General features: G+C 42.8%; 121 protein-coding genes, 4 tRNA genes and 3 pseudogenes (1 of these 128 running past the window's edge). 47 read left to right on the forward strand and 81 right to left on the reverse strand.

Annotation, left to right across the window (positions count from 1 at the left end):
• Nucleotides 1–144: 144 nt before the first annotated feature.
• Genes KVY11_RS06785 through KVY11_RS06795 form a run of 3 tightly spaced genes read right to left on the reverse strand, consistent with a single transcriptional unit; the run spans nt 145 to nt 2,978 of the window.
• Nucleotides 145–1,218, reverse strand: coding sequence for a DUF6670 family protein (locus KVY11_RS06785; protein ID WP_218288514.1), 1,074 nt, complete (start codon nt 1,216–1,218; stop codon nt 145–147).
• 27 nt (nt 1,219–1,245) lie between these two features.
• Nucleotides 1,246–2,076 carry a CDP-diacylglycerol--serine O-phosphatidyltransferase gene (gene pssA, locus KVY11_RS06790; protein ID WP_005401245.1) on the reverse strand — a complete coding sequence of 277 codons (831 nt, stop codon included), beginning with the start codon at nt 2,074–2,076 and terminating at the stop codon, nt 1,246–1,248.
• 44 nt (nt 2,077–2,120) lie between these two features.
• Nucleotides 2,121–2,978: a 23S rRNA (adenine(2030)-N(6))-methyltransferase RlmJ gene (locus KVY11_RS06795; RefSeq protein ID WP_004691214.1), complete on the reverse strand. Its 858-nt coding sequence runs from the start codon at nt 2,976–2,978 to the stop codon at nt 2,121–2,123.
• Between the two features lie 115 nt (nt 2,979–3,093).
• On the opposite strand from KVY11_RS06795, the gene KVY11_RS06800 reads away from it, so the two are divergent.
• Both KVY11_RS06800 and KVY11_RS06805 read left to right on the forward strand, forming a co-directional pair.
• Nucleotides 3,094–3,696, forward strand: a complete 603-nt coding sequence (locus KVY11_RS06800) for a 2OG-Fe(II) oxygenase (protein WP_218288515.1) — start codon at nt 3,094–3,096, stop codon at nt 3,694–3,696.
• A gap of 72 nt (nt 3,697–3,768) precedes the next feature.
• Entirely contained in the window at nt 3,769–4,296 is a 528-nt protein-coding gene (locus tag KVY11_RS06805; RefSeq protein ID WP_004691217.1) for a hypothetical protein, read from the forward strand.
• Nucleotides 4,297–4,381: 85 nt separating this feature from the next.
• Here KVY11_RS06805 and KVY11_RS06810 read toward each other — a convergent pair whose 3' ends face one another.
• From KVY11_RS06810 to KVY11_RS06830, 5 genes and pseudogenes are all read right to left on the reverse strand, one after another.
• Nucleotides 4,382–4,639, reverse strand: a complete 258-nt coding sequence (locus tag KVY11_RS06810; protein ID WP_004691219.1) for a DUF2789 family protein — start codon at nt 4,637–4,639, stop codon at nt 4,382–4,384.
• A gap of 105 nt (nt 4,640–4,744) precedes the next feature.
• A pseudogene (locus KVY11_RS06815) lies at nt 4,745–5,005 on the reverse strand (DUF2789 family protein).
• Nucleotides 5,006–5,178: 173 nt separating this feature from the next.
• Nucleotides 5,179–6,165, reverse strand: coding sequence for a malate dehydrogenase (locus KVY11_RS06820; protein ID WP_004691225.1), 987 nt, complete (start codon nt 6,163–6,165; stop codon nt 5,179–5,181).
• A 169-nt stretch (nt 6,166–6,334) separates the two neighbouring features.
• A complete protein-coding gene (locus KVY11_RS06825) occupies nt 6,335–6,997 on the reverse strand; it encodes a ribonuclease I (RefSeq protein WP_218288516.1) in 663 nt (220 codons plus the stop codon).
• 18 nt (nt 6,998–7,015) lie between these two features.
• Nucleotides 7,016–8,983: a lytic transglycosylase domain-containing protein gene (locus tag KVY11_RS06830; protein WP_256350709.1), complete on the reverse strand. Its 1,968-nt coding sequence runs from the start codon at nt 8,981–8,983 to the stop codon at nt 7,016–7,018.
• 308 nt (nt 8,984–9,291) lie between these two features.
• On the opposite strand from KVY11_RS06830, the gene miaB reads away from it, so the two are divergent.
• The 4 genes from miaB (at nt 9,292) to KVY11_RS06850 (ending at nt 12,913) form a co-directional block, all read left to right on the forward strand.
• A complete protein-coding gene (miaB, locus tag KVY11_RS06835; RefSeq protein WP_218288517.1) occupies nt 9,292–10,749 on the forward strand; it encodes a tRNA (N6-isopentenyl adenosine(37)-C2)-methylthiotransferase MiaB in 1,458 nt (485 codons plus the stop codon).
• A 38-nt stretch (nt 10,750–10,787) separates the two neighbouring features.
• A complete protein-coding gene (locus KVY11_RS06840) occupies nt 10,788–11,864 on the forward strand; it encodes a PhoH family protein (protein ID WP_184118867.1) in 1,077 nt (358 codons plus the stop codon).
• 57 nt (nt 11,865–11,921) lie between these two features.
• A complete protein-coding gene (ybeY, locus tag KVY11_RS06845; RefSeq protein ID WP_218288518.1) occupies nt 11,922–12,401 on the forward strand; it encodes an rRNA maturation RNase YbeY in 480 nt (159 codons plus the stop codon).
• Between the two features lie 101 nt (nt 12,402–12,502).
• Nucleotides 12,503–12,913 (forward strand): hypothetical protein, encoded by a 411-nt coding sequence (locus KVY11_RS06850; protein ID WP_218288519.1) that lies wholly within the window; start codon nt 12,503–12,505, stop codon nt 12,911–12,913.
• A 170-nt stretch (nt 12,914–13,083) separates the two neighbouring features.
• Here the strand turns inward: KVY11_RS06850 and KVY11_RS06855 are convergent, their stop codons facing one another.
• Together KVY11_RS06855 and KVY11_RS06860 are read right to left on the reverse strand one after the other, a co-directional pair.
• Nucleotides 13,084–15,276 (reverse strand): TonB-dependent siderophore receptor, encoded by a 2,193-nt coding sequence (locus KVY11_RS06855; protein ID WP_218288520.1) that lies wholly within the window; start codon nt 15,274–15,276, stop codon nt 13,084–13,086.
• A 289-nt stretch (nt 15,277–15,565) separates the two neighbouring features.
• Nucleotides 15,566–16,423: an energy transducer TonB gene (locus tag KVY11_RS06860; protein ID WP_062032467.1), complete on the reverse strand. Its 858-nt coding sequence runs from the start codon at nt 16,421–16,423 to the stop codon at nt 15,566–15,568.
• Nucleotides 16,424–16,684: 261 nt separating this feature from the next.
• Here KVY11_RS06860 and KVY11_RS06865 point away from each other — a divergent pair, with 261 nt between their 5' ends.
• The 5 genes from KVY11_RS06865 to KVY11_RS06885 all read left to right on the forward strand — a co-directional run bounded on the left by KVY11_RS06865 (nt 16,685) and on the right by KVY11_RS06885 (nt 20,810).
• Nucleotides 16,685–17,362, forward strand: a complete 678-nt coding sequence (locus KVY11_RS06865) for a hypothetical protein (RefSeq protein WP_004691240.1) — start codon at nt 16,685–16,687, stop codon at nt 17,360–17,362.
• A gap of 155 nt (nt 17,363–17,517) precedes the next feature.
• Nucleotides 17,518–18,228 (forward strand): DUF3108 domain-containing protein, encoded by a 711-nt coding sequence (locus KVY11_RS06870; RefSeq protein WP_078426185.1) that lies wholly within the window; start codon nt 17,518–17,520, stop codon nt 18,226–18,228.
• Nucleotides 18,229–18,318: 90 nt separating this feature from the next.
• The gene (locus tag KVY11_RS06875) at nt 18,319–18,894 is read left to right on the forward strand and encodes a xanthine phosphoribosyltransferase (protein WP_004691243.1); all 576 of its coding nucleotides are present in this window, start codon (nt 18,319–18,321) and stop codon (nt 18,892–18,894) included.
• A 276-nt stretch (nt 18,895–19,170) separates the two neighbouring features.
• A complete protein-coding gene (locus tag KVY11_RS06880) occupies nt 19,171–20,223 on the forward strand; it encodes a sensor domain-containing diguanylate cyclase (protein WP_218288521.1) in 1,053 nt (350 codons plus the stop codon).
• A 212-nt stretch (nt 20,224–20,435) separates the two neighbouring features.
• On the forward strand, nt 20,436–20,810 hold the full coding sequence (locus KVY11_RS06885; RefSeq protein WP_087527405.1) for a hypothetical protein: 375 nt from the start codon (nt 20,436–20,438) through the stop codon (nt 20,808–20,810).
• A gap of 41 nt (nt 20,811–20,851) precedes the next feature.
• On the opposite strand, the gene wrbA is transcribed toward KVY11_RS06885, so the two are convergent.
• A complete protein-coding gene (wrbA, locus tag KVY11_RS06890) occupies nt 20,852–21,445 on the reverse strand; it encodes an NAD(P)H:quinone oxidoreductase (protein ID WP_004977858.1) in 594 nt (197 codons plus the stop codon).
• A 115-nt stretch (nt 21,446–21,560) separates the two neighbouring features.
• Here wrbA and KVY11_RS06895 point away from each other — a divergent pair, with 115 nt between their 5' ends.
• On the forward strand, nt 21,561–22,811 hold the full coding sequence (locus tag KVY11_RS06895) for a YihY family inner membrane protein (RefSeq protein WP_218288522.1): 1,251 nt from the start codon (nt 21,561–21,563) through the stop codon (nt 22,809–22,811).
• 82 nt (nt 22,812–22,893) lie between these two features.
• Here KVY11_RS06895 and KVY11_RS06900 read toward each other — a convergent pair whose 3' ends face one another.
• Nucleotides 22,894–23,829, reverse strand: a complete 936-nt coding sequence (locus KVY11_RS06900; protein WP_218288523.1) for a DMT family transporter — start codon at nt 23,827–23,829, stop codon at nt 22,894–22,896.
• A 104-nt stretch (nt 23,830–23,933) separates the two neighbouring features.
• Between KVY11_RS06900 and KVY11_RS06905 the strand changes: the two genes are divergently transcribed.
• On the forward strand, nt 23,934–24,746 hold the full coding sequence (locus tag KVY11_RS06905; RefSeq protein ID WP_218288524.1) for a helix-turn-helix domain-containing protein: 813 nt from the start codon (nt 23,934–23,936) through the stop codon (nt 24,744–24,746).
• A 53-nt stretch (nt 24,747–24,799) separates the two neighbouring features.
• Here KVY11_RS06905 and KVY11_RS06910 read toward each other — a convergent pair whose 3' ends face one another.
• The 6 genes from KVY11_RS06910 to KVY11_RS06935 form a co-directional block, all read right to left on the reverse strand.
• Nucleotides 24,800–25,444, reverse strand: a complete 645-nt coding sequence (locus KVY11_RS06910) for a fumarylacetoacetate hydrolase family protein (RefSeq protein ID WP_218288525.1) — start codon at nt 25,442–25,444, stop codon at nt 24,800–24,802.
• Between the two features lie 42 nt (nt 25,445–25,486).
• Complete coding sequence (locus KVY11_RS06915; RefSeq protein WP_078426179.1) at nt 25,487–25,984, reverse strand: YcxB family protein; 498 nt, start codon at nt 25,982–25,984, stop codon at nt 25,487–25,489.
• Nucleotides 25,985–26,253: 269 nt separating this feature from the next.
• A tRNA-Arg gene (locus tag KVY11_RS06920) sits at nt 26,254–26,330 on the reverse strand.
• Between the two features lie 275 nt (nt 26,331–26,605).
• A tRNA-Arg gene (locus tag KVY11_RS06925) sits at nt 26,606–26,682 on the reverse strand.
• 48 nt (nt 26,683–26,730) lie between these two features.
• Nucleotides 26,731–26,807, reverse strand: a tRNA-Arg gene (locus KVY11_RS06930).
• A 14-nt stretch (nt 26,808–26,821) separates the two neighbouring features.
• Nucleotides 26,822–26,911 (reverse strand) — tRNA-Ser (locus KVY11_RS06935).
• A 264-nt stretch (nt 26,912–27,175) separates the two neighbouring features.
• Between KVY11_RS06935 and rnr the strand changes: the two genes are divergently transcribed.
• From rnr to KVY11_RS06960, 5 genes are read left to right on the forward strand one after another with little or no spacing between them, the layout of a single operon-like run.
• A complete protein-coding gene (rnr, locus tag KVY11_RS06940; RefSeq protein ID WP_218288680.1) occupies nt 27,176–29,614 on the forward strand; it encodes a ribonuclease R in 2,439 nt (812 codons plus the stop codon).
• A 58-nt stretch (nt 29,615–29,672) separates the two neighbouring features.
• Nucleotides 29,673–30,554, forward strand: coding sequence for a VanW family protein (locus KVY11_RS06945; RefSeq protein WP_218288526.1), 882 nt, complete (start codon nt 29,673–29,675; stop codon nt 30,552–30,554).
• Nucleotides 30,555–30,606: 52 nt separating this feature from the next.
• On the forward strand, nt 30,607–32,649 hold the full coding sequence (locus KVY11_RS06950; RefSeq protein WP_218288681.1) for a M3 family metallopeptidase: 2,043 nt from the start codon (nt 30,607–30,609) through the stop codon (nt 32,647–32,649).
• A gap of 52 nt (nt 32,650–32,701) precedes the next feature.
• Nucleotides 32,702–32,914 carry a YheV family putative zinc ribbon protein gene (locus KVY11_RS06955; RefSeq protein ID WP_171054267.1) on the forward strand — a complete coding sequence of 71 codons (213 nt, stop codon included), beginning with the start codon at nt 32,702–32,704 and terminating at the stop codon, nt 32,912–32,914.
• Between the two features lie 12 nt (nt 32,915–32,926).
• Nucleotides 32,927–33,346 carry a hypothetical protein gene (locus tag KVY11_RS06960; protein WP_218288527.1) on the forward strand — a complete coding sequence of 140 codons (420 nt, stop codon included), beginning with the start codon at nt 32,927–32,929 and terminating at the stop codon, nt 33,344–33,346.
• Nucleotides 33,347–33,755: 409 nt separating this feature from the next.
• On the opposite strand, the pseudogene KVY11_RS16700 reads toward KVY11_RS06960, so the two are convergent.
• The 6 genes and pseudogenes from KVY11_RS16700 to KVY11_RS06985 all read right to left on the reverse strand — a co-directional run.
• Nucleotides 33,756–34,295 (reverse strand): annotated as a pseudogene (locus KVY11_RS16700) (TRAP transporter large permease subunit); the annotation flags it as partial.
• 140 nt (nt 34,296–34,435) lie between these two features.
• Nucleotides 34,436–36,038: pseudogene (locus KVY11_RS06965) on the reverse strand (hypothetical protein); the annotation flags it as partial.
• A gap of 182 nt (nt 36,039–36,220) precedes the next feature.
• Nucleotides 36,221–36,793 (reverse strand): rhombosortase, encoded by a 573-nt coding sequence (gene rrtA / locus KVY11_RS06970; RefSeq protein WP_218288528.1) that lies wholly within the window; start codon nt 36,791–36,793, stop codon nt 36,221–36,223.
• A gap of 71 nt (nt 36,794–36,864) precedes the next feature.
• Entirely contained in the window at nt 36,865–37,902 is a 1,038-nt protein-coding gene (locus tag KVY11_RS06975; protein ID WP_218288529.1) for a hypothetical protein, read from the reverse strand.
• Nucleotides 37,903–38,422: 520 nt separating this feature from the next.
• On the reverse strand, nt 38,423–38,809 hold the full coding sequence (locus KVY11_RS06980) for a protein YgfX (RefSeq protein ID WP_078426173.1): 387 nt from the start codon (nt 38,807–38,809) through the stop codon (nt 38,423–38,425).
• Between the two features lie 5 nt (nt 38,810–38,814).
• Nucleotides 38,815–39,072, reverse strand: coding sequence for a succinate dehydrogenase assembly factor 2 (locus tag KVY11_RS06985; RefSeq protein WP_004977895.1), 258 nt, complete (start codon nt 39,070–39,072; stop codon nt 38,815–38,817).
• A 192-nt stretch (nt 39,073–39,264) separates the two neighbouring features.
• Here KVY11_RS06985 and KVY11_RS06990 point away from each other — a divergent pair, with 192 nt between their 5' ends.
• Nucleotides 39,265–40,437: an acyl-CoA dehydrogenase family protein gene (locus KVY11_RS06990; protein ID WP_178895977.1), complete on the forward strand. Its 1,173-nt coding sequence runs from the start codon at nt 39,265–39,267 to the stop codon at nt 40,435–40,437.
• Nucleotides 40,438–40,472: 35 nt separating this feature from the next.
• Here KVY11_RS06990 and KVY11_RS06995 read toward each other — a convergent pair whose 3' ends face one another.
• From KVY11_RS06995 to KVY11_RS07145, 31 genes are all read right to left on the reverse strand, one after another.
• On the reverse strand, nt 40,473–41,264 hold the full coding sequence (locus KVY11_RS06995) for an alpha/beta fold hydrolase (RefSeq protein ID WP_218288530.1): 792 nt from the start codon (nt 41,262–41,264) through the stop codon (nt 40,473–40,475).
• 138 nt (nt 41,265–41,402) lie between these two features.
• The gene (locus KVY11_RS07000; RefSeq protein ID WP_218288531.1) at nt 41,403–42,896 is read right to left on the reverse strand and encodes an NAD(P)/FAD-dependent oxidoreductase; all 1,494 of its coding nucleotides are present in this window, start codon (nt 42,894–42,896) and stop codon (nt 41,403–41,405) included.
• A gap of 195 nt (nt 42,897–43,091) precedes the next feature.
• Nucleotides 43,092–43,457, reverse strand: a complete 366-nt coding sequence (gene rplQ / locus KVY11_RS07005; RefSeq protein ID WP_004691290.1) for a 50S ribosomal protein L17 — start codon at nt 43,455–43,457, stop codon at nt 43,092–43,094.
• Between the two features lie 18 nt (nt 43,458–43,475).
• A complete protein-coding gene (rpoA, locus tag KVY11_RS07010; protein ID WP_004691292.1) occupies nt 43,476–44,483 on the reverse strand; it encodes a DNA-directed RNA polymerase subunit alpha in 1,008 nt (335 codons plus the stop codon).
• A 16-nt stretch (nt 44,484–44,499) separates the two neighbouring features.
• Nucleotides 44,500–45,126 carry a 30S ribosomal protein S4 gene (rpsD, locus tag KVY11_RS07015; protein WP_004691294.1) on the reverse strand — a complete coding sequence of 209 codons (627 nt, stop codon included), beginning with the start codon at nt 45,124–45,126 and terminating at the stop codon, nt 44,500–44,502.
• A 12-nt stretch (nt 45,127–45,138) separates the two neighbouring features.
• Nucleotides 45,139–45,525: a 30S ribosomal protein S11 gene (gene rpsK / locus KVY11_RS07020; RefSeq protein ID WP_001040166.1), complete on the reverse strand. Its 387-nt coding sequence runs from the start codon at nt 45,523–45,525 to the stop codon at nt 45,139–45,141.
• 19 nt (nt 45,526–45,544) lie between these two features.
• Nucleotides 45,545–45,901, reverse strand: coding sequence for a 30S ribosomal protein S13 (gene rpsM / locus KVY11_RS07025; protein WP_004691296.1), 357 nt, complete (start codon nt 45,899–45,901; stop codon nt 45,545–45,547).
• A gap of 107 nt (nt 45,902–46,008) precedes the next feature.
• Nucleotides 46,009–46,125: a 50S ribosomal protein L36 gene (rpmJ, locus tag KVY11_RS07030; RefSeq protein ID WP_000867907.1), complete on the reverse strand. Its 117-nt coding sequence runs from the start codon at nt 46,123–46,125 to the stop codon at nt 46,009–46,011.
• Between the two features lie 19 nt (nt 46,126–46,144).
• Nucleotides 46,145–47,464: a preprotein translocase subunit SecY gene (secY, locus tag KVY11_RS07035; protein ID WP_171054269.1), complete on the reverse strand. Its 1,320-nt coding sequence runs from the start codon at nt 47,462–47,464 to the stop codon at nt 46,145–46,147.
• A gap of 45 nt (nt 47,465–47,509) precedes the next feature.
• On the reverse strand, nt 47,510–47,950 hold the full coding sequence (gene rplO, locus KVY11_RS07040) for a 50S ribosomal protein L15 (protein WP_004691300.1): 441 nt from the start codon (nt 47,948–47,950) through the stop codon (nt 47,510–47,512).
• Between the two features lie 3 nt (nt 47,951–47,953).
• On the reverse strand, nt 47,954–48,130 hold the full coding sequence (gene rpmD / locus KVY11_RS07045) for a 50S ribosomal protein L30 (protein WP_004691302.1): 177 nt from the start codon (nt 48,128–48,130) through the stop codon (nt 47,954–47,956).
• Between the two features lie 6 nt (nt 48,131–48,136).
• On the reverse strand, nt 48,137–48,634 hold the full coding sequence (gene rpsE, locus KVY11_RS07050) for a 30S ribosomal protein S5 (protein WP_004691304.1): 498 nt from the start codon (nt 48,632–48,634) through the stop codon (nt 48,137–48,139).
• A gap of 2 nt (nt 48,635–48,636) precedes the next feature.
• Nucleotides 48,637–48,987 carry a 50S ribosomal protein L18 gene (rplR, locus tag KVY11_RS07055; RefSeq protein ID WP_004650473.1) on the reverse strand — a complete coding sequence of 117 codons (351 nt, stop codon included), beginning with the start codon at nt 48,985–48,987 and terminating at the stop codon, nt 48,637–48,639.
• A 14-nt stretch (nt 48,988–49,001) separates the two neighbouring features.
• Complete coding sequence (gene rplF, locus KVY11_RS07060; RefSeq protein WP_218288532.1) at nt 49,002–49,535, reverse strand: 50S ribosomal protein L6; 534 nt, start codon at nt 49,533–49,535, stop codon at nt 49,002–49,004.
• 13 nt (nt 49,536–49,548) lie between these two features.
• Nucleotides 49,549–49,944 carry a 30S ribosomal protein S8 gene (gene rpsH, locus KVY11_RS07065; protein ID WP_004691308.1) on the reverse strand — a complete coding sequence of 132 codons (396 nt, stop codon included), beginning with the start codon at nt 49,942–49,944 and terminating at the stop codon, nt 49,549–49,551.
• A 12-nt stretch (nt 49,945–49,956) separates the two neighbouring features.
• Nucleotides 49,957–50,262: a 30S ribosomal protein S14 gene (gene rpsN / locus KVY11_RS07070; RefSeq protein WP_004691309.1), complete on the reverse strand. Its 306-nt coding sequence runs from the start codon at nt 50,260–50,262 to the stop codon at nt 49,957–49,959.
• Nucleotides 50,263–50,271: 9 nt separating this feature from the next.
• Complete coding sequence (gene rplE / locus KVY11_RS07075; RefSeq protein WP_004691311.1) at nt 50,272–50,808, reverse strand: 50S ribosomal protein L5; 537 nt, start codon at nt 50,806–50,808, stop codon at nt 50,272–50,274.
• 15 nt (nt 50,809–50,823) lie between these two features.
• Nucleotides 50,824–51,141 carry a 50S ribosomal protein L24 gene (gene rplX / locus KVY11_RS07080; RefSeq protein ID WP_004691313.1) on the reverse strand — a complete coding sequence of 106 codons (318 nt, stop codon included), beginning with the start codon at nt 51,139–51,141 and terminating at the stop codon, nt 50,824–50,826.
• A gap of 9 nt (nt 51,142–51,150) precedes the next feature.
• Nucleotides 51,151–51,519 (reverse strand): 50S ribosomal protein L14, encoded by a 369-nt coding sequence (gene rplN, locus KVY11_RS07085; RefSeq protein WP_004657680.1) that lies wholly within the window; start codon nt 51,517–51,519, stop codon nt 51,151–51,153.
• Nucleotides 51,520–51,611: 92 nt separating this feature from the next.
• Complete coding sequence (rpsQ, locus tag KVY11_RS07090) at nt 51,612–51,869, reverse strand: 30S ribosomal protein S17 (protein ID WP_004691314.1); 258 nt, start codon at nt 51,867–51,869, stop codon at nt 51,612–51,614.
• Nucleotides 51,866–52,063 (reverse strand): 50S ribosomal protein L29, encoded by a 198-nt coding sequence (gene rpmC, locus KVY11_RS07095; protein ID WP_004650482.1) that lies wholly within the window; start codon nt 52,061–52,063, stop codon nt 51,866–51,868. The genes rpsQ and rpmC overlap by 4 nt, the downstream gene beginning before the upstream one ends.
• Complete coding sequence (rplP, locus tag KVY11_RS07100; protein ID WP_004691317.1) at nt 52,063–52,476, reverse strand: 50S ribosomal protein L16; 414 nt, start codon at nt 52,474–52,476, stop codon at nt 52,063–52,065. Before rplP ends, rpmC begins: the two co-directional genes overlap by 1 nt.
• Before the next feature lie 3 nt (nt 52,477–52,479).
• Entirely contained in the window at nt 52,480–53,232 is a 753-nt protein-coding gene (rpsC, locus tag KVY11_RS07105) for a 30S ribosomal protein S3 (RefSeq protein WP_004691318.1), read from the reverse strand.
• Between the two features lies 1 nt (nt 53,233).
• Entirely contained in the window at nt 53,234–53,563 is a 330-nt protein-coding gene (gene rplV / locus KVY11_RS07110) for a 50S ribosomal protein L22 (RefSeq protein WP_004691320.1), read from the reverse strand.
• Between the two features lie 9 nt (nt 53,564–53,572).
• Complete coding sequence (gene rpsS, locus KVY11_RS07115) at nt 53,573–53,848, reverse strand: 30S ribosomal protein S19 (protein ID WP_004281508.1); 276 nt, start codon at nt 53,846–53,848, stop codon at nt 53,573–53,575.
• A 19-nt stretch (nt 53,849–53,867) separates the two neighbouring features.
• Nucleotides 53,868–54,692: a 50S ribosomal protein L2 gene (rplB, locus tag KVY11_RS07120; protein WP_004691322.1), complete on the reverse strand. Its 825-nt coding sequence runs from the start codon at nt 54,690–54,692 to the stop codon at nt 53,868–53,870.
• An 11-nt stretch (nt 54,693–54,703) separates the two neighbouring features.
• Nucleotides 54,704–55,024, reverse strand: a complete 321-nt coding sequence (gene rplW, locus KVY11_RS07125) for a 50S ribosomal protein L23 (RefSeq protein WP_004691323.1) — start codon at nt 55,022–55,024, stop codon at nt 54,704–54,706.
• Nucleotides 55,021–55,623, reverse strand: coding sequence for a 50S ribosomal protein L4 (gene rplD / locus KVY11_RS07130; protein WP_004691326.1), 603 nt, complete (start codon nt 55,621–55,623; stop codon nt 55,021–55,023). The genes rplW and rplD overlap by 4 nt, the downstream gene beginning before the upstream one ends.
• A gap of 11 nt (nt 55,624–55,634) precedes the next feature.
• On the reverse strand, nt 55,635–56,273 hold the full coding sequence (gene rplC, locus KVY11_RS07135; RefSeq protein WP_004691328.1) for a 50S ribosomal protein L3: 639 nt from the start codon (nt 56,271–56,273) through the stop codon (nt 55,635–55,637).
• A 60-nt stretch (nt 56,274–56,333) separates the two neighbouring features.
• Nucleotides 56,334–56,645, reverse strand: a complete 312-nt coding sequence (gene rpsJ / locus KVY11_RS07140) for a 30S ribosomal protein S10 (RefSeq protein WP_000070912.1) — start codon at nt 56,643–56,645, stop codon at nt 56,334–56,336.
• 264 nt (nt 56,646–56,909) lie between these two features.
• A complete protein-coding gene (locus KVY11_RS07145) occupies nt 56,910–57,647 on the reverse strand; it encodes a type 1 glutamine amidotransferase (RefSeq protein WP_218288533.1) in 738 nt (245 codons plus the stop codon).
• A gap of 146 nt (nt 57,648–57,793) precedes the next feature.
• Between KVY11_RS07145 and KVY11_RS07150 the strand changes: the two genes are divergently transcribed.
• The 6 genes from KVY11_RS07150 to KVY11_RS07175 all read left to right on the forward strand — a co-directional run bounded on the left by KVY11_RS07150 (nt 57,794) and on the right by KVY11_RS07175 (nt 64,555).
• Nucleotides 57,794–59,017 carry a PLP-dependent transferase gene (locus KVY11_RS07150; protein ID WP_218288534.1) on the forward strand — a complete coding sequence of 408 codons (1,224 nt, stop codon included), beginning with the start codon at nt 57,794–57,796 and terminating at the stop codon, nt 59,015–59,017.
• A gap of 8 nt (nt 59,018–59,025) precedes the next feature.
• The gene (locus KVY11_RS07155) at nt 59,026–60,609 is read left to right on the forward strand and encodes a helicase HerA-like domain-containing protein (protein WP_218288535.1); all 1,584 of its coding nucleotides are present in this window, start codon (nt 59,026–59,028) and stop codon (nt 60,607–60,609) included.
• Between the two features lie 149 nt (nt 60,610–60,758).
• Nucleotides 60,759–61,967, forward strand: coding sequence for an NO-inducible flavohemoprotein (gene hmpA, locus KVY11_RS07160; protein WP_058870354.1), 1,209 nt, complete (start codon nt 60,759–60,761; stop codon nt 61,965–61,967).
• An 89-nt stretch (nt 61,968–62,056) separates the two neighbouring features.
• Nucleotides 62,057–62,506, forward strand: a complete 450-nt coding sequence (locus KVY11_RS07165) for an Rrf2 family transcriptional regulator (RefSeq protein WP_004977913.1) — start codon at nt 62,057–62,059, stop codon at nt 62,504–62,506.
• A 103-nt stretch (nt 62,507–62,609) separates the two neighbouring features.
• Nucleotides 62,610–63,470 carry a ribosome biogenesis GTP-binding protein YihA/YsxC gene (gene yihA / locus KVY11_RS07170; RefSeq protein ID WP_218288536.1) on the forward strand — a complete coding sequence of 287 codons (861 nt, stop codon included), beginning with the start codon at nt 62,610–62,612 and terminating at the stop codon, nt 63,468–63,470.
• Nucleotides 63,471–63,610: 140 nt separating this feature from the next.
• Nucleotides 63,611–64,555 (forward strand): metal-dependent hydrolase, encoded by a 945-nt coding sequence (locus tag KVY11_RS07175; protein WP_218288537.1) that lies wholly within the window; start codon nt 63,611–63,613, stop codon nt 64,553–64,555.
• Nucleotides 64,556–64,610: 55 nt separating this feature from the next.
• Here the strand turns inward: KVY11_RS07175 and KVY11_RS07180 are convergent, their stop codons facing one another.
• Both KVY11_RS07180 and KVY11_RS07185 read right to left on the reverse strand, forming a co-directional pair.
• Nucleotides 64,611–65,870, reverse strand: coding sequence for a dicarboxylate/amino acid:cation symporter (locus KVY11_RS07180; protein WP_205667566.1), 1,260 nt, complete (start codon nt 65,868–65,870; stop codon nt 64,611–64,613).
• Between the two features lie 218 nt (nt 65,871–66,088).
• Nucleotides 66,089–66,961, reverse strand: coding sequence for an acyl-CoA thioesterase II (locus KVY11_RS07185; protein ID WP_010327600.1), 873 nt, complete (start codon nt 66,959–66,961; stop codon nt 66,089–66,091).
• A 291-nt stretch (nt 66,962–67,252) separates the two neighbouring features.
• On the opposite strand from KVY11_RS07185, the gene plsB reads away from it, so the two are divergent.
• Nucleotides 67,253–69,826, forward strand: a complete 2,574-nt coding sequence (gene plsB, locus KVY11_RS07190) for a glycerol-3-phosphate 1-O-acyltransferase PlsB (RefSeq protein ID WP_218288538.1) — start codon at nt 67,253–67,255, stop codon at nt 69,824–69,826.
• A 112-nt stretch (nt 69,827–69,938) separates the two neighbouring features.
• On the opposite strand, the gene KVY11_RS07195 is transcribed toward plsB, so the two are convergent.
• The 3 genes from KVY11_RS07195 to KVY11_RS07205 all read right to left on the reverse strand — a co-directional run bounded on the left by KVY11_RS07195 (nt 69,939) and on the right by KVY11_RS07205 (nt 71,741).
• The gene (locus KVY11_RS07195; protein WP_029575123.1) at nt 69,939–70,316 is read right to left on the reverse strand and encodes a hypothetical protein; all 378 of its coding nucleotides are present in this window, start codon (nt 70,314–70,316) and stop codon (nt 69,939–69,941) included.
• Nucleotides 70,317–70,500: 184 nt separating this feature from the next.
• Nucleotides 70,501–70,734, reverse strand: a complete 234-nt coding sequence (locus KVY11_RS07200; protein ID WP_029575124.1) for a DUF6500 family protein — start codon at nt 70,732–70,734, stop codon at nt 70,501–70,503.
• Nucleotides 70,735–70,925: 191 nt separating this feature from the next.
• Nucleotides 70,926–71,741: an NAD-dependent epimerase/dehydratase family protein gene (locus tag KVY11_RS07205; RefSeq protein WP_218288539.1), complete on the reverse strand. Its 816-nt coding sequence runs from the start codon at nt 71,739–71,741 to the stop codon at nt 70,926–70,928.
• Between the two features lie 33 nt (nt 71,742–71,774).
• Here KVY11_RS07205 and recG point away from each other — a divergent pair, with 33 nt between their 5' ends.
• Both recG and KVY11_RS07215 read left to right on the forward strand, forming a co-directional pair.
• Nucleotides 71,775–73,820 (forward strand): ATP-dependent DNA helicase RecG, encoded by a 2,046-nt coding sequence (gene recG / locus KVY11_RS07210; protein ID WP_218288540.1) that lies wholly within the window; start codon nt 71,775–71,777, stop codon nt 73,818–73,820.
• A complete protein-coding gene (locus KVY11_RS07215; protein ID WP_218288541.1) occupies nt 73,807–74,454 on the forward strand; it encodes a ComF family protein in 648 nt (215 codons plus the stop codon). The genes recG and KVY11_RS07215 overlap by 14 nt, the downstream gene beginning before the upstream one ends.
• On the opposite strand, the gene KVY11_RS07220 is transcribed toward KVY11_RS07215, so the two are convergent.
• Together KVY11_RS07220 and KVY11_RS07225 are read right to left on the reverse strand one after the other, a co-directional pair.
• On the reverse strand, nt 74,455–74,859 hold the full coding sequence (locus KVY11_RS07220; RefSeq protein ID WP_218288542.1) for an NUDIX domain-containing protein: 405 nt from the start codon (nt 74,857–74,859) through the stop codon (nt 74,455–74,457).
• Nucleotides 74,856–75,455: a TIGR00730 family Rossman fold protein gene (locus KVY11_RS07225; RefSeq protein ID WP_094148658.1), complete on the reverse strand. Its 600-nt coding sequence runs from the start codon at nt 75,453–75,455 to the stop codon at nt 74,856–74,858. The genes KVY11_RS07220 and KVY11_RS07225 overlap by 4 nt, the downstream gene beginning before the upstream one ends.
• 152 nt (nt 75,456–75,607) lie before the next feature.
• On the opposite strand from KVY11_RS07225, the gene KVY11_RS07230 reads away from it, so the two are divergent.
• Nucleotides 75,608–76,621, forward strand: a complete 1,014-nt coding sequence (locus KVY11_RS07230; protein WP_004691361.1) for a CorA family divalent cation transporter — start codon at nt 75,608–75,610, stop codon at nt 76,619–76,621.
• 81 nt (nt 76,622–76,702) lie between these two features.
• Here the strand turns inward: KVY11_RS07230 and KVY11_RS07235 are convergent, their stop codons facing one another.
• From KVY11_RS07235 to dxs, 8 genes are all read right to left on the reverse strand, one after another.
• Nucleotides 76,703–76,990, reverse strand: a complete 288-nt coding sequence (locus tag KVY11_RS07235) for a lipid asymmetry maintenance protein MlaB (RefSeq protein WP_004691363.1) — start codon at nt 76,988–76,990, stop codon at nt 76,703–76,705.
• Between the two features lie 11 nt (nt 76,991–77,001).
• Complete coding sequence (locus KVY11_RS07240) at nt 77,002–77,637, reverse strand: phospholipid-binding protein MlaC (protein ID WP_004691364.1); 636 nt, start codon at nt 77,635–77,637, stop codon at nt 77,002–77,004.
• Nucleotides 77,638–77,657: 20 nt separating this feature from the next.
• Nucleotides 77,658–78,332 (reverse strand): outer membrane lipid asymmetry maintenance protein MlaD, encoded by a 675-nt coding sequence (locus KVY11_RS07245; protein ID WP_004691366.1) that lies wholly within the window; start codon nt 78,330–78,332, stop codon nt 77,658–77,660.
• The gene (mlaE, locus tag KVY11_RS07250) at nt 78,332–79,111 is read right to left on the reverse strand and encodes a lipid asymmetry maintenance ABC transporter permease subunit MlaE (RefSeq protein WP_004691368.1); all 780 of its coding nucleotides are present in this window, start codon (nt 79,109–79,111) and stop codon (nt 78,332–78,334) included. The genes KVY11_RS07245 and mlaE overlap by 1 nt, the downstream gene beginning before the upstream one ends.
• Entirely contained in the window at nt 79,108–79,926 is an 819-nt protein-coding gene (locus KVY11_RS07255; RefSeq protein WP_004691369.1) for an ABC transporter ATP-binding protein, read from the reverse strand. The genes mlaE and KVY11_RS07255 overlap by 4 nt, the downstream gene beginning before the upstream one ends.
• A 402-nt stretch (nt 79,927–80,328) precedes the next feature.
• Complete coding sequence (locus tag KVY11_RS07260) at nt 80,329–82,215, reverse strand: DEAD/DEAH box helicase (protein ID WP_218288543.1); 1,887 nt, start codon at nt 82,213–82,215, stop codon at nt 80,329–80,331.
• 741 nt (nt 82,216–82,956) lie between these two features.
• Nucleotides 82,957–83,787, reverse strand: a complete 831-nt coding sequence (locus KVY11_RS07265; protein ID WP_004691373.1) for an inositol monophosphatase family protein — start codon at nt 83,785–83,787, stop codon at nt 82,957–82,959.
• A gap of 116 nt (nt 83,788–83,903) precedes the next feature.
• Entirely contained in the window at nt 83,904–85,805 is a 1,902-nt protein-coding gene (gene dxs / locus KVY11_RS07270; RefSeq protein WP_218288544.1) for a 1-deoxy-D-xylulose-5-phosphate synthase, read from the reverse strand.
• Nucleotides 85,806–86,110: 305 nt separating this feature from the next.
• Here dxs and ribA point away from each other — a divergent pair, with 305 nt between their 5' ends.
• The gene (gene ribA, locus KVY11_RS07275) at nt 86,111–86,713 is read left to right on the forward strand and encodes a GTP cyclohydrolase II (RefSeq protein ID WP_058870370.1); all 603 of its coding nucleotides are present in this window, start codon (nt 86,111–86,113) and stop codon (nt 86,711–86,713) included.
• A 59-nt stretch (nt 86,714–86,772) separates the two neighbouring features.
• Here ribA and hemN read toward each other — a convergent pair whose 3' ends face one another.
• Entirely contained in the window at nt 86,773–88,137 is a 1,365-nt protein-coding gene (gene hemN, locus KVY11_RS07280) for an oxygen-independent coproporphyrinogen III oxidase (protein ID WP_371315982.1), read from the reverse strand.
• A gap of 267 nt (nt 88,138–88,404) precedes the next feature.
• On the opposite strand from hemN, the gene hemF reads away from it, so the two are divergent.
• The 3 genes from hemF to aroE all read left to right on the forward strand — a co-directional run bounded on the left by hemF (nt 88,405) and on the right by aroE (nt 90,723).
• Nucleotides 88,405–89,346 (forward strand): oxygen-dependent coproporphyrinogen oxidase, encoded by a 942-nt coding sequence (gene hemF / locus KVY11_RS07285; protein ID WP_218288546.1) that lies wholly within the window; start codon nt 88,405–88,407, stop codon nt 89,344–89,346.
• A gap of 285 nt (nt 89,347–89,631) precedes the next feature.
• Nucleotides 89,632–89,838 (forward strand): hypothetical protein, encoded by a 207-nt coding sequence (locus KVY11_RS07290; protein ID WP_010327619.1) that lies wholly within the window; start codon nt 89,632–89,634, stop codon nt 89,836–89,838.
• Nucleotides 89,839–89,934: 96 nt separating this feature from the next.
• Complete coding sequence (aroE, locus tag KVY11_RS07295) at nt 89,935–90,723, forward strand: shikimate dehydrogenase (protein ID WP_218288547.1); 789 nt, start codon at nt 89,935–89,937, stop codon at nt 90,721–90,723.
• Nucleotides 90,724–90,766: 43 nt separating this feature from the next.
• Here the strand turns inward: aroE and KVY11_RS07300 are convergent, their stop codons facing one another.
• Nucleotides 90,767–93,160, reverse strand: coding sequence for a hypothetical protein (locus tag KVY11_RS07300; protein WP_218288548.1), 2,394 nt, complete (start codon nt 93,158–93,160; stop codon nt 90,767–90,769).
• Between the two features lie 231 nt (nt 93,161–93,391).
• Here KVY11_RS07300 and KVY11_RS07305 point away from each other — a divergent pair, with 231 nt between their 5' ends.
• Nucleotides 93,392–95,215 (forward strand): acyl-CoA dehydrogenase C-terminal domain-containing protein, encoded by a 1,824-nt coding sequence (locus KVY11_RS07305; protein WP_218288549.1) that lies wholly within the window; start codon nt 93,392–93,394, stop codon nt 95,213–95,215.
• Nucleotides 95,216–95,570: 355 nt separating this feature from the next.
• Nucleotides 95,571–96,332 (forward strand): substrate-binding domain-containing protein, encoded by a 762-nt coding sequence (locus KVY11_RS07310; protein ID WP_148825420.1) that lies wholly within the window; start codon nt 95,571–95,573, stop codon nt 96,330–96,332.
• 124 nt (nt 96,333–96,456) lie between these two features.
• On the opposite strand, the gene hchA is transcribed toward KVY11_RS07310, so the two are convergent.
• Nucleotides 96,457–97,326 carry a glyoxalase III HchA gene (hchA, locus tag KVY11_RS07315; protein ID WP_218288550.1) on the reverse strand — a complete coding sequence of 290 codons (870 nt, stop codon included), beginning with the start codon at nt 97,324–97,326 and terminating at the stop codon, nt 96,457–96,459.
• 501 nt (nt 97,327–97,827) lie between these two features.
• Between hchA and KVY11_RS07320 the strand changes: the two genes are divergently transcribed.
• Nucleotides 97,828–98,205: a hypothetical protein gene (locus KVY11_RS07320; RefSeq protein WP_148825419.1), complete on the forward strand. Its 378-nt coding sequence runs from the start codon at nt 97,828–97,830 to the stop codon at nt 98,203–98,205.
• A 158-nt stretch (nt 98,206–98,363) separates the two neighbouring features.
• On the opposite strand, the gene KVY11_RS07325 is transcribed toward KVY11_RS07320, so the two are convergent.
• Both KVY11_RS07325 and hemW read right to left on the reverse strand, forming a co-directional pair.
• A complete protein-coding gene (locus tag KVY11_RS07325) occupies nt 98,364–98,870 on the reverse strand; it encodes a hypothetical protein (RefSeq protein ID WP_218288551.1) in 507 nt (168 codons plus the stop codon).
• A 313-nt stretch (nt 98,871–99,183) separates the two neighbouring features.
• The gene (hemW, locus tag KVY11_RS07330; RefSeq protein ID WP_218288552.1) at nt 99,184–100,338 is read right to left on the reverse strand and encodes a radical SAM family heme chaperone HemW; all 1,155 of its coding nucleotides are present in this window, start codon (nt 100,336–100,338) and stop codon (nt 99,184–99,186) included.
• Between the two features lie 124 nt (nt 100,339–100,462).
• On the opposite strand from hemW, the gene KVY11_RS07335 reads away from it, so the two are divergent.
• Nucleotides 100,463–100,924: a DMT family transporter gene (locus KVY11_RS07335; RefSeq protein WP_218288553.1), complete on the forward strand. Its 462-nt coding sequence runs from the start codon at nt 100,463–100,465 to the stop codon at nt 100,922–100,924.
• Nucleotides 100,925–101,025: 101 nt separating this feature from the next.
• Complete coding sequence (locus tag KVY11_RS07340) at nt 101,026–102,327, forward strand: MATE family efflux transporter (protein ID WP_218288682.1); 1,302 nt, start codon at nt 101,026–101,028, stop codon at nt 102,325–102,327.
• 55 nt (nt 102,328–102,382) lie between these two features.
• On the opposite strand, the gene KVY11_RS07345 is transcribed toward KVY11_RS07340, so the two are convergent.
• Nucleotides 102,383–102,592, reverse strand: a complete 210-nt coding sequence (locus tag KVY11_RS07345; RefSeq protein WP_004691402.1) for a DUF1737 domain-containing protein — start codon at nt 102,590–102,592, stop codon at nt 102,383–102,385.
• 193 nt (nt 102,593–102,785) lie between these two features.
• Between KVY11_RS07345 and KVY11_RS07350 the strand changes: the two genes are divergently transcribed.
• Both KVY11_RS07350 and KVY11_RS07355 read left to right on the forward strand, forming a co-directional pair.
• The gene (locus tag KVY11_RS07350) at nt 102,786–104,084 is read left to right on the forward strand and encodes an AarF/ABC1/UbiB kinase family protein (RefSeq protein ID WP_218288554.1); all 1,299 of its coding nucleotides are present in this window, start codon (nt 102,786–102,788) and stop codon (nt 104,082–104,084) included.
• Nucleotides 104,085–104,213: 129 nt separating this feature from the next.
• Nucleotides 104,214–104,468, forward strand: a complete 255-nt coding sequence (locus KVY11_RS07355) for a type B 50S ribosomal protein L31 (protein WP_218288555.1) — start codon at nt 104,214–104,216, stop codon at nt 104,466–104,468.
• 115 nt (nt 104,469–104,583) lie between these two features.
• Here KVY11_RS07355 and crcB read toward each other — a convergent pair whose 3' ends face one another.
• A complete protein-coding gene (gene crcB, locus KVY11_RS07360) occupies nt 104,584–104,961 on the reverse strand; it encodes a fluoride efflux transporter CrcB (RefSeq protein ID WP_218288556.1) in 378 nt (125 codons plus the stop codon).
• A gap of 387 nt (nt 104,962–105,348) precedes the next feature.
• Here crcB and KVY11_RS07365 point away from each other — a divergent pair, with 387 nt between their 5' ends.
• The gene (locus KVY11_RS07365; RefSeq protein WP_218288557.1) at nt 105,349–105,681 is read left to right on the forward strand and encodes a HopJ type III effector protein; all 333 of its coding nucleotides are present in this window, start codon (nt 105,349–105,351) and stop codon (nt 105,679–105,681) included.
• Nucleotides 105,682–105,899: 218 nt separating this feature from the next.
• Here KVY11_RS07365 and KVY11_RS07370 read toward each other — a convergent pair whose 3' ends face one another.
• The gene (locus KVY11_RS07370) at nt 105,900–106,460 is read right to left on the reverse strand and encodes a hypothetical protein (protein WP_183173684.1); all 561 of its coding nucleotides are present in this window, start codon (nt 106,458–106,460) and stop codon (nt 105,900–105,902) included.
• 173 nt (nt 106,461–106,633) lie between these two features.
• On the opposite strand from KVY11_RS07370, the gene KVY11_RS07375 reads away from it, so the two are divergent.
• The gene (locus tag KVY11_RS07375; RefSeq protein WP_218288558.1) at nt 106,634–107,278 is read left to right on the forward strand and encodes a class I SAM-dependent methyltransferase; all 645 of its coding nucleotides are present in this window, start codon (nt 106,634–106,636) and stop codon (nt 107,276–107,278) included.
• Nucleotides 107,279–107,338: 60 nt separating this feature from the next.
• Here the strand turns inward: KVY11_RS07375 and KVY11_RS07380 are convergent, their stop codons facing one another.
• Nucleotides 107,339–107,812: a Holliday junction resolvase-like protein gene (locus KVY11_RS07380; protein ID WP_005401318.1), complete on the reverse strand. Its 474-nt coding sequence runs from the start codon at nt 107,810–107,812 to the stop codon at nt 107,339–107,341.
• Between the two features lie 123 nt (nt 107,813–107,935).
• On the opposite strand from KVY11_RS07380, the gene KVY11_RS07385 reads away from it, so the two are divergent.
• The 5 genes from KVY11_RS07385 to KVY11_RS07405 all read left to right on the forward strand — a co-directional run bounded on the left by KVY11_RS07385 (nt 107,936) and on the right by KVY11_RS07405 (nt 113,317).
• Nucleotides 107,936–108,580 (forward strand): ParA family protein, encoded by a 645-nt coding sequence (locus KVY11_RS07385; protein ID WP_004977991.1) that lies wholly within the window; start codon nt 107,936–107,938, stop codon nt 108,578–108,580.
• 137 nt (nt 108,581–108,717) lie between these two features.
• Entirely contained in the window at nt 108,718–109,839 is a 1,122-nt protein-coding gene (locus KVY11_RS07390) for an AI-2E family transporter (RefSeq protein WP_171503107.1), read from the forward strand.
• Between the two features lie 144 nt (nt 109,840–109,983).
• Nucleotides 109,984–110,535 carry a superoxide dismutase family protein gene (gene sodC, locus KVY11_RS07395; RefSeq protein WP_148825412.1) on the forward strand — a complete coding sequence of 184 codons (552 nt, stop codon included), beginning with the start codon at nt 109,984–109,986 and terminating at the stop codon, nt 110,533–110,535.
• Nucleotides 110,536–110,752: 217 nt separating this feature from the next.
• A complete protein-coding gene (yccS, locus tag KVY11_RS07400) occupies nt 110,753–112,903 on the forward strand; it encodes a YccS family putative transporter (protein WP_218288559.1) in 2,151 nt (716 codons plus the stop codon).
• 114 nt (nt 112,904–113,017) lie between these two features.
• Nucleotides 113,018–113,317 carry a DUF3817 domain-containing protein gene (locus KVY11_RS07405; RefSeq protein ID WP_218288560.1) on the forward strand — a complete coding sequence of 100 codons (300 nt, stop codon included), beginning with the start codon at nt 113,018–113,020 and terminating at the stop codon, nt 113,315–113,317.
• Between the two features lie 115 nt (nt 113,318–113,432).
• Here the strand turns inward: KVY11_RS07405 and KVY11_RS07410 are convergent, their stop codons facing one another.
• Nucleotides 113,433–114,662, reverse strand: a complete 1,230-nt coding sequence (locus KVY11_RS07410) for an MFS transporter (protein WP_218288561.1) — start codon at nt 114,660–114,662, stop codon at nt 113,433–113,435.
• Nucleotides 114,663–114,940: 278 nt separating this feature from the next.
• On the reverse strand, nt 114,941–115,343 hold the 3' portion of the coding sequence (locus tag KVY11_RS07415; RefSeq protein ID WP_218288562.1) for an MFS transporter. 935 nt of this gene lie beyond the right edge of the window; the window shows 403 of its 1,338 coding nt (coding positions 936–1,338); its start codon lies beyond the right edge, outside the window; the stop codon is at nt 114,941–114,943.

The raw sequence follows: 115,343 nt of genomic DNA on the forward strand, positions 1-115,343 counted from the left end.
TTGTTTCTCAACAAGTTTTAATCAACATCACCGCCGATGGATGTGCATTCTACAGCATTTCCAAACCAACACAACCCCCTTTACTCAATTATTTATAAAAAAACTCCCACTTGTTTATTTATTCAGCAAAATGATGCTTTTTTCTTATTTTTTGAGTGAAAAGGGAACAATTTCTCCAATTTCATTTCGATTTTTTTCTTGCGATTTTTTTTCTTGCCACTTTAATGCACGACAATCCACATATTCACAATAACCACTTTCGCCCTGTTCCTCATAATTATCCAGTTTGAGTTGATATTTAAAGCTACCTACATAACCCGCAGCTAAACCAAATTTAAAATCACCACGACTTTGAGCATAAATATGAATGTTATGTCCATGCTCATCTTGATAATGCCATTCAAACTCTCGCGGCAAATACATTTTTTGCCCATTGGGGGTTTTCACAGCAGGATAAACACGATGAACTTGAAAGCACACCATCCGATCAAACATAAGGGTTTGTTGTTTTTGCAAATCACGTATGTAGATACGTGACTGCACAATTCGATTAAACGAATCTCGAATTTGTTCTAATAATAGCTGACGCTGATCCAGCAGATTAATGACTTGATAGGTGAAAAAGGCTAAGGGTAAATAACTAAAGTCGATACTGCGCGCGTATTCAAAAGCTCCCAACTGATCAATAGCATAGCGCTGTTCTTTATATTTAACTTCTCCCTGACATCGACACAATACAGACCAATGCTCGGCAAGACCAAAACGCAATTTGGTGAAATGTGAGATCAGCGGTGTTGTTGTTATTTCAATCTCAAAACTCAATTCTGTGTCTTTTCTTTGAATTTGAAATTTTGGGAACGCTCCCATGAGCTGTTCTTTATTGGCAAATTTAAATGTTTTTTCTTGAAATGAACATTCCGCAGAAATTGAATAGCGGTTCAGTTGCCCTGCCATATGTGGACTACTGCTGGCCAATACGGTCGCGGTATCTAAGGGTGTAGTTCTGATTGCACTGTTATTCCGAAACATGGGCGTATTGGGCTGACCAATCATGCTCAAAAAATTTAAATAATGTAATGGTGCTGGAAGATTGGGAATGGTTAAAGCTTGATGAATAATTTTATATTTTTTATTGGGTGGGTGATAAGCAGGAAGTGACCGTGAAGGAGTCTGATTAAGTTGTTTAGACTGATCGAGAAAATCTTGAAACAACCACATATCATACTCCTTCTACATATCATTAACTCATGATGGGCTGTGCTGACGTCGTGCTAAAAACGTAGTAACAAATCCAGATAATGCATAAATCAAGGAAATGACTAAAATACCGACAGGAATATTGTAAGTCATTGCAGCAAAAATAAAGACCGCGATAGGAAGGACAAAAAATGGAACGCGCTTACGATCTACCGTTTTAAATGAATAATATTTAATATTCGAAATCATGAGAAGCCCCACAGACACAATCACTGCTGCACTAATGGCTTGAATACCCCGCTCACGAATATCAAAAATTTCTGGGAAGTCGAGTCCAACCCAAACCAATGAAATAATAATAATGGCAGCAAGAGGACTAGCTACACCAATAAAGTAACGCTTATCGACCACACCGATTTGCACATTAAAACGTGCTAAACGGAACGCAGCACAGGCGGTGTAGACAAAACAACACGCCAAACCAATACGACCGAGCGAATCCAAACTCCAGCTATACATCAAAATAGCGGGTGCAACGCCGAACGCCAATAGATCAGATAAAGAATCATACTGCTCACCAAAAGCACTCTGCGCACCAATGGCTCGTGCAACGCGGCCGTCCAAGCCATCCAACAACGCTGCCAAGAAAATGGCATAAATCGCTTGCTGGAAATTACCATTCATACTGGCAATGATGGAATAAAAACCTGACAACAACGCTGCCGTTGTAATCAGGTTCGGCCACAAATAAATACCTCGACGTTTTACTTTTTGACCTTCCTGTGTGTGCTCTTCCTCTTCTACCTCGAAAGTAATCCCATCAAAAGTAGGCGTACTGCGGGGTGAAGATTCGCTTTCAGGTTTATTTATATTTGTCATTCTCTGTCGATCCTAATGTAGCCTTTTCTCTTACTAGTCTATCTTTATTCGCCAACTAACCAACGAACAGCAGCATGACCACCATTTTCACTCATACGCAAATGTGGGAATAACCATTGTAGCGCCTCATCTGCGTCTTCAGAAAACTTCCAAGGTGGGTTAATCACCAACAGACCACAACCGTTTAAGCCCACTGGAGTGTCATCTGGCCAAACACATACTTCACAGATCAACTGACGGCGAATACCGGTTTTGATCATTTTCTTTTCAAAACGGTCAATCATGGCGCGATCTTTGATTGGATACCAAATTGCAAACACACCCGTTGGCCATTTTTTATATGCAGTCGCTATGAGATCAACCAGTTGAGGGAAATCTTTACGCTCCACTTCGTAAGGTGGATCAATCATCACTAATCCGCGTTTTTCTTTGGGTGGAATAACGCCAAATAGCCCTTCATACGCATCGCGCTCATGTAAGCCCGCGCGTTTATCACGAACGTTGTAATACAACTGTTGAAATACATCACGTTGCATTTCAAAAATGGTGGCTTTATCGATTTCGCGCATGCCTTCCAATGCAAACCACGGCGAACCTGGATAAGCGCCTTTACCTGAACCTTCACGCATTTTTTCAACAATTTTTAAATACTGCTGAACACCTTCAGGTGCATTACGCTTAATCGAGTCATCAAGTTTTACTAAACGGTGAATACCATTTAAGAACTCACCCGACTTTTGCGCTTCTGAAGTCGATAAATCATATTTACCAGCACCGCCATGCGTATCAATATAACGATACGGTTTATCTTTTTGATTGAGGCGAGTCAAAATCTGAAGCAAAAGGACATGCTTCATGACATCTGCAAAGTTACCTGCATGGAAGTGGTGACGGTAATTCATGTTTCTATCATTCCTAAAATCAATGAGTATTTTAGCATGAAAAATAGTTTCGTTCAGATTGCTTTCATACACTAGAATAACCGTGGCTTTTCTTTGTCTTTTTTAGGTTAATGTAATGGAAGCAGTTCTTCTCCCAAAGTCTTGGAATGTTGATCAAATCCTAGATGATTTAGATCAACATGGTTTTGCCATCATTGATGACGCATACCCTAATGACTATGTACATCAACTCATTGAAGAATGTACTTCGAACTTAAACCGCTTTCGTGAAGCCGCTATTCAAAACGGTGTTATCAGCAAAATCCGTAGTGATCACATTTTATGGCTCAATCCCGAGCTCGTTATTTCTCATCACCATGTTCAAGCCCTTTATAGTTTGGGACAGGAACTAAATCGTGCCTTTTATCTTGGTATTCGAGACGTCGAAGCACATTTTGCTTGCTATAACGCTGGCGAGTTTTATGCCCTACACCGTGATAATCCTCAAGGCAAAAATGGCCGCATGATTTCTACGGTTTATTATTTACACGAAGACTGGCAAGACGATTGGGGCGGTGAACTTCATCTGCAAGATAAAAATGACATTTGGCATGTGCTACAACCCCAACCGAATCGTATTGCGCTGTTTCAAAGTGACTTACTGCATGAGGTCTTAGAAGCTAAACATCAGCGTTTATCGATTACTGGATGGTTACGGAGTGACAGTACAATCCTATGATTCAAGCAAAAAGACTTTAAATTGTAAAAAGTATCCTCATATACTGAACATCAATTGATGAGGATGTAACCGATGCGTGCCAGCAGTCAACAAATTATTCAGCGTATTGGTGAAACAGATCAACTCTACCTACAAGGCAATAGCCCTGAATTAGCCCTTGAGCGCGCTGATTTGCGCTTACAGTTGGTCACACTGAGCCAACTGCGCCAAGAGCAAGTCCACTTTTTACAAGAAGCAGTAGTATTACTTGAGCAAGGTCGAATTGAGTTTGAGGAAATGCCTCTATCTTTGTACCTCAATTTGTCTTTGCACCTTGCTAAGGCTTATATGCTGTACTTTGAAATCACTAAAGAAGATCGCTTTGCACTGATTACACAGCAAATTCTAAAACCGCTGACCAGCTATGGTCAGGGCGATATTTACCTGTTTTTGGCCTATGCCTCGGTCAGTCGAAAAGAGTCAGCATTGGCACGACACTGGCTTGGCAAATATGCGAAAAGTACCGAGTTTGATTTCGTTTTACTGCGTGAACATGCCGCTTTTGTTGACCTTCATCAAGAAGATTGGTTTATCAAGCTGATGCAAAGTAAATTGCACTAAAATCTACAAATAAAAAAACGCCTGAAATCAGGCGTTTTTTTATGGATCAATTCCACTATGTAAATCACGATGGCATAGGATCAATTTAGGCAGTTTGAAGTTTATAAGCATCTAGATGCAGCTGTTGATTGAGCTCATCAACCATAATCGCCCAATCATCATCTTGAACCAAATGACTGATTAATAGCGCACGTTGTGCGGAATTCCAAAACGGTGCGTCGTGTAAAGATTGATGAGCAGGAAGTTGATGCGTACGAATATATAACTCGATGGCAGCCGCACTATTGGCGAGTCCCAGTTGCGAAAATAAAAGCTCTAAGGATGGTTTATGTTGACTGAGCATCTCGGCCTCCTTATCAATACTATTGTCAATTATTATTGAATTAACTTATATGTATTTTCTAAAAAAACCTAGCCATAAAACTAGGTTTGTTGTTTCAATTTGTGATTATAAATGACACGAACCTGAAAGCGTATGTTCTGTATGCAATTGTTCATTTAACAGGTCGACCACCATTGCCCATTCATCATCTTTTTTCCAATTACTGATAATGAAGTCATGCTGTGCTTTTGACTAAAAGGGTGCTTTATGCAATGGAACATCTGAAGTAAGTTGGTGTGTTTCAATAAACTGATCGATTGCTTCCGCACTCGCATCAAGCCCCAATTGTTCAAATAAAAGTTCTAAAGTCGGTTGTTGGTCAAACATCATTGTTCTCCTCAAGCCCTGATCATGCCCTTTTAGAATAAACCTTTGGGCACCTATGCTCAGTTGTATCTACATCACAGCATGTTATTTTTTGTTCAATAAACACCCCATATAAAAAAGCACCCCAAACGGAGTGCTTTTTCAAAACAGATCTTGAACAGATCAGTTTTTAATTATTTAAGCATGTCAGCAATTGCTGCGCGCTCTTCTTCAAGTTCTTGAAGAGTTTTGTCCATACGCTCACGGCTGAACGCATCGATTTCTAGGCCTTCAACACGTGTGTATTCGCCATTTTCGCAAGTTACAGGAACACCGTACATTACGCCTTCAGGAATACCATAAGAACCGTCAGAAGGAATACCCATCGTTACCCATTCGCCATTTGTGCCAAGAGCCCAATCGCGCATATGGTCGATAGCAGCGTTCGCAGCTGAAGCAGCTGAAGACAAACCACGCGCTTCGATAATCGCAGCACCACGTTTACCAACAGTTGGAAGGAATACATTCGCGTTCCAGTCAGCATCGTTGATTTTGTCTTTTAAGCTTTCGCCGTTTACAGTTGCAAAACGGTAGTCAGCATACATCGTTGGAGAGTGGTTACCCCAAACAGTCATGTTTTTGATGTCAGCTACAGCAACACCTGCTTTTTGAGCAATTTGAGTCAACGCACGGTTGTGGTCAAGACGTAACATTGCTGTGAAGTTTTTCGCTGGAAGATCTGGAGCAGATTTCATTGCGATGTAAGCATTTGTATTTGCAGGGTTACCTACAACAAGTACTTTAACGTCACGGCTAGCAACTTCGTTTAGTGCTTGACCTTGACCGATGAAGATTTCACCGTTCACTTTCAATAAGTCAGCACGTTCCATACCAGGACCACGTGGACGTGAACCAACCAATAACGCGTAGTCAGCATCTTTAAATGCAACTTTTGGATCATCAGTACCGATCATGCCAGCCAATAATGGGAAAGCACAGTCGTCTAATTCCATCATTACGCCTTTAAGCGCAGCTTGAGCTTTCTCAAAAGGAACTTCTAACAATTGCAGAATAACTGGTTGGTCTTTACCTAACATTTCGCCACTAGCGATACGGAATAATAGGCTATAACCGATTTGACCAGCAGCGCCAGTAACGGCAACGCGAACAGGTTGCTTCATGTACTTATCTCCATTTGAGGAACGTTATATGATTAAATAGCTGTTCTATCTAATCTTAATAATCATAAACGGCAAAGATTGTACTCCAATACTTTGGCAGATGCATGTAAAAGAGAATGAATTCCAACAAAAGTATGATAGGAAATATAAATTAATTTAGAGAAAGAGATTAGTAAGAACCCTTGATCGCAAAAGAATTTGGGCAGTTTTCTTGTATATTCTCTGCACAGCCTTTGTACTGACCATTGGGTTTATAACAGACCTTGACTTCGGTCAAAATATTGGTTTGGCGGTGAGTACGGCAGCTAAAACGTAACCCGCTTGCAGGCAGCCCGGGGTTCAAACGCTGAAACTGCCCTCGTAAGGTATTAAGTTGCGCGGTTTTATTTTCAGATGAAGTCAAATCTGCGGGAATTTTTAAACGTTCCGCATAATTAATCACGTTACGAAAATATTGACTGGCACTCATCGGCACACACCCCCCAATCTCTGCCCACAACTGGCGACGCGCATGTTCATCGGGCATGACTCTCGCCACCACTTTGGCCTGAAGTGGTGACAGCACTGCTGAGGAGTTGGTTTGGCACTCTCGTGTCGTAGTTTCAGGATACAAACCTGTGATATTGAGCGAATAGCCTTCCAAACATTTCCTTTTCTTTGAGCCTTGGTTATCGAACAAACACACGGCGGGTGTCATTTGAACTTCCATCACATAACCAAACACGGTCGGTGTTGCATGGGCTGATGTCGCAAAAAATCCCAGAGCAATGCCACTGCTGATCAACAGCAGAAGCTTTTGCGTTAAGACTGATTGGAATGACATCAAAACCATAAAATGCCTAGGCCTTTATTATTGACTTCTAAAAGGAATATTTTGCATGCGCTGGGTGATTGACTGTGGGCCCTGTCCAAGCAGAACACCATAATGTGTCGCATTACTCATGACATGCTTGACGTAATCACGAGTTTCAGTCAGAGGAATACTTTCTGTGTATTGGTCCGCCGCAATCGGCTGATTATCAGGCTGCCAACGGCGCGCACGATTTGGCCCTGCGTTATAACCTGCTGTGGCAAGTACAGGACTGTTGCTTAATTGGCTTTGAATCATGGACAAGTAGAATGTGCCATAACGAACATTGGTATTCATATCACTCAGTGCAGCAGGATTATAGGTTTCACCCATTTGTCTAGCGACCAGTTTTGCCGTATCCGGCATGATTTGCATCAAACCACCTGCTCCAACATGTGAGCGAGCATGGGTAACAAATCGGCTTTCTTGGCGCATTAACCCATACGCCCATGCAGGATCTATGCCTGCATTGCGACTATGGCTGACCACATAGCTTTGATGCGGCATGGCATAACGATAACTGTAGTTATGTTGCTTGACGGTTCGATCGGCTGCATAGATCGCGCGGTCATACCATCCCATTTCTGTGGCACGTTTGGCCGCAGCCAAAATTAAGCCATCATCTTGTTTTAAATAAGCTTGTCGAACAGCCCAATTCCATTCACGGTTGACATAATTGTCTGGCGCATTGACGTTGCGCAGTGCAAAAGCGCGGCTAAAGTGAATATCTTGACTCAAACGCTGCGCATCCGCATTGCTCGGTTGGGTATTGGCTGGAATCGTTTGATAACGTTGACCAATACGATCTTTTGCCAATAAGTTATGATAATCGTCACCTACTGACAATTTTTTGAAGATCTCGCGCGCCAGTGTTTTTGACTTTGCATCACCACGCTGTTCTGAAGCACGGGCTAACCAATATTGCCAGCGGTCTTCTTGTTTTTGCGTCACACTCATGCCATCAATGGCACGAATGACACTCTCCCATGCGCCGAAACGAATGGCTTGGCGTGCATAGATTTCAGCTTCTTCTTCACTCAGTGCTAAACCATAGCTCCGATCGAAGGCTTGCAACACTTCCACATTAAAATTGTTTTTCATAACGGTTGTGCCACCGATATACCCCACAGCGCGATACAACGCTTTTTGCACCGACTCAGGTGTTCCTTCTGCAGCACGCTTGACCGACGCCAGTGCAGTATTTAGATCACTGTCGGCTAAACGGCCAATGGCATAAATTAAATACGCTTGATCTGCCGCCGACGCTTTCGGTGCTGACCAGAGATAGTTCAGTGGATCGGCTTGAATGCTATTCAGTTGTGCCAAAGACAGATTCATGCCAATGGTTTGTGCGGTTGCAATCGCTTGACCTGACTGCCCTGCACGTAGCTGCGCCCATAAACGTTGTTGTTTGTCTTGTTCCGTCATCAGTGGACTAGACAACATCATGCGCCCTAGCCCCGTACAAGACTCAGGCTGTGAATTGGTCGTGAGCCAAACATCTTTATATTCAGCAAAAACCAAAGGGTCGCCAGACTTGGCACGGACTTGTGCTATAGCACAGCTTTCTGCGCGATCTGCATTGGACACATAGGCCAATACTGGCTGCGCAGAAGTAAAGTCAGCCATTTTAACTTTTTCTTCGATGTAATCTGCTGCTAACTTCTCAGCCATGGCAGATTGCGGATAGCGCTGTGTAAAATTGACAATGTTCGCCGCAGGTTGCAATGCCAAATTACTGTTAAGTACCCAATATTCAGGATAATAGCCCAGCACATCACCCTGCATACTGCTTTGATATTGCTGTAATAAACCAACATTGCCAGCATTTGCTGCACGCAAGGCATCATTAAATTGTTCATCTGCGGCATGTGTCACTGCCGATAGACCCAAGGCAGCCACACCCAACGCAAACACTTGATAATATTTATTCTGTAATCGTTTTAACATGGGTTTGCCTTCAGTCATCTTTGGATTGCCTAGTCTCGTCTCATCATTTTCATTAGTTTAATAACTCATAACAGACTCTATTGTTCTCTTATGTAACCTTATGATTAGACAATATTAATTTTCCTGCATTTTCGCTTCACAAATCAATCTTTTTAGCTTCAGATTTAAAGCTATAAGTTTATTCAGATTTCCTGCTAAAATATGCGCCTTTCGTAGATTTCACATGGTGTTTGATCACCCTTTTTGTCGCCAGCCAAGCTCTGCTTTCGCCGCCACAGATACCGATCAGACACAAAAACCTAGATTTACCCCCCTTAGGAGCCTACATGACGGTTCAAACCTTCATTCCAAATGGTGCCCAAGCTGCCTCAGAAAACACTGTTACCCAGCCACAGCACACCCCAGCCATCGATGGATCAGTTAAAAAACTGTATATCGAAACGCAAGGGTGTCAGATGAATGAGTATGACAGTCACCGTATGGCAGACTTACTTGGCGACTCGCACGGTTATGTGCTGACCCAAGATCCGAAAGAAGCTGATATTCTACTCATGAATACCTGCTCGATTCGTGAAAAAGCCCAAGAAAAAGTGTTTTCTGAATTGGGTCGCTGGCGCAAGCTGAAAGACAAAAATCCAGACCTGATCATTGGTGTCGGTGGTTGTGTGGCCTCTCAAGAAGGTGACAACATTCAAAAACGTGCCAACTATGTCGACATGATTTTCGGCCCACAGACCTTGCACCGTTTGCCACAAATGCTGGATCAGCACTTTGATCAAATCGAAAAACCCAAGAAAGAAAAAATCAAATTGGTAGATATTTCTTTCCCTGATATTGAAAAATTCGACTTTTTACCTGAACCACGTGTAGAAGGTTACAAGGCTTTTGTTTCAATTATGGAAGGTTGTTCAAAATATTGTTCATTCTGTGTGGTGCCCTACACCCGTGGTGAAGAAGTTTCTCGCCCGCTGGATGATGTTTTAGCAGAAATTGCCACCTTAGCCGAAAAAGGTGTCCGTGAGATTTCTTTGTTGGGTCAAAACGTCAATGGTTACCGCGGTGAAACATTCGAAGGCAATATCTGTACTTTTGCAGACTTATTGCGTCTGGTTGCAGAAATTCCAGGGATTGGGCGTTTACGCTACACCACCTCACATCCACTTGAGTTTAATGATGACTTGATTGAATGTTACCGTGACCTACCGCAAATGGTGTCGCATCTGCATTTACCCGTGCAAAGCGGCTCAAACGATGTATTGCAAGCCATGAAGCGTAACCACACCATTGATGTGTATATCGACAAAATTGCCAAATTACGCAAAGTCCGTCCAGATATGCATTTATCCAGTGACTTCATCATTGGCTTCCCGGGTGAAACCGATGCTCACTTTGAAGAAACCTATCAATTCATCAAAGATATGGACTTCGACCATTCCTACAGTTTTGTCTATTCAAAACGTCCGGGTACACCTGCGTCTGACCTTGAAGACACCACCTCTGAAGAGGTGAAAAAAGAACGCCTCAGTAAAGTTCAAAAATGGATCAAACGCTCGAGTATTGACAAGACCGATGCCATGCTCGGCACGATTCAACGCGTTTTGGTCGAAAAAGTTTCGGACAAAGATCCAAACTTACTGATTGGCACGGCGGATAACACTCGTTATGTGAGTTTTATTGGTGATGCAACATGGGTCGGACGTTTCGCTGAAATCGAAGTAACAGAGATTAAAACTTTGAATTTTGTTTATGGTGAACTCTTGAATCTTGAGCCTGACGTGGCGTAATGTAAGGGAATAGATTCTGACTACTTAAAGGAATTCTCTTGACTGCAGCGATTCGACGTACAGTAACTTTTCCTGGGGTTTCAATAGAACGTTTAAAGAGCATGCTCGGTGCTTATAACGGTCATTTGAAACAAATCGAACAGCGTTTAGATGTCACTATTTCCCATCGAGGTGATGCATTTTATGTCGATGGTGAAATGGATGCAGTTGAGAGAGCCGAAGGTCTGCTCCATCGCCTGCATGAAGAAGCAGAAAATACGGCACAAATCAGTGCCGATACCTTACACCTCATGATTCAAGGCAGTCAGACTGACCGTGAATTGCAAGAAGACCTCGATGGGCAAGAGCACACTGGTTTAGATGAAGTGTGGCTCCAAACCCGTAAAGGTCGTATCAATCCACGTGGTGCCAACCAAAAGCGTTATGTGCAGCGTATTCTACAAAGCGATATTTCTTTTGGTATTGGGCCCGCGGGTACAGGTAAAACCTATCTCGCAGTTGCAGCCGCAGTCGATATGCTAGAACGCAACGAAATTCAACGGATTTTATTGGTTCGTCCTGCCGTTGAAGCGGGTGAAAAACTTGGTTTCCTACCGGGTGATTTGAGCCAGAAAATTGATCCCTATTTACGCCCACTCTACGACGCCTTGTATGAAATGCTTGGCTTTGAAAAAGTGGCCAAACTGATTGAACGTCAGGTGATTGAAGTCGCACCACTGGCTTATATGCGTGGTCGAACTTTAAACCACTCTTTCGTGATTTTAGACGAAGCACAAAACACAACGCCTGAACAAATGAAAATGTTTCTCACACGTTTAGGCTTTGGTTCGCGTGCGGTGATTACAGGCGATATCACACAGGTCGACTTACCGCGTGGTCAGCAATCCGGTCTGGCGCATGCTTTACGCATCATCGAAAAAATCAAAGAAATTCACATTACCCGCTTCCACTCTCGTGATGTAGTACGTCACCAATTAGTGCAAAAAATTGTTGAAGCTTATGAGGGATGGGATGCAGAACAACATCGCTTAACGGCTGAAGCGCGTGCTGAACGCAAAGCGCGTCAAGAGGCCTTAGTGGCTGAAAATGATGCCGCTGCCGATGCTCAGCATTAAGTTAAAGTCTGCGGGCATTTTAAAATGCCCGCAGATATCATTATTTAAGGATTTATTTTGAAACTGAGTCTTTCTCTACAACAGGACTTTCAAGCACCTGAATTGGTCTTGAAACGTAGCTATATCAAAAAAGTTGTAGAAACTGTTTTACGTCATATTGGCACACAGAGTAACTGTGAAATTGGCATTGCTTGTGTCGACCATGACGAAAGTCATAAATTGAATTTGGAATATCGCGGCAAAGATAAATCAACCAATGTGTTGTCTTTCCCGAGTGACTTACCCGATGAAATGGCGCAAATTCTTGACTCATTTCCTATTGGCGATTTAGTCATTTGCATTCCTGTGGTGCTGTTGGAAGCGAAAGAACAAAACAAAGCGCCACTGACGCATTTCACTCATATGTTGGTACATGGCACTTTGCACCTCATGGGCTATGACCATGAAACGTCAGAAGCAGATGCTGAAGAAATGGAAGGCATCGAAATTGAAATTTTGGCTAAACTCGGTTTTGAAAACCCTTATTTAGAACAATAATTACTAGATCTGAAACAACTCACCCGATTCATCTCGATGTGTCGGGTTTATTTATGCTAAAAATAATACAAGATGAAAAAATAGATGAAGAGATTATAAAAATGCATACACCAATTTCAAAACTACTCTGCATTATCGCCCTATCTTGCACTACACCACTCTATGCCAAGAGCAATGATAAAAATCAAACATCCTGTCAAGAAGTGAAATTTCAAGACACAGCTCAGGCCTGGGCTGGGCATTATTATTTGCAGGGTGTTATGGAGGTCGGTTCCGAACTTTTACTAGAGACCAACGGTAAATTTAAATGGTACTTAGCTGTCGGCTCTTTAGACCAATATGCTGAAGGGACATGGTGGAAAAACGGCAACTGCATTGGTTTAAAGGCACTGCCGAAATATAGCAAGCATTTAGAAATTTTTCCTAGCCGCCTAGATGTGGAGGAGTCTCATTTAACTGTGACTTGGATCGGTGGACGTCAAGACGGTGCCTATGTCCGCGCAACCCAATAAACTAAGCGATCCCAAATAGCATAACAACTTAAAACCAATATACGGCCATTTAAGTCTGAAAATGAGAACATGCTTACTCAACTCAAGACAGCATGTGAATAAGCCGAGACTTATCTACATTTTAATAAAAAACGGCTGTTAATAAGCCGTTTTTGTATTTCTGAAGATTTTTAGAATTGATAGCGGAAAGTGAGCGTTGCATTACGTGGTTCGCCGTATACCATACTGTTTACGCCTATACCTTCATAGTACTTTTTATCAAACAGGTTATTGATATTTAATTGTGCTTTAATATTTTGATCAATATCATATGCAACCATCAAGTTAGCTAAAGCATATGCATCTTGCGTAATTTTTTGGCTTCCTTCACCAGTATAGAACGCACTCTTATAGTTTACTCCACCGCCAACACTCCACTTATCTAACGTGTATTTGGTAAATAGATTTGCCGTTGTACGTGATGCAAGCGTTTCAACTTTTTTACCGGCTGCATCCTCTGCACTAAAGTGAGTAATACCAAAACTCAGATTCCAGTTTTTAGTAAGTTCACCATCAAGTTCAAATTCAATACCTTTGCTTTCAACCCCATCAACACTACGATAGGCTTGTTCTTTGGTTGGATCGCCATTTGCATCAGGAATAAAGACATTATCAATTGCTTCCGCAACATTGTCTTGCTGTGTTTTAAACACTGCCAAACTGGCATTCAATTGACCATCTAAAAACTCGCCTTTTAGCCCTGTCTCTAAGCTATTCCCATTACGTGGATCTAGATACTCACCATTTACATTTCTTTTATCTTCTGGTTTGAAGATTTCGGTATAACTCACATACCAAGAATAATCATCTAGGAAGTCAAAAACCAAACCTGCATAAGGCGTAACTTCATTGTTAAATTTACGGTTATTTACACCATCTTCACTTTCATACTTCCAATTTGACACGCGTACCCCTGTAATCAACTTTAAAGGTTCAAGCAAAGTAAACTTACCTGCTAAATATGCCCCGGTTTGTGTCGTTTTATTAGGTACCTGATAAAGATTTGTATTAGAAATATTACCCGCTAATGGCATATTGATATCATCAAAATCAATGGTTGCCCCTGAAAGTGTTGGCGAACCCGAATACCAAGTGTCATTTTTACTTTGGTTATACATAAAACCAGCAACGACTTCTTGCTGTAAACCACCCAACGTAAACGGTGCCGAAATAAAAGTATCAATATTATTTTCTGTGGTTTTGGTGCGATCAGACCATGTCGATAATGAACCAACACCTTGATTTGTCGCCTTATCGACTGTTCCAGTATTAGGAACCGAGCCCCCATTAGCATAGCTTGGTCCAAAATACAAAAGCGCAGTTTCTTGCTTTAGTTCTCGATAAGAATAATTAATATTTAAATTAACATCCTTAAACAACTTTTGTTTCATTGTCGCAAAGGCTGAAATCGTATCAGTGTCCCAATAGGTCCAATCTGAAGAAACAATTTTTGATCGATCAAAATTAGTTCTTGTCCCATCTCTGTAGAAAGCTGGTAAGCCGCCCCATCTCACACCATCACGCTCAAGGTTTTGATAGCTTGCTCCCACAGATACATAAGTGCTATCTGTCAAATCCGCATCAATTACACCATAAAGAACATTATTTTCTTTTTCATATCCATCCATGAATGAATCTTTATTTTCATGTTTCACAACTAACCGACCTCGAACATCGCCATCACGAGTTAAAGGCGCAGAAATATCAGCAGTAGAGCTATAATTGTCCCATGAACCAAAAGATGTACTTAAGCGTCCTGTTAACTCTTTTGAATCGGCATGTTTTCGGATCATATTAATGGCAATTGCTGGGTTTCCTGCCCCTGTCATTAAACCATTGGCACCTTTCACCAATTCAACTCGGTCATACATAGTGAGATCCGGATCACTTGCATCCATACCAACTGTGCTAGGAACGCTATCAAATAAGTAATAGTCCACCTCAAAACCACGAGCAGTAGGGTATTGACGCTCATCCCAACGATTTGCAGCCAAACCTGTGACAGTATTTAGCATATCTTGGAAAGAATTAATATTTGCATCATCTAAATACTCGCGGGTTAAAACTTTAACCGACTGCGGTGTTTCACGAAGCGACAAATTTAATTTGGTCGAAGTACTGGCACTCTTAGCCGTATAACTCTTTGTTCCTTCTGTTACGGCTGGATTCTCTTCCTCAGCCTGAACAGTGATGGTTTCAAGCTGGGTGCTTTCATTGTCTATTGCTGCTGCAGATACCAACGTCGGGAGAAATACCGTTGCTGCCGCCATAGCCAACATCAGTGGGCTAACTTTGAAGCGATTTAACGTTGGAGAGTTGTACATAAAACTATGTCCTTATAACAGGGATCGAATATTTAAAGGCATGCACGCTCTCACCCCATCGCTTCGCTATAAAGAAAGATGTCTCAATGCTTAAAAATATTTAACAAAAAATACACTGCAAATGATAATTATTTTTATTATCAATTCAAGTTTTAAGAAGTAAACCTAATTTGTTGTTTTTTATTGTTTAAAATAATTAAAAGTCAAAACAAATAAATAACATGTTGTTTTTTAAAATTTTATTAAATTTAAATTAATTATAATAATTTTAGGTAAAGAAGTGCACAGCTCAGTGCACTTCAAACTCTGCCTCTGCTGGGTCAAAACGCCATGTACGCACAATGCGTAACTCAGAAATATCCTTCATTTTGGCATCAAATCCACCGAATGGTGCGGCTTTACGCACCGACGCTTTTGCAGCCTCATCAAGCATCTCATGGCCTGAACTATCAATCAGACGAATGGCACGGATACCTCCTGATGCATTTAGAATCACCATTAAACGCACTTCACCCGCCAGTCTCTGCTGCTTAGCTGCTTCCGGATAGTAACGGTTGCCATAAAATTCTACTTTCTGACGGAACTTTTCAAGATAGGCTGCCGAAATATCTTGCTTGGCTTGAATCCCATCGACTGTTTTAATTTTTTGCTGACGGCTAAAGTTTTGTTGGCGTTGTAAATATTGCGCTTCAAGGCTGGCCACCATTGCTGCTTTGGCTTGAAACTGACTGTTCATTTCTTCCATGGCTTTTTTGCGCTGGTTATCCTCAGCTTGTTTTTGCCAACTTAAAGTCGTCATTAACAGTTTTTCTTCAAAATTCAGCTCACGTTTTTGTTGGATCTGTTCTAAAGTTTCACGCTGCTGTTCGCCTGTACTTTGCTCAAGCATCGGTGCGGGCATGTCACTCGACATGCGATGTGACTCACGAAAGGTCCCTGAACCTTGTTGATCGGCTTGTGCTAAAAAATCTGCGTTTTCAATTTTTTGATCAGAAGGACGCAAGGTAACCGCAATTTCTTTCACTGCCGCATCATTTTCTTGAGGCATCGCAAATTGCAAAGTCAAAATCACGAGATGCAAAAACACCGCCAGCACAACGGTCGCTGTAAAAATTGGGTCTTTCCACCAATCATGAGCCAAAGGCATTACATTTATTTTTCTAAGCATCACACCAAACCGACAATTTGTCTTGTTCCCCAAAGCGCAGGCGCGCAGTATAAAATAGACACAGTCTTCATTTTATTGCGTAGAATGAGACCTTGTGCCATTTAGATTCACTGTTTCATAAAATCATGAAAATGGTGCAATTAATTTTGCTAAACTGCAAGGTTCATGAGCAGTATTTTTCAAACATTTCGACCAGAGATCTGATCGCTCAAACACGTTGATTCGCTAGGATGCCTTTATATGCAAACGCTTATTTCCAACATTTCAAATCGTTTACGCCAAGTTTATCAAAAGGCTGAAGGATTTATTGAGGATGAGCGCGAGTTTCCAATGTCTCAAGTCTTTTTAAATGCCACTTTTCAACGTTTTGTGACCGACAACGTGAGAATGTTGAAAGACCTGCATGCCGACTTACATGATGATTGGTTACGTTTATATGCCACGCTAGACTATAACGGGCTCAAACTCACGCTTTCGGTAGATTTGAAACTGGCACAAATGGAGTTAAATAAAAAAACGCAGTTGATCGTATTTGAACAAATCAGTGACACCAGTGTGCTGGATGCTGAATACCCAACGGTATTTCATAAAATTGGCGTGCGCTGTGCCCTATTCTTTTATCAAAAAGTCCTGAACCAAGACCCCTTAGGCATGATTTTAGAAAAACTGAATGTGATTAAAGTCAAAGATGATCTGCTGCATTTGGATCTGAATCGCTGGTTAGGAAAAAATCGTTCTATTATCGATACCTTAGGTAAAGTCCATGTCAATCATGCCGTGTTACGTGAAGCAGAATTAGTAGTAATCGGTAATGTCAACTTAACGGCATTGTTCAATAAGTTTTCGCAAACCTCGATCGATGACTTGATTGAACCTAATCTAGACGAAAGCACGGTCTCGCCAATTCGACAAAAATAACTCGGGATGCTGCGACTAAAATGTGACTTAAGGTGGGTAAAAGAAACATAAAACTACAGTTTGCCCTATGTTTCGAATTTTTTCTTCATAATCAACGTGCATAATATTTCTATGCAAAAAATTTGTGCCTACAACTGAATAGGAAACTTTTTCTTATGGCTAAATCAATGTTGAAAACAGTCGCAATGGCAACAGGTGTCAGCACCTTGCTCTTTGTCGGTTTCTCAAGTCAAACCTTTGCCATGAGTCCATTCCAAGCCAGTTATCAATTTAACTATAATGGCAAAAACATGGGCTCAGCGACACGTACGCTATCGAAATCGGGCAACAACTGGAACTATGTCTTTGCAGCCAAAGCTGGTGGTATCGCCTCTGCAACCGAAAGCAGTCGCTTTAGTTTTAATGGTAAGCAAATTCAGTCCAGCAGTTTTAGCCGTAGTAGTAAAATTTTGGTGCATAACAACACCATGAGTATTAACTTCAATCCAGCTGCAAAAACCATCAATACCAAGAAGGACAAAGAAGCACGTTCTTTCGCTTGGAAAGCCGGCGTGCTGGATGAACTGAATGCTGAATTACAACTTCGGGAAGACATCAAAAATGGCGGTTTAAAATCGACTTATTATTTGGCCGATGCCAAAGAAGTGGAAGCACGTAAATTTGTGAAGCAAGGTTCTGAATCAATCAAAACCGATTATGGCACCTTTGACACCATTAAAGTGGTCATGAAACATGACAAACCTGGTCGCGAAACTATTTTCTGGTTAGCACCTAAATTAGACTATCTTCCAGTCAAAGTCAGCCATGTGGATAAGAAAACATCCTATGGATTGCTATTAACGGGTTATAAAGGTGCAAGCAATTAGTCATTTTGACGAATTTTACTTGCATTTTTTCAGGTGCTTCCTAAAATACGCTTTTGCTTGAAAAAGCACCTGCCCCTAGAGGATTCTCCCGTGTACGCACTAGAACAGAAAATCTTAAGCGAAGGTATCGTTCTATCTGATGAAGTTCTGAAAGTTGATGCTTTCTTAAACCACCAAATTGATCCGGTTATGATGCAATTAATCGGTAAAGAATTTGCTGCTCGTTTTAAAGATGCAGGCATCACTAAAATCATCACGATTGAAGCATCAGGTATCGCACCTGCAATCATGGCAGGTTTAGAACTGGGCGTGCCCGTTATTTTTGCGCGTAAATACCAATCTTTAACCTTAAAAGATGACCTTTACCGCTCAAAAGTCTTTTCGTTTACCAAGCAAACGGAAAGCACGATTGCAATTTCAAATAAGCACATCAGTTCAGCAGACAAAGCCCTCGTGATTGATGACTTCTTGGCCAATGGTCAAGCGGCATTGGGTCTGATTGACTTAATTCACCAAGCGAAAGCAGAAGTTGTAGGCGTCGGTATTGTGATTGAAAAATCATTCCAACCTGGTCGTGACATTTTGCTTGAAAAAGGCTACCGCGTTGAATCTTTGGCACGCGTAAAGTCATTGGCAAATGGTACTGTTGAATTTGTTCGTGACTAATCACGGCGTTTAACTTCAAAAAAGAGCACTTCAGGTGCTCTTTTTTTGTCACTCACATGACCCGCGGGTCATCCACATGTAAATGCCACATTTGCGCTGTAGGTTATTTTTAATTTAAAGTAAAAATATATCGTTTTTTTTCAATTTAATTACACATTGAAGTTGGAGAAATGCGATTTATATAGCATGATCAAATCTAAAAGGTAATGTCCACTTTCTAAGAGTAAAACAAACAAAGACTAAATTGGATACTATTTTATAGAGATACCGAATTGAATGATAAACAAGAATCAATTAACTGAACGATCATTTACCCCAAGCCAATTATCTGGCTTTGATGGCGCGCACTCCATTCAACTCCCCGTAGACTTCATTCATGACTTGAGTAAAGCAGACTCCTTACAAGCTGTTCTAGATACCATTGCTTACTGGATTTCTCACGTGTTTGATGCGGATCGGGCCAGTATTACCCTGCAAGATACTGAAGAATATCTCAAGCTGTATTCGATCTCAGGCAATCATGCGATTCCGATGGATTTTAAAATTCCGATTGGGCAGACTTTTGTCGGACGAGTCTTTGCCCAGTCTCAACTGATCATTTGCGATGACCTCGCTCAGTCGGATGAGCTGGATTGTAAAATGCTTTCCGAGCATGGCATGGGCACCTGTATGGATGCGCCCATGATTCACAATGGCGTGTGTATTGGCACCTTAAATGTGGCAGATCAACGTAAACATCACTACACCCTACAACAAGCGATTCTTTTACAGAGCCTCGCCACATGGTTAGCTTTAAACATTAAACTGCATTTACAAGTTCAAGAAATGGCTGTCTTAGCGTCTACAGATGAACTCACAGGAACCTTTAACCGTCGAGTATTTGTGCAAGAAAGTAATCAAACCATGCAGCACTTCAGTCATACTCTCGTGCCCTTTACGATAGGTATCTTAGATATTGACCATTTTAAACAGCTGAATGACTGTTATGGGCATACCGCAGGTGACCATGTGCTGAAAAAGATGGCCAAACAAATCCGTAGCATACTGCGTGACGAGGACTTTTTAGCTCGTATTGGTGGTGAGGAATTTGCGATTATTCTACCCGCCTGCTTAGGTGGTGAAGCTATGCAGGTCTTTAAACGCATCTGTTCAACGATTGAAGCGATGGAAGTGCACTATGAACAAGAAGTGCTGTGTTTCACGGTCAGTATAGGGGTTGCTGAAGTCGGTAAATATGATGCAGATGCAGAGGATGTCTTTAAACGTGCAGATAAAGCCTTGTACTGTGCCAAACAAGCAGGACGAAACCGAATTCACTTTGCCAACTAAACCATATTTAAAAACACAGCATAAAGTACTCAAGAAAATTACAAGTTTAATAAATATTATTGCTGCAAGTTCAACTAAGATTTACTCTAGATTCAGTTGTTTAGATCTTTCAAATTCAAGCGCAAAACACGGTTGTTCTGCGCAACGTCTCATCCACACCGTAAAACGGCTGCCAGCTTCAATCACTGGTCACCCGAATAGGCCAATAGACTATGGAAAATACAATTCTCTGCCCAAAATGTGGCTCTAGTGAGGTTGAAAAACGCAATCACGAGCAACAACTGACTAAAATTGGAGGTGTATTGCTCAGTTCGGCAGGCGCAACTGCTGGTACTGTCGGTGGTGCAGCATCTGGGGCCTCTATTGGCGCTGCCATCGGCGCAGCGGCTGGGCCTCTTGGGGTGATTATGGGTGGCACCATTGGCACTTTTGTCGGCGCAGTCAGTATTGGTGTAACAGGTGGATTTTTAGGACATCGTTTTGGTAAAAAAGCAGGTGTGATTGTCGATAAAAATGTATTTCTTGACTATAAATGTCTCAAGTGCGGTACAAAATTCAAAGAGCAGCATCTGACGCCAGCTCCATAAGAAAAAGCCCATACTTGATGGGCTTTTTTATGTCTCAATGCCTAAGCCTGTAATTTCTTCACAACTTCCCCAAGACGCTTACCTTGAGCTTCGCACAGCACTTTTTCATCTTGGCTCAAGCGCTGATCATGCCGAGGCCCGCTGACATGGCTCGCACCATACGGTGTTCCACCTGTCTTCGTATTTGACAATGCGGGAATAGCATTATTCAACCCTAAAATCATCATGCCATGATGAAACAATGGTGGCAGCATGGTCAACAATGTGCTTTCTTGGCCGCCATGCATCGAACCTGACGAGGTAAACACACAAGCCGGCTTGCCATGCAAAGCTCCATTGAGCCAAAGACTGGTGGTCTGGTCGAGGAAATATTTCATTTCAGAGGCCATGTTACCAAAGCGAGTTGGTGAGCCTAGTGCTAAACCTGCACAGTTCTCCAAATCCGCTAAACTACAATAAATATCGCCTTCTGCAGGAATACTCGGCTCTGCTTCCTTCACCACAGCCGCAATATTCGGCACCGTTCGAATTTTAACTGCAACACCACTGGCTTCAATTCCATTTGCAATCAGATGCGCCATTTCACGGGTACTGCCGTATTTGCTGTAATATAAAACTAAAACATAGGTTTGCATGAATAGAGTTCGGTGACAGAAAAAATAAAACTATACGGTATTTTTCCTATTTTTTGGTTAAGCTTAGGGTGAAAAATGTAGAAAAGATGAAGAAAACAAAAGAGATACTTTGCCTATGTTAGAACAGTACTTAAGAAAACTTCCTTTCTATGAGAAAACTTGGTTTCAGTTCGTTTTATTTGTACTGCGCCGCTTTGAGGCCGATCGATGTCGTGAACAAGCGGGTTCACTAACCTATACCACCCTGTTTGCCGTCGTTCCGATGCTGACCGTTTTTTTGGTGATCATTTCCTCAATCAAAGCGCTTGAACCTGCACGGCAGCAATTACAACAACTGATCTATAGTAATTTTTTACCGAAAACCACGATTGCTTTTGATAAGGCCTTAAATGCGTTTACCGATAAATCCAGTAATTTAACCATTATTGGGATCTTATTTTTATTCGTCACCACTGTCATGATGCTAACCAGCATTGAAAAAGTCTTTAACCGTATTTGGCGAGTCCGCGAAACCCGCGGCGGCATTATTGGTTTTATGCGCTATTGGACCATTATTTCTTTGGGCCCTATTCTACTCGGTAGTGCCTTTGTTATTTCGTCGACGATGGCTTCCCTCAATGTTTTGAGCAATAATTTTGCAGGCTATGAACTCAATGGCGCATTTGTCCTGTGGTTGATTTCTTTCTGCCTAACGGTTTTAGGCTTTTTTATCCTGAATTGGACTATTCCAAACCGAAGTGTCCCGATTAAATCCGCTTTGATTGCAGGCTTATTTAGTGCTGTCGTGTTTGAGCTCCTGAAAAATTTGTTCGGCTTTATCATGTCAAACTTCACCAGTTATGAAGTCGTTTATGGTGCCTTTGCTGCGATTCCTATTTTCTTATTATGGATTTTTTTGTCGTGGAATATTGTCCTGATTGGTGTTGAAATCAGCTACGCGCTCACCGCATTTACTGCCCACAAAGAACAAAAGCGCCATCCTGTGATTATGTTGCTCGACCTGATGGAACTGTTTTATAAAAAGCAACAACACGGACTCAGTGTTTCCGATGATGAAGCTTTAGATGTTTTAGGAAGAGATGAAATTGGACGTTGGCCGAGTTATGTATTAATGCTTGAACAGCAGAACTTAGTTAAACGTACCGATGACAACCAATACGTGCTGGTGCGGAATTTATCCCAAGTCGATTTTTGGAGTTTCTATAGTCAGCTTCCCTATCCATTACCGAAGCGTCGCGACTTAAGCAAGGTGCATCATGACGATCTTTGGATCAAGAAAATTGGGCCAGCCTTAGTAGAATCAGATGATTACTTGGCTGCCAAACTTGCCATTCCGCTGTCTACAATTTTTGATGATAAATCTTAAAACTGCATATAAAAAAACGTGTCCAAGACACGTTTTTTTATATGCTGAATCAAAGCAGTCTGAGCTCAAGCTTACTCTATATTTATTGCAAAGCCACTTTAAATGCCTGTGCATACTGCTTAATTTTGTGATGCAAACTCACCACCATCACACCCATCAACACAAAGCATGTTCCCACCAAAAAGTTGAGTTCCAGATGCTCATTGAGTAACACCACACCAAAACACATCCCGAAGATTGGGGTCAAAAAAGAAAAGACGCCCAACTGTGAGGCCAAATATTTTTTCAACAGCCAAAACCAAATCAGATAACTGGCAAATGACACGACAACGGTATGGAAAAGCAAACTTGTAAGGGATAATACAGACCAGTGAATCGTCGCTTGTCCCATGAAAAAAGCCACAGGGAATAACACTAAAAATGCGATAAACAGCTGATAAAATAAAGTTTGGGTCGCAGGTGCCTCTGCTAGTTTAGTCAGCCGAACAGCAATAGTCGTGGCTGCCCACAACACCCCTGCTAAGAGTGCTAAAACATCACCCCAAAGTGCAGAGCTTGCAGCTGCTTGTGAAACTGCAGGACGAAATAAAAATGCTATCACGATCCCAAAAAATGCACATGCAATGCCCAACCACTGGATAAGTGATAAACGTTCAGCAGGCAACTTCCAGTGCAAACCCAATGCTACAAAAATAGGCGCGGTATACAGCAAAACCACGGTATGCGCCGCGGAGGTAAAACGTAAAGCTTGAGCGACCAGAAAAAATTCTGCTGCAAATAAAAGCCCGACTAAAATTCCTGCGGCTAAGTAGTCTCGCCCCCATAAAGATGTGCCCTTTGCCAGCTTGATCATGGGGTAAACCATGAATGCAGAGAGACCTGAGCGAAGTGCAATTTGCATCACTGCAGAAATATCGGGGGCAGCAAGCTTTAACACCACTTGTTGTAATCCCCACAAAATACACAGCCCAAACATAATCCCTGAAGCTTTACTGTCCAGCGCTTGACGACTACTCACGACCTGCTCCACTGAAAAAGATCAAAGCTCACTATAGATTTGTCTGAAATAAAACATATAATTTAAAACAGACAAGAGATCTTCTTATTCAGGCAATTTCAGCCATGCCCCAACGACAACAAAAAAAGAGCGCGCCACTCAAACAATTACCGACCAATGATGATATTGATAAATTATTGTGGATCAGCTTTCGCGAAGACCCCGCGCAGTCGGTTTATCCCGTGCATGGACATGCATGGGGCGAATTTGTATATGCCTTTAATGGCGTGATGGAGGTGAATATCAACCAGATTGACTACCTTACCCCGCCACCTTATGGCATTTGGCTCCCCCCCAATGTGGCTCATAGCAGCTTAAATCGTACCGATGTTTCACATGGCACCTTGTATATCCATGAAAGCTTATGCACTCATCTGCCTCAACAAGCCGGTATTATGCTCAGCTCACCTTTGGTCTCGGCACTATTTAAGCATTTGAGACAACATAGCCTGCCAGATGATGCACCTGAACATATACGCTTACTCTATGTCTTGCTTGACCAATTACACCATGCAGAATTGGTCAGTAGCTATTTACCGCACTCTGAACACCCGACCCTGAAAAGTATTTTAGATTTTTTACATCTACATCCTGCGGACAACAGTTCTTTGCAACAACTGGCAGTACAGCACAATATGACTGAACGCACACTCGCACGTTATAGTCAAAAAGAACTTGGCATGTCCTTGAATGAATGGCGACAGCGCTTAAAAGTCATGAAAGCCATGAGCATGCTGACAGAGGGGAAAAAGGTCGAAAGTATCGCGCTGGATTTGGGCTATGCCAATGCATCGGCCTTTATTAATATGTTTAAACGCTGGATGGTATATACTCCCGATCAGTTCCGTAAACTGTACCATAGCCACCAACAGCGCTAAAAAAAGATCACCGAAGTGATCTTTTTGAATGATGGGCTTTGAAAGCCTGTAAATTAAGCTTGAACAAAGGTATTCCACGAATAGTCTTGGTTTTTGCCTTTTAGAGTCATTTTCAACTGCTCACCCGCCTGTAGTGCAGCCACCCCAGCAGGTGTCCCTGTCATGACCACATCGCCAGCTTCCAAAGTGAAGACTTGGCTAATATCGGCCAGCAAGGTGCCTATGTCAAAAATTAAGTGTGCAGTGTTGCCCGCTTGGCGCAGCTCATCATTGACATGAAAACTGTAATGCACATCATCCCAGTCCTGTACCACATCGGAAACAGCAACCCAGTCTGCCAGTACACACGAACCATCAAAGGCTTTGGCACGTTCCCAAGGCTGGCCTTTGGTTTTCAAGTCATCTTGCAAGTCACGCAAGGTTAAGTCCAAACCTAAAGTCACAGCCCCCACTGCTTGCAGGGCTTGAGCTGGATCGGCTGCTTTGCTTAGGCGATGGTCTATGCGTAAAACCAGTTCACATTCATAATGGCAGCTGCCCCATGCAGGATTCCAAGAGATGCCCGCATCTAAACTGAGCAAACTGCTCGGTGGTTTGATAAATAAAACCGGACGATCAGGAATCGAATTGCCTAATTCTTTGGCATGGTCTGCATAACTACGACCGACACAGACAATTTTAGATGGACGTGTACTCATGATCTTCCTCTGATTTTTTGATGGTGTTATGGAACAAAATGCTTATTTTTTGAAAGTATTTTCAAATTTTGCTTGATCCGCACTATCGACCAACGCACGCTTAGGCACAATCACCACAGTACGGTTTTTCAGCTCAAGCATATAGGTTAGCTTGCCACTGGCAAACTTTTGCACTTCATTATAATGGACCACTTGCTTGCGACCATTGGCATAAATTTCCGCATAATCTTGGTATAAATCGATGCCTTGCTCACTTTTACCAAACTGATATTTCACAAATTGGCGCTTAAACATCATCGGCAGGAACCAATAGCGCATGAGAATTTGTAAAACCAAGAAAAATATACCCAATGCCACATAGTAGCGACCGACACCTGAAAAGCCGAGCATAAAGCCCCACACAATAATCCCGACACTAATCAACGGCGTGATAAAACGTGTCATTTGCTTTTTACCAAAGGTCGCTAAGGCAAAACCATCTTGGGACTCTTCTAAAGTAAGGAAATAACGTGTCGATAATGCAGGCTTGTTCTCTGACATAGGGTCATATCAAATAGCTAAAAATATTGTGCTCAATACTACAACACAATCGGTCATTTTTTTAGGACTTTAGCAGATCGATGTTGATTAGTGGCGATCCACTTAAGCCGAGGCCATACCGATATCAGAACCACAGCATAAAACTAAGATGTAAGAAACAACTGAATAACTACGGCAAAAGATTCATCCCTGCTATGAATTTCTACTGAACAAAACGTACAAGCACAAAAAAACCGCAACATGTGCGGTTTTTTCAATATTTATCAATTTGGTGCGCTCAGAGAGATTCGAACTCCCGACCCCTTAGTTCGTAGCCAAGTGCTCTATCCAGCTGAGCTATGAGCGCGACGTCTTGATGGGGTGAATTATACGTGAATCTTATTTTTTGTTAAGTTTTATTTTCATAAAAGCCGATCAACTGCCCAGTTATTAAGCATAGTGGGTATAAAACGCTGCATAAACCAACAGATTGATCGTTGCATACGAAAATAGCTAGGGAATCACGCAAGAATAGCGCTTTATTTATATCAAATTTTTCTTGAAGAACCACTTTCTCAAGTCAAGCACTTCATTTTTTACAGACACAAAAAAACCGCAACATGTGCGGTTGATTGTTCAAGTTGGTGCGCTCAGAGAGATTCGAACTCCCGACCCCTTAGTTCGTAGCCAAGTGCTCTATCCAGCTGAGCTATGAGCGCATTACTTGTGTGCCAATTCAGGCGATACGTTACATACAGTTTACTTATTGGTGCGCTCAGAGAGATTCGAACTCCCGACCCCTTAGTTCGTAGCCAAGTGCTCTATCCAGCTGAGCTATGAGCGCGACATAAGTAAAGTTGGCGGTGAGAGAGGGATTCGAACCCTCGGTACAGTTACCCGTACGCATCCTTAGCAGGGATGTGGTTTCAGCCACTCACCCATCTCACCGTAACGTGCGGCCATAATACAAACTTCATGCTAGCACTGCAAGCACAGACACTCAATTTTTTGCATATTTTCGTTCAATTAAATACTTTTTAAACAATTTAGGGTGGATTCATCCGAATTTATTCTTTTCTGTACATCTGCATGTTGAATAAAACAGCAGATATTCTAAATTGCCGACATAAAACACAATATTGCAATCATTTGCGTGCAGTCTGTCTTCGCATGACTTATGCTAATCCTATCTACTGACATACAGCCAAAGACATTATGAAAAATTGGGTCGATCCTGAAGCAAAAGCTGAAGCTGAACGTTATGACAACCCTATTCCGAGCCGTACGCTCATTTTAGAAACCATCGAAGAAAAAAAGACGGCTTTATCGCATGCGGACTTGGTCGAAATTTTTGAAATTGCAGATCAAAAAAGCATTGAAGCGCTCAGCCATCGCTTAATTGCGATGGTTCGTGATGGCCAACTGATGAAAGATGGCTTCAAGTTTCAAATTGCCGAAGAGCAACCTGAACATGAAGCAACGGTTTACATCAACAGTAAAGGCTTTGGCACGGCGAATATTGCAGGTCATGAAGACTTACTTCTACCTGAACGCGAACTACGCCAAGTGTTTAATGGTGACCGTGTTAAAGTGCGTCAAACCTCAGTAGACCGCAAAGGTAAAGCTTGGGGCTTTATTACTGAGGTAGTGCAACACCGTGTGAAGCAAATCATTGGTAAAGTATCAATACATGACGGTGAATACTTTATTCAACCAGCAAATCCGAATGCGCACCAACCGATTACTTTAGAAAAAGAGTTAATCGAACATGCACAAGTCAAAGTGGGCGATTCGGTTCGTGTCGCAATTGATGACTACCCAACCAAAGATGAGTTGGCCACAGGTCATATTGTGCAATCGATGGCAGACAAGTCCGACACTGAAATTATTATTCCGCAAACCATTTTAGAGTTTGGTTTGCCTTATGAATTCCCAGAAGAAGTCATTAAAGAAGCAGAAAGCTTTAAAGAGCCTTCAGCGCAAGACCGTGAAGGTCGTATTGACCTACGCGATTTAGCCTTAGTCACTATTGATGGTGAAGATGCACGCGACTTCGATGACGCGGTCTATGCAGAAAAACGTCCAGGCGGCGGTTACCGTGTGGTGGTGGCTATTGCAGATGTCAGTCACTATGTCCGTTCAGGCAAACCACTGGATGATGAAGCTCAAGAACGGGGTACATCGGTGTATTTCCCGCACTTTGTTTTACCGATGTTGCCTGAAGCTCTTTCGAATGGCTTATGTTCACTCAATCCGCATGTGGACCGTCTATGTATGGTCTGTGATTTAAACCTGTCACGTGCCGGTCGCGTCACCAAGTTTGAGTTCTACCCGTCTGTGATGCATTCAAAGGCACGTTTAACCTATACCAATGTTGCCCAGTACTTTGAAGGCGACAGCAGTGCCATTCCTGAAGACCGTGATGTGCGCAAATCCTTGAACACCCTGTTCCAACTCTATCAAGTCCTCAAAGGTTTACGTGCAGAACGTCATGCTATGGAATTTGAAACCGTTGAAACTTATATGACATTTGATGAGCTGGGCGGCATTAAGGAAATTTTACCGCGTACGCGTAATGATGCGCATAAACTGATTGAAGAATGTATGTTGTTGGCAAACGTGGCAGCGGCTGAATATGCGCTACAACATGATGTGCCAATGTTATACCGTATTCATGAACCACCTGAGTTTTCACGTATTCAAAAAGTACGCGACTTTGTCAAACTGCTCGGTCTATCGTTCCCAGAACAGCCGACTCAGAAAGACTACCAAGCCGTGATTGATGCAACCAAAGACCGTATTGATGCTCCAAGTATTCATGCCGTGCTGTTACGTTCAATGATGCAAGCCTACTACGGCGCGAATAACGCAGGTCACTTTGGTTTGGCATATGAAGCGTATACGCACTTCACTTCTCCAATTCGTCGCTACCCAGACTTGTTGTTACACCGCGCCATTAAAGCCAAGTTAAAACATAAACCTGCACCTCTTTCAGGGGCTGCTTTGGATGATGCTGGTCAACATTTCTCGGCGACTGAACGTCGTGCAGATGAAGCGTCTCGCTCTGTCACCACATGGTTGAAATGTCATTATATGCAGCAGCATTTAGGTGAAGAGTTTGTCGGCACCATTTCTGCCGTAGCGGAATTTGGTCTGTTTGTGACGCTCAAAGACTTATATGTTGACGGCATGATCCATGTCAGCCAACTGGGTGATGACTACTTTGTCTATGACCAACCAAGTCAGAGCTTGATTGGGCAGGCACGTGGTCAAAGCTTTAGCTTGGGCGATGAAGTTAAAATCAAAGTTGCAGCAGTGAATTTAGAAGACCGCAAAATTGATTTTGAATTATTGCAGCAACTCTCACATGGTGGTCGGCCCATACGTAGTCGAGCGCCCCGTGTTGGCAAAGCCAAAACAGCACGAAGCGAAAGTAAAGAAGAAGTCTTTAGCGAGTCGACAAACGCCTCTCCCAGTAACAACGGAGACCAGCCCATACGACGCAAAAAAGATAAATCCCAACCTAGCTCCTACAGCAAAAAGCCTGGTAAAAAATCTTCATCAAAGTCTGAAACAAAGGTTAAAGATAAAGTGAAGAAAAAGTCGAAACCTAAAAAGAAAAAATCAAATGCAAAAGCGAAAACTGAGTAAATGATGAAAAAGGTGCTAGGGCTTAATGTGTCCTAGCACCTTTTTTCATAGGGCCAACATGAATTTTTTGCGTTTATTTTTAAGCAAACCCATCAGCCAATACCATCCCCTGCTTTATTTCATGGCCACGCGTAGCCGACGTATGAGGCGCTATTGGCAGTGGAAAATAGATGGGAAAGACTATGCCCATTCATTTTCTGACGTCCCTTTGGCTTTTCGCGTCAAAAAGCATCAGTCCGTTCTGATTCGTAAATTAGGCGACAGCGATCAACACTGGCAACACAATAAAGTCATCAATCTCAAAATTGCCAGTCCGTGTATTTCCGGAATTTTAATCCATCCACAACAAACGTTTTCTTTTTGTCAGTTGGTGGGACAACCAACAACTCAAAAAGGCTATGTCGAGGGAATGGAACTCAGCTTTGGTCAAGCACGCGGTGGTATTGGCGGCGGTATTTGCCAAATTGCCAATCTCATTCACTGGCTTGTCTTACATAGCCCACTACAAGTGGTACAACGTTCACAGCATTCCTTTGATCCTTTTCCAGATCATGGTCGAGTGCTCCCTTTTGGGAGTGGCGCTGCTATTTTTTATAACTATATTGATTATCAATTTTACAACCCCACCCCGCATAGCTTTCAAATTCGGCTGTGGTTTAGTGAGAAATGTTTAGAAGGTGAACTGCGTTGCTCTGCCGATTTAGGCTATGTCTACCATGTGTTTGAACAACAGCATGCCTTCCTAAAAATCGGGACGGATTACTATCGTCAAAACGAAATTTGGCGACACCGTAAAGAAAAATATAAAAGCGGTGAAATCTTAGCAACTGAATGTATGACCCGTAACTTTGCCAAAGTGCTTTATCAGCCCTCACGCATTGATCAGCACTACCCTTCATGGGCTGAATTTCAAGCGGCGCAAAACATCAAAACCAATTAAAACTTGATTTCCCACGGCATCACCCTTACATCTAGTGATAACTGAACATTTAATTTGGCTTAAACGCATGACATTAGAAAAAGCAACCTTGCCTGTTCCACAGTTTGATCAAATCACCTTAGTACAACTCCAACAGCAGATCGAACAAGCCATTCAACAGGGTCAAAGTTTTTTAAAAGACCTGAGCGAAGTCCCTAAATCGATTCAGGCACAGCTTGCGGTCTTAGAACAAGTTGATCATTTAGAAAATAATATGAGTGAAGCATGGGGCGTGCTGTCCCACCTCAATGCCGTGATGAACAATGCTGAAACTCGTGAGGTGTACCAGTCACTATTACCAAGCTTAAGTGAATACTATACCGAGTTAGGTCAACACACAGCGCTGTATCAAACCTATCAACACATTCATGATGCTGCGCAATTTGATCACCTCCCTGAAGCCCAACAAAGTGCGATTAAACTTGCACTGCGCGACTTCAAACTATCGGGTGTGGCTTTAGAAGGTGAAGCCAAAAAACGTTATGCAGAAATTTCGGCACGTTTATCACAACTGTCTTCAGACTTTTCCAACCATGTTCTGGATGCAACCCAAGCCTATTTCAAACCTTTAGCGGAACACGAACTGGCAGGCTTACCCCAAAGCAGTGTTGAGCTGTTAAAACAATATGGTCAGCAGCGCGAACTGGATCAACCCGTTGCCACTTTAGACTTCCCGTCGTATCTGGCAATTATGACCTACGCGGAAAACCGTCCTTTACGCGAAGAACTGTATCGTGCCTATACCACACGTGCATCTGATCAGTCTGAACACGCTGAGTTTGACAACACCGCGGCGATGGAAGAAATTTTAAGCCTGCGTCAGGAAATGGCTGCACTGTTAGGTTTCAACAACTACGCCGAGCTTTCATTGGCCAGTAAAATGGCGCCAAATGTAGCAACGGTGGATCAATTCTTACGTGATTTAGCTGAACATTCACGCGCCCCTGCACTCAAAGAAGTGGCGGAGCTGAAAGCTATTGCTGCTGAAGACGGCATTAAGGATTTAAAACCGTGGGACAGCACGTATTATTCGGAAAAACTGAAAGTCCAACAGTTCAATTTATCTCAAGAAGCACTCAAGCCCTACTTCCCTGCACCCAAGATTTTGCAGGGCTTATTTAGCATTGTGAATCGCCTTTATGGGATTCAAATTGTGGAGCGTGAAGCCCCCGTTTGGCACTCAGATGCACGCTATTTTGAACTCGAAGATCAAGGCGCAGTGGTCGGTGGATTCTACTTTGACCTCTATGCGCGTCAGGGCAAACGTGGCGGCGCATGGATGAGTGGTTTCCGCTCTCGCACCCAAACAACGCACGGCCTACAAAAACCGATTTGCTATATGGTGTGTAACTTTACGCCACCTGTGGGGGATCAAGCAGCGCTGCTGACCCATGATGAAGTGATTACCTTGTTCCATGAATTTGGACATGGTTTACATCATATGTTGACAGAAGTTGATAATATTGCGGTTGCGGGGACACACGGTGTGGCATGGGATGCGGTGGAGTTGCCAAGCCAATTCATGGAGTTTTGGGCATGGGATAACGAAAGCTTAGACCTGCTCAGTGCACATATTGAGACCCAAGAAACCTTACCAGAAAGTCTACTGAAAGCCTTGCTGGATGCGCGTTTCTTCCAATCCGGCATGCAAAGTCTACGTCAAATCGAGTTTGCCCTGTTCGACCTCAGCATTCATAAAGCAGCTCCTGCTTTGAAAGCGGATCAAATCCAAGCCACCTTAAACCAGATCCGTGCACAATATGCTGTTTTAGAGACCACGCCTTATAACCGCTTCCAGCATAGCTTCAGCCATATTTTCGCAGGCGGCTATGCAGCAGGTTATTATTCTTATAAATGGGCGGAAGTTTTGGCCAGTGATGCCTTCGATCGTTTCGAAAATGAAGGGATTTTTAATACTGCCACTGGAAAAGAATTTCGCCAGTTTATTCTAGCAGTTGGCGGAAAAGATACAGCGCTTGATGCATTTATCAATTTCCGTGGACGCGAGCCAAAAATAGATGCTTTACTTCGTCATCAAGGTTGGACGAACCGCTAAAAAAGTGAGTAAACTAGGCGCCTAAATTGTTCAGAAGGTAAGTCTAATGACTATTAAACGTCGTTTCATTGCAGGTGCAAAATGTCCTAAATGTCAGGCGATGGATCGAGTTGTTATGCTTACCTCGAATGACGATGAATGGATTGAATGTATCGACTGTGGTTATTCTGAGAATCGTCCAACTCATGTAGACGAGCCTCAGATCCCCGCTATCCCTGACGAGGTTGGGGTCATTCAATTTAAACCACGTCAATCCAAAGAATAAAGGTTGAATCGAATGTCGTCCGTACAACACAACAACCCTAAATTACTCTGGGGTATTACAGCAGGTTTGGTCGCAATCATTGCGATTTTTGCACTTTATCAATGGTTGTTTGCTGCACAAGAGTCTACAACACCAGTGCACCAAGCGGAGTTGATCCAACCGACCGTGAAGGCGCTTCCAGAAGCTGAAAAAGCAGCTTCGACCGCCATGGCTGACAACACCATTAAATTGGTCGAAGAAGATATTTTAAAAGCACCTGTCCCTGAAAATGCCTCACTTGCCAAAGAAGAAGTGGCGAAACTAGAAGATATTCAAAGCCAGTTGAAGGAACAGGAAAAGAGCTTGCAAGCACAGCACAAAGATGCCGATGAACTGGTAAAGCTCAAAGAAGAACAAATTAAACTGTTAGAAGCCCAATTGGCCGCTCAGTAAAATACGGTTGTTATTTTAAAGACGTTAGCCTATCGACGGATACGCTAACGTCTTTTTTTGCCCTGTTGCTTCATCCACCTTTTCAATCAGCGCAAAGCCATTACACAACTCATCATCTCTTTTGAACCACCTCCACTAATAAAGTCGCTAGTCGCTATACATCACAACCCCTAGCTCATGCCAAGGATATCTTTTAGAAGGAGTTTATTTGTCGATTAGCTCTTATCATTGAGCAAGTAAGGGCTGATTTTTTAAGATGGGACGCTTAACAATACCCTTGTACTTTGTTTTGATTTGAGTGGGTAGTCGCTACAAAGAAACCATTTTCCTTAAAATCATCATGAATAAAATCCAAAGCATAAAAAAGCATCCGAAGATGCTTTTTTATGGTCTAACTCAAGTTCACAACTTAGTGATACCAGCCAAATAACTTAAAGAAGTATGGAACATAAGCAATGATCAGCATCGCTGGGAACAACACGATCAAAGGTAAAATCCAACGTTCATAACGATAATAGAAAGATAAATGACGCACTTCCTCATCGGCCTCATTCACCTCGGCATCACCAATGGATTGTCTTGCTAAAAGGTGATTAAGGGCCACAGGTGGTGTCACATAACCCAACTCAAAACCTATCAAGGTGATCATCCAAAAATGGACAGGATGAATACCATATTGATAGGCCACAGGTGCAACCGTCGCAGAAATCAAGATCACGGCGCCAAACGGATCCATAATCATCCCAACAAAGACCATCAACCCCAAAATCAGGGTAATGACCAAGAACGTACTGCTAATATCAGTCGGGAAGAAACTCATTACCTCCGTACGTTCAAGCAATCCGCCCACGCTCACCGACAGTGCCATTAAAATAACCAAAGCACCAATGTGTCCAACGGTTTCACTGGTCGAGATATGCATCGACTTCCAAAAACCGACTTGGCGTAACACGTCCATGGAACTAGATTGAACCACCCCATGATTCACCACTTGTCCATCATCTGCGGCATTACCATGTAGCCCTTCACGGTATTCTGCATGGGCAACTTGAGCCCCAGCCAATGCAGGTTCACCACCCGAGTTATAATTTGCGCTGAGTGTCTCATCCCAATGCCCCACAGCAGGCAAAGGCGCAGGCTGATGACGTAATTTATCAAACAACACGATCATCAATAAAATCACAGGCATCATCACGGGTGCAGTAAATTCATTTAGGTCAGTGTCTAATAAGAATTTATAGAACATCCACGTGAGGACAAAAATCACGATATAAGGCACAACTGCTAAGAAAGCACGCCCTGATTTCGGTGCGGCCAAACTCGGTGCCGCGATGCGGAATTTACTCTCTGCAAAGAAGAGTGAAACCACTAAAAACAGTGTTGAGGTCAGTAAGAACGTGTAAACACCATATTGATAAAGTAAGTCCGTCGTGACTTCTTTGTTTAAGGATGCGACCACCACAATCAATAAGCATGGACGCAAAACTACACCCAACGAACCCGACATTGCCGTTGCAGCCAAAGCAAACTGACGACGTCCACCTGCATTCCAGACTTCTTTATAAATAATCGCCCCTGCTGCAATCACAAAGATCCCTGATGCACCCGTATATGCGGTCGGTAAAGCCGCAGCGATTAAAATCAACCAAGTTAAAGTTTCAGGAGCCAAATTCCATGGACGCAAAATATTTAAGAACAGATCCACGACACGGGTTTGTTTCAACAACATACCCGCCCAAATAAATAGGGCTAAATTCAGGAAAATACTGGAGAATTCAACCAACTGTCCCAAGTAAATCCCTTGCCCCATGGGGTAGTCCATGAAGAAGATAAATGCCACACCTGTAATCACCGCCATGTAGGCATACAGAGGCACACTCAGGAAAGCAAAGCCTAGACGCCCGCCAGCTTTGGCCTCTTTCGGTGGGCTAAACAGCTGCCACACACTTATCAAGGTAAGTACCGAAAACAGAATCATCCACAGCCAATAAATCAGCTGGGTTTCGCCATTCATCGGTACACCCGAGTCTTTGACTGAGTTAAATTGGCTAATGCTCGAGTAAGTTAATAAACCATTACCCAGTGTCATCAGTAGGCTATAAACACGATAATCCAGCTTGGTTGCAGGGCCACGCAAACCAATATGATGGATTTTTAAGGTCGCGCTAATCGCAGCTAAAACCACCATAAAAATTAATAGAATGGCGCGATTTTCTGTTCCGAATTTAAAAATACCAAAAAAAGTGGTTTCAAAATTACGATAGGCACGAATACTTGGGTGTGCCTCCATATGTTGCATGGCTTTATCATAAAACTGATACTTTTCTTCACACTGCTGCACACCTGCCAAAATGGACGCACGCACATCCGCTTCCGAAGCCGTACCAAAGAAGTCGGCGAACTCATCTGCAGCGTTGGCTTGCATTTGGGTTTTGACCAAAGCATCCACATTCGGCTGACGATTACACTCTGGCTTGGCTGGCTCTGCCCTTAAAAAAGAATACTGCATACCTGTGGCTGGATCGCCATATAAGCGCTCGCCCATACGTAGCAATTGGCCATGGATCATTTCACCTGTACCAATTAATAGCGTAAGTAACAGTAAAATCAGAATGACAAAAGTAGAAATCCACTCGGTCCATATATACTTCAGCAGATCGAGTCCTGATCTGCGCTGTCCATGATTCTGCATGTTGTTTCCTATTTTTATTACCGTTCTGTCCAGCGCAATACACCGTAGAACCTGTCGTTTTAGTCGGCTCGAGCTTGTCCTTTCTCTATGCCTTTAGATTTTTGTTTTGTTTATCTTTGCATCAAATTTATATTTTTGAATATGACAATCTGGATTTTCTTTTTAAAATTTAGGTCAATCCTCTATTCATCAAATAGATTTACCCCGATTAAATACAAAGCTGCAATCACAATTCCCCAGATCACGCCCAACAAATGTGCTTCGACCAAAACTGGACTCCCGATCAGTTCAGCCGTAGTACTCTCACCAAAGGTATTTTCCCAAATCAGTTTGCCTAAAATGAGAAACAACACCAAACTCGCAAACATCCGTTCTTTACGGTACAGCAAATGGACAATGGCTATGGCAGTGAACATTCCATGCAGCACACCAGACAGCCCAGCATAGGCTTCAATATCCGCCAAAAAATAATAAAAACTCAGACTAATCAGCGGCGGTAAAATCAGCAATAACGCCACAAAATGCCAAACGCGGGCGCGTGGAAAAATAAAAGGCAAACACATAAAAGCCAGCATATTGAGTGCAAAATGGATCCAACCCACATGCACCCAGTGCGCGGTCCACAAGCGCCAAACTTCAGGAAAAATATCCACTCGCCAATAAATAAATTGATCTTTAAAAATCTGTAGGCATGCCGAGATCGATACGACAAACGCTATCAAAATAATTTTTCGAGTCAGAAATTGATCATGCATCACATGTCCTTATTGTGTTGCTCATTCATTTATTGTTATTTTTTCTGCGCTTCGGCTCAGTTTAAAATTGGTTAACTTTCACGAAACAACTCATCTAGCTCAGAACGGTCTTCTTTTTCATCCCAGAAATGCGCCATACCACCATCCCCAGTTCGTGTTCCCGTGTGTTCAGTCCAATAACGATCCGAAATCCCCTGAACCATACTCGAGGCCATACTATCAATCAGTTTAAATTGTGGATTACTCTGTTTTTCATCGCTATAAGAGCCCGCATAACTTTTCAATGCATCACGAATCTTGGCATCGTCACCACTGGCTTGGGCAGCCACAGCATACATTGCATGAGATAAACGAACCCCTTTTTGCTCTCCAATTTGCATCGATTGTTTCAAGGTCTGATACGGATCAGGTTTACCTTCACCCGCACCTGGCAATAAGGTCCAAATCACCGCACGTGTTGCATTCGGCGCACCCCAAAACTTTTCATTGTCTAGACACACCATCCCACGTTCAACAATAGCCGCAATGTCTTTAGGAACATTGACTGCACCACCTGAGTTAATATCATTGGTCATGGCTTGTAGCCCACTCAGCATTCCCAGCAGATACACAGTTTGATCCAAATCGCTGTTCATTTTTGGACAGCCTTCACCCAATGGTTTCTTATATTTCTTTTCCCAGCGGTTTTGAAAAAGCTGATAGCCAGTATATTGGCGTTGTGCCGCAGTCGCCGCCCAACGCTTTTGTTCAATTCGAGCATCCTGTGCTTCAGAGACATTGCCTGCTTTCGAGGCACGCAAATAACGTAACTCAGCCTCAAGTGCCTGATTTTCCGCACAAATACCCGATGCTGAATAAAGTAGAACCGCCACACGGGTTGGATCTGCCCCCATGTCTTTGGTCGACATAATCGCTGGAGTCAAAGCATTGCCTGAGTTACACACCATCTCCGCGTCTTCCATGGCTAAAATAGGCGGTACTATATGTTTTTCACTAAACCCAAGCGCAACATTGGCACCTGTTTTAACCACTTGTGAACAACCCGAAAATAATAAACTTGTAAGCGCTACAACAGCCACACCTTGGCCTATTTTTTGGACTTGCGACATTTTCCTGTCCTCTATTTGTATAATTGTATGTGTCCATGCTGACAAACATAGCAGAAGCATTTTCCGAAGAAAAGAGTATTTACTCTAAATTAGACCACTACTCTGCCATGAAATAAAAAGCGGAAAATTGACTAAAATGACGCCTCAACTTTTTTTTAGGCAAAAAAAAGTAGCATAGCGACGGTTCGGCACATGCTACTTATCAACTGGGAAGCCTAGCTAGGCTTTGTTTGGTGCAAATCGTTCCTTCAGCACAGTTCCTAATCGTCCTATAACAATCGCTAACACAATTGCTACCACTAGAAACATCCAAGTTGGGATCATCATACGATTTTCCTTGTTTGCTGTTGGTGATTTGAATGTACATTTTAAGATCAAAAAACTGTAGGAAAGTTGTCTGACAATCCCAAAAAGCACATCAGTTTCTTCAGATATGTCAGACAAAGCAAGACTTTATATATTTATACTTATTATTTTTCAATTACTTAATTAAATTACGCGAGTTAAAATTGTCCAACAATTATTGCATTTTAGTGAGTATTTTCAGAGCTTTCCATTGTGTGATGGGTAACTGATCACACCAAACCAACATCGGTTTTGCTCTAAAGTGTTGAAAATAAATCACAATATAAGCACGATGATCCACAATATGGCTGATTTGCACTCGTTGCACATTGGTTTGTTTCTGAAGTGACAAAGACCAATCACGGCCATCTAAATGCTGAAGCTGAAAATGTTGCGGCCCACGTAGAAAAAACAAATACAGCACAAAGCCTGCAACCAAAGCGATCAGCCACACTCCTAAAGGAAGTAGCTGATACAAGACCAGCATCAGAACGGCATAAATCGACAACTGAAACACATAAGCCAAACGGCTGGGTTTAAGTTGAAAATGACGATGTTCCATTGCACTTATCCGTGTACATAATGCTTTAATTTTTGAATCAAGGTTTTCATTTCAGGGCGTGGCGGCTCAGAGACTTCCATAAACCAATCCAACAAGTCTGGATCCTCTTGTTCAACCAAGGCCGCAAACATGGCCTTTTCAGCAGGATCTGCCTGAAGATAATAATTTTTCACATAAGGGTCAAAGTACACATCAATTTCTTTTAAACCACGACGTGCACGGTAGATTACTTTACGTTCTTCCAAGCTCATTTCTTCCGTCATTACATTCCCCAAATTAATTGAAACGGCTTAGTTTAACCGATCACACCGCCCTCGCCACTAGTTAAATGTCGCAATTTTAACAACTGGCAAAACTCATCAAAAAATCAAATAGATTTGAGCATTCAGTCCATTGTCGCATCTCCTGCTTTTCACTACTCTCTTAGCAAAATAACAACATCAGGATGAGCTTCCATGCAATCAGGCGCAATTCGCCCGTTAAACAATATGCTGCCGCGCAACTTATTTAATACTGAACATGAGGCATTTCGAGAAACTGTGCGAAAGTTTTATGCCAAAGAAGTTGTTCCAAATATTGAAAAATATGAACAACAGCAGCATGTCGATCGTGAGCTATGGAATAAAGCAGGCGCCATGGGGCTACTGTGTGCCACTATGCCTGAAGCTTATGGTGGCTCAGGTGTAGACCGCTTGTACAGTATGATTTTGATTGAGGAGCAAGCCTATGCCATGGATTCCTCAACTGGATTTTCACTACACTCGGACATTGTCGCAAACTATATCAATAACTTTGGCAGTGAAGTACAAAAACACCATTGGTTAACGCGGATGGCTTCGGGTGAAACCGTCACAGCCATTGCTATGACTGAACCCGGCACAGGCTCAGACTTGCAAGCGGTACGAACAACAGCTGTTTTAGACGGGGATGACTATATTATCAATGGCTCCAAAATCTTCATTACCAACGGCTATCTCTGCGATATGGCGATTGTGGTCTGCAAGACAGGCGACAGCGAAAAGGGTTCAGCCAATCTCTCTTTAATCATCGTTGAAGCTGATCGTGCGGGGTTCAGTAAAGGTAAACCCCTCAATAAAATTGGAATGAAAGGACAAGACACCTGCGAATTATTTTTTGATCATGTCCGAGTCCCCAAAGAAAATCTACTGGGTATGGAAGGCATGGGCTTTATGATGCTGATGAAAGAACTGGCTTGGGAGCGCATGTTGGTGGCCATTATCTGCCAAGCGGGTGCAGAAGCAGCACTGGCGCATACTGTTCAGTACACCAAAGAGCGTAAAGCTTTTGGAAAAACAGTTTCAAGCTTTCAAAATACCCGTTTTAAACTGGCAGAGTTACGTACAGAAATCGATTTTTGCCGCGCTTACCTCGACCGTTGTATGCAATTGCAACTGGAAGAGAGTCTCGGCATTGATGCCGCAGCGGCAGCCAAATATAAAATTTCTGAGATGTTTTCTAAAGTTGTCGATGAATGTCTACAACTGCATGGCGGCTATGGCTATATGTTGGAATACCCGATTGCACGAGCTTATCTAGATAATCGAGCCAATCGTATTTATGCAGGAACCAATGAAATTATGAAAGAGTTAATTTCCCGTTCACTCTAAGATCAAAAAGCCCATCTTTCGATGGGCTTTTACTTTTAACAATGTGCTTGATGAAACTCCGCAATCAAAGCAACCACCAACTCTGGTTGCTCTTTATGTGGCATATGATGTAAACCTTCTAAAATGTGCAGTTCAGCCTGTCCAGACACCCCTTCAAAAATCTGCTGGGGTTGTGCCGTACTGCCGTATTCATCCAGTTCACCATGAATAACTAAAGTTGGACAACGCACACCGTCAATCACACTGGACAAATTCCAATCTTGGAAAATGGGTGATAGCCATGTTTCAGTCCATGCATTAAGTACCCACTGCGCCTTTTCAGGGTGATATTTCTCTAAACGTTCCATTTGTCCCGCTTGTTGAAAGCCAATTTTTGCTTCACTTATCCCCTTCAGTGTCAGCGCTTCAACCGCATACTGTGTAGAGATTGAAATTAATCCTTGGCAACGCTCTGGATACGCCGCAGCAATCGCAACAGACATACCCCCACCCACACTATGCCCTAGGATGACAAAATTCTGGATCGAAAAATAATCCAATACAGCTTTAAAGGATTGTTCTGCTTCAGTAATGACAAAACTATGCACCAAGGGCTGCGTACTCGGATCGGATAAACCAAAACCCAATCGATCATAGGCATAGACCACGCGCGCAGTCGCTTGTGCCAGTCGGGCAGGAAAATCCCGCCACAAAGCCACACAACCTAATGAATCGTGCATTAAAATAATCGGGGCTAAAGTATGATCTGCTGCATCAGTGTGCCATTTTTTGGCATGAATCATGTTTGACGCAGATGGGACTTGGTAACTTTGTTCTAAGATATTCAAAATATTCCCTATTCTTTATCTTTTAAGTTTTTAAAATCATCCAACAGTCCAACAGTTTAAGAAAGTAAAAACAGAACACCCTAAAGTCATTTCCTTAAAAAAAGGAGCGTTACGCTCCTTTTAAATCAACTACTCAACCTAAGACACCAATTTAGGTTTCTGGTTCAATGCTGCATCACGTTGTTTAGCAAATTTCAGTACTCCATCCTCAAAAGAAGCACTTTTCAATGTCTTACGATCCGCAAGATAATTATTGCTGACTTTCCATGGTGCATGTTTACCCTGTTTTGGCATTACATTAGCAGCACGTGCAATATAACCCGAACTTAAACTACCCATGACCGTATCGTCCATCAGCTCTGTGGCATCCCCCTGCGGGATCACTTCAGCCCACTGCTTTTGATCCATATAGTTGAGTAAGCGGCAAATATATTCAGCTGCAATATCCACTTTTAAGGTCCATGACGCATTAATATAGCCAATAATCATCGCCATATTCGGTACATCACTCACCATCACGCCCTGATACAGCATATGTTTAGAGGTATCTAACGGTTTTCCGTCAATCGTTGCTTGTATACCACCCAAGATTTGAATTTCTAGACCTGTGGCTGAGACGACAATATCTGCCTCTAAATGCTGACCAGACTTTAATTGAAGGCCCGTTTCAGTAAAGCGTTCAATCTGATCTGTTTCAACACTGGCTTGGCCTGAACGAAGGATTTTAAATAAATCACCGTTTGGTACCACACATAAACGTTGATCCCAAGGATTATATTCTGGGGTAAAATGTTTCATGTCCACTTTACCCTTGAGCTGCATCTTAATCGACTGTAGCAGCAGTCGGCGGAGTAATTTCGGTTGCTTCTGCGCGAATGCATAAATCCCGCGTTGCATTCCAATATTACGTGCACGAGTCAGTTTATAAGCCACATCTTCAGGCAATACTTTACGCATTTTGTCATATACAAAATCGATCGATGGCACCGAAGCAATATAAGTTGGAGAGCGTTGTAACATGGTGACATGCGCCGCCCCACCTTTGGCCATCGCTGGTACCAGTGTAATCGCTGTCGCACCACTACCAATGATCACCACTTTTTTACCTGTATAATCTAATTTTTCAGGCCAAAACTGTGGATTTACAAACTCGCCTTTAAATACTTCTTTATTTGGAAAATCAGGTTGGTAGCCTTGGTCGTAGTTATAATAGCCTGTACAGCCAAACACAAAATTTGCGATCCAGTTTTCTTTTTTACCTTTCGCATTCTCAATTACCACCTGCCACTTTTTCTGAGCAGAATCATAATTGGCGCTAAGTACGCGATGCTTAAAATGAATTTTTTCTTTGAGTTTCTGTTCATCAATGACTTCCGCCAAATAGCCCTTAATCGAAGAACCATCTGCCAAAACGCTGGCTTGTTGCCACGGTTTAAAATTAAAACCAAAGGTCGACATATCTGAATCAGAACGAATACCTGGGTATTTAAACAAATCCCATGTTCCACCAAAGCTGTCACGACGTTCAATAATTTCAAACGAACGTTGTGGGCAATGCTTGGTTAAATGTGTCGCAAGGCCAATGCCTGAAATACCTGCACCTACAATGAGCAGATCGACGTGCTTATCCATGTTGTTTTTATCCTGTCTTATATTCTGTTCTTATTAAAGCATAAAACTGACAATACACAATGTCAAGTTTAAGCAGATCTTTCGTAAAATATGTCACTACAGGCCAAAATACAAAGATTGTCGAACAAAAAGCCATAAAAAAAGACCAGTGAAACACTGGTCTTTTTCTAAGAACAACTGAATAGTTCTACGAAATTATTTAACTTCGCGATCTACTAGTTCAACGTAAGCCATCGGCGCAGCATCACCTGCACGGAAGCCCGCTTTAAGAACACGTAGATAACCGCCGTTACGTTCTTTGTAACGAGGGCCAAGAACGGTAAATAATTTACCAACAGTTGCTGCTGAACGAGTACGAGCAAACGCTAAGCGACGGTTTGCAACAGTATCGTTTTTAGCTAAAGTGATTAAAGGCTCAGCTACACGACGTAACTCTTTTGCTTTAGGCACAGTTGTTTTGATCAACTCGTGCTCAAACAAAGAGTTAGCCATGTTTTGAAACATCGCTTTACGATGGCTGCTTGTACGGCCTAATTTCACACCACTATTACGATGACGCATGGTGATAGTCCTACTTAATTAACGGCTACGATAGGCGAAACGATCGTCCATACGGAGACTAGCTGGTGGCCAGTTCTCTAAACGCATGCCGAGTTGTAAGCCTTTTGAAGCCAGAACATCTTTGATCTCAGTAAGCGATTTTTTACCAAGGTTAGGAGTTTTGAGTAACTCAACCTCAGTGCGCTGTACAAGATCACCAATGTAGTAAATGTTTTCTGCTTTCAAACAGTTAGCAGAACGAACAGTAAGCTCTAGATCATCTACTGGACGAAGCAAAATCGGATCAACTTCTTCACGAGGTTCTTGAGCAACAGGAGCTTGATCTTTCTGAAGGTCAACAAAAATTGCAATTTGTTGTTGCAAGATTGTTGCCGCTTTGCGGATCGCTTCTTCTGGATCAACTGTACCGTTGGTCTCAAGATCAATGACCAATTTATCAAGATCTGTACGTTGTTCTACACGAGCGTTTTCCACTGTGTAAGACACACGTTTGATTGGGCTATAAGAAGCATCTAACTGTAAGCGACCTACAGGGCGAGTTTCGCCTTCTGGGAAACGCGAGTCAGAAGTTTCATAACCACGACCTTGAGAAACTTTCAAGCGCATTTTTAATGAGCCTGAAGCACTTAAAGTACCGATCAAATGTTCAGGGTTAACCACTTCAACATTATGAGGTAAACGAAGGTCAGCGGCAGTTACGTCGCCAGGACCTTGTTTCTCTAATGTCAAATAAGCTTCATTTTGATCGAACAGCTTAATAGACAATCCTTTTAGGTTCAGCAAGAGCTCGACGATGTCCTGCTGCAAGCCTTCCAAAGTACTGTACTCGTGCTCGACACCTTCAATCTCAACTTCAACCACAGCAGCGCCAGGTAAAGAAGAAAGAAGGATGCGACGTAAAGCATTGCCCAGAGTATGACCAAAGCCACGCTCTAAGGGTTCTAGAATAACTTTTGCCGAGGTCCCGCTAACCGCTTCGACCTTGATCGCTTGCGGAGTTAGAAACTCATTTGCAGTACGCGTCATATTGCTACCTCAAGGATTATTTAGAATACAATTCTACAATCAAGCTTTCGTTGATTTCAGCAGGTAAATCTGAACGATCTGGTGCAGCTTTAAACGTACCTTCCAACTTAGAATGGTCAATTTCCATCCAAGAAGGAATACCACGTTGTGCAGCTAATTCAACTGCGTTTTTGATACGCAATTGTTGTTTAGCACCTTCATGCACAGCAATTACATCACCAGCTTTAACTTGGATAGACGCGATGTTAACACGACGGCCATTCAAAGTAATCGAGCGGTGAGATACAAGCTGACGAGCTTCTGCACGTGTAGAACCAAAACCCATGCGATAAACGACGTTATCAAGACGGCTTTCAAGCAGTTTCAACAAGTTTTCACCAGTTGCGCCTTTCACACGAGCAGCTTCTTTATAGTAATTACTAAATTGACGCTCTAAAACACCGTACATACGACGTACTTTTTGTTTTTCACGTAATTGTAGTGAGTACTCAGATTGTTTGCCACCACGCGCTCCGCCATGTTGGCCAGGAGCTTTAGCAGCTTTTTTAGTTTTGACGTCAAATGGTTTAACGCCAGATTTTAATTGCAGGTCTGTCCCTTCGCGGCGAGAGAGTTTGCATTTTGGACCAATATAACGAGCCATGAATGTTTCTCCTTACACGCGACGTTTTTTAGGTGGACGGCAACCGTTGTGCGGGATTGGCGTCACATCGGTAATGCTGTTAATTTTATAACCCACTGCACCTAAAGCACGAACCGCAGATTCACGACCAGGACCAGGACCTTTTACAAGGACGTCCAAGTTTTTCAAACCGTAGTCTAAAGCAGCTTTACCAGCAACTTCAGCAGCTACCTGAGCAGCAAACGGAGTTGATTTACGTGATCCACGGAAGCCTTGTCCACCAGAGGTAGCCCAAGCCAGTGCATTACCTTGACGATCGGTAATAGTCACAATGGTGTTATTAAAAGAAGCGTGAATGTGTGCAACACCTTCAGAGACGGTACGAGTGACCTTCTTGCGTGTGCGAGTATCTTTAGCCATCTTTTAGCTTCCAGAAATCTTATTTCTTAATAGGTTTGCGCGGACCTTTACGGGTACGTGCGTTAGTTTTGGTGCGTTGTCCACGGACAGGCAAGCTGCGACGATGACGAAGACCGCGGTAGCAGCCTAAATCCATTAAACGTTTAATGTTCATGGAAATTTCGCGACGTAAATCACCTTCGGTCGGAACCTTAGCAACTTCTGCACGAATCGCATCAAGCTGAGCGTCATCTAATTCACGGATCTTTGTAGTCGGCGCAATACCAACAGCAGCCAAGATATTCTTAGCAGTGTGGCGACCTACACCAAAGATGTACGTTAGAGAGATAACAGCATGCTTGTTATCCGGAATGTTTACACCGGCAATACGAGCCATTCAATTTTCTCCAAAAAGGCAGTTAAGACAATCAACCGCCCCACAAAAATCTTGAGGGGCGGATAATAACCTAATTAGCCTACTGAAATCAACAGGTCTTGATCAGATTAACCTTGACGCTGCTTATGACGAGGTTCTGCGCTACAAATTACGCGAATAACCCCATTACGACGGATAACTTTACAGCTACCACAAATTTTCTTTACAGAAGCTTGTACTTTCATGATGAAACCTCAAGTGCGCTTATCCCTTAGGATGAGCAGTCGTTTTTCTCATTAACGTTTGATTATCGTACTGATGCGAGGTGAGATGTGCTTGCAGCTGAGCCATAAAGTCCATCACTACCACCACAACAATAAGCAAAGAGGTACCACCTAAAGAGAATGGAATACCAAATGAGCTTTGTAAAATCATCGGCATTAAGCAAATGATGGTGATATAAATCGCGCCAATAAATGTCAAACGGTTAAGAATATGATCTAAGTAACGAGCAGTTTGCTCACCTGGACGAATACCAGGCACATAAGCCCCGCTGCGTTTCAAGTTTTCCGATACTTCTTTCGGGCTAAATACAAGCGCTGTATAAAAGTAACAGAAAAAGATAATTAACGCACCAAAGAGCACCAAATACAACGGCTGACCAGGCGAAAGCACCAATGCCAAATCTTGCAAACTACGTTTGATAATACCCGCATTCGGATCTGCACTACCCACCCATTGACCTAAGCTCGCAGGGAACAAAAGCAATGAACTTGCGAAAATCGCTGGGATCACACCCGCCATATTAATTTTTAATGGCAAATGCGACTGTTGTGCAGTAAATACACGACGTCCTTGTTGTTTTTGAGCATAGTTTACTGGAATACGACGTTGCGCTTTCTCAATAAACACAATTGCAGCTAATACAGCCAGCGACAACACGCCAAAAATCACCAAGCCAATTAGACTGGTTTGACCATTATCTACTGATGATATTGATTGCAGAATTAAATTCGGCAAACCTGCAACGATACCGGCGAAGATGATCATGGAAATACCATTACCCACCCCACGTTCGGTAATTTGCTCACCTAACCACATCAAGAACATTGTACCTGCAACCAAAGAGGTTACAGCTGGTACGTAGAAAGCCAGACCTGCAGTTAAGGTAATCCCTTGACTGATCAGACCAGCACACATCCCAATTGCCTGCACGAGTGCAAGGAACAATGTACCCTGTCGCGTATATTGATTAATCTTACGCTTGCCTTGTTCGCCTTCTTTCTTTAAAGCTTCCAGCGAAGGAATAACTGTAGACATTAACTGCACGATAATCGATGCAGAAATGTACGGCATAATCCCAAGAGCAAGAATGGACATACGCTCTAATGCACCACCTGAAAACATGTTAAACAAACCAAGGATCGTGCCTTGGTTTGCATTAAAAAGATTTTCAAGTGCAGCATTATTAATGCCTGGTACTGGAATATGTGCTCCTAGTCGAAAAACCAATAATGCACCGATGAGAAACATCATGCGGCGAATAATTTCACGGTATTTCACATGAAATGGCTGGCCTTTCATCATATTGACATGACCTGAAGAACTAGGAGACATAGACACTAGCGATTACTCCTCGACTTTACCGCCAGCAGCTTCAACAGCAGCTTTAGCGCCTTTAGTCACAGCAACACCTTGAACAGTGAATGCACGAGTAATTTCACCAGAAAGTACGATACGAGCACGTAACATATCTTTACGTACAACGTTTGCAGCTTTTAAAGTTTCTAGGCTAACGATGTCGCCTTCCACTTTAGTAAGCTCAGATAAACGTACTTCAGCAGTTTTCAAAGCGATTTGGCTAGTGAAACCGAATTTAGGTAAACGACGATATAACGCAGTTTGACCGCCTTCAAAGCCTGGACGAGTACCACCGCTCTTACGTGAATTTTGACCTTTGACACCACGGCCACCAGTCTTACCAACGCCAGAACCGATACCACGGCCTAGACGACGATTTTCACGTTTTGCACCTTCAGCAGGTGCAAGCTCATTTAAACGCAGAGTCATGGCTTATTCCTCTACACTAACCATATAGTAGACTTGGTTGATCATACCACGGTTAGAAGGCGTATCTTGCACTTCTACAGTATGACCAATACGACGCAGACCTAAACCTTGTAGGCTAAGCTTGTGATTTTTCAAGCGATGCGCAGAAGATTTAGTCTGGGTAACTTTAATCGTTTTCATGATTGATTACCCTTGAATTTGTTCTACTGTAAGACCACGTTTCGCAGCAACCTTCTCAGGAGAAGTCATATCACGCAGACCGTTAAAAGTCGCGTTTACTACGTTTGCAGCGTTAGTAGAACCATAACATTTTGTTAATACGTTACGTACACCTACAGCTTCTAGAACTGCACGCATAGCACCACCAGCGATTACACCAGTACCTTCAGAAGCAGGCTGCATGTAAACACGGCTTGCACCGTGACGCGCGTTAATAGGGTGCTGTACAGTACCGTTAACAAGGTCAACAGTAATCATGTTGCGACGAGCAGCTTCAAGTGCTTTAGAAATAGCAGCTGGAACTTCACGTGCTTTACCACGACCAAAACCTACACGACCATTACCATCACCAACCACAGTCAATGCTGTGAAAGAGAAGATACGACCACCCTTAACAACTTTGGCTACACGATCAACGGCAACCAGCTTTTCAACAAGACCTTCGTTTTGTTCAACTTTAGCCATGATTAGAACTCCAAGCCGTTTTCACGAGCAGCATCAGCCAAGGCTTTGATACGACCATGATATTTGAAACCAGAACGGTCAAATGCAACTTTAGTAACACCAGCTGCTTTAGCGCGTTCTGCGATTAAAGCACCTACTTTAGTAGCTGCTTCAACGTTACCAGTTGTGCCAGCACGTAAAGTAGCATCTAAAGTTGAAGCTTGCGCTAAAACTTTGCCACCATCTGCTGAAATAACTTGAGCGTAGATGTGACGCGGAGTGCGGTTTACACACAAACGAGTCGCACCCAACGCACGGATGTGCAAGCGTGTGCTTTTCGCACGACGCAAACGGGATTGTTTCTTTTCGTTCATAAGAACCTCGCGCCTTATTTCTTCTTAGCTTCTTTACGAAGTACAACTTCGTCAGAATAACGAACACCTTTACCTTTATAAGGCTCTGGTGGACGGTAACCACGGATATCTGCAGCAACCTGACCTAAACGTGCTTTATCAGCAGATTTAAGAACGATTTCAGTTGCGGTAGGAGTTTCAGCAGTTACACCTTCAGGAAGCGTATAGTCGATCGGGTGAGAGTAACCAAGGTTAAGGTTAACAATGTTACCTTTAACCGCAGCTTTATAACCAACACCGATAAGTTGTAACTTACGTTCGAAGCCTTCGCTCACACCTTTTACAAGGTTGTTAAGCACAGCGCGAGCAGTACCAGCTTGCATCCAAGCGTCTTTCGACTCAGCTTTTGGAGCAATCGCTAAAATACCGTCTTCCTGTTTAAGCTCGACCAGCGCATGCAGGGTGAAAGACAAAGTACCTTTGCTACCTTTCACTTCGACCTGCCGGCCGTTCTGAGTAACTGTTACACCGTTAGGTACAGTTACTGGGGCTTTAGCCACACGAGACATGAGGAATCACCTATTAAGAAACAAAAGCAATAACTTCACCACCGATACCTGCAGCACGTGCAGCGCGATCAGTCATGATGCCTTTGCTTGTAGAAACAATTGCAATACCTAAACCTTGCTTAACGCTCGGAAGTGCATCTTTACCGCGATACTGACGTAGACCTGGACGGCTTACGCGTTTCACAGTTTCGATAACTGGTTTGCCTTCGAAATACTTTAAAGTCAAAGTAAGAGTTGCTTTGCCTTCAGCATCCGCAACTTCTACGTTTGAAATGTAACCTTCTTGTTGAAGAACGTTTGCAATAGCAACCTTCAACTTAGAGTTAGGCATAGAAACGGTTTGTTTCTTTGCCATTTGCGCGTTACGAACACGAGTTAACATGTCGGCAACGGTATCTTGCATACTCATCTATAGTGCTCCTTACCAGCTTGCCTTAACAACGCCCGGTACATCACCTTGCATTACTGTATCGCGTAATTTGTTACGGCTTAAACCGAACTTACGGAAGTAACCATGAGGACGACCAGTTAAACCACAACGGTTACGTAAACGTACTGGAGACGCATTACGTGGTAATGCTTGGAATTTCATCATCGCTTCGAAACGCTCTTCATCGCTAGCATTTACGTTTGCAATAACAGCTTTTAATTCAGCACGTTTTGCAGCGTATTTAGCAACAGTAGCTTCGCGTTTCAATTCGCGATTAATCATACTTTTCTTAGCCATATCGACCTCTTATTTGAACGGGAAGCCGAATGCACGCATAAGCGCACGGCCTTCGTCATCGGTGCGAGCAGTCGTAGTGATGGTAATATCCATACCACGAATACGATCAATCTTATCAAAATCGATTTCAGGGAACATGATTTGTTCCTTAAGACCCATTGAGTAGTTGCCACGACCGTCAAATGATTTCGCAGAGAAACCACGGAAGTCACGGATACGAGGAATCGCAATCGAGATTAGACGGTCTAAGAATTCGTACATACGTTCGCCGCGTAAAGTAACTTTACAACCAATCGGCCAACCATCACGGATTTTGAAACCAGCGATTGATTTGCGAGCTAACGTAAGAACTGGTTTTTGACCAGCGATAGCTTGCATATCAGCAAGAGCACCATCAAGGAGTTTTTTGTCAGCAGCAGCTGCGCCAACACCCATGTTGATCGTGATTTTAGTAATGCGAGGAATATCCATCACATTTTTAACGGCTAAAGTCTCTTGTAATTGAGCCTTAAGTTCGTCGTTGTAACGCGTTTTAAGTCTGGCCATTGCCTTTTCAACCTATTACTTCGCTACCGCCACTGATTCACCATTTGACTTGTAAACGCGAGTTTTCACGCCTTCAGTCACTTGGTAACCAACACGGTCAGCCTTTTGGGTTGTAGCATTAAAAATTGCCACGTTAGAGATATGAAGCGAAGCTTCTTGTGTAACTACAGCGCCTTCAGCACCTGTTGCACGGTTCGGCTTTTGATGCTTCTTAACCAAGTTAAGGCCTTCAACCATAACACGGTCATTTGAAACAGACAGCACAGTACCCTGTTTGCCTTTTTCTTTACCTGCGATCACAATAACTTGATCGCCTTTTTTAATCTTAGCCATGATTGCCTCTTATAGAACTTCAGGAGCCAGTGAAATAATTTTCATGAACTGTTCAGTACGAAGTTCACGAGTCACTGGTCCGAAAATACGAGTTGCAATCGGCGCTTTGTTGTTGTTCAAAATAACAGCAGCGTTATCGTCAAAACGAATCACTGAACCGTCTGGACGACGGATACCGAATTTTGTACGAACTACAACAGCATTCATCACGTCACCTTTTTTAACACGTGCGCGTGGAATAGCTTCTTTTACAGTAACTTTAATAATGTCGCCAACAGAAGCATAACGACGGTGTGAACCACCAAGTACTTTAATACATTGTACGCGGCGAGCACCACTATTGTCTGCTACGTCTAGCATACTTTCGGTTTGAATCATTGCCCTACTCCAAAACCGAGCATCACCGGTCACAATTTCGAAAGGCTCAAAGAGTACTCGAAATTAACCGATGATGCAACAGATACGTCTAATTACTCAGCAGCAGCTTCAACAACTTCAACTAGAGTCCAAGACTTAGTTTTAGAAATTGGGCGGCTTTCTTTGATAGTCACAACGTCGCCAGTTTTAGCTGTGTTGTTCTCATCGTGAGCATGTAATTTAGTTGAACGGCGGATTGATTTGCCATACAACGGGTGTTGAACGCGGCGTTCGATAAGTACAACAATAGACTTGTCCATTTTGTCGCTTACTACTTTGCCGGTTAACGTGCGAACTGTTTGTTCACTCATTGTCCGTTCCCCTGTTTTTCGGTAAGGAGTGTCTTAATACGAGCAATTGTCTTACGAGTAAGTGCAACTTCGTGCGATTTACCCAATTGACCAGTTGCTTTTGCCATACGAAGACGGAATTGGTTAAGCTGTTGCTCATCAAGCAAAGCTGTCAACTCTTCTACCGACTTTTCACGTAGATCTTTAGTTTTCATTACATTACCGTCCGAGTCACGATAGTGGTTTTAAACGGAAGTTTAGCAGCTGCAAGCGTAAACGCTTCGCGAGCCAATTCTTCGTTAACACCATCAATTTCGTACAAGACTTTACCTGGTTTGATTTGACAAACCCAGTATTCCACAGAACCTTTACCTTTACCCATACGCACTTCAAGAGGCTTAGAAGTAATCGGCTTGTCTGGGAAAACACGGATAAAGATCTTACCACCACGTTTAATACGACGGCTGATTGTACGACGCGCTGCTTCAATTTGACGAGCAGTCATTTGACCACGCTCAACAGATTTAAGTGCGATTGTACCAAAAGATACCGAGCTACCGCGGTGAGCTAGACCAGTGTTACGGCCTTTCTGCACTTTACGGAATTTAGTACGTTTAGGTTGTAACATGGATTATTCTCCTTTTTCAGCAGAACGATCATTGCGACGACCACGACGCTCTTGACCTTCACCACGACCACGACCGCGTTTAGCTGGACGTTCTTCAGCTGGAGCTGGGTTCATGACTTGTTTCATGCCACCCAAGATCTCACCACGGAAGATCCAAACTTTAACACCAATCGTACCGTAAGTCGTTTCAGCACGCATAGTTGAATAATCGATGTCTGCACGAAGTGTATGCAAAGGTACGCGACCTTCACGATACCACTCAGTACGAGCAATCTCAGCACCACCTAAACGGCCTGACACTTCAACTTTGATACCTTTAGCACCAGCACGCATTGTGTTTTGAACCGCACGCTTCATAGCACGACGGAACATTACACGTTTTTCTAATTGAGAAGCGATAGCTTCAGCAACTAAACGAGCGTCTAAGTCTGGGCGATCGATTTCATTGATACTTACTTGCGCTGGAATACCCATAATTTGAGTAAGTTCACGCTGTAGTTTCTCAATGTCTTCGCCTTTTTTACCGATCACGATACCAGGACGTGCAGTGCTAATAGTTACTTTAGCAGCGCCCGTAGGACGTTCGATAAGAATATTGCTGATCATTGCATTCTTAAGTTTTTTAGTTAAAAACTCACGAACTTGAAGATCTTTAAGCAAGTATTCAGCGTATTGTTTCGGACTCGCATACCAGTTGGCGTTATGACGTTTTACAACACCAAGGCGGATACCGATTGGATGAACCTTCTGACCCATATCAAACCCCTACCTTAACGGTAATGTGACAAGTACGCTTAGTAATACGATCTGCACGGCCTTTAGCACGTGGCATAATACGTTTAAGGCTAGTGCCTTCATCAACGTAAATCGTAGTAACCTTAAGGTCGTCTACATCTAAACTGTTATTGTGTTCAGCGTTTGCAATTGCAGATTCCAATGCTTTTTTAACCAAAACTGCAGCTTTTTTGTTGCTGAAATTGAGAATATTAAGCGCGTGAGCAACAGATTTGCCACGGATTAGGTCTGCAACCAAACGAGTTTTTTGTGCCGAGATAGCGGCACCGCGTAATTTAGCAGTAACTTCCATCATAGCACCTTAACGTTTAGATTTCTTGTCAACACCGTGACCACGATAGGTACGAGTTGGCGCGAATTCACCAAGTTTGTGACCAACCATATGTTCAGATACGATCACTGGAACATGGTTACGGCCATTATGTACAGAAATTGTTAAACCAACAAAATCTGGGAGGATCATCGAACGACGCGACCAAGTTTTGATCGGCTTACGGTTATTAGCCGCGATAGCCGCTTCAACCTTAGCGAACAAGTGCGCATCGACGAATGGGCCTTTTTTCAGAGAACGAGGCATTGTCAGATTCCTTTACTTGTTACTTAACGCGACGGTCGCGAATAATCATCTTAGTCGTACGCTTATTGGTACGTGTCTTGTACCCTTTAGCTTTTTGACCCCATGGGCTTACAGGTTGAATACCTTTGCTACGACCTTCACCACCACCGTGCGGGTGATCTACTGGGTTCATCGCCATACCACGAACGGTAGGACGAACGCCACGCCAGCGTGCTGCACCTGCTTTACCAAGTGAACGAAGGTTGCTTTCTTGGTTAGAAACTTCACCAAGAACTGCACGGCACTCAACGTGAATTTTACGCATTTCACCAGAACGTAAACGAACGATAGCGTAAGAACCGTCACGACCCAACAACTGAACTGAAGTACCAGCAGAACGAGCTAATTGCGCGCCTTTACCGATTTTAAGTTCGATGTTGTGAAGAGTAGAACCGATAGGCATGTTGCGAAGCGGTAAACAGTTACCTGGACGAATTGGAGCATCGTTACCAGATTGAACTTTATCGCCAGCGCGAAGGCCTTTAGGCGCGATGATGTAGCGACGCTCACCATCAGCATACAATACTAGTGCAATGTGTGCTGTACGGTTAGGATCGTATTCAATACGCTCTACAGTTGCAGGAATACCATCTTTGTTACGTTTAAAGTCAACTAGACGGTAGTGCTGCTTGTGACCGCCACCAACGTGACGAGTCGTGATGTGACCGTTGTTATTACGACCACCAGTACGTTTTTTAGCTTCAACCAACGGAGCATAAGGCGCACCTTTGTGAAGATGGTCGTGAACGACTTTCTCTACAAAGCGACGTCCAGGAGACGTTGGCTTACATTTTTGAATTGGCATAATTCTCGTCCTTATTCCGCTGCGCTTTCAGCGGTATCGCCCAAGTCAGCCATTTCAACATCTTGGCCAGCTTTCAGGGTGACGTATGCTTTTTTAACATCAGAACGACGTCCTAATGTTTTACCAAAGCGTTTAGTCTTACCTTTAGTGATCGTTGTGTTAACTTTAACAACTTGAACACCAAACAATTGCTCAACAGCTTTTTTGATTTCAAGTTTGTTTGCATCAAGTGCAACTTTGAAAACTTGAACACCAGCAGTTTCGCCTAAAACTTGTGCTTTTTCTGAGAATACAGGTCCTTGTAGGACTTGATAGATACGTTCGTTGTTCATCCGAGTTCTACCTCAATTTTCTTAGCAGCAGCTACAGACATAACAACTTTATCGAACGCAATCAAGCTAACAGGATCGATAGCAGCAGCATCAACCACATCAACGTGTGGAATGTTGCGCGCTGCAAGGTATAGATTCTCATCTACAGATTCTGTAACGATCAATGCACGAGTAGCATTCAAGTCGTTAAGTTTTGCAAGCAACTCTTTAGTTTTTGGAGCAGCAACAGCAAACTCTTCAACCAATACAAGACGATCTTGGCGAACAAGTTCAGCTAAGATACATTGCATTGCACCGCGATACATTTTGCGGTTAACTTTTTGAGACCAATCTTGTGGGCGAGCAGCAAAAGTTTTACCACCACCTACCCAGATTGGGCTACGAATAGAACCAGCACGAGCGCGACCAGTACCTTTTTGACGGAATGGCTTTTTGCCACCGCCAGAAACGTCTGCACGTGATTTCTGAGCTTTTGAACCTTGACGGCCACCAGCTAAATAAGCTGTAACAACCTGGTGTACAAGAGCTTCATTGAATTCACGACCGAACGCAACTTCTGATAATTCAACAGCAGAGCCGGAAACAGTATTTAAATTCACGTTATTTCCCCTCAGGCCTTGATCGTAGGACGAACAGTTACGTCACCACCAGTAGCGCCAGGAATTGCACCTTTCACTACTAAAACTGAACGTTCTGCGTCGATAGATACAATTTCTAGACCCTGTACAGTTACGCGCTCAGCACCTAAATGGCCAGCCATTTTTTTGCCTTTGAACACGCGACCAGGAGTCTGGTTTTGACCTGTAGAACCCAGAACACGGTGAGAAAGTGAGTTACCGTGAGTCGCATCTTGCGTACGGAAGTTCCAACGCTTAACACCACCTTGGAAACCTTTACCTTTCGACTGACCAGTTACGTCAACAACTTGACCAACTGTGAACATGTCTACACCGATAGTTCCACCAACTTCACGACCTTCAAGATCAGCTTCTGTTGCACGGAATTCTTGAACTAGACGACCAGCAGCAACACCCGCTTTCGCGAAGTGACCTTTCTGAGCGTTAGTTACGCGAGATTCGCGACGTTCACCAGTAGTGATTTGAATCGCTTGATAACCATCAGTTTCAAGCGTTTTGATTTGAGTGATGCGGTTAGGATCAACCTCAATCACTGTAACAGGCACAGAAACACCAGCATCTGTAAAGATACGTGTCATACCGCACTTGCGACCGACTAAACCAATAGCCATGTGCATAAACCTCTAAAAAAGCGGCCTAATTAACTTAGAGCGTTAATTAACCCGAAAGCCTTAACCCAATGCGATCTGAACATCAACACCAGCTGCAAGATCTAACTTCATCAATGCATCTACAGTTTTGTCTGTAGGTTGAACGATGTCGATCAAACGTTTATAAGTGCGGATCTCGTATTGGTCACGCGCATCTTTGTTAACGTGTGGTGATGTTAAAACGTTAAAACGTTCAATGCGTGTAGGCATTGGAATTGGACCACAAACTTGTGCGCCAGTACGTTTTGCTGTTTCTACGATTTCTTGAGCTGATTGATCAATTAAACGGTGATCAAAAGACTTCAAACGGATACGAATTCTCTGGTTAGACATACCAGTAAACTCCAAGCCAAATATATAAAGAATCACTCCTGACGCATCTCACCCCACTAAAAGGTAAGTGTCAAGAGCAGTGAAATATCACTAAGGTCATGATCGATGCCACGACTGTCACGATGTTAACTACTTTATTCGCAGTTAACACCCTTTCATTAAAGGGTCGCTCATTATAGCCATTGTTTAATGCATAAGCAAATCCATTTTTGATTTTTTACAATATATTCAATTTGTTTGGATTATCAGTAGCTTAAAAAAGCATCAATAGACTGTTTGCCGCAACACATAATCAATTGCACTATTAAGAATTTGATTTCCCTCAATAAAATTTAATTTTGGCGATTTTTTCAATTCAGTCTCAGTTGCCACGTATTGCCCCGAAAACTTATTCAGCTCGTCATCATTTTCCAAAAAAAGTGCTAAGGTTTCTGGCACGATCTCTGGGTGAAATTGAAAACCCAATACATTCTTTCCAATTTGGTACATTTGATTGCGACAGACTGTATTTTCAGCCAAATGTACAGCACCTTTTGGAATTTCAAAGGTCTCGCTATGCCATTGCATCACATTAAACTGTTCAGGCAATTCAAAGCATTCTGTTGGGACGTGTTGGATTTTACGTACTGTCGCCCAACCCAACTCCTGTTGTTCATTGCGGCTGACTGCAGCTCCAAGTGCATTGGCAATCAGTTGCCCACCCAAGCATAAACCGATCGCAGGTTTTCCTGCGGCCAAGTAACGCCTTAACCAGCGCTTCTCGATCTTTAACCATGGAAAATTCGCTTCATCATTCACACTCATGGTACCGCCCATAATAATGAGTAAGTCTACATCCTCAATGCTCGGTAAAGCTTCTATCTCTAAGGCTTGATCTATAGGTAAAGCAAAAAACTCTGTTGCACTGATCACTGCACCTTGTTGTTTTAAATATGTATAGCAACTGCCGAACCCTTCACCAGCAATATGCTGAAAATAATGTACTTTTAAATGCGACGTCATGCGCTTATGCCTTCTTTTTACTATCCTTATCGATGATTTAGCAAAATTGAAGCCAACTTTTTATTTTGTTTACCTTTATTCACATTTGTTCAATTTTCTCGCCTATTTAGAAACTTTCTCTTAAGCTAAAAACAATTTAGCGCTTTATGAAGAGTCGATTCGTGAAAAGAAATCCGCAAACTGCCCTAGTTCATGCACCAAGACAAGCGCCTCAGTACATCTCAACAGTTCAACCTCCCCTGTATCGTGCATCGACAATTATTTTTGAAGATACCAATGCACTGTTTAATCGCCATTGGACCGATGACTATGACTATAGTTATGGCACCCATGGTACCCCCACCACATTTACATTGGGCGATAACATTGCACAAATTGAGGGTGGAAGGTACTGCCTACTCGCACCGAGTGGTTTATCTGCCATCAACCTAGTGAACTCATGTTTTTTAAGTCATGGTGATGAAGTTTGGGTGGCAGATAATATTTACGGGCCAAACATGGAGCATCTTCGTAATCTAGAAAAACGCTATGGCATTGGTGTTCGTGTTTATAACCCTATTAATGTGTCCTCTTTCCAACCGACAGAAAAAGCAAAACTGATTTGGCTAGAAGCCGCAGGCTCGGTCACACTGGAGTTTCCAGATTTGGTCGGACTGGTGAAAAAGGCACAAGCACATCATGTGCTCACTGCTTTAGACAACACGTGGGGCGCAGGCCTTGCCTTTAATGCTTTTGATTTTAGTGATGAGCACTTAAGTGTAGATGTGACAGTACATGCTTTAACCAAGTACCCAAGTGGCGGCGGAGACATTTTAATGGGCTCAGTCGTGACACGCGAACGAGCTTTACATCATCAACTCTTTCGTACGCATGCCATTCAAGGCATTAGCGTCTCTGGGGATGATGTTGCTCAAGTCCAACGCAGTCTGGCATCAATGCGCGTTCGGTATGCCGCACAGTCTGAAAGTGCGCTACAGCTACTGGCATGGCTAAAACAACAACCCGAATTTGTGCAGGTATTACACCCTGCTGACTCGAGTGCTGCAGGTCATTCATATTGGAAAGACGTTTGTGTCGATCAACACAGTGCAGGTTTGGTCAGTGTCATTTTCAAGCCCGAATTTGATCTACAGGATATTCGTCAGTTTTGTGATGCCCTGTCACTCTTCAAACTCGGCTTTAGTTGGGGTGGTCCTGTAAGTTTGGTGATGCTGTATGACCTCAAAGACATGCGTGCACTTGAGCATACACATTTACAACAAGGTTTATTGGTTCGCTTTTGTATAGGACTAGAACATCCTGCCGATTTAATTCAAGATATAGAAAACGCACTAAAACAACTGAATAACCATCACAAAAAAATTGAATAGGAAGAAGTATGAGCACCCCGATCATCATTGCCAAGAAAACCACGAATACCCAACAAGATGTTGTTCTACACTCGAAGTTTGCCAACCGTCATGGCTTAATTGCAGGGGCAACAGGGACAGGTAAAACCGTAACCCTGAAGGTGTTGGCTGAAAGTTTTTCCAGACTCGGGGTGCCCGTATTTTTAGCCGATGCCAAAGGTGATGTTTCCAGCTTAGCGCAGGCAGGCGCATCCAACCCAAAATTTGATGAACGCATTAAAAGTTTAGGCATCGACAGCATTCCCTTTGCTGCCTCACCCGTGGTGTTTTGGGATTTATTTGCTGAACAAGGTCATCCTATTCGGACCACGATTACCGAAATTGGCCCGCTGTTGCTGGCACGTATGCTCAATTTGAATGACACCCAAGAAGGGGTACTTTCTGCGGTATTTCGTATTGCAGATGATCAAGGCATGTTACTGATCGACTTTAAAGACTTAAAAGCCATGATTGGTTATGTCAGTGAACATGCCGCAGAGTTTAAAGCCGAATATGGCAACCTATCTCCTGCCAGCCTTGGCGCGATTCAACGGAATTTATTGGCACTGGCCGATCAAGGCGGTGATCAATTCTTCGGGGAGCCCAGCTTAAATATTCTTGACTTTATTCAGACCGACAGTAATGGTCATGGTTATATCAATATCTTAGCCGCAGACAAGCTCATGAATACCCCAAAGCTCTATGCCACTTTTCTGCTCTGGATGCTTTCAGAATTATTTGAACAGCTGCCTGAGGTTGGTGATATGGACAAGCCCAAGCTGGTGTTCTTCTTTGATGAAGCACATTTGCTGTTTGATAATGCCAGTGCAGCGCTGCAAGAAAAAATTGAACAAGTGGTGCGCCTGATCCGCTCCAAAGGGGTTGGTATTTACTTTGTCACGCAAAACCCACTGGATTTGCCTGAAAGCGTGTTAGGGCAGCTCGGAAATCGTGTACAACATGCCTTACGTGCTTTTACCCCGAAAGATCAAAAAGCAGTAAAAACGGCTGCGGATACCTTCCGTGCCAACCCTGAATTTAAAGTTGAGCAAGCCATCACTGAACTAGCTGTGGGTGAAGCTTTAATTAGTTGCCTAGATGAACAAGGCACGCCGCAAGTCGTAGAGCGTGCATGGGTGATGCCACCCTATTCGTCTTTCACTCCGATTAGCCCAGAGCAACGTCAAGCCTTGATTTCACAAAGTATCGTGGCAGGCATTTATGAAAAAAGCCTAGACCGTGAAAGCGCTTTTGAACTTCTACAAAATAAAGTGGTTGAACGCCAACAACAAGCTGTACAGATAGAGCAAGAGAAACAACAAACCAAAGAACAAGAGGCGCTAGCGAAACAGAAGGCCAAAGAAGCTGAAACACTAGCGAAGCAACAAGCACGTGAGCAAGAGCGGATTGCGAAAGAACAGCAAAAAGAAGCTGAACGTGAAGCAAAACAGCGTGAGAAGCTAATTCAAGACACAGTAGGAACTTTTGCCAAAAGCGCCGCACGTAGTCTCGGGGGCAGTACGGGACAAAAAATCGTCCGTGGTTTACTCGGCTCATTGTTTGGTCGTAAGTGATCTACTTTTTAAATCTAAAAATCAAAATTTATGGGATATTCATATATCCCATATAAAAGTTAAGCTTTTACCAAAAGATGTATTTACATTACATCTTTAAAGGTATATTTTAAATACATCTTATAAATGATAGCCAAGAGAGATCAAACATGACTCCGCAGCAAATTGAACTTGTAAAAGCAACTGTTCCTGTCCTTCGTGAAAATGGTGTCGCACTCACAGGTTATTTTTATAACCGCATGTTAGGCAACAATCCTAATTTAAAAGAAACCTTTAATATGGGGCATCAACGCAGTGGTGCTCAAGCCCAAGCTTTGGCGGGTGCTGTGTTGGCCTATGCAGAAAACATTGAAGATCCTTCAGTATTACTCCCTGTGGTTGAGCTGATTGCCCACAAACATGTCAGCTTGAATATTCAAGCACCCGACTACAATATTGTTGGGGAAAACCTCCTCCATTCGATTAGTGAAGTTTTAAGTATTTCAATGGAGGATCCATTGATTGATGCTTGGGCTGCGGCGTATGGTCAATTGGCTGATTTATTCATTAGCACTGAAAAAGCGATTTATGAGCAACATCAACAAACCAAAGGGAGCTGGTTAGGCTGGCGCAACTTTAAAATCGCGAAGAAAGTGGTTGAAAGCGATGAAATCACTTCTTTCTATCTTGCCCCTGTGGACGGTGGTGATTTACCAAAATATGAAGCAGGTCAGTACATTTCAGTACGTGTATTTGTTGAGGAACTTGGTCTAAAACAACCTCGCCAATACACCCTTTCAACTAGCCCTCAAGCTGACTATTTACGTATCTCGGTTAAACGCGAAGATGAAAAAGGTGATTTGGCGGGAGGCTGGGTGTCAAATACTCTGCATGGTTTAGCCGAAGGTGCTGAAATTGAAGTGTCTGCACCAACAGGTAACTTCTACCTGATTGACCCAAATAAACGCAATGTCTTTATTAGTGGTGGTGTAGGCCTCACGCCAATGGTGGCGATGCTGAATCAATTGGTGACTTTGGATATGCCAGAGCCTGTGACTTTTGTGCACGCCTGCCGTAGCAAACAAGTGCATGCCATGAAACAACATATTCATGACTTAAAAGCCAAATATCCACGTTTAAGTACCTTTACTGCATATGAGTTCCCACATCAAAGCGATGTTTTGGGTCAAGATTATGATGCGCAGGGTCGCCTTGATTTGAGTACCATTGATAGCGCGATTCTACCTGTTCAAGCAGACTACTACTTATGCGGCCCAATGCCATTTATGGCAGAGCAACAAAAAGCCCTGATTGCTCGTGGTGTTCCTGCCGAAAATATTCACAGTGAAGCTTTTGGCACAGGTGGTGTTCATCACTAATCCATGCCATCGGCATAAAATAGAGAGGGTTAGTCAGGTTATGCTAGACTAGCCCTTTGTTTTTTTGCTTATCAACGACCAGTACCCTCATGCAGCTCAATAAATTTACCGATTATGCTTTGCGAATTCTGATGTATGTTTCACAGCCGAAAGCGCTGCCGCATACCATCGCAGAACTGGCACAAGCACTACAAGTGTCTGAAAACCACTTGATGAAGATCGTACACTTTATGGCGAAACAGCAGTGGATTATTACTGCACGCGGTCGTGGCGGTGGGATTCGACTCAATCCAGAAACCCTACATTTAAGACTGGGCGAGATTGTGCGGGTCTTACAAGCAGATCAGAACATTGTGGAATGCAACACCCCACCTTGCGTACTCCGTTCAAATTGCGGACTGAAAGGGATCTTAGATCAAGCGTTGGATCAGTTCTATCACAGCTTAGACCAATATACCTTAGCGGATGTACTGGGTACTGAGGCTCAGAATAAGTTCACAACCCACTCGCCGATTAACCTGATCAATCTTGCTGATTAAGGTCTTTTATAGACAAGATTGCGGACTTTACGCTGCAAAGGTCGATTGCCTGCTCGACTTCCATTATAATGGCTGATTGTAGATCATAAATTGAAGTTGAGTTATGCACCACAGCCGAGGAAAATCCAAAAACAGTAAAATTGCTGCTGCCCCAAAGCAAAAAATTAGCTATGAAAAAAAGGTAGATTCTGCAGTTACTGAATATGCTGTGCGCGCTCTCAACTGGCTGCGTAAAGCAGAGTTTTTAATGAGTGCCCCAAAGCTCAACCTGTGTGTAGAAGATACAGGCTATGAAATTGCTTTTGCGGGTCGTTCAAATGCAGGTAAGTCTAGTGCGATCAATGCCTTAACCAATCAAAAGCAATTGGCTCGTGCCTCGAAAAGACCGGGTCGTACACAGATGATTAACTTTTTCAGTCTGGGTAATCCCGATCAACGTCTCGTCGACTTACCCGGTTATGGTTATGCAGCCGTGCCTGAAGCGATGAAAATCGTGTGGCAAAAAGAGTTAGAAAATTACCTGATTCAGCGTAAAAGCTTACAAGGCTTAGTCTTGTTGATGGATATTCGTCATCCGCTACAGCACTTTGACGTGATGATGTTGGAATGGGCTTATTCACGTAAATTGTTTGTGCATGTGCTACTGACCAAGTCCGATAAACTCAACCGTGGCCCTGCCTCTAAAGCATTGCAAGAAGTGAAAGCCCAATTGAAAAAGATGAAACTTGATTTCTCAATTCAATTGTTCTCTTCTCTCAATAAACAAGGCCTAGAAGAACTGGCAAGTGTGATGGGCGGACGACTGAATTTTACTTTAGATCAAGCCCAACATTTTGACTTAAGCAGCATTCCAGATGCGACAGCCGATGAGCTGGATGCAGACGACTTCGATGAAGATCCTGAAGCCGTTATGGATCTTGATGCTGAAGACGATGTGGAAACCAAACCACAGCCTGAGGCTTAAGTTTTAAACGCCAACCTAAAAAAGCATCATCTATTGCTGTATCTGTGTCCCCTATTGCTAATCGGAATCGGGGACTTTTTTTTATACTGACTTTATTCAGCTCGTGAAAAAATTCAACACATATAAAAATAGGTCAGCATATGAAATTATGGTCTCGATTGAAAAAAAACAAAATTCGTTCCTCTATTGCTTACACCATTAAGCCCCGCAAAGTTAAGTTTGAGTGGCAAGACAGTCCGATTGATTGGATTCCCAACCAACCTTTTGCCAGCTATTTCATCAATGAAATTAATATGATCCTGCCCGCAGGTGAGTTCTGGTTCTGCCGCCTCTATAACAAAGTTTTACCGCAAATTAGCGATCAAAAACTGAAGCAGGATGTACAAGCCTTTATCCGCCAAGAAGCCATGCATGCGCAGGCACACAACTCAGCCAATAAAGAGTATCTCAGCCAAAGAGAGATTGATGTCTCCCGTAATCTAGCGTTGATGGATTTTTTATTTGGAAAATTACTGGCCGATAAGCCGCTTGATCTCACTGTACCCAAAGCATTTGAGCACCAGTGGGATCTGTTTCGACTCGGTATTATTGCCACGGTGGAACACATGACCTGTGTCCTTGGAAAATATGCACTGGACAACACCGAATGGGAAAAAATGGGCGCTGACCCTGCGATGTTAGACTTGATCAAATGGCACGGCGCAGAAGAAATTGAACACCGTACCGTCGCATTTGATTTATACCGACATTTAGGCGGGGGCTACATTGCGCGTTATTATTTGAGTCTGGTGGTGATCGCTGCCGTTCTCGGTTTATGGGTCGATGGTGCGGCCCATATTATGAAACAAGATGACCGCTTTAAGTCGATTCAACCCAGTCTGTTTAAACCTTGGATTTGGCGTGAGTGGCTGTCTATTTCTAAACGGAATCATCAAGTGTTGCCAAGTCCGTTATGGCTCATCTCACAGCAATTTGGCTATTTAGTGCCGTGGTATGACCCTGTACACGAAGCCAAAACAGAAGATGCGATTGCCTACTTAGACCAATCCCCAGCGGCTAAACGTGCCATGCTCAAAGTCGCTTAAATCCTAAAATAAAAAAGCAGCTCAATCGGCTGCTTTTTTTATTTTAGAGCAAAACTTAAGACGGATTCGATAAATTAGGCAAAGGTGCATCCAGATCCTTGGTATGTCGATCCACCACCACACTAATCATCATGTCACCTTGTACATTCACCACAGTACGCACGGTATCCAGCAAGCGATCAATCGGCAATAAAATCGCAATTGCTTCAGCAGGAAGCCCGACAGACTGCAATACCATAATCATGGTGACCATGCCCGCACTCGGAATCCCTGGAGCACCTAAAGAAGCAATCATCGCCGTCAGACACACCACCAACTGCTGACTCAAAGTCAAATCTAGTCCCATCAAGTTGGCAATAAACAAAGCCGCCGCTGCCTCATACAGCGCAGTACCATCCATATTGAGCTGCGTCCCCAACGGAATCACAAAGCCTGCCGTTTGCGGACGTACACCAAGATTTTCTTGCGCACACTTGAGGGATAAAGGCATAGTTGCCGAGCTTGAACTGGTGGCAAAAGCAGTAATTAATGCCACACGTGTACCTTTAAAAAAGGTCATCGGATTCATCTTGCCAAAAATCCACAGTAATAGCGGCAAGACCACCAGACCATGAAAAATGGTAGTACCTGTTACCACAGCCGCAAACTCAGCCAAACGACTCAATACCGAAATATCTTCGGTTGCAATCAACTTGGCGAGTAAGGCAAAAATTCCTAGCGGGGCTAGCTTCATCACCCAACCAATCATCAACATCATGATGTCAAAGAACTGTTGACTCAGCTTACGCACGGTACGGAATTTTTCGCCGCCTTTAACCAGTGCCACTCCAATGAACAGAGCAAAAACCACCACCGCTAAAACATTGCCTTCGGCAAAAGCTTTGAATGGGTTAATCAGCGTATTTTGAATAAAGTTGGTGAAAAACGAAGATGGGGTGAGCGTATCTGGCGTTTGATGAGCGGCCATGGCATCTTGAAACATGGCGATATCGACACCTTTGCCGACTTCAAATAAATGCGCGCAGCTTAAGCCCAATATCAAAGCCAAAGTCGTGGTAGTGACACAGCATGCCAGCGTAATTTTCCAAACACGGGAGAGCTGGCCGCCCGCTTGTAAGTTGGATACCCCCACCACAATTGAGCTAAAAATGAGAGGAATCAAGAGCATTTTTAATAGACCAATAAAAATACTGCTGACCACCCCGATTCCATACAAACTCATCTCTAAAAAAGCAGTACCCGGGAAAAGATTGAGAATAAATCCGAAGATGACCCCGAAGATCGCTGCAATTAGAATTTGCGTGTTTAAGCTCATAGCTTCATGCTTTTCAAAGATTTCTTTGGGAAACTATGCCATGTGAACGGACTAGAATCGAGCATTTTTTTGTCACAAGTACTGCACATTTCCCCATATACCTCTCCCCAAAAGATGAGACCATTACAATTGAAGCTCAACGCCTAGCTCTGCTCTGACCGCCTTTCAGTCATAAAAAAAGCTGAGTCATATCACTCAGCTTTTTCTGTACTTAGGCTTTATTGAGCTTCGATTTCACGGAGCCGAATCAAACCTTCTTGCGTAGTACTACACACCAACTCACCGTTTTGCCACATTCGTCCAAAGTTTAAACCACGTGAACTGGCACTGACTGTGGCGTCCATGTCATACAGCATCCAGTCATCCACGCGAAAGGGTTTATGGAAATACATAGCATGATCGATACTCGCACACTGCAAACTTGGCGAAAGATAACTTAAACCATGTGGGCGCAGTGCCGTGGTCATTAAAGTGAAATCTGAATAGAATGCAGCAATCGCCTGATGCAATGAAATTTCATCCACTTCTGCTGCAATGCGGTCATGCGTGCGAATGTAGTGCGCATATACGGGTGCTTCAGGCTGCGGTTGATACGGGTTCTGTGGATTGATGGGACGAATTTCCACATGACGATCCCGCATGAAACTTGCACGCACATTTTCAGGCACAAATTCCACCATCATTTTTTTCAGTTCAGCCTCAGACTTTAAAGACTCTGGTGCTGGATACTCAGGCTCACCGATTTGGTAATTCAGCCCTTCTTCATTGTCAGCAAAAGACACCATGCACATAAAGATGGTTTTACCGTGCTGAATAGCACGCACTTGGCGACTGACAAAACTACGGCCATCACGAATTCGATCAACTTCATAGATAATCGGTGCGTTCACATCGCCACCAAATAAAAAGTATGCATGTAAAGAATGAGCTGGACGATCCGTCGTATATGACGCCGCACGTAGGGCCTGACCTAAGACTTGCCCACCAAAAACACGCTTCCCAACCAAATTACGGCTTTGTCCACGAAAGATATTTTCCTCAATTTTTTCGAGGCTCAGTAATTCAACCAACTCTTGGGTTAAGGCATTCATAAGCAACCTACTTAATGGTGAGAGACCAGATTTTTCTGTAAAGTGATGAGGTATGATATCGATATTAAAATCTATTTTGCCATAAATTCAGACTAAAACCCTATAGATTGCTTGACTGAGTTGTCATAAGTTTTTTTCGTTATTTCCGACTAAAAATACGATTTTTAACGATAAAATTCACCATATAAAACAAATTTGTCAGGAAATGACATACGGTTTATGTTTACAATTACGCAAAATAAATACCCCTTCAGACAAACTGCGGGATTGGTCATTTAAGCAGGAGTGTATATGTCCAAAAGTGGCTTTGGTCAAATGTATAGAAAGCTTTCCAGTAAGCTTCTTGACCTCATAGTAACCCCACATGTATTGGGTGAGGTTCCAACAGAACCGACAGCAATAGATGCTGACCCAGCAGCTTCAGGCCATCCCAAAAAAATTGTCTGTTATGTGCTTCAAAATCACTCACGCAGTAATGCGCTGTTGGTGGATGGTGAAACACGTCGTTTAAAGCTTGCTCCTGCACTCGATCCTTTGGTCGTGGGGACGCATCAAGAAAAAGCATCGATCGTGTTTTTACAGCATAACGATGAAAATAATTTACTTAACCCTTCACCACACACCTTTCCACCGCGCCTGTTACGTCTAGTTGAAGCTTTAGAACAACAACCCGATTTAGACGTAGAGCTGGTACCTGTGACGGTACTGTGGGGACGTTCACCAGATAAAGAAGACTCTTGGTTTAAATTGTTATTTACCGACACTTGGGCAACTCCAAGTACGGTGAAACAGCTGATGAATATCGGTTTACATGGTCGTCAGTCATTTTTAGAGTTTCATGAAAGTCAATCTTTACGTGCTTTGGTCGACTTTGCAAAAACCACCTATCCGAATTTATCGCCTGCGACCTACATTCTAAACACCTTAAATAATCAGCTCGATGCACACCGTGAAGCGGTACTCGGTCCCGATCTTTCGGACCGTCGCAACGTGATGCATTCATTGATTAAAGCCAGTGATGTACAAGATGCGATTCGCCGCGAAAGTATCCGCGGCAAAATTAGCATGTTGGACGCTGAACGTCGTGCCATTGGTTATGTCAATGAAATCGTATCGGACTATTCACACTCAACCATCCGTTTTGCGGAAATGGCGCTGGCACGGTTATGGACCCAGCTCTATGACGGGGTTGAAGTGCATAACTTCAATACAGTTCGTGAGTTGGCTAAAGACTACGAAATTGTGTATACCCCATGTCACCGTAGTCATATCGACTATTTACTGCTGTCTTATGTGGTGTATAACCGTGGTTTGATGGTGCCTTATATTGCTGCGGGCGATAACCTGAATATGCCATTTGTTGGGCAAATTCTACGTGGTGGCGGTGCATTCTTTATTCGCCGCACTTTCCGCGGTAACGCGCTCTACACTTCGGTCTTTAAAGAATACCTATACAGTATTTTGTCGCGTAATACGCCTTTGGAATACTTCATCGAAGGTGGTCGTTCACGTACAGGTCGTCTGCTACCACCGAAGACAGGTATGTTAGCCATGACGGTGCACAGTCACTTGCGTGGTCGTGCCAAACCGATTGTCTTTGTTCCGACCTATATTGGCTATGAACGCTTGATGGAAGGTGCAACCTATGTCGGTGAGATGAACGGTAAACCCAAAGAAGCCGAGTCTGTCTTTGGGATTCTGCAAACTTTACGCAAAATTGAACGTATTTTCGGAAAAGTCCATCTCAACTTTGGTGAACCGGTCTTCTTAGATGACATGCTGAAAAAGCATGGCGCTGAGAATGTACAAATTGCTAAAAATGATGATCCAATTCCGCAAGAAGTCTCTGATGCAGTCAACAGTTCTGCGCATGCAATTTTAGAAAATATTAACCGTGCGGCTGTGGTGAATCCTGTTTCATTACTGTCTTTGGTTCTATTGGCCACTGAGAAGCATACGCTGGATGAAGAAATCTGTATCAAACAGCTCGATACCTATCGCAAGTTGTTGACGACACTTCCTTATGATGAGCGCCTCTTGGTCACACCATTATCAGGTAAAGAAATCATTGCTTATGGTTTAAAGCTGAAACTGATCAAGCGTGTCAATCATGTTCTTGGTGACATTATTGCGATTGCGGACAATCAAGCAGTACTGCTGACCTACTTCCGTAATAACATTTTGCATGCCTTTGTCTTGCCATCACTCGTTGCCGCTTTGGTTGAACACAATGGAACCATTGGCCGTGGTGATTTAATCAATGTAATTCGCACACTATATCCATTCTTAAAAGCAGAACTGTTTTTAAAATGGGAAGATGCTGAACTCAAAGATCAAATCTGCGCTTATGTAGACGGTTTGATTCAAGCCAAACTGATTTCTGAAGATGCCGAAGGCCACTTGATTTCTCCTGCTCCAAACAGTGAAGATCATAACCAATTGGTGGTCTTGGCAGCGCCAGTAATGCAAAGTCTCGAACGTTACTATATGACGCTTGCGCTGATTACACAGCGCGGCTCTGGGAACATTTCAGCACGTCAGGTTGAAGAGCTCAGTCATTTGGTCGGTCAGCGTCTATCTGTCCTGTATGAGTTCAATTCACCTGAATTCTTTGATAAAGCCCTGTTCCAAAGCTTTATTAAAGTGCTGACGCAACAGGGTTATATCAGCACCAACTCAGACAACGCGATTGTGTTTGATGAGAACTTCCAAAACGTTGCGCAATATGCCAACTTGGTACTAGATGATGTCACGCTACAAATGTTGCAACACATCACTACTTTCAGCGATGAAGAACTGAAAGATACGCTAGACAAAGTGGCTGCTGAACAAGCGAAGAAGCGTTTGAAACGTAAGAAAAAGTAATCTTTTCTTAAATGCATAGGTATCTACAAAATGTAGGTGCCTATGCTTTAAGTCTATGAATAAAAATTAAAATCTATTTAGAATAAGAGATTTATGTTAAATAAGCTAATTTTTAGTAAAGATTGGTGAGAGGAAAGAAATCATTTTTATCTTTCGATATCGTTGCATATTGGAAGCAAATAGACTGTTGTGGTTGTAATGTATTAAGTCTAGGTAAGTGCTTGATGACTTGTTTACTACCACTAAAACTGAATAAATTGCCTTGTGAGTTCTTGAAGGTATAGATCGGTTCAATACTATCCGATCGTCCAAAGCGCTCTTTGACGATTTCTGTTTTTTCAATAAATTCACCACACTCACGAATTTGATTACCAGATTTTAACGCCTGTTTGTATTTCCAATTATGGTAAGTGGTAACCCCGAAATAAAGTGTAAAACCTAATATAGTAAGTATAGAAAACTCGACTATTTTTTTTGAACTTAATGACATATCAATCACAATATATTAATTTTATTATCCCTATTATAAACATATACTTATTGTACTTAAATGGATTTTATTGATTACTAATATAACGATAGTAAAAGTATGTACAACGAGTAGAAGAAAAAATAGATCCAAATTTTAAAACTACGATCTGGATCTAGGCTTCTTGCTGTTCGTATAACAGCCATTATGTTAAGTTAGGCGAAGACTCACTTAAAACAAGAGCTTTAATTTTTACAGCTTTTTCGAAATGATCTAATTTATGTTGCATGATCCACCAATTGGCTGCCTCCATTAAAAGCTCAGGATTATCATTTTTACTCTTGAAAAAAGCATAGAAAGATAAACCTACGCTATCTCCTTTTTTCTCAATTTTCTCATTACATCCATGAATAAATATTTCTCTTAACTCTTTTCTCATATTTTTAACTTTCTCTAAAATTAACATAATACACCTTATACGAAATTCTTAAAATTTTCCTATAAGCATCAATATCTTAATAAAAGCCGTTCTAGGGTTAAGCGCACTGGAACGGATTTGTCATGATTCTTCACGTTCCACAGCCATTTTCCAAACGATGCTTCACATTTTTTATGAGTAAAAATAAAAAATTATTTTGACTCACGCTCTGCTAACAACGCCAAATAATCATTAAAGCAATGTGGATGCTGTAATTCAAAATTCATCTGTTGCATACGCCTAGCATGAATTTGTTTGCCTGATGACACAGCACTTTCCAGAACCAAAACTGGCAGTCCTAACTGCTGTTGAAACCATTGAATAATTTCATGTAAGGGCAATGGTTGGCTATTGCTGCAAATGTAAGACTTTTCAGTATGTTCCACGTGAAGCAAGTGTGCTAGAAAAGCAACCAAATCATCAATATGAATTCGGTTCGACCAATGCAGTTTGGGATAAGTTTTTATGGTTTCTGCAAGTTTAATCATACGTGCAACTGAAGTCCCATAAATTCCTGTTGGACGTACAATCACACATTCAGATGGATAAGCCTGTTGCCACAAAGTTTCCATGTTCAATAGCACCTGCCCTTGCACATCGCTCGGTTGGGGACTAGTGTCATCATCAACCCGCTCCCCTGCACTTTCACCATAGACACGTGTAGAAGAAACTACGATCACTTTTTTTAAAGGATGACTTTTTAAGGCATGTAGCATGGGTGCAATCGAGTCTACAAAAGTTCGCTGATACGCCTCCACCGTACTGCTCTCAGGCGAGAGTAAGACATATACCGCATCAATCGGTGCGACTTGAGACAAATCCAGCTGATGAATATCTTGAATCAAATGCTCAGCCCAATCATCTGATTTCGGACTTCGGCTAATTGTGGTAATTTGGTGGCCTTGCTGAAATAACTGTTTAGCAACACGCTGAGATGTTTTACCATAACCTATAAATAAAATATGCATTTAGCACCAAATCACAGACAAAGTTGAGGGGACATGGCTGCAGTCCATCAGTTGCAGGGGGTCGGAGCTGCCTCTGCTGCACTACTTGAAAAGTTGAATCTCTTCACTACAGATGATCTGCTGTTTCATCTGCCACGAGACTATGAAGATCGTAGCACGATCATACCGATGAACCAATTAACGGTTGGGCGTAGCTACCTACTCGAAGGAACGATTCAAGGCGTGGACTTTCCGCCGGGTAAACGTAAATCGATGGCGATTGGACTGCAAGATGACTTTGGCAAAGTGACTTTGCGCTTTTACCATATTTATAAAGGCTTAACGGACCGTGCAAAGATCGGTAATCGTCTACGCATTTTTGGTGAAGTCCGTGTGGGTGCGCGTGGCTTGGAAATGTATCATCCCGAAATTCAACTTATTACAGAACATACGCCGCTTCCACAAACCCAACTGACTGCGATTTACCCCAGCACAGAAGGTCTGACTCAGCCTAAATTTCGTGAATACATCAAACAGGCTTTAGCCAAGCACAGTGATGATTTACCTGAACTGCTACCTACAAAATTTACCAATGGCTATGCACTTAAACAGGCGTTGGATTACATCCATCACCCTCCTGTAGATGCCAATATGCTGCAACTGAGCCAAGGCTCACACCCTGCCCAACAACGACTGATTTTTGAAGAGTTGGTTGCGCATCAGGTCAGTTTATTAAGCCGTCGTGCCTATATCCAACAGATTGAAGCCCCACGTATTTCTGCCAGTCGTCAGTTTGCCAAACAACTGCTCAGCAGCCTACCTTTTGAAATGACCAATGCACAAAAGCGTGTCTCCAAAGAAATAGTACAAGACTTAAAACTCAATAAACCAATGTTACGTTTGGTTCAAGGCGATGTCGGCGCAGGCAAAACCTTGGTCGCAGGAGTCGCAGCCTGTCATGCCTTAGAAGAAGGTTGGCAAGTGGCACTGATGGCACCGACTGAAATTTTGGCGGAACAACACTATCTCAATTTTAAAAAATGGTTTGAGCCTTTGGGACTCAGTGTATCTTGGCTTTCAGGAAAACAAAAAGGCAAAGCCCGTGCCGCAGCCGAACAAGCGATTGTCGATGGCACAGCGCATCTGGTGGTGGGTACACACGCCCTGTTTCAAGACAATGTCCGCTTTGCCAAACTTGGATTAGTAATTATTGATGAGCAGCACCGCTTCGGGGTCGATCAGCGCTTAGCCCTACGCAATAAAGGCGCGCAGAATATGACCCCACATCAATTGGTGATGACAGCAACCCCTATCCCACGGACTTTAGCCATGTCCGCCTATGGAGACTTAGACACGTCCGTAATCGATGAACTTCCACCCGGACGAACGCCAATTCAAACCGTGACTATTCCACTCGACCGCCGAGAAGAAGTCCTACAACGTATTGCCAGCAACTGTCTAGAAGGTAAACAAGCTTACTGGGTCTGCACCTTGGTTGAAGAGTCTGAAACCTTAGATGCTCAAGCTGCTGAAGCGACCTATTTAGAAATTAAAGAACGCTTCCCAGAGCTCAACATTGGCCTTGTACATGGCAAAATGAAAGCCGACGAAAAACAAGCAGTGATGCAACAGTTTAAAGCCAATGAATTACAGCTCTTGATTGCGACCACAGTGATTGAAGTGGGAGTCGATGTACCAAATGCCTCGATCATGGTGATTGAAAATGCGGAACGTTTAGGACTATCTCAATTACACCAATTACGTGGCCGTGTTGGTAGAGGCGCCAAGGCCAGCTTTTGCGCCCTGCTATATAAAAGCCCGCTGTCTCAAAATGGACAAGAACGCCTACGCATCATGCGTGAAACCAATGATGGCTTTTTAATTGCCGAAAAAGATTTGGAAATTCGCGGTCCCGGTGAATTGCTCGGTACCAAACAAACGGGTGATATGGGCTTTCGCGTAGCCAAACTGGAGCGTGATGATCATTTGCTCAATCAAGCACATTTTGTCGCAGCGCAGATTTTAAAGGACTATCCTAAAAACGCTGAAGCCTTACTGAAACGCTGGCTGCCTGAAGCACCACGCTATGCCTATGTTTAGTCATTTACTGCACACCGCCAAACAGTTGCTACACAAAGCACAGCCTTGTCAGTTGTGTGGCATTGTACGAGCAGATCTGCATTCGGTCTGTCTGGACTGCTGGCAACAACTCCCACTGCATCCACAGACCGTTGAAAAACAAGAACTGAGTATTCATGTCGCAGGACAGTATCAATATCCTTTAGATCACCTTATTCAGCAGTTCAAATATGAACAACAAGTGCATTGGCAACCTCTACTGTCAGGCATTATTCAGCAAATTCGCTTACCTAAAGTACAAGCAATTGTTCCGATGCCGATTTCGACTCAGCGTTTAGCAGAACGTGGCTATAACCAATCAATGATCCTCGCCAAAGACTTAGCCAAGCAGTTCAATGTTCCCATTTGGCAGCCTGTGATACGACTGCATCAACATTCGCAAAAAGGACTCAGTCGACTGGAACGCTTAGATCAAATTCATCAACAGTTTAAAATCGATCCACAGCAACGTCAGTACGCAAAACTCTATCGGCGTGTTTTGATTTTAGATGATGTCGTGACCACAGGCAGCTCGATTCAGGCACTGACTTTACAGCTTGAACAATTGGGTTGTCATAAAGTCAGCGCCGCGTGTATTGCCTATGCACTAAAATAATTAGACTACGTCAATCAGCAAATGTTCACGTACCCATGGCATGACCACTTCGGTGGTTAGCGGTGCAAGTGCAGTCTGCTGATCATTCAAACTGACCCATTTCATTTCTGCAATTTCAGCCGCAATTTGTGGCGCTTGCTGAAGCTGAACATGGTAAACATAGCTCACCAATTTAAAATCAGGTTCATTGGCGGTGGCTGTTTCAAAACGACCAACAAACTGTTCAATCGTCGCAGCACTTCCAATTTCCTCCCGAATCTCACGCAGCATGGTTTGCTCAGGTTCTTCATTGGGCTCAAGCTTGCCGCCAACTTGCATAAAACACGCGGTGTTCTGCTTACGCACCAATAAAAGCTGCTGCTGTTCATTCACAATAATAGCAGCAGCGACCGTAATCACCTTCATGCTTTGACATCCAACAACTCAGGATCAACCATGCCCCACTTCGGTTCAGGCGCTTGGAACTGATCCATCTGCTTTAAAATGGCTTTCACCGAATCCGATACAATCAGGCTGTCGGTAAAACGCGCATGGGTAAAGCCTTTGTTGGTGGTCATCTTCAGAAATTTAAGTAAATCATCATAAAAGCCATTTACATTTAAAAAGGCATTCGGCTTAAGGTGAATGCCGAGCTGAGCCCACGTCCATTGTTCAAAGATTTCTTCTAAAGTCCCTGCACCGCCTGGCATTGCAATAAATCCATCCGACAAGGCTGACATTTTCAGTTTACGCTCTTGCATGTCTTTGACAACATGTAACTCAGTCAAGCCTTGATGCGCCAACTCACGATCCACCAACACATGTGGAATCACGCCAATCACTTGACCGCCTGCCTCTAAAGCACTGTCTGCCACAATACCCATTAAGCCTGAACGACCACCACCATAGACCAAGGTTTTGCCTTGTTCTGCAATGGTGTGTCCAACCTGACGTGCTGTTTCGGAAAAGATTTGATCTGAACCTAATGCGGAACCACAAAAGATCGCAATTGAATTTGTCATTTTTTACTCTGATATTTAATTGTCATGCAACTTCACTAAAATGAATGGATATTTTTTAGCAATTTAACCATTCGATCAGTGTTTTTATTGCAATCCTTGTCTAAAATACACCCATCCACTTCAACCATTACTGCGCAAAGGAGAAAGACGGCATGCTTGAAGCCTTTTACGCCACAGAGCGCGGTAGCTTAGAAGACATCACCATTAATGGCGATTTCGATCTTCAGCCCGATTTGGTCTGGCTTGACCTCATTGCTCCCTCCCAAGAAGAACAACAGTGGATTTTAGATGCATATGAACAAAATTTACCTACGCTAAAATCACTCGAAGACATTTCATCTTCAGCTCGATTCTACCGTGATGACGACGGTATTTTGCATATCAGTACGTATTTTTTAACGAAAAATAAAAACTATCAAGTCGATGGTGAGCCTGAAGAAAGCAGCGGTGCCCTTGCCACGGTACAAACTGTCGCTTTCATTTTACATAAAGAACGTCTCTTTACCCTTCGCGGGGAAAAACTGGTAGCGTTCCGTGCCTTTCGTGCGCGTGCGCGCCGCAATGACTACGAAATCGACTATAAAGATCCAACGTGGATCTTACTCGGTTTACTCGAGGCGAAGCTGGACGAGCTTGCGGATATCTTAGAAGATATCCACAAGGACTTGGAAAAGTATTCCACAGAAGTGCTGAATAACCGTCACCGCGAGATGATTCTCGACTTAGATGACATGATTACCCGTCTGGCACACTTGGAAGATATGCTTGGAAAAGCACAGTTGTGTTTGATTGACTTACGCCGTGTACTGACCTTTTTATCACGCCCGCGTGCTTTAGGCAGTCATATTTATGATGCAGACATTCGAGAGCTCAGTGAAGACGTTCGCTCACTGGTTGAGCATGATGCCTTCTTGTTCCAAAAAGTACGATTCTTACTGGACACCACCTCAGGCTTCATTAACACCGAGCAGAATGACACGATTCGTCGCTTCTCTATCTTACCCAGTATGCTCGCTCCACCAATGCTGATTGCCAGTATTTACGGCATGAACACCGATGTGTTGCCTTTTGCCAAAGGCGGCACCAGTTTTATTGTGGTGAGCCTGATCTTAATGGCGTTCCTGATTGGTCCGCTCATTTACTTCCGCTGGAAGAAATGGATTTAAGTAAAGCTTAAAACACTTATTTTCCTCATAAATTTAAGAAACGCAACATATAAAAAAAGCACCTTAAGGTGCTTTTTTTATTTAAGGGATTAACTTTAAGTCATCCTGTAAATGACAGGCTTGAATCACTTTCATCATTTTTTCAGGTACAGCTTTAAAATGTAAACTATGTGCATCGGGTGTTTGACGCAACCAACGCACCAATACTGCCAGTGCTAGTGTACTACCATGCTCAAGCTGGGCCAGATTCACCACCACAGGATAAGACTGTGACTGAATCACCTTCAGACCTTGTTGATAGTAGCTTTCAGCATTGTCATATGTAATCTGACCTGAAAGCTGCATTTCCTGATTGCTAAAGTTAATCACCTTTCACCTACTTATTTTTTCTTTTCAACCGCTGCTTCTGCATCAGGTTGGAAGTTTGCAATCGCTTTATCTAGGTCGCCGCCATTACGTTTAACCGTTGCCGCGAACTGATTACGGAACTGTAAACCAAGGTCGATACCCGACACATTGATATTACGGATTTTCCATTGGTTGCCTTTATCCGCCAACTGGAAAGACACTGGGATTTTTTCGCCTTTGTTATTAAAGTCGATCGTCACCACAGGGTTTTTGCTATTGGTTTCTTTATACGGACGGATGGTATATGTCTGATTGCTGAACTTCGCAAATGCAGTACCGTAGTTTTCAATCAGTGTTTCACGGAAATTATTTTCAAACTTCGCGCGTTGTGCAGCTGTACTGTACTGATTGGTTGCATAAGTCCCCATCACAATACGAGAGAACGCTTGTGAATCCACATACGGGTCTAAGTTTTGACGAACAATCGTTTTCACAGCAGCTGGGTTGTTTTGTAGCTTAGCATGATCCGCTTTTAAACGCGCAATCAAGCCATCTGCCACTTTTTTAACAAAAGCAGGTGGTGCTTCACTTGGTGCTGCAAAAGCAGTACCTGCAAACATTGTAGTTAAAATGCTAGCTGTCAGTGTTTGTTTCAATAAAGTATTCACTACAATTGGTCCTCTTCAAATCATTCAACAAATGACACATTGGCATCTGCTGTTTCAGCGGTTTCAGGTTGCTCAGTTGTTGCTGAAGCATCTTTCGATTTACCTGCACCACCCGTAATAAATTTAGTAATTAAGTCTTCTAGGTCCATTGTGCCTTGGGTATTGCCAATGCTTTCACCACGTTTCACATAGTTCAAACCGCCCCCTGGAACAATTTTCAAGTATTTCTCACCTAACAGACCATTGGTTGCCACCATAATATAAGCATCTTCATCAATGCTGGTGATGGACTTCATGTTCGCAATAAGTTGCTTTTCCATTTCTTTTTGTTGCGCAGCATCCGCAGCGGTATAGTCGCTACTGTAACGAAGCTCTTCAAGTGCATTCTTTTCAACTTCTTTGAGTTGTGCTGCATTAAAGGTCGTTAATTTACCATCCAAAGAAAAAGAAACCGTCGCTAAACGTGTCACAGGGTCTAAGCTAATTTGATCAACTTGACCAATTTTTACCCCACTCATCGTCACTTTCGCACGTGGTTTTAAACCATTTACGTTATCGAAGGTTGCACTCATTTCATAGCGATCACTGAGATTTGATCCCACCAAGCCACTCACTCGCATCGCAATAAAAAACAAAGCGATACCGAATAAAATGACAAATATGCCGACTGCCAGCTCACTTGCACGTGATTTCATTAAACACCTCCAAACATGACCGCAGTCAACACAAAATCAAAACCTAAAACACAGAGCGATGAATACACCACAGTGCGTGTGGTTGATGTCGCAATACCTTCAGATGTCGGTTCACAGGCATAGCCTTGATACACCGCAATCCATGTACAAATTAAAGCAAAAACAAAACTTTTAATGATGGTGCCATTCAGGACATCTTTATAGAACTCTACGCTACTTTGAATGCCACTCCAGTAAGAGCCTTCATCTGCACCCAAGAAGTCTACACCCACCATTTTACCGCCCATAATCCCCACCGCAGCGAAGATGACAGACAACATCGGCAAACTAAAAATACCGGCCCAAAGTCGCGGTGAAATTACACGTTTAAGTGGATCAACACCGATCATTTCCATACTGGACAGCTGCTCTGTGGCTTTCATTAAGCCAATCTCAGCCGTCAATGCAGAGCCCGCACGACCTGCAAACAGCAATGCTGCAACCACAGGTGCTAACTCACGAAGTAAGGTCAAAGCAACCGCTGTACCTAGCATCGCTTCACTACCAAAGGTCACCAAGATGCTATACATCTGTAACCCGAGTACCGCACCAATAAATAGCCCTGACACCACAATAATGAGCAGTGATAACACCCCAACACGGTACATTTGATAAACAAATAACCGAACACCTAAAGCAGTGGGCATCGAAAATAAAATTTGTAATAACATCAGGCTAGCAACACCAATGCCGCGAACCCGTTCAATCACGCGTCGACCCAAGAGTGCTATCGCATTCATGCTTGCACCTCAGTATTTAGATATGCCTTATGGCTAAATTGATAATCGACAGGCCCTTCAACTGCACCTGTTAAAAACTGTTTAACAAACGGAGAGGCATTCGCCTGTAACTGTTCAGGCGTGCCTTCACCTTGCACCTTACCTTCAGCAACAACATAGATATAGTCTGCGATCGATAAGGTTTCAGCCACGTCATGTGAGACAATAATTGTCGTTAAATCAAGAGCTTCTCGCAATGATCGAATCAGACGTGTCAGTACACCTTTCACAATTGGATCTTGTCCTGCAAATGGCTCATCGTACATGATCAGCTCAGGATCGAGTGCAATTGCACGTGCCAAAGCCACACGGCGGTTCATCCCGCCTGAGAGCTCAGAAGGCATCATCTGTTCTGCACCACGTAAGCCGACAGACTCTAGTTTTAAAGATATAATTTCTGACAGTAAATGCTCAGGCAGCTTGGTATGTGCTCTTATCGGAAAGGCCACATTTTCATACACCGACATATCGGTAAACAATGCGCCACTTTGAAAAAGCATGCCCATACGCGCACGCGCAGCGAATAACTCTTTGCGTGACATTTTCGCAATATTTTGCCCATCAAAAAGCACTTCACCTTGGTCGGGAGTCAATTGACCGCCAATTAAACGTAGTAAAGTGGTTTTACCTGTACCTGATGGGCCCATAATGCCCGTAATTTGACCCTGTCGAATTTTTAAATTGACCTGATCATAAATGACACGTTCCCCTCGCTTAAAGCTCAGGTCTTTGACCTCAATGAGGGCTTGAGCAGTCAGAGGCGCTTGATTATTCATAGCTGTGCGTTTTCCTGCATTTTTTCAGCATGCATACTATAAAGGATTAAAAAACGATATGTTAGCGTATTCCGTGTCTAATTTTGTGCACGAATTGATTTCAGTTGGTTGTATTTATATTTATTTGAACTGCGAAAACAAGCTACATAAGATGAATTGCTTCATCCATAACGACTATAGACAAAGAAAAGAATGTTGCAAATCAGCAAAAAGAGTCCGAGATAATGTGCCATATTGACCTCTTTCATGTCAGAGAGTGTGGCGATTGATTCAACCTCATTATTGTGCATCATTATTATCAATACAATTAAAATATGACTCAGTATACATTTTAATTTATTTTTTTACAGCCGTAGACAAAAAAAAACCAGTGTTTCCACTGGTTTTTTTATTCATTCAGACTTAGTCGTTAAACTTACGACGTGGGCGGTCAAAACCACCTTCAGTACGTGGACGATCTGAATTAAATTCACGCTTCGGACGGTCTTCACCACCAAAAGTACGCTTAGGACGGTCTTCACCACCGAAAGTACGTTTAGGACGGTCTTCACCAAAAGAACGTTGTGGACGGTCGCCAAAACCACCTTCACGACGTGGCGCTGGACGATCACCAAAATCACGTTTTGGACGGTCACCAAAAGAACCTTCACGACGTGGTTTGTAATCTACACGGTTACCGCGGTTGTCATCATTCGAGTCAAAACGTGGCTTATCGTTGAAACCGCCTTCGCGACGTGGACGATCAGAGTTGAATTCACGCTTTGGACGATCATCAAAAGAACGTTGCGGACGATCACCGAAACCACCTTCACGACGTGGCGCTGGACGATCACCAAAATCACGTTTTGGACGGTCATCAAAAGAACGTTGTGGACGATCACCGAAACCGCCTTCACGACGTGGACGATCTTCACCACCAAATGATGGACGATCACCACGAGGTTTGTCATCGTAGCTACGACGTGGACGGTCATCACCACCTTCACGACGTTTAAAGTTAGACTCACCTTCGAAACGAGCACGACCGCCGCCATCGCGACCACCGAAACCACCGCGACCACGACCGCCGCCATCACGACCACGACCACGACCGCCGCCATCACGACTACCGCGTGCAGGAGGTGGAGATGGCTCAAGGCCTTCAATTTCAGATACATTCAAACGCGCATCTAAGAAATCTTCTAAAGCACGGATTTTACCGCGTTCACGGTAAGTTGCTAAAGTGATTGCTTTACCAGTACGACCCGCACGACCTGTACGACCAATACGGTGTACATAGTCTTCGTTCTTCATTGGAAGACCGAAGTTGATTACGTGTGAAATGGTTGGTACGTCAAGACCACGTGCAGCAACGTCGGTTGCAACTAAAATTTTTGCACGACCTTCACGGATGCTACGTAAACGACGGTTACGCACAGTTTGTGGCATAGCACCATGAAGTGCTACAACTGATAAACCTGCTTCAGCAAGTTCTTCAGCCAACATATCGGTGTCTTCTTGAGTAGAAGCAAATACAACAGCTTGATCTAAGTCTTCAGCACTTAACCAATGCGTTAGTAATTTTTTCTTGTGCTCAAAGCCATCAGTCCAGTGTAAAGTCTGAGTGATGTCAGTATTCGTAGAGTGACCAGTTTCGATTGCAATACGTTGTGGATCATTCATCATGCGTTCAGCAAGTGTAATGATACGACCAGCAAATGTTGCAGAGAACATTAAAGTCTGTTTACGGTTTGCAGCAAGATCGCTAATTGCTTCTAAGTCTTCAGAGAAACCTAGGTCAAGCATACGGTCTGCCTCGTCAACAATAAGCGCATCAACTTGGTCTAATTTAATTTGACGACGGTTTACAAGGTCAAGTAAACGACCTGGTGTTGCAACAACAACTTGCGCACCTTTTAACTGTTGGATTTGCTTACCAAACGGCATACCACCCATGATCGCTGCAATACGCGCACCTTTCATGTGACGGACAAACCCAATCGCGTCTTGGCTTACTTGCTGCGCCAACTCACGAGTTGGGCAAAGAACCAAGATATTCGGTTGTGTAATTGCTTTCATACGTTCTTTGAACGGAACGAAAGTCTCTTGGGCTGCAAGTGCGTTTAACGTTGGAAGTAAGAACGCTGCAGTTTTACCTGAACCCGTTTGGCTAGATACTAAAAGGTCTTTACCTTCCAAAGCTGCAGGAATCGATTGTTCCTGTACAGGCGTAGGAGAAGTAAAACCTAAGCTTTGTAAAGCTTGTTGTAACGATTCATGTAAAGGAAAATCAGCAAAAGTTTTGCTCATAGAGTATTTCACCCGAAAAATGGGTGCTCCATTAAATATATGGTCTGATGGACATCGGCAAAAAGCGGCACAGCAATAATCGCTGAAAATATAGAATCAGCGGCGATCCGAGAACGACGATGCGTATAACGCACATTTGATTACAGCCGCAACCTGAAGGAATCGCTTAAGCGATTGGGTGGGGCGCGAAATAATGTCCTCTCTTTGGACCGGACGCGCATACACAATGATAGAAGAGAATGTTCAGGTAATGAACGAAATTTAGTGCGTGGGCGGAGTATAGCAGGATATTTTTAAAAGTCACCTCTTTTCGTGAAATTGATACAATATTTTCCTCAAAGATTGAATAAATACAGGTTTTCACTTTAATTTTTTTGACCATCTAGAAAAATGTTGAATAGCATTCTTTGCTCTTTCCTCAACTTGACTCGTATGAGCTGCAATTCATTGCGCGAACGCTTATTCTAGTACTATCACGATGCAGCAAGGTAACACAGGTCTGTAATGCTGCCTTAAAGAGCAAACTTAATAGGTGCTGTTGGTTGATTCTAAGCTGCTTTATTTATAGCGTAATCTTGATTAAACGCTGATCAGAATCTGATACTGCCCATGATTTGTCATCTAATAGTGGTTAAAGCCATAAAGTAAATCCCCACAAAGGCCTTTATTTTTTCATCCATATCAAAGAAAAGCCCTCTTCTGAGGGCTTTTCCAATGTCTTAAAACACAATCTGCATGCTATTACTTAGCCGCTTCACCCCAAGCAGGGACAACTGCTTTCATCAGAGGTTTCAACATTTTCATAGAACATGCCAGTACTTGGCCATTTTCCATAGATTCGCTACCACCACGTGCATCCACCACTGTACCGCCCGCTTCTTTCACGATTAACTCACCAGCTGCGATATCCCAAGGCTTTAAACCGAGTTCGAAATACGCATCAAAACGACCTGCTGCAACATACGCCAAATCTAATGCTGCTGAACCTGTGCGACGATATTGCGCGCCAGCTTCAGTCACATTTAACAATGAATCAAAATGATTTTTTGCATAAGAAATCACTTCACCATTACGTTTTGCACGGTAAGCATGACCCACAGACATGAATGTATTTTCAAGACTGTCTTTCACGTTTACGCGAATACGGCGTTGGTTCATCATGGCACCACGACCACGACTTGCAGAGAACAACTCATCTTTCACAGGGTCATAAATCACGCCGTGTTGAGTAATGCCTTTATGTTGAACTGCAATAGAGATACAGAAGTGAGGAACACCGTTAATGAAGTTTAGCGTGCCATCAAGTGGGTCGATGATCCAACACCAATCTGCGTCGTGACCTTTACCTTCTTGAAAACCAAACTCTTCACCAAGGAAGCTGTGATTTTTATAGCTTTTACGTAGGGTATCGATAGCCAATTGTTCCAAATAACGGTCTACACGCGTTACAGGACCATCAATTCCTTTTTCTTCGACTTGTAGATCGAGCTTATGACGATTTTGATGCGCTTTTAAAAGCTCTTGACCGACTAATTGAGCCGCACGCGCAGCCATCACCACCATAGGTTCCATTGAACACCCACTACAATTTGAAGATATTGATAAAGAATAATGCATAAAAGCCCGCGCATCTTATCAAAGATCGGGGCTTTTAGGGAAAAAATGTTTCTAAAATTTAAAAACGGTGCTTAAACCATATGTACAAGTTTTGACCATGCTTGGCGCACCGAGCTTTCAATGCCTTCTGCATCTAGTCCCGCCTGATGCAACATTTGCGCATGCGTGGCTTGATGCATGAAGGTATCCGCTAAACCAAGATTTAACATTGGTTTAACGATTTGGGCCTGTGCCAAATATTCATTGACTGCGCTGCCCGCACCCGCCATCACCGCATGTTCTTCAACCGTAACAAATAAAGCCGTTGATGGCGCTAAAGTCGCTATCACCTTTTCATCAAGCGGTTTAACAAAGCGCATATTCACCACACGAACCGCTAAATCTTGTTCAGCTAATTTCTGTGCTGCCTCTACTGCGGCCTGAACACGACTACCAAAAGCGAGAATGCTAATAACGTCATCTTGGGCATCATTAAAGCTCGCTACAACTTCAGCCTGACCAATTTCCATCGGGGTCATCTGTTGTTGAATTTCAACACCCAAACCATTGCCACGCGGGTAACGCACTGCGGCAGGACCATTGTATAAATAAGCCGTATGCAACATTTGACGACATTCATTTTCGTCTTTAGGCGCCATAATCACCAAATTCGGTACGGTGCGCATAAAGGCATAGTCATAGGCCCCAGCATGAGTCGGCCCATCTTCACCCACTAAACCTGCACGGTCGATACCAAAGGTAACATCCAGATTTTGCAGGGCCACATCATGAATCAATTGATCATAACCGCGTTGCAAGAAAGTCGAGTAAATGGCCACCACAGGTTTTAAGCCTTCACATGCCATACCCGCCGCCAAAGTTACAGCATGCTGTTCTGCAATCGCGACATCAAAAAAGCGCTGTGGATACTGTTTGGCAAAACCCACCATCCCTGAGCCTTCGCACATGGCAGGGGTAATCGCCAGTAAACGCTCATCTTGTGCCGCTTCATCACATAACCATTGACCAAAGACATCTGAATATTTGGGCGCTGTTTGTGGCGCAGACTTGGCATTTATTTTTGCAATCGCGTGATATTTGATTTGGTCAGCTTCAGCAGGGGCGAAGCCTTTGCCTTTTTTGGTATAGACATGGATCAAACGTGGACCTTTACGTTTTTTCAATGCGGTAAAGACTTGTGTCAGTTGTTCGACATCGTGCCCATCGAAAGGCCCAAAGTAATCAAAACCAATCGCTTTAAATACGTTGTCAGCCGCATCTGTCGCTGCGCTATGTAAACGTGAGTTATAAGTCCATTCAGGATGTGGCTGTACATAAGCTTCGCCATCATCTGAAATATTAATGGACTGCCCACTTTCCCAAATCGAAGCCAGATGTTTTGCAAAACCACCAGTACTACATGAAATCGACATATCATTGTCATTCAACACCACCATCAAGTCCGCATCATGCGCAACTGCATCGTTCATGGCTTCAAAGGCCATACCCGCTGTCATCGCCCCATCACCAATGATCGCGACCACTTCACATGGATTGTTTTGATAACGACGCGCCAGCGCCATACCTAGGCCTGCTGAAATCGCAGTCGAAGAATGTCCGACTCCAAAGGTATCAAACACCGATTCATCACGCGCAGGAAAGGCAGCCAAACCATCTTTGGCACGAATCGTGGTGAGCTGTTCACGACGCCCAGTCAAAGCTTTATGCGGATAGGCTTGATGACCGACATCCCAAATTAAGCGGTCATTCGGCGTGTTAAAGCAATAATGTAATGCCACGGTGAGCTCGACTACACCGAGGTTTGCACCAAAGTGTCCCCCACTTTGTCCTGCGGCATACAGAATAAATTGACGTAGCTCGTCTGCCACTTGTGCTAATTGACTTTGCTCAAGCGAGCGAAGTTGTTGAGGATGATCAATCGTATCCAACAACGGTGTTACAGGGCGATGAGCTGGTATTTCTGTATACAACATAATATGGCAAAGCCTTCTAAAGCCTGGCAAATCTAGCTAGGTCAAATGGGTAATTCGATCATATCGTCGAATGCTATCACCTTCAATCAGCCATATTTCTAGCGATGCAGTTTTGAGCAGTGCTCTCACTGGGTGTTCGTTTAGTGCAGGTGATTATCCTGAATAATCTTACTATTTATCAACTATTATCGTTCGCTTTATACAAAAAAGAAAATCTTCTGCATAAATTCGTGGATGCAATTCTACCAATGTCGATGCATTACGCTATACTTTAGCCAATTTCTGAACTATTTACAGGTTTAGCTGTGCCTATTGAATTTGTTGCTACATCCCGTTTACCGACTGCTTTTGGTGAATTTAACATCACCGTATTTCAAGATCCTAAGACCGGTGAAGAACATGTTGCACTCTCAAAAGGTTTGGATCAGCCGATCACAGAACCCGTTTTAGTCCGTGTTCATTCTGAATGTCTCACGGGCGATGCCTTTGCGTCACTGAAGTGTGACTGTGGTCCACAATTGCAAGCCACACAAAAACTGATCAATGAAGCTGGGCAAGGCGTGATTCTGTATTTGCGCCAAGAAGGTCGTGGCATTGGGCTGACCAATAAAATTCGTGCTTATGCGCTACAAGATCAAGGGCATGACACAGTCGATGCCAACCTAATGCTCAACCTCCCTGCCGATGCACGTCGTTATGACATGGTCAGCATTATGTTAGATCATTTAAATATTCAACAAGTCCGTTTGATTACTAACAATCCGTTAAAGATTGCAGCACTGCAAGAGCAAGGGATCAATGTGGTGGATCGTGTACCATTGACGGTCGGTTTAAATCCTTTCAATGAAGAATATTTAAAAACCAAACATGAACGCATGGCACACTTGTACAAGAAAGATGATTTTTAAAATTTAATCATTTGCTCTAAGCCTACTTGAAAAAGCCGGTTTAGAGCACTTCAATCAAATTAGATGGTCATGGAGAAAATACGACTCTCAGGTCGACGGCGTTTTAAATGCAAATCGAACGCCATACAAATGTTGCGTACAAAAGCTTTGCCCTGCTCAGTTACTCGTAAGCTCTGTGGCTTAATCACTAATAAACCATCGTCCCGCATTTCTTCCAGTTGTCCCAAGACCTCAGCCAATTCAGGAAACTGCATACTTGGATCTGCCCACGACGTTTGAAAGCTACACATCAAATTTAAAATGTGACGACGAATCATCAAATCTTCGGCACTTAAAATATGCCCGCGATAGACGGGAATTTCATTGTTTTCCAGTCGCACATAATAATCTTCGAGTTTTTTTTCATTTTGCGCAAAGCTATACCAACTGTCGCTGATGGATGAAATACCTAAACCAATCATCACTTGGGTTTTCGATGCGGTGTAGCCCATAAAATTGCGATGCAGAGTGCCTGCCTGAAATGATTGGTACATTGCATCACTTTCTAAAGCAAAATGATCCATACCAATTTCATGATACCCCTGCGCAAGCAGCTTCTTTTTCCCTTCTTCATAACACTGGCGTTTTATTTCATCTTTCGGCACATCATGGTCTTTAAACCCACGTTGCCCGTTGCCTTTGATCCAAGGCACATGCGCATAACTATAAAAAGCCAAACGGTCTGGGCGTAAACGATTGGTTTGATCAATAGTGTTGAGTACATCATCCAAGTTTTGAAAAGGCAAACCAAAGACCAAATCATGTGAAATTGAGCTATAGCCTATTTCACGTGCCCACTGTGTCACTTGCTCGACATGTTCAAAAGGCTGTATCCGATGAATGGCTTTTTGTACGGTTTCATTATAATCCTGTACCCCATAACTAACACGGCGAAAGCCCAAGTCATACAAGGCTTGCAAATGCTCCCGTGTGGTGTTGTTCGGATGCCCTTCAAAGCTAAACTCATACTGCTCGGCAATCTCTGCTTGCGCGAGGATACCTTCAATCAACTGAGTCAAATGCGCTGGAGAAAAGAAAGTGGGCGTTCCGCCACCCAAATGAATTTCTTTAATGCGCGGCTTTTCTTCAAGCAAGTCACAATAAAGAGACCACTCTTTTAAAACCGCCTGAATATAAGGCTGCTCTATCTCATGTTTTTTGGTCACCCGTTTGTGGCAGCCACAAAAAGTACAGAGACTTTCGCAAAAAGGCAGATGAATATACAGACTTATGCCTTCAGTCGAATTCGATTCAGCAAACGATGTTTTCAGCGTCTGTTTCCATTGATCTAAGGAAAACTGCGCCTCTTCCCAATACGGCACCGTTGGGTAACTGGTATAACGTGGACCAGGAACATTGTATTTTTGAATCAATGAATCGCTCATATTTACCATCAGCTATTCCGCATTCAGAAGATGCAGCCTATTCTGCATCGCTAAACTCGGGTCTGTACTGTGGTTATTCTGCTGAGCTTAGAATTAGAATTCAACCTAGCAAATTGGTCAGGTTATTTTGCACATAGCAGCATTTCATTTTTAACTTGCTTCACAACAGCGAATGTTGCGGTAGGACTCTTCGGAAAATATTCTTAATCTTTTTGCTGTTTTATGTTTTGATGTAGGCAGTTTTCATCTTTTCCCATGAGGCTTTTCATGCAGCATCCAACGTCTGCGGATATCCAACGCGTTCGCGAATTTCTCCTCGACTTACAGGCTCGTATTTGTGCCGCACTTGAACAACAAGAGTGTGCTGGTGGCGGGACTGCGCAGTTTGAAATAGATGATTGGGAGCGTCCTGAAGGTGGTGGGGGTCGTTCACGCGTACTGCAAAATGGTACGGTGATTGAAAAAGGTGGAGTGATGTTCTCACACATCAACATTTCTAAACTCCCCGCTTCAGCGACTGAACGCCATCCGCAAATTGCAGGTGCCAAAGCGCAAGCCATGGGTGTGTCCTTGGTGATCCATCCGAAAAATCCAAATGTCCCAACTTCACATGCCAATGTGCGCTTATTCGTGGCTGAAAAAGAAGGTCAAGATCCAATTTGGTGGTTTGGGGGAGGCTTCGATCTCACTCCATTTTATCCCAACGATGAAGATGTGCTGTCATGGCATCAGACAGCACATGACTTATGTGCGCCCTTTGGCGCTGAAGTCTATGCCGAACATAAACAATGGTGTGATGACTACTTCTATTTGAAACACCGTGACGAACAACGTGGTGTCGGTGGATTGTTCTTTGATGATCTCAATCAATGGGACTTTGAAACCTGTTTCCAATATATCCAAGCCGTGGGCAATGGCTACCTAGAAGCTATTCTTCCGATCTTCCAGCGTAACCAAGACAAGCCATTTAGCGAGGCGCAACGCGACTTTCAAATCTATCGTCGTGGTCGTTATGTCGAATATAACTTGGTTTATGACCGCGGTACGCTCTTTGGTTTACAAACAGGTGGCCGGATTGAATCGATTTTAGTGAGCTTGCCGAATTTGGCTGGTTGGTCATATCGACCTGAATGGGAGGCCGATTCCGCTGAGAAAAAACTGACCGCCTTTTACCTCAAACCGCAAGATTGGCTCAACCTACTAAAATAGACACACAGACTTACAATTCTAAATTCCCCACACATGCCCTTTTCACTAGGATTAGGGCAGCTTATCCATTAAATTTTATATATTTCCCGATCAATTCCCCGTAGAATAGCTACTACACAAAGCGTCATTTCTTTGCATTTATTAAAGCATTGTCACAGGTTTAACACAGTAATTGGGTTCTTTTGAGTTCATTGAAGTCGTAAGCTAAATCAAGTCATTTGCAATATTTCATTTTAATGACATCAATATTTAGTATCCTCCTTTGTGTTCTATGAGGCCCCAAACATGTTCGCAAAAAGAGTTAGCTCGACCACCATGGTTCTTTTCTGCTTTGCTATTGTGTTGCTAAGCTCGATCAGTACCACAATTTTTTCTGAAAGTGCGTTTAATGACAATGCATCCATCAGCATCACCGTATTTGCAGGTATCGGCTTAACCCTGACTGCAGCAAAATTATTGTTTGATGCGATTCACAGCATCTGTAATCCATAATTTAACTATTTTTTCTATTTATAAACACCATTGAACGCTTTAGCCTGCATGTAATTTGCCGTATATTGAAGGCATTTCTCACATGGACTTGGTGCGATGAGCAAACAATTCGCTGTCATTGGCAACCCAATTGAGCAGTCTCGCTCACCTGAACTTCACCATGCGTTTGCACAAAAAATGGGGCTCGACCTCAACTACAGTAAACGTCTTGCACCACTGGATGGCTTCCTCGCCAACATCCAAGAATTTTTCTCACAAGGTGGCATGGGTCTAAACGTCACGGTCCCGTTTAAAGAACAAGCCTTTGCAGCCTGCGCAGTCCTCACTGAACGCGCTAAAATCGCAAAAGCAGTCAATACGCTGTGGATGGTTGATGGTCAATTACATGGTGACAACACCGATGGACAAGGCTTAGTCGATGCCATTCGTGCGTTGGACTGGAACTTAGACCAGACAGATGCACTGATCATCGGTGCAGGTGGTGCAACTCGTGGCGTCATTTATCCACTGGTCCAAGCAGGGGTGAAAAAAATTGTGATTGCCAATCGTACCCTTGCCCGTGCTGAGCAACTGGTTGCTGACTTAAAAACAGCTGTACCGCAAGCCGAATTGCAAGCCATCGGCTTAGATGCGCTCGAAGGTCAGTTTGACTTGGTGATTAACGCAACCTCTGCCAGCCTAAGCGGTGATGCCCTCGTTCTGCCAGAAACACTCCAGTTTCAACATGCCTATGAAATGGCCTATGGCAAACCCTCAACCTTTTTAGATCAAGCCAAAGCTCGCGGCGTACCTACCTCAGAAGGCTACGGCATGCTGGTTGGTCAGGCGATTGAATCTTTTTCAATTTGGAATAGCGTCAAACCCAACCTGAAAGATTTTTTATAAGCACAAATAAAAAAGAACCTCCGCAGAGGTACTTTTTTTCAGATTAGTTCATGTGTTTCTGTACGGCTTTATAGGTCTCGTAATAGGTCGAATCGCTAAAGAAGTCGTCATGTTCAAGCTTCAAACCTTGCAACGATTTTTCTGTCAATTGACCTTTTAAGTCATCTGCAAATGCTTTAGCAAAGACTTGTGCAGACTGAGTCAAATATGCAGTTTGCTCTTGGTCAATCTCATAGGTATCGGTGAATTTGTCTTGATAGACCTGAGCAAAAACCGCTTGCTTGGTTTTGTATTTCTTCGCCAAATCCTTCCATTGCTGATTTTCTTGTACATCTTCCAGTGCATCATTAACGATATTGGCGATACTTTCACCCAACTCATCAAAGTCCTGTTGGTGTTGTAAAGCATGTTTTTGACGTAACTGATTCAGACGTTTAAGTGCTGCACCCTTCGGCTCTGCAACATCCATGAACTCGTAGGCATACACTTCTGAAATTTCATTGATGGTCGCTGAGCTATAGTAACGAATATACTCTGGACGTTGTGCGGCAAACATCAAAGCAAATACCGCTTGATACGCTTTAACTTCAGAATGCTGACGTGCATAGCTTTGCTGCGCTGCCTGCTGGTAATAATCTGAAATAGCCTTAGGTAATTCTGTTGTGCTTGATGATGCGCTCTCTGCACTTGATGAGTCTGCACCTAACGGACCCAGCATGCCTTTCACTACATTTTCCAGTAATGAACCTTTAGACACTTCCTCAATCGATTTGGCATTTCTTAAAGCTTGACGGTCAATGGCTGTCGCACTGCCATAATTAAACACCTGATTGGTGCTCTTAATTTGTAGCTTACCAATTTGCTCATCGCTAATCACAATGTTGTAATCCATGTTTTGCGCACGACCTTTTTGGTCGAGTCCAACATCCATCACAAACGGTGAACGCTCGCTACCCAGCTGTGCCATGATCGGTGTAATTTCAGCCTGATGTTTTTGCCAAAGTTGTTTAAAGCTTTGTGCATCTACCAGTTGCTCTGTTTGATACGCGCTAAAGAGTGGTTTCAGCTCTTCCAAAACATTGGTCGCTGCTTGTCCAAAAGTCTCTTCATCTACAGATTCATTGGTTACTTTAGGTGCAAGTACATCAATATCTTGATAATCACGGCATGCCGTCACCTTACCAATAGGAATGTTCTTGCTGTTGATGAGCGCATCGCAAGCTTCTTCAGAGAGTGTATTTGGTGCTGCAGAAGCAGACACTTCAGTTGCTGTCTCATCAGCATCTTCTGTCGCGGCCTGCGCATAAGCCACATCTGCTGCTGCATCTACAACAATGTCTTGTTCATCGCTCTGCCCATAACCACTCAGGTTCTGCATTTTTTGGTTTACCAAATGACTGACTCGTTCGAGTGAATCATAGGCTGGATCTTCACTTGCGCTACTTGCAGCACTCTCTACTTCTTTCGCTGCCTGCATTGCATCTTCCGCTGCGCTTGGCGTTTTTGCAGCATCCTCAATCAGACGCTCAGCATCAAAAGCTTGTATCTGCTGGGTATAGTGCAGTTTATTGACGTATTCAAACAAGCCCAATTGTACTTGTGCTGTTTCTAAGTCACCCATATAGCGAATTTTCTTGCTTAGCCCTGCTTCTTTTTCTGACTTGCTTAAATCAACACTATGCACCTGATTTGGCTCTGCCAAAGCATATGGCAGTGCATTCATCTGCTTCAAATATTCAGCAAACTTTTTAAAATCAATATGACCGAATGCTTCTTTATGCTTAGAAAAGTCAATGTAGGCAAAACGATCCTGACTTTCACGATTCACCATGAACGGCATAAAGGCAAAGTAGTTGGTGTAGAATTTATAATCATTAAAATCAACCACCATCGGCAACTGTGCTTGCACTTGTAGGGTTGGTTTTTGATAACTTAACTGCAAAGTCAATGCTGCCAATTTTTGACGGAAATGCACAGAGCCTTGATAACTAAACTGTAAGTCATTGAGTAAATTTACCAAAGATTCTGCGATTTGAACCTTAGCAGACCGTGATTCACCACTGCCATACAACGATGCATACGGATTTTGTTCACGCGCAAGTGCATCATATAGGGCTTGTTTTTCTTTGGCCGTAAAAGAAATCTTTTGATTTTTTAATAGTTGATCTAATTGTTTTTTCAACTCTGGATCTAAGTTCGTCCCATTTGACTGAGTATTCGACTTAGAATTTGGCTTGGACTCATTAAAATTAAAGTCAGATTGAATAGAGAACTGACCTTTAAAATCATAGCTGGCATTTTCAAACATGGCATTTAGGCCTTGAGTGGCTTGTTGCCCGAGCTGCTGATCTGAAGAGGCATTGGATTTAATGACATGCTGAGTACACCCACTGATACTCAAACCCAATAAACAAAGTGTTATATATTTTAAGCGCATAATACTTGCTGAAAACCTGAGTTAATTATAGTTTATTAAAAAAGTACATGATCAAAAGACCATCGAGTCAGTGTAACAGAACTGTCTTTTTAGATTGATGATTTTATCTACCAATTCGCCTTTCTGACATTTTCTCAAGTCGGATCTATCAATGTATTTTGATACAATGTATGAATAATGAAATGATCGATTTAAATAATCCAATACTATTTCTAAATTAGGATTACACACATGCCTGCATATAAAGCTCCCTTACATGATATTCGCTTCTTAATGAATGAAGTGCTGGATTATCCTGCACATTATCAAACCCTATCGAATGGTGAAGCTGCCGACGCTGATACGGTAGATATGATCTTAGAAGGCGCAGCAGATTTTTGTGAAAATATTTTATCTCCTTTAAACCAATCGGGCGATGAAGAAGGTTGTACCTTCGACAATGGTGAAGTGAAAACACCAAAAGGCTTCAAAGACGCTTATGACCAGTTTGTCCAAGGTGGCTGGCAAGGTTTGTCTTTCCCTGAAGAATTTGGCGGTCAGAACCTGCCTCAATCTTTAAATCTGATTAAATCGGAAATGATGGGCACAGCAAACTGGTCTTTCCAAATGTACCCAGGTTTAAGCATCGGCTGTATGAACACCATTTTACAGTTTGGTACAGACGAACAAAAAAATCTATATATGCCGAACTTGGTAGCAGGTACATGGTCAGGTACCATGTGTTTGACTGAACCACAGTGTGGTACCGACTTAGGTCAAGTCAAAACCAAGGCCGAACCGAATGCTAATGGCACTTATAACATCTCAGGCACCAAAATCTTCATCTCTGCGGGTGAACAAGATTTAACTGAGAACATCATTCACATCGTACTTGCTCGTCTTCCAGATGCACCTGCAGGCACCAAAGGGATTTCACTGTTCATTGTGCCTAAATTCTTGGTCAATGCAGACAGTAGCCTTGGTGAACGTAACCCTGTGACCTGTGGTTCAATTGAACATAAGATGGGGATTCGTGCTTCTGCAACCGCAGTGTTGAACTTTGATAATGCTGTCGGTTACTTGATTGGTGAGCCAAACAAAGGCTTACATGCCATGTTCACCTTCATGAACACCGCACGTATCGGTACGGCAATTCAAGGTATTGCACATGCTGAGCTTTCTTTCCAAGGTGCACTTCCATATGCCAAAGAACGTATGTCTATGCGTGCACTTTCTGGCAAGAAAGACCCTGAAAAAGTCGCGGATGCCATTATTCATCACGCTGACGTTCGCCGTATGTTGCTCACACAAAAAGCGATTGCTGAAGGCGGCCGCTCAATGATTTATTATGCCGCGCAAATTGCCGACAAAATGGCAGATGCGCTTGAACGTGGCGATACTGCTGCATTTGAAGCACATGATGATCACTTAGGTTTCTATACCCCAATTTTAAAAGGCTTCTTAACTGAATTGGGCTTGGAAGCTGCAAACCACGGTATGCAAGTCTATGGCGGTCATGGCTACATTAAAGAATGGGGCATGGAGCAAATTGCACGTGATGCACGTATTGCAACACTGTATGAAGGCACTACAGGAGTTCAAGCACTGGACTTGATTGGTCGTAAAGTACTTCTGACCTCTAAAGGTAAAGTCATTCGTGATTACACTGCTGAAATTCTGAAATTCTGTGGCCAACATGCTCGCAACAAATACATGCGCCGTTTTGCTTGGGACTTAACTAAGCTTTGCGCGCAATGGAATGCTTTAACTGTTCGTATCATGCTGGCCGCTCGTAAAGACCGTGACATCGTGTCATCTGCATCTGTCGATTTCTTGATGTTCTCGGGCTATGTAATGATGGCTTACTTCTGGGCTCAACAAGCAGCTGTAGCCTCTGCTAAATTGGCATCAGGTGAAGGTCAAGAAACACCTGAATTCTACAAAGCAAAAATCAAGCTGGCTGACTTCTACTTTGAACGCATGTTACCGCGCACTCAAGGTCATGCTGAAGCAATGGTCAATCCTTCAAAAACCATGACCTCATTGGCTGCTGAACACTTTAGCTTTGATTACTAATTAACAGTATTAGACCGATAAAAAGAGCGCTCAGGCGCTCTTTTTATTTCCTGTCCGACCTTAAAATTCAACTCCCCCTGTAATTTAGCCGTAGCTCCAATTTTCTGGCCTCATCCTTAGACTTTGGAAAAAGTGCCCCCTACAGTTAAAAAGGGTTCTCTACGCTTCCAGATAGTTTTTTAGAGTTAGTTCGTTAAAAATTTTGTCAGGGCTCTGTCTTTCTACAACTTAAATTTAAGTAAGAAAATCGCGCTAATATTTTAAAAACCATTTAACAAAAAAAATAATATAAATATTCAATTACATCAGAAAAACAAATATGATCAGCATTCAAATATCAGTAAAGGAAATAACTATGTTAAAAATATATAAGCTGAGCTACTATATCTTTCCGCTCATGCTGGGCTTTTTATCAATGGACACTATTGCGGCAATCAATGTTTATGGTCCAGGTGGGCCAGCACCAGCGATGCATGAAGCAGCGAAACAATTTAAAAATAAGACAGGGATAGATGTCCATGTAACCGCTGGTCCTACTTCACAATGGGCCGACAAAGCCAAACTTGATGCCGACATCATCTATAGCGGTTCAGAAGCGATGATGTCAGATTTCGAAAGCGTATTTGCTGACAAAATCGTAAAGGACTCGATTGAACCACTCTACTTACGCCCTGCTGCCATTTTAGTCAGAAAAAGAAATCCAAAACATATTCAAGGATTTAAAGACCTAAGCAAACCAAACACTAAAGTTTTGGTCACACATGGCGCAGGCCAAGTGGGCATGTGGGAAGATATTGCAGGTAGAACAGGCAACATTCAGCTCACAAAATCCTTCCGTAAAAATATCGCCATGTATGCGCCCAATACAGGCGCAGCGAAAAAAGCATGGGAAACAGACAGCAGTTATGATGCATGGTTGGTATTTAATATTTGGGGAGTCAGTAATCCAGACATTGGGCAAATTATTCCGATCGAACCTGAACTGGTGATTTACCGTGATGCAGGTGTTGCACTGACTCAGCACAGTCTAAAAAATCCTGAAGCAAAAAGTTTTGTTACGTTTTTAAGTTCTCCACAAGGCCATGCGATTTTTAAACAGTTTGGTTGGAACAAATGAGTGCTTAATTTTAATCTTTGATCCACATTAAAGATCAGTTTCCAAGCTTAAAAAATCGAACTTTTAATAAGCAAATTAGACATAAAAAAGAGCGCTACGGCGCTCTTGATTGAAGAATATATAACTACTGAACTTCGGCTAAAAGTGCCTGTGCGGCCATTTTACCCAAGGTATTGGAGGCCAACGGGCTATCCCCCGTAATTAACTTGCGGTCTTGAATACACTGTCCCGACATCTCTTTATTGACCACGTCAACACCCAACTTTTCTAAGCGATCTGCCAGCAACCATGGTAATTCCCCCGGCATATAACCAATGTCTAGGTTTGCACCTTGATCGAGTGCATCGGGGAACACACACATTTTATAGCCTTTAAAAATATAGTTTTCAGGCGCTTCATTAACCGCGGCTGCCAATAAACCTGCTGGCCCATGGCACAGCGAAATGACAAATTTATCTTTTGCCACCGCCCACTTCAGTAAAGTTTTTAAGTCTTCACTGTCAGGTAAGCCAATTAAAGCACCATGCCCACCGGGAATAAGAACGGCCAAATAAGGAGAGTCATCACCCAAACTGTTTTTCAGTACATCTGCCAGTTTTAAAGGTTTCTTAAACTGGGCTAAGTATTTTTGGAATGTTGCAGGCACGACAGCATCTTCATGAGGCATTGCCCACATTTCAAGTTTAACGGGATTGCCCGATAACGTGGCAATATCAATGTCAAAGCCTGCGCGGTCTAAATGATACATAGGCAGTAAAGTTTCTACTGGGTGGTTACCTGTGGAGAAGAACTTGCCATTTTTCATCAGTAGATAACGCTCATCGCTTGCGACCATCAAAACTTTTTTATGCCCAATATAGGGTGTTGGATAGTCGGTTCCATCGAAGTCGGTTTTACTGGCGGTGTATTGGGAAAGTGAATAAGGCGACGGAAAGAATGCATTATCTTCAGCTAAATCAGGGCTTGGATTACGGTCTTGGCTGGTCTGTGCCATGCTGATTCTCCTTTATTATTGCTTGGTTATTTTCAGTTTTACGAAACCTAGGGTTCTGTACCACAGCTCATTTATTCAGCATAACAAAGTTTCAACGTGGCTCTGTTTTAAGATGTAAATATAAGCCTGCCTATATGACAAGATAAAAATTTAGACAATAAAAAACCCCGACATCCTGTCGGGGTTTTTCGTATTAAGTGCTGAGGTATGACTCCTGTCGTACCTTCGTCCTTGAGCTGATCTTTATTGTTATTCTATTGGAGCATCCTGCTCTCTATGGTTCTATATTAGAAAACTTACAGGCAGACGTATAGGCGAAAAAAGCGGGAATTGATGTAAGCTAATTCGTACAAATGAATCAACCCTATTCATTATCGGCTGAATCAAAAATGGCTGACCATTTAAAGCCTGATGATTATTAACTCTCTTAATTTCACGCGCAGGTATTCTTTTAGACTTTATGTTTTAATTCTTTTGTATTTTTAGCTGAGTTTAATCCTGATGAGAAAGCAATATCATTTTAGAAAAGTTGAAAATGATACCTATATTTGGGATGTCGATCACTTGGTCGAACTCACTCAATCTTTTAAAGTCAGACAAGTTCCGCTATCAGACATCAAGGAATTAGACGAAGCTTATTGGTATCCAGATACTCACCCAACCACTCATGAAATTATTGCGCATATGCAACTCATTCAAGAGGCAGATTTAGCTTATCCCATCATTTTATGTGCTCAAGGCCGATTAATGGATGGTATGCACAGAGTGGGAAAAGCAAAGATTTTAGGCAAAGAGTCCATTTCTGCGGTTCAATTTGATACAAATCCGCAACCTGACTTTATCAATGTGCATGAAGATGATCTGATCTATGATGATTAAATCATTCAATCATTTTTTAAATCAAAACGATATAGATGCATGAAACACTAATCACAGATTGGGCTTTGAATGAGTCTTTATGTAAAAAGGTGGATTGAATCGTAATTTTTATTGTTTAATATTTAAGCTAAAACTTAAGTGAACTTAAAAGAAAATATCTATTCAAATTGTGGATATACGAAATCGTAATACCCTGTTTTTATACGTTTCACTATATCAAAAGGGTTCACAACCACCCCTATTTCGGCTTTACGGTTTTCCCCCTCTAACTCTCCAACATAAGTAAATTGATCATCATTGATGTGCCATACACACCAGTTTTGAGATATTTTTATTGTTTCCTCTCCTACTTTCGCACCATAATCTCTTGAATCTCTAAATAGAATTTTAGAAATATCTCCAAGCTCCGTACTCTTGCCAACTTTAGTCCACAGATCCATTTTTACTCCCCATCTCGTCACACAGTGGGCATAAAACTCGACCTCACCATGAACAATATCCGATATGTCAGGGTGAGGTCCACATGGATACTCAGTTTTAAATGCCCTAATCACATCACTATTCAGTTGTGTTTGATCATAAGCAATAAGTTGAAAATATTTCTTCGTGCCATGCTCTAAGTCTACAGAAAAAATATCGCCGATCTTTGTATAAACTCTTGCCATGCTTGAATACCCAAATTCTCAGTTTTTTAATTAAATGAAGATTCTTACTGAAGGCCGTGATATTCGTTCCCCCAATTTCATGTCTTCTATTTTTTCTCACATATCTTAGCCGACTACGAAATGAAGACTGTGCCGTGCTGATTTATAGGTCTTACAATCAATAACAGTAAAACAATTTTTATTATATAAATCTATATCTTATAAAAAAATATCAAAAATTAGAATTTTTATAGAAATTCCACAGCGCATGTACCGCTTTTGAGACAAATTCAAAGCCATGATGGCAACTCACACAAGCATGGCTTTATAAAATTCAGATAAATTCTTCCAACACTGAGTTTAAAAATACATGCCCTTGCTCGGTACATGCTAAATGCGTGGCATCATCCACCATTAATTTTCGACTGCGTAGTGAGTCTAACGTTTCAGCCAAACTATCCAGATTCAAACCTGTACGCTGCGCATAATATTCAGCTGCAACCCCATCATTTAAACGCAAAGCATTCATCATAAATTCAAATGGAAGTTCGTCGGCTTCAATCCGCTTAAACTGCACATGCTCCGCAGGGACTTTAGCCAAATAATCTTTGGGTAAACGAGTTTTCTGGAACCGATAGACCCCATCTGGCTGGGTCACTTTGGCATGTGCACCTGCCCCTATCGCTAAATAGTCGCCAAACTGCCAGTAATTCAAATTATGTGCGGAAGGCTGCTCTTTACGCCATGCCGAAACTTCATAATTAATAAAGCCCTGCGCTTTTAAATAAGCTTCACCTTGGGCTTGAATCTCTTCAAGCACATCGTCCACAGGTAAGACAGGCTTGGTTCTAAAGAACACGGTATTAGGTTCAATCGTGAGTTGATACCATGAAATATGGGTTGCACCATTGTCCACGGCAAGCTTCAAATCCAGTAGAGCTTGCTCTAAAGTCTGCTCAGGCAGACCATGCATTAGGTCGACATTAATACGTTTAAAACCTGCATCACGCGCAAGGCCAATTGCAGAAATCGCATCGGCGTTACTGTGAATTCGTCCCAACTTGGTTAAATGTTCAGTATTAAAACTTTGAACCCCTATCGACAAGCGATTGATACCTGCTGCCAAATAATCGGCAAAAGGGTCATGTTCAACTGTTCCAGGATTGGCTTCTAAGGTAATTTCACAATCCGCCTCAAAAGGCAGCAGTGCTTTCAGCTGGGCAAATAACCATTGATACCCTTGTGCTGAAATTAATGACGGTGTTCCGCCGCCAATAAACACACTATGAATATGACGCCCTTGAGCAAACTCGAGTTGAGTTTTAAAGTCTTCCGCCAAAGCATGTAAATATTCTTGCTCTAAATCTAAAGACAGTTTGCCATCTGGCACCGCATGCGAGTTAAAGTCGCAATAGGGACACTTACGCACACACCACGGCATGTGAATATATAAAGACAACGGAATATTTGCAGGATGTAAATCAGTCAAGGAAGAGACTCTAAAGCACAGCGGTAATCTTGCATATTTTAACATGACTGCATCAAGACACTTATGAAATCTGTGTCTATTTGGATTAGACTGATAAAAAGACAAGAAGAATGAATGGTTTAAAATGATGAAAATATCGAGCCACTTGCTGTTTATGCTACCACTGGCCTTTGGTATTGGCATTGCTATGACTTTTCAAACGGCGCTGAATACACAGCTCAGAGAATATTTTTACTCTCCACTACAAGCCGCATTGTTATCCTTCTTCATTGGAACCTGCGTTTTAGCACTTTTGGTTATACTCCAGCCCGTCGACAAACCACAGTTACATGATTTTTCCAATATTCCTTGGTACTTATGGCTCGGTGGCTGCTTAGGGGTTTATGCCATCAGTATAAGCATCTATACTGCGCCTAAATTAGGCTTTCTCACGTTTTCAGGTTTGGTTATTTTTGGACAAATCCTGACCTCGATGATTTTTGACCACTATGGTCTACTTGGTACCGAAAAAACCCCTGTCAATTGGCAGCGTTTACTTGGTGGCGTCGTAATTTTTATTGGTGTGCTTCTCACTTTACAACGCTGAATTTATTTAGACCAAGCACATGATGAATATGAGTAATTTTTGTGTCGACTACAAATAAAATCACGTCCCATCGTTTCGAATTAAAAAAGTTACTGGTGTTAATGCTACCCATCCTGATCACGCAGTTTTCTCAAGCGGGTCTCGGGTTAATTGATACCATTATGGCGGGGCATTTATCCCCTACCGATTTAGCCTCGATTGCCGTCGGTGTTGGTTTATGGATACCAGTGATGTTGCTGTTCAGCGGCATCATGATTGCGACAACACCGTTGGTGGCAGAAGCCAATGGTGCACGCACCCCTGAAAAAATCGCCACCATTGCTCGTCAGTCCCTGTGGGTCGCCTTTATTTTGGGGAGCATTGCGGGTTTAATTTTACAAAGCATGCCACTCTTACTGCCACTCATGGGTGTACCTGCAAACTTACTACCTAAAGCCAGCCTATTTTTACATGCCATTGGCTTTGGCATGCCTGCGGTGACTATGTATGCGGCACTGCGTGGATATTCTGAGGCACTTGGTCATCCGCGCCCTGTCACTGTGATTAGCTTAGCAGCCTTGGTTCTTTTGGTTCCACTGAACTTTGTCTTTATGTATGGTTTCGGCCCGATTCCAGCACTCGGTTCGGCAGGCTGCGGATTTGCCACTGCTATTTTACAATGGATCATGTTTTTCACCTTGGCCACTTATATTTTTAAAGCCTCGGCATATCAAAAAACTCAAGTGTTTAGCACTTGGGAGAAAATGGATCGCTATTGGATCGAGCGTATTTTAAAACTTGGCCTACCCATTGGCTTAGCTATTTTCTTCGAAGTCAGTATTTTTAGTACCGCTGCGATTATTCTCAGTCCATTGGGTGAAACCATTGTGGCAGCGCATCAAATTGCAATGTCGGTCACCTCTCAGTTGTTTATGATTCCGATGTCCCTTGCCATCGCCTTGACTATTCGTGTCGGGACTTACTATGGTGAAAAAAACTGGATCGCGATGCGCAAGGTACAAAAGCTTGGACTGGCTACAGGCACGGTTTTGGCGCTGATGACCATGCTGCTGATTGCATTGTTTCGTCCTGAAATTGTGGCGATTTATACCTCTGATCATGAAGTATCGGAAGTTGCAATGTATTTACTATTATTTGCACTCGCCTACCAACTGATGGATGCTTGGCAAATTAGTGCCGCAGGCTGCTTACGCGGCATGCAAGACACCAAAGGCCCGATGTGGATCACAATGGTTGCCTATTGGATCGTGGCCTTTCCTGTCAGCATTTATTTGGCGCGCTACACCAACATAGGTGCAGCAGGTGTTTGGATTGGACTGATTATCGGTTTAAGCGTGGCATGTGTCCTGCTCTTGCTCCGACTTTATAACAACAATAAACGCCTCAGTCAGGACTATCCATAAGTCATGCATGGCATAGAATAGGAAGGAGCCAGACTCTTCTCCTATTCCAGTTGTTCTACTGTTGTGCCAAAGCGTCTTTCAGACCTTGTGGCACTTCACTCTCATCCTCAACGTCTTTAACCACCACCTGCCCCACGATCACCTCACTGCCATTAAAGGTCATGGTGGGTGAACCATACAGGCTATAACCTTCATTGAGTGCTTTGGTGACACGCGCACAAAAATGCACATCGTCCTTGCCTGTAAAATAACGATAAACTTTCATTTATTTCATACTCAAAATTTTTCGCACAGTGTAACGCGATTTTTAAATGCAGCGACATCTTGTGTGCAATTCACTCAACTGACCACTATTATTTAAATAGAAACATCAGCTTAACAATTTAAAGTAGGCAGTTTTGCATTTGTCGCCTATGATCAAATCTGAGATGTAATGAAAATTCCCCGAGGAATATCGCATGGCAAATACGACTCGTACGCCCGGTCGTCGCTTTATGAAACTTGCCAGCATGACGGCAAGTATCGCAACCAAAACTGTGACCAATTCAATTAAAAACTTCAATGCCGATGAAGATAAAAAAAATGCGGCGCGCAGTCAGCTTTTTCAGGACATTGGACTTCAAATTGCAGACACCTTAGGTGAAATGAAAGGTGCCGTGATGAAAGTCGGGCAAATTGCATCTCAATACAAAGATATTTTTCCGCCTGAAGTAGCACGTGCGATTAGTAAATTACAACGTCAAGCGCCTGCGATGCCTTTTCAAGAGATCAAAGCTCAAGTGGAAAAAGAACTGGGCAAGCCGCTCAATCAAATTTTTACCGCCTTTGATGAACAACCCTTTGCCGCAGCCTCCATTGGCCAAGTGCATAAAGCTACTTTACCGAGTGGTGAGCAAGTTGTAGTTAAAGTTCAATATCCGGGCGTAGAAGAAGCCTGTGAAAGTGACTTAAAACAGGTCCGTTTAGCACTACGCTTGATGGGTGTACTTAAAATTGACCGTAAGCTGCAAGATCAACTCTTTAAAGAAATTCAGGACAGTTTAGACAACGAACTAAACTATCAAATAGAAGCCCAAAACTTAGAGGTCGCACGTACCTTTCATCAAGCTTTAGACCCTAAAATTATTATTCCTCAAGTCTATAAAGACTATTCAAGCCGCCATATTTTAACCTTAAGCTTAGAGCACGGCGAAAGCATTGAAACTGCCAGTACATGGTCACAAGACACACGCAATGAACTGGGCCGTCGTTTATTTCGTGCCATTGGCCGTGAGATTTTCTTCTTAAAGCGCTTCCACTGCGACCCACATCCGGGCAACTTTGCTTTCCGAGAAGATGGTAGCGTGATCGTGTATGACTACGGCGGTGTAAAAACCCTATCGACTGAAATCGTGATGCATTTTAAGCAGCTGATTCAAGCAGCGCGCGACAGTGATATCTTGGCCATGGAACAGCAACTGACTGCTTTGCACTCGATGTCTGAGCAAGGCAAGTTCCCTGCCGACTTGTATAAAGCATGGTTAGAGGTGCTCATGCGTCCACTGACCACTTTGTATAACTTTGCTGAGAACTCAGCGCATCATGATGGTATTGAACTGGTCAAGCCATCGCTAAAATACTGGGATGTATTTAAACCCTCACCCGATACACTAATGGTCAATCGCACAGTCTCAGGACATTATTGGAACCTGATTCATCTCAAAGTGCACGACAACCTCAATGATCTATTTGAAGAGTTGGTCCCGCCTCCCGCCTAAATAAAGACTGCGGGCACGATAAAATCGCTACAACTCAATAAACCCAGTTACATAAAGTCACTGGGTTTATTTTGACTTCTAAATTGTTATATTATAACATTTCAAAATAATACATTTAAGGAGAAGTCTATGCGTGCCAATATTCATCCAGAGTATCGTGAAGTTCTGTTCCACGACACCAATGCCGACGCGTTTTTCGTGATCGGCAGTACCTTACAAAGTCATCAAACTCGTGAGCATGAAGGCCAGACCTATCCTTACGTCAGTTTGGATATTTCAAGTGCTTCACATCCGTTTTATACAGGTGAACAACGTCAAACCAGTAATGAAGGTCGTGTTGCAAGTTTCAATAAACGTTTCGCGCGTTTCAAACGCTCACAATAATTTCATTTTTCTTTAAGCTATACGCGTTATAGTAAAGATATCAAGAAGCCTAAGACCTCCTCCAGCTTAGGCTTCTTTTTTATGCGTTCTTTTCTAATTTTGACCAGCGTTTTTCTTAATGTTTAAGCACGCTATCTAACAGATAAAATCCTATCCCAAGCACGATGACGCCCACCACTAAACTCGACAGTGCATAACTCAAAGCCAGCACTGTTTGTCCCTGTCTAAATAGCTGAAAAGTTTCGAGGCCAAAACTCGAAAATGTCGTGAAACCGCCCAATATGCCGACCATCAAAAATAAACGTGCTTCTTGTTGTAGTACTAGAAACTTCTGGCTGAATGCAAAGAAAATACCCGCAGCAAAACACCCGATGATATTGATCCACCATGTCGGCCATGGAAAACTCATACTCGGTTTAAACAACCATAATCCTGCACCGTAGCGTAAACAGGCACCTATTCCGCCCCCCATTGCCACCAAGATCCAATTCATTGACCTATCCTATTCTTTACAAAATACGGTATGGATAAGTCCAAAGTTATCCACAGTTCATCAACTATAACGCTATTAAACCTGAATCAATCCTCGCACTTCAAGGTTTTTCAACATCGGTTGTTGATCCTTATATTTCTTCTTGTCTCACTCTCAAAAGTGAACTTCAGCATTCAAACTCACACATGCTTTACATGGGATATTGAACCCAGCATCGCCGAATATCTTTACTTCCCCTAATGTACTCTATGACCAATACAATATAGATTCCTAAAATCACTAGCACTCGTTCTTCATGCAAAACAGAAGGTTTTCTCTCAGGCAAAAACTCACAAGAGCACACTTTTTGGGTATGATGTGGATATAAATTTAGTCGGAAATAGACGCATGGCACAGGTATTATTGGCTCAGCTTGCAGCGGGCGAAGCAAAATTTTCAGATGTATTGGCTTTTATTGAAGCAGCCTATACACATACACCAACTGCATTTAAAAATGGTTTGCAGCACAATGCGGCAACTGAAAACCAAGGCAGCGCAAAAGTGTTTTCGTTTGCACAACTTCAAGGTCTCAATCAAACGCAAACTTTAAGCCTATTTGCAGAACACTATGCTTCTGTTTTAGCGACACCTGATGCAACAGATCATCAAAATATTCGTCAGTTCATGTTGAATGGATGGGATGGTATTGAATTTGATGGTACGGCATTAACTGCAAAATAAAGATAAAAAACCACGTTCAAGTTACTTGAACGTGGTTTTAAACAAATACAATATTAATTTTATTATCAGATATCTATAAAAACTATTAACATTGATACACCTATAAGCATCCACAGATTTGACCAATAGGTTTCACGTAGAGCAAGACTTCATATGGGTGTTAATCAGCTATAAAACATTAAAACAGCACGATGAAGTAACTCAGCGCTACTTCCAATTTATCCCTTTACCCGTTCGATCCATTGGATTGAGTTGACCCGAAATACTTCACACGCACCATCGCCAGTATCAGTCGGGGTTAAGGATGAGGTCCAGACCATATCTTTGTCTTTAATTTCAACCAACTCACCTTTTAAACGGACCAAATCACCACGTTTCACGTGTTTAATTTGTTTAGCAATTTCTGGGTTGGCTGGAATAATGTGCATATTCGACACCATTTGCATGGCTTGCTCGGCAGGCACAGGCAAACGATCGATTTTCCAGTTGAGATAACGGTCGTATTGATTCACGGTAATATGGCGGGCAATTTCAGGTTCAGCAAACAAGCCCCAACTCACGGCGTAGTCAATCGGGGAGAATTTCGCTTGTGCATCATCCGAATACATTTTAGAACCTAAAATTCGAAAATCACCTTTAAACGGTTTCAATACCGAAATCGATTGATCTTTAGAGGTCGGCGCTAAACCTTTGGCAATGTTGTAATCCACAGTGGCACTTGCACTGATGGGCAACAGCAAACTGCTGAGTAAACTGAGCAGGATAAATTTAGATTTCATTGCAAACCTCATTCCCATCGACCTAGGAAAATACGAACCAATTTCATCTTAGTCCACTTTCCTGAAAAGAAGCTTATGAACTTAGTAACATTGTGAACGAATTATGCAGTCTACTTTTAGCCACAGTACTTTTCAGTTAGGCTAGAGCTAAAGAACAGATCCCAAAAACAAACATGCTTTATAAATACTATCAACAACACATCTTTCCGCATGTCCTGAATCAGGTCATGCAAGTACCAAGCTTGATGGACAAGCGCCGCGAACTGCTTTTGCCGATTCAGGGAGAGGTATTGGAAATTGGTTTTGGTACAGGACTGAATCTACCCTTTTATCAAAATGTCGATACTGTCTTTGCACTTGAACCCAGTCCAGAGATTTATCATTTGGCTTTAGATCGGGTACAAGCAGCAGCATTTGAAGTGCATCATGTACAAGCCCGTGCGGAAAAGCTGCCTTTTGCTGACCAGAGCCTTGAGCATGTGGTCAGTACATGGACACTGTGTAGTATTGCTGAGTTAGAACAGGCTTTGGCGGAAATATTACGCGTGCTCAAACCGGGTGGCACCTTACATGTGGTGGAGCACGTATTAAATACAAATAACCTTTATATTCAGCGCCTACAACACTTACTCACGCCTGTGCAAAAGCGTTTAGCCGATGGCTGCCATCTCAATCGAAACATTGAACAGGCCTTAAAAGCAGCAGGTTTTAATTTGATAGAACAACACTACTTTTATGCCGAAGGTATTCCGAAACTCGGACAACTGATGTTTTTTGCACGTGCTCAAAAGCCATACTCAAGTGACGGGCAATCATAGTCATGTAGAAAGTACCTGCTCTATATAAAGAAATGCCTTCATGGGTAAACATTATCAAGCTTATTCAATCGTATCAAAGTCGATGCGGACCGTTTCAAAACGAACCCGCCCAGCTTGAATCGCTTGCGCAATGGCAACTTGTCCTTTGGTTAACCTCGCCCCACCGCTTTTAATATCAATGAGAACAATTTCAATGTCCTCTGGTCGCCCTTCACCATCACGCAGGTCGGTATAACCATCAAAGACCACATAGTCGACAGGATCACCCAAAAACTTAGCATCGCTAGGTAAGTATTCAAACTGCGGCATAATCGGTGCCAGTTGCTCCGCCATTTTGCCTTTAAGCACTGCACGGCTGGTATTGACGCTGCGCTTTTGTGCTTGAGCCAAAGCCTGCTGATGCTCTAGTTCTAATTCGGCAATATAGCGCTCATATTCTGCTTTGATGCGTCCATTTCGGCTGTGACTTAAAATAAGGGTGGTCAATACCACACCAATTGCTGCACCGATCAACATTGCCATCCATATGGACATGGTTCTTTCCTAATTTTGTGCTACAGGTAGCAAGATTTAAACTTACAACTTTGGTTTGGTGTCATATGCGACACACAAAAGAATGATATGCTAGGGGTGAGCAGAATAAAATCATTTAAGGTCATGAAAACGATATTAATCGCCAACCAAAAAGGTGGCTGTGGCAAAACGATAACCGCAATCAATTTAGCTTCGGCACTCGCACAAAAAGGTTATAAAGTGGCTTTGGCCGATGCCGATAATCAAAAATCTGCTCGTCAATGGTTAAAACAGCGTCCAGAGCAAGTGGCGCATATTCAAAGTTTAGATTGGCGCCATGAGAAATCGATAGGTGAAGTGCCTAAAAACATTGAATATTTAATTATCGATGCGCCGGGTGCACTGTCTGGTGAACATGCCGAACAGCTGGTCAGTGAAGCGCATGCAATTGTGACGCCACTGCAACCCTCGTTTTTTGATATTGACAGTACCCGTCGTTTTTTAAAACATTTACAAGACATTAAACGCATTCGTAAAGGTAAAGTGCAAATTTTGCTTTTGGCCAATCGGGTCAAAGCCAACAGCGCCAGTGCCAAAGACATCCAAGATTTTTTTGCGAAAATTGAACAACAACCTGTAGCATGGATTTCAGAACGTACTGCCTATGGCCAATTGGCAATGCAAGGTTTAAGCGTATTTGATAAAACACAAAAGAATTACCTCTCCATTCAAAGCCAATGGCAACCGTTGCTCAATGCCATTGTCGATGACCCAAGTGCTTGGTTCTAAAATATTTTGCTATAGATAAAACGGGACTATTCCCTATTTATAGTCGGTTATTCACGAGAACTTACCAAGGGTACGTTCTCGTGCGCATTTTTTTCAGTTAATATGACTTTGACCTTAGAGATATAGCAGTGAATACCGTGCAACGATACGCACCAGCCTTACAAAAAGTATTGTTATTTGGACTGATTTTTATTCTGTTCTATTTGAGCTTTCAAGTCCTGAAATACTTTATTGTACCTGTGCTTTGGGCTGCGATTATTGCCTACATCACTTGGCCTTTATATCACTCAGTACAGAAACTCTGTGGACCGCGTCCAACCCTAAGCGCTACCATCATGATCAGTATGGTGGTGTTAGTTGTCGGTATCCCGCTGACCTTTGCCATTTTTATGCTGCAACATGAAGGCCGTAATCTGTTTTATGAACTACAAAGACAAGTATTCTCAGGCCATTTAGATGTCCCTCAATTTATTCGAGACTTGCCCATTATTGGTAAAGAAGTCACTCGTACTTTAAAAGAAATCAATACCGATCCGAACAGTATTGTACAAAATGTTTCGGGCTGGTTTCAAAGCCACTTAAATTATGGCCGTTTGGTGCTGAGTGAAATTAGTAAGAATATTTTTAAACTCTGTTTTGCGGTGATGTCGTTATTCTTCTTCTATCGTGATGGCCAGACCATTTTAAATCAGGTCAGTAAAGCCTTGGAGATGGTGATTGGCCCACGTATCCACCACTATTTAGACACCATTTCCGAAACCACGCGTGCTGTGGTCTATGGGGTTGGCCTGACTGCAATTGCGCAAGCACTCTTGGCAGGCCTGAGCTATTTTGTTGCTGGTGTCCCAAACCCAATGGTACTGACCATTGTGACTTTTATCTTTGCACTCATTCCTTTTGGCCCTCCTGTGGCATATAGCGCCGTGTCTTTATGGTTATTCTCTCAAGGGCAGACTATTGAAGCGATTGGTGTGATGGTATGGGGGGTTTGTGTGGTCAGCACAGCAGACAATGTGATTCGCCCATTGGTGATCTCAGGTGCAACGCAAATTCCATTCTTACTCATCATGTTTGGTGTATTGGGTGGTTTAGCCAGCTTTGGTATGGTCGGCTTATTTGTCGGCCCCGTGATTCTAGCAGTACTGTTAGCCATTTGGCGCGAATGGCTACATGAACAAGTCCATGAACCACTAATGATGCCGAAAGCGACATTGGCTTATGATCCACCCGAAGAGCCTTTAGATACGCCCAAAAAATAAGTTCAGTGAAATGACTTCAACGCATGCTTTCAATGAAACCATGCGTTTTTTATGTCAGATACAAAAACGCTGTACGGACAACATTGAACAGAAGCCCTGGCTTTGTTTGAATGGTTCTGAATTTTAAGGAAAAAAGGATCCAACATGTTGTCTTCTGCTTTCAAACTAAGCGCACTTGTGACTTTAATCGGTTTAGGGACTGTGGCATGTACCACTACACCTACTGAAACCAACACGATGGTCAAAGACGTCGATGTACACGCTGTTTCAACTACAGGTGTGGGACAAAAAATTGGCACCATTCGTTTTATTGATAGCCCTGTTGGTTTAGCAATTCAAACCAATTTGACTCAACTTCCACCTGGCCCACACGGTTTTCATATCCATGAAAAAGGTTCGTGTGATGTGGCTGAAAAAGAAGGAAAACCTGTGGCTGCTTTAGCCGCTGGGGGACACTTTAACCCAGAAAAAGCGCCAAACCATGGCACACCACTGAATGGACATCTGGGTGATTTACCCATCTTGAATGTCGACTCAGCAGGCAATGCAAAAGTCAATTTACTCGCTCCTCGCTTAAGTTTAGCTGACGTTGAGGGCTTAGCGGTGATGGTACATGCAGGTGGTGATAACTATTCAGACACCCCTAAACCACTTGGCGGTGGCGGTGACCGTATTGCGTGTGGCGTAATTAAATAAATCTATTATCCCATGCAGTGTGAATAAAGTAGTGTTTTGAACTCGCACATGTGGATAAGTTTCGACTTATACACACAATGCAGCGGAGCCATGATCCGCTGCATTTTTATTGTCATAGGCGAATTTTTCATGCAATGGAGCACCGCATTAAATTGACAGTGCCCTGAAAAAAGTTCAGGCTAAAACCAAAATAAAACTAAGCCTAGACTATTACATCGTGAACAATCTTCGTCAGTGGTTTCAGTCCTTTCAGTCCAATGCAATTTTTATGTATTGCTTGCAAATTTTGATTGTGCTGAGTGGCACAACCTTAGGTTTATATTTTTTAGGACTACAACAGCTTATTGTTCCGACCACATTAGGTGCAATTGCAACAGCCCTGACCGACTTCGATGACCGGCTCAGCATTCGTCTCAGAAACCTTGCCTATGTCTGTATCTTGTTCTTTAGTGTTAGTAGCATTTTAGATTTTTTACATCCTTATAAATTCTTTTTCATCTTATATTTATCACTGTCTAGTGCTTGTTTTATTTTACTGGGGGCACTGGGGCAACGCTATGCAGCAATGAGCTTTGGCACCATTTTACTTTCCCTATACAGTATGTTTGGCCTAGGTGAATATTCGGCTTGGTACTTTCAACCCGGTTGTTTTGTCTTGGGAGCATTGTGGTATGGCTGTACCGCTATTGTGTTTTATATTCTTAAACCCACCTTGGCCGTTCAGGACAACTTAACCCGCTGTTTTAATCAAGTTGCCGATTTGCTCAACGCAAAAGCACGTCTATTCGACCCAGACAATCGAGACAATGTAGAAGCGCTGCTCTATGATTTATCCTTACAAAACAGTACTGTGGTGCAAAGTTTTAACCACACCAAAAGCTCACTACTGACGCGACTAAAAGCATCTCGCGCCAACCAAAATACAATTTATTGGCTCAACCTATATTTTCTCGTTCAAGACATTCATGAACAAGCCAGCTCTAATTATTTACACTATGAGCAGTTACATCAAAACTTTAGCCGAACTGATCTCATTTTTCGTATTCAAAAAAATATTCGACTGCAAGCCCTTGCCTGTCAGGCTTTGGCACGGTGTATTTTGAACAATCAAACCTATGTATCCGATCCAACGACCACTCAGGCGTTGCTGAATTTACACAGTTCCATGCAGGACTGGATTCGAGATCATCCACACAATATTGAAGTCAAAAACCTACAACTGATTTTAAATAATTTGGACAGTGTGCATGAACGTTTTCAGCACCTCAACGAACTACAATCGCGCCAAGAACAGCGTTATCAACAGCATATTGATAACCTCAACTTATATGATGATGATATCCATGATTGGCATGATCTGTGGCTCAAACTCAGTCAACATCTCACCCCCCAATCCGCACTGTTTCGACATGCGGTACGCATCGCCTTTGTCTTTGCTGTAGGTTATGGCATCTCGCTTCTGCCCTTTGCGCAACATGGCTATTGGATTTTGCTCACCAGTTTATTCGTTTGCCAAATGCGTTATTTTGCCACCAAAAGCCGCTTAAAAATGCGAACCTTAGGCACAATTTTGGGCGTTGTTTTAGGGATTCCGCTGCTGTATTTTGTGCCGAGTATTGAAGGACAACTGCTACTAACCATTATTTTTGGCGTGTGCTTTTTCTATCTCAGTTCCAAGAAATATGCCATGGCAACCCTGATGGCAACACTCATGGTGCTGCTGATTTTTAATTTAAAAGGTGCAGGCTATGCCATTATTTTACCGCGAATTATAGACACCCTCATTGGTTGTGCCATTGCTTGGTTCGCAGTGAGTTTTATTTGGCCCGATTGGGACTTCCGCAATATTTCCAACACCATTAAAAAAGCATCCGATGCAACCCTCAACTATTTCAATGCCATCTGTGAGCAATATCAACACGGTAAAAATAATAGTCTGGCTTACCGCAGTGCGCGTCGTACTGCGCATAATGCCCAAACTGAACTGGCAAACATGATCTCCAGTCTTAGTACCGAGCCCAATCCAAACCCAGAACTGGTACATCATGCTTTTCGCTACTTGGTATATAGCCACAGTCAACTCAGTTATATTTCTGCTTTGGGAAGTCACCGAGAATTGGTGCAGGATACGCAGGTGCTGGAACTCATGCTGTGGTGTCAAAATACGCTGAATCATGTACTGCTCCATCAGCAGGCATTAGCTGAACTCGACATCCAGCAGAAACTGGCAGAGATTAAACGTTTAAATGCGCAAGAAACAATGAGTCAGAATTTACACTTGGTCCTCAAACAAATCAGTCTACTACTGGAAACCTTGCCTGAATTGCTGAAGTTAAAAACTGAACTGCTGGCCCGAGACATTAAATAAAACGAACGACACAACGACTATCTTTAAATGGTTCATGATGTACGGGTGTATTGTGGTTCATTTTTATCTGGTTCTTGCGTACACTCGAGCTTCATTCTCATAGATTTTTTGACCATGAACATTCAGACATTACGTGTTGTAGGATTTTTAGAAGGGATTTCTTTTTTACTGTTGTTATTCGTTGCGATGCCAATGAAATACATCTTTGATAACCCCATCCTAGTCAAATACGTGGGTATGGGCCATGGCGTATTATTTATCCTGTTTCTCATCGCGCTGTTTGTGGTCTGTGAAAAGCAAAAATGGTCTTTGAAGATGTTTATTCTAGGTTTGATTGCTTCGATCTTACCTTTTGGACCTTTTGTGTTTGATGCCAAAATTAAAAAATTAGAACCTGAGCAAGCTGAAGCCTAAGTTTAAAAAACTGGCTTTAAAAAGGATTTTTTAAAGCCTTAATAAAAAAGCGCCCATTCAAATGAATGCGCGCTTTTTTATGATGTGCACTTCGCTGAATTCAGCGAATAAAATTTTAGTAAACACCACGCTCAAGACGTTTTTGCATCACTTTTTTCACGGTCACACGTGGAAAGCTAAACCAAAGTGCAATCAAAATGAGGCAGACCAAACTGTAGGCCCAAAGACCAAATGCCACATAAGCCACGCGAACCAGTTCAATCACGAAGAAGAACGTAAACATCATCAGTACCGAAACGGCTGCGGCAACCGTCCCTTTGGACACTTCCGATGACATCAAAGCAAAGCGATATAACACAGAAAAACTGATACCTTCGCCAAAGCTCACCAAAGTCATCCCCACAATCAGTAACGGCAAGAAATAGCTTTGGAAAATGGTGCCGAGCACCACCAACAGCGTACCGACGAACATCAAAGGTAAACCAATTAATACAGTTTTACCGAGTGCCATTTTGTCGATGACTTTAATCAGTACAATGTTGCCCAGAATGAGACCACCCAAGACGGGGAACTGCGCCAAGCCATATTGCATACTGCTTAAGCCAAGTTCCTCTACCAAGATCACAGGTGAAAGTGCGATCCACAACATCAACGGCATGGCCACCATAGGCAAACCAAAGGTGAGCGCCAAAAAGGTCTTATTTTTATAGACCGTTTTATAGTCATCCCAAATATAGCGCAGCGGCTTTTTAGAATGACGCTGCTGTGTCGCAGGCATTTTGGCTTTTAAACCAAACCAACTTAAAAAAGCCAAAAAGGCGATGCCAATAAAGCCCAAATGCCATGACACATGGTCAATCATAAACGCGCCCACTACAGGGCCAAGCAGCGGTGCCAGCAAAGAAATATTGGCCATGAGTGCCATGACTTTAATAGCATCACGCTCTTCAAAACTTTCCTGTACTGCGGCATAACCCACAGCAGAAATCATCGATAGCCCCACGCCTTGTAAAAAGCGGAGCGCCAAAAAAGACTCAATATTTTGAGTGAGTAAAATCGCGAGGCAGGTCAGCACAAAAAATGCCACACCTGCGAGCAACACTTTTTTACGGCCTAAACGGTCTGAGAGTGGCCCAAGTAACCACGCGACGCAGGCACCGCCCAGTAAATAAAAGGACATAGAGGATGGTGCCCACGCACTACTTACTCCAAAGTCTTGGGTAATCGCGAGCATGGCAGGCTGGACTAAATCGTTACCGATATAGACCGAAAATTCGAATAAAACCAATGCCAAAGGAAACATCAATGTGGCACGGCTTAACTTTAGAGTTTGTACGTTTTGCATTGTTATCTACATATAAAATGCGTACAAGCCTGAGCGAAGTCCGTTAGAGGGAGAGACGACTAAGCCCAATGGCAAGCACTGAGAAATTTATTAAATTACGTTTTTTTGAATGCGCTGAGATTTCGCGGCTTAATACACCGTATTCACAAGGTGTCTAAGATAGATCAAACGATTTCAGTTGTGAGATTTTTATAACTCAAACTAATTACACCCACTAGTCTGAGTGGGTGTAGTTTAGCAGTTTATAACTTGAGAAATTGTAATTTTTCTTACAGTCGCTAAGCTGAGATTTCAGTTTTGACTTTTATCGTGTTCAGTTCACGAGTGAGATGATCAGGCTTCATAAAGAAAGAACAAATAATTGCAAATACAGCCATCCCCACAATATAACTAATGATTAAATGCGGGCTGCCATCACCAATACTCAAGAGTTTAGTTGCAATAAGCGGAGCTAAGCCCCCTCCTAATACACCTGCAAATTGTACAGAAATGGAAATGCCACTATAACGAATTTCAGCCGGAAATTGACGGGCAAATAGCTGGGCTTGTGGTGCATACATAATGGGGAAAACCACACCAATACCTAACACAATCGCCGTCCAAACCAATACTGGGTCTTTGGTCCCCAACATGGTGAAAAATGGATAGCAATATAATGCCAAGACCAAGAGACCAAACATG

The organism is Acinetobacter sp. CWB-G5 (assembly GCF_019209785.1).
GTDB classification, from domain to species: Bacteria; Pseudomonadota; Gammaproteobacteria; order Pseudomonadales; family Moraxellaceae; genus Acinetobacter; species Acinetobacter johnsonii.

Coding starts and splice junctions, on each gene's coding strand:
- KVY11_RS07265 (WP_004691373.1), bottom strand. CDS start 83,787: ATGGAACCTATGGTGGTGATGGCTGCGCGTGCGGCTCAATTAGTCGGT.
- KVY11_RS07165 (WP_004977913.1), top strand. CDS start 62,057: ATGCAGCTCAATAAATTTACCGATTATGCTTTGCGAATTCTGATGTAT.
- KVY11_RS07385 (WP_004977991.1), top strand. CDS start 107,936: ATGAAAACGATATTAATCGCCAACCAAAAAGGTGGCTGTGGCAAAACG.
- KVY11_RS07245 (WP_004691366.1), bottom strand. CDS start 78,332: ATGAAATCACGTGCAAGTGAGCTGGCAGTCGGCATATTTGTCATTTTA.
- rplO (WP_004691300.1), bottom strand. CDS start 47,950: ATGACTCTGCGTTTAAATGAGCTTGCACCTGCTGAAGGTGCAAAACGT.
- rplB (WP_004691322.1), bottom strand. CDS start 54,692: ATGCCAATTCAAAAATGTAAGCCAACGTCTCCTGGACGTCGCTTTGTA.
- rpoA (WP_004691292.1), bottom strand. CDS start 44,483: ATGACGCGTACTGCAAATGAGTTTCTAACTCCGCAAGCGATCAAGGTC.
- KVY11_RS07355 (WP_218288555.1), top strand. CDS start 104,214: ATGCGTGCCAATATTCATCCAGAGTATCGTGAAGTTCTGTTCCACGAC.
- KVY11_RS07255 (WP_004691369.1), bottom strand. CDS start 79,926: ATGAATAATCAAGCGCCTCTGACTGCTCAAGCCCTCATTGAGGTCAAA.
- KVY11_RS07230 (WP_004691361.1), top strand. CDS start 75,608: ATGCTTGAAGCCTTTTACGCCACAGAGCGCGGTAGCTTAGAAGACATC.
- KVY11_RS07200 (WP_029575124.1), bottom strand. CDS start 70,734: ATGAGAAAAGAGTTAAGAGAAATATTTATTCATGGATGTAATGAGAAA.
- KVY11_RS07175 (WP_218288537.1), top strand. CDS start 63,611: ATGAAATTATGGTCTCGATTGAAAAAAAACAAAATTCGTTCCTCTATT.
- KVY11_RS06880 (WP_218288521.1), top strand. CDS start 19,171: ATGATAAACAAGAATCAATTAACTGAACGATCATTTACCCCAAGCCAA.
- KVY11_RS07000 (WP_218288531.1), bottom strand. CDS start 42,896: ATGGATAAGCACGTCGATCTGCTCATTGTAGGTGCAGGTATTTCAGGC.
- KVY11_RS06975 (WP_218288529.1), bottom strand. CDS start 37,902: ATGTCGCAAGTCCAAAAAATAGGCCAAGGTGTGGCTGTTGTAGCGCTT.
- KVY11_RS07365 (WP_218288557.1), top strand. CDS start 105,349: ATGGCACAGGTATTATTGGCTCAGCTTGCAGCGGGCGAAGCAAAATTT.
- KVY11_RS07155 (WP_218288535.1), top strand. CDS start 59,026: ATGAGCACCCCGATCATCATTGCCAAGAAAACCACGAATACCCAACAA.
- rplC (WP_004691328.1), bottom strand. CDS start 56,273: ATGGCTATTGGTTTAGTCGGTCGCAAGTGCGGTATGACACGTATCTTT.
- KVY11_RS06895 (WP_218288522.1), top strand. CDS start 21,561: ATGTTAGAACAGTACTTAAGAAAACTTCCTTTCTATGAGAAAACTTGG.
- KVY11_RS06885 (WP_087527405.1), top strand. CDS start 20,436: ATGGAAAATACAATTCTCTGCCCAAAATGTGGCTCTAGTGAGGTTGAA.
- plsB (WP_218288538.1), top strand. CDS start 67,253: ATGTCCAAAAGTGGCTTTGGTCAAATGTATAGAAAGCTTTCCAGTAAG.
- KVY11_RS06990 (WP_178895977.1), top strand. CDS start 39,265: ATGCAATCAGGCGCAATTCGCCCGTTAAACAATATGCTGCCGCGCAAC.
- rplP (WP_004691317.1), bottom strand. CDS start 52,476: ATGTTACAACCTAAACGTACTAAATTCCGTAAAGTGCAGAAAGGCCGT.
- KVY11_RS06915 (WP_078426179.1), bottom strand. CDS start 25,984: ATGTCAGAGAACAAGCCTGCATTATCGACACGTTATTTCCTTACTTTA.
- KVY11_RS06865 (WP_004691240.1), top strand. CDS start 16,685: ATGCAAACGCTTATTTCCAACATTTCAAATCGTTTACGCCAAGTTTAT.
- KVY11_RS06945 (WP_218288526.1), top strand. CDS start 29,673: ATGAATTTTTTGCGTTTATTTTTAAGCAAACCCATCAGCCAATACCAT.
- rpsS (WP_004281508.1), bottom strand. CDS start 53,848: ATGCCTCGTTCTCTGAAAAAAGGCCCATTCGTCGATGCGCACTTGTTC.
- aroE (WP_218288547.1), top strand. CDS start 89,935: ATGAGCAAACAATTCGCTGTCATTGGCAACCCAATTGAGCAGTCTCGC.
- KVY11_RS07335 (WP_218288553.1), top strand. CDS start 100,463: ATGATGAAAATATCGAGCCACTTGCTGTTTATGCTACCACTGGCCTTT.
- rplW (WP_004691323.1), bottom strand. CDS start 55,024: ATGAACAACGAACGTATCTATCAAGTCCTACAAGGACCTGTATTCTCA.
- KVY11_RS06860 (WP_062032467.1), bottom strand. CDS start 16,423: ATGCCTTTGGCTCATGATTGGTGGAAAGACCCAATTTTTACAGCGACC.
- secY (WP_171054269.1), bottom strand. CDS start 47,464: ATGAAAGGCCAGCCATTTCATGTGAAATACCGTGAAATTATTCGCCGC.
- KVY11_RS07185 (WP_010327600.1), bottom strand. CDS start 66,961: ATGAATGCCTTAACCCAAGAGTTGGTTGAATTACTGAGCCTCGAAAAA.
- KVY11_RS06830 (WP_256350709.1), bottom strand. CDS start 8,983: ATGACTGAAGGCAAACCCATGTTAAAACGATTACAGAATAAATATTAT.
- KVY11_RS07260 (WP_218288543.1), bottom strand. CDS start 82,215: ATGAGCAAAACTTTTGCTGATTTTCCTTTACATGAATCGTTACAACAA.
- KVY11_RS07290 (WP_010327619.1), top strand. CDS start 89,632: ATGTTCGCAAAAAGAGTTAGCTCGACCACCATGGTTCTTTTCTGCTTT.
- rpsQ (WP_004691314.1), bottom strand. CDS start 51,869: ATGAGTGAACAAACAGTTCGCACGTTAACCGGCAAAGTAGTAAGCGAC.
- KVY11_RS06960 (WP_218288527.1), top strand. CDS start 32,927: ATGTCGTCCGTACAACACAACAACCCTAAATTACTCTGGGGTATTACA.
- KVY11_RS07150 (WP_218288534.1), top strand. CDS start 57,794: ATGAAGAGTCGATTCGTGAAAAGAAATCCGCAAACTGCCCTAGTTCAT.
- pssA (WP_005401245.1), bottom strand. CDS start 2,076: ATGACAAATATAAATAAACCTGAAAGCGAATCTTCACCCCGCAGTACG.
- KVY11_RS07380 (WP_005401318.1), bottom strand. CDS start 107,812: ATGTCCATATGGATGGCAATGTTGATCGGTGCAGCAATTGGTGTGGTA.
- KVY11_RS06850 (WP_218288519.1), top strand. CDS start 12,503: ATGCATACACCAATTTCAAAACTACTCTGCATTATCGCCCTATCTTGC.
- KVY11_RS07405 (WP_218288560.1), top strand. CDS start 113,018: ATGAACATTCAGACATTACGTGTTGTAGGATTTTTAGAAGGGATTTCT.
- hchA (WP_218288550.1), bottom strand. CDS start 97,326: ATGGCACAGACCAGCCAAGACCGTAATCCAAGCCCTGATTTAGCTGAA.
- KVY11_RS07220 (WP_218288542.1), bottom strand. CDS start 74,859: ATGAAGGTGATTACGGTCGCTGCTGCTATTATTGTGAATGAACAGCAG.
- rpsJ (WP_000070912.1), bottom strand. CDS start 56,645: ATGTCTAACCAGAGAATTCGTATCCGTTTGAAGTCTTTTGATCACCGT.
- KVY11_RS06795 (WP_004691214.1), bottom strand. CDS start 2,978: ATGAATTACCGTCACCACTTCCATGCAGGTAACTTTGCAGATGTCATG.
- KVY11_RS06800 (WP_218288515.1), top strand. CDS start 3,094: ATGGAAGCAGTTCTTCTCCCAAAGTCTTGGAATGTTGATCAAATCCTA.
- rpsK (WP_001040166.1), bottom strand. CDS start 45,525: ATGGCTAAAGATACTCGCACACGCAAGAAGGTCACTCGTACCGTCTCT.
- KVY11_RS07375 (WP_218288558.1), top strand. CDS start 106,634: ATGCTTTATAAATACTATCAACAACACATCTTTCCGCATGTCCTGAAT.
- rplV (WP_004691320.1), bottom strand. CDS start 53,563: ATGGAAGTTACTGCTAAATTACGCGGTGCCGCTATCTCGGCACAAAAA.
- KVY11_RS06805 (WP_004691217.1), top strand. CDS start 3,769: ATGCGTGCCAGCAGTCAACAAATTATTCAGCGTATTGGTGAAACAGAT.
- sodC (WP_148825412.1), top strand. CDS start 109,984: ATGTTGTCTTCTGCTTTCAAACTAAGCGCACTTGTGACTTTAATCGGT.
- KVY11_RS07340 (WP_218288682.1), top strand. CDS start 101,026: ATGCTACCCATCCTGATCACGCAGTTTTCTCAAGCGGGTCTCGGGTTA.
- KVY11_RS07410 (WP_218288561.1), bottom strand. CDS start 114,662: ATGCAAAACGTACAAACTCTAAAGTTAAGCCGTGCCACATTGATGTTT.
- KVY11_RS06810 (WP_004691219.1), bottom strand. CDS start 4,639: ATGCTCAGTCAACATAAACCATCCTTAGAGCTTTTATTTTCGCAACTG.
- rpmC (WP_004650482.1), bottom strand. CDS start 52,063: ATGAAAACTAAAGATCTACGTGAAAAGTCGGTAGAAGAGTTGACAGCT.
- KVY11_RS07180 (WP_205667566.1), bottom strand. CDS start 65,870: ATGAGCTTAAACACGCAAATTCTAATTGCAGCGATCTTCGGGGTCATC.
- rplX (WP_004691313.1), bottom strand. CDS start 51,141: ATGGCTAAGATTAAAAAAGGCGATCAAGTTATTGTGATCGCAGGTAAA.
- rplF (WP_218288532.1), bottom strand. CDS start 49,535: ATGTCTCGTGTGGCTAAAGCCCCAGTAACTGTACCTAACGGTGTAACA.
- rplR (WP_004650473.1), bottom strand. CDS start 48,987: ATGAACGAAAAGAAACAATCCCGTTTGCGTCGTGCGAAAAGCACACGC.
- KVY11_RS07370 (WP_183173684.1), bottom strand. CDS start 106,460: ATGAAATCTAAATTTATCCTGCTCAGTTTACTCAGCAGTTTGCTGTTG.
- KVY11_RS07300 (WP_218288548.1), bottom strand. CDS start 93,160: ATGCGCTTAAAATATATAACACTTTGTTTATTGGGTTTGAGTATCAGT.
- KVY11_RS07145 (WP_218288533.1), bottom strand. CDS start 57,647: ATGACGTCGCATTTAAAAGTACATTATTTTCAGCATATTGCTGGTGAA.
- KVY11_RS07305 (WP_218288549.1), top strand. CDS start 93,392: ATGCCTGCATATAAAGCTCCCTTACATGATATTCGCTTCTTAATGAAT.
- rpsN (WP_004691309.1), bottom strand. CDS start 50,262: ATGGCTAAGAAAAGTATGATTAATCGCGAATTGAAACGCGAAGCTACT.
- KVY11_RS07205 (WP_218288539.1), bottom strand. CDS start 71,741: ATGCATATTTTATTTATAGGTTATGGTAAAACATCTCAGCGTGTTGCT.
- rplQ (WP_004691290.1), bottom strand. CDS start 43,457: ATGCGTCATCGTAATAGTGGTGTGAAATTAGGCCGTACAAGCAGCCAT.
- KVY11_RS07195 (WP_029575123.1), bottom strand. CDS start 70,316: ATGTCATTAAGTTCAAAAAAAATAGTCGAGTTTTCTATACTTACTATA.
- crcB (WP_218288556.1), bottom strand. CDS start 104,961: ATGAATTGGATCTTGGTGGCAATGGGGGGCGGAATAGGTGCCTGTTTA.
- KVY11_RS06855 (WP_218288520.1), bottom strand. CDS start 15,276: ATGTACAACTCTCCAACGTTAAATCGCTTCAAAGTTAGCCCACTGATG.
- hmpA (WP_058870354.1), top strand. CDS start 60,759: ATGACTCCGCAGCAAATTGAACTTGTAAAAGCAACTGTTCCTGTCCTT.
- yihA (WP_218288536.1), top strand. CDS start 62,610: ATGCACCACAGCCGAGGAAAATCCAAAAACAGTAAAATTGCTGCTGCC.
- hemN (WP_371315982.1), bottom strand. CDS start 88,137: ATGAGCGATTCATTGATTCAAAAATACAATGTTCCTGGTCCACGTTAT.
- rpsD (WP_004691294.1), bottom strand. CDS start 45,126: ATGGCTCGTTATATTGGTCCAAAATGCAAACTCTCTCGCCGCGAAGGG.
- dxs (WP_218288544.1), bottom strand. CDS start 85,805: ATGTTGTATACAGAAATACCAGCTCATCGCCCTGTAACACCGTTGTTG.
- KVY11_RS06820 (WP_004691225.1), bottom strand. CDS start 6,165: ATGAAGCAACCTGTTCGCGTTGCCGTTACTGGCGCTGCTGGTCAAATC.
- KVY11_RS06870 (WP_078426185.1), top strand. CDS start 17,518: ATGGCTAAATCAATGTTGAAAACAGTCGCAATGGCAACAGGTGTCAGC.
- KVY11_RS06980 (WP_078426173.1), bottom strand. CDS start 38,809: ATGGAACATCGTCATTTTCAACTTAAACCCAGCCGTTTGGCTTATGTG.
- KVY11_RS06985 (WP_004977895.1), bottom strand. CDS start 39,072: ATGACGGAAGAAATGAGCTTGGAAGAACGTAAAGTAATCTACCGTGCA.
- rpsH (WP_004691308.1), bottom strand. CDS start 49,944: ATGAGTATGCAAGATACCGTTGCCGACATGTTAACTCGTGTTCGTAAC.
- KVY11_RS07345 (WP_004691402.1), bottom strand. CDS start 102,592: ATGAAAGTTTATCGTTATTTTACAGGCAAGGACGATGTGCATTTTTGT.
- KVY11_RS07215 (WP_218288541.1), top strand. CDS start 73,807: ATGCCTATGTTTAGTCATTTACTGCACACCGCCAAACAGTTGCTACAC.
- rrtA (WP_218288528.1), bottom strand. CDS start 36,793: ATGCATGATCAATTTCTGACTCGAAAAATTATTTTGATAGCGTTTGTC.
- rpmD (WP_004691302.1), bottom strand. CDS start 48,130: ATGAAAACGATTAAAGTTACCCAGACTAAATCTTCTGCGCATCGCTTG.
- rplN (WP_004657680.1), bottom strand. CDS start 51,519: ATGATTCAAACCGAAAGTATGCTAGACGTAGCAGACAATAGTGGTGCT.
- hemF (WP_218288546.1), top strand. CDS start 88,405: ATGCAGCATCCAACGTCTGCGGATATCCAACGCGTTCGCGAATTTCTC.
- rpsC (WP_004691318.1), bottom strand. CDS start 53,232: ATGGGTCAGAAGGTTCATCCAATCGGTATCCGCCTTGGTGTTGTAAAA.
- KVY11_RS07225 (WP_094148658.1), bottom strand. CDS start 75,455: ATGACAAATTCAATTGCGATCTTTTGTGGTTCCGCATTAGGTTCAGAT.
- rplE (WP_004691311.1), bottom strand. CDS start 50,808: ATGGCCAGACTTAAAACGCGTTACAACGACGAACTTAAGGCTCAATTA.
- rpmJ (WP_000867907.1), bottom strand. CDS start 46,125: ATGAAAGTACAAGCTTCTGTAAAGAAAATTTGTGGTAGCTGTAAAGTT.
- KVY11_RS07325 (WP_218288551.1), bottom strand. CDS start 98,870: ATGGCAAGAGTTTATACAAAGATCGGCGATATTTTTTCTGTAGACTTA.
- rpsM (WP_004691296.1), bottom strand. CDS start 45,901: ATGGCTCGTATTGCCGGTGTAAACATTCCGGATAACAAGCATGCTGTT.
- wrbA (WP_004977858.1), bottom strand. CDS start 21,445: ATGCAAACCTATGTTTTAGTTTTATATTACAGCAAATACGGCAGTACC.
- KVY11_RS06910 (WP_218288525.1), bottom strand. CDS start 25,444: ATGAGTACACGTCCATCTAAAATTGTCTGTGTCGGTCGTAGTTATGCA.
- KVY11_RS06785 (WP_218288514.1), bottom strand. CDS start 1,218: ATGTGGTTGTTTCAAGATTTTCTCGATCAGTCTAAACAACTTAATCAG.
- miaB (WP_218288517.1), top strand. CDS start 9,292: ATGACGGTTCAAACCTTCATTCCAAATGGTGCCCAAGCTGCCTCAGAA.
- KVY11_RS07350 (WP_218288554.1), top strand. CDS start 102,786: ATGGCAAATACGACTCGTACGCCCGGTCGTCGCTTTATGAAACTTGCC.
- mlaE (WP_004691368.1), bottom strand. CDS start 79,111: ATGAATGCGATAGCACTCTTGGGTCGACGCGTGATTGAACGGGTTCGC.
- KVY11_RS06905 (WP_218288524.1), top strand. CDS start 23,934: ATGCCCCAACGACAACAAAAAAAGAGCGCGCCACTCAAACAATTACCG.
- KVY11_RS07310 (WP_148825420.1), top strand. CDS start 95,571: ATGTTAAAAATATATAAGCTGAGCTACTATATCTTTCCGCTCATGCTG.
- KVY11_RS06825 (WP_218288516.1), bottom strand. CDS start 6,997: ATGGTTTTGATGTCATTCCAATCAGTCTTAACGCAAAAGCTTCTGCTG.
- rpsE (WP_004691304.1), bottom strand. CDS start 48,634: ATGGCTAAAGTTGAACAAAACGAAGGTCTTGTTGAAAAGCTGGTTGCC.
- recG (WP_218288540.1), top strand. CDS start 71,775: ATGGCTGCAGTCCATCAGTTGCAGGGGGTCGGAGCTGCCTCTGCTGCA.
- KVY11_RS07320 (WP_148825419.1), top strand. CDS start 97,828: ATGAGAAAGCAATATCATTTTAGAAAAGTTGAAAATGATACCTATATT.